General features: G+C 36.9%; 102 protein-coding genes and 1 tRNA gene (1 of these 103 running past the window's edge). 74 read left to right on the top strand and 29 right to left on the bottom strand.

Going from position 1 to position 115,343, the window contains the following annotated elements; all coding sequences use genetic code 11:
- Nucleotides 1-471, bottom strand: partial view of a saccharopine dehydrogenase family protein gene (locus ACFQO1_RS09055; protein WP_380217695.1) — the start only. Its footprint begins 900 nt before the window's first position; the window shows 471 of its 1,371 coding nt (coding positions 1-471); the start codon lies at nucleotides 469-471; its stop codon lies beyond the left edge, outside the window.
- A 67-nt stretch (nucleotides 472-538) separates the two neighbouring features.
- Between ACFQO1_RS09055 and ACFQO1_RS09050 the strand changes: the two genes are divergently transcribed.
- Nucleotides 539-940, top strand: coding sequence for a DUF423 domain-containing protein (locus ACFQO1_RS09050; protein ID WP_380217694.1), 402 nt, complete (start codon nucleotides 539-541; stop codon nucleotides 938-940).
- A gap of 65 nt (nucleotides 941-1,005) precedes the next feature.
- Nucleotides 1,006-2,601 carry a phosphoenolpyruvate carboxykinase (ATP) gene (pckA, locus tag ACFQO1_RS09045; RefSeq protein WP_380217693.1) on the top strand — a complete coding sequence of 532 codons (1,596 nt, stop codon included), beginning with the start codon at nucleotides 1,006-1,008 and terminating at the stop codon, nucleotides 2,599-2,601.
- Here pckA and ACFQO1_RS09040 read toward each other — a convergent pair whose 3' ends face one another.
- Nucleotides 2,602-3,051 carry a nucleoside deaminase gene (locus ACFQO1_RS09040; protein ID WP_380217692.1) on the bottom strand — a complete coding sequence of 150 codons (450 nt, stop codon included), beginning with the start codon at nucleotides 3,049-3,051 and terminating at the stop codon, nucleotides 2,602-2,604.
- 83 nt (nucleotides 3,052-3,134) lie between these two features.
- Between ACFQO1_RS09040 and dxs the strand changes: the two genes are divergently transcribed.
- Nucleotides 3,135-4,904: a 1-deoxy-D-xylulose-5-phosphate synthase gene (dxs, locus tag ACFQO1_RS09035; protein WP_380217691.1), complete on the top strand. Its 1,770-nt coding sequence runs from the start codon at nucleotides 3,135-3,137 to the stop codon at nucleotides 4,902-4,904.
- Between the two features lie 46 nt (nucleotides 4,905-4,950).
- On the opposite strand, the gene ACFQO1_RS09030 is transcribed toward dxs, so the two are convergent.
- Entirely contained in the window at nucleotides 4,951-7,563 is a 2,613-nt protein-coding gene (locus ACFQO1_RS09030) for a T9SS-dependent M36 family metallopeptidase (RefSeq protein ID WP_380217690.1), read from the bottom strand.
- Between the two features lie 113 nt (nucleotides 7,564-7,676).
- Entirely contained in the window at nucleotides 7,677-9,011 is a 1,335-nt protein-coding gene (gene dgt / locus ACFQO1_RS09025) for a dGTP triphosphohydrolase (protein ID WP_380217861.1), read from the bottom strand.
- 185 nt (nucleotides 9,012-9,196) lie between these two features.
- Here dgt and ACFQO1_RS09020 point away from each other — a divergent pair, with 185 nt between their 5' ends.
- Entirely contained in the window at nucleotides 9,197-11,971 is a 2,775-nt protein-coding gene (locus ACFQO1_RS09020; RefSeq protein WP_380217689.1) for a TonB-dependent receptor, read from the top strand.
- A 50-nt stretch (nucleotides 11,972-12,021) separates the two neighbouring features.
- Nucleotides 12,022-13,230 carry a multidrug transporter gene (locus ACFQO1_RS09015; protein ID WP_380217688.1) on the top strand — a complete coding sequence of 403 codons (1,209 nt, stop codon included), beginning with the start codon at nucleotides 12,022-12,024 and terminating at the stop codon, nucleotides 13,228-13,230.
- A gap of 70 nt (nucleotides 13,231-13,300) precedes the next feature.
- Here the strand turns inward: ACFQO1_RS09015 and ACFQO1_RS09010 are convergent, their stop codons facing one another.
- Nucleotides 13,301-13,663, bottom strand: a complete 363-nt coding sequence (locus tag ACFQO1_RS09010) for a toxin-antitoxin system YwqK family antitoxin (RefSeq protein ID WP_380217687.1) — start codon at nucleotides 13,661-13,663, stop codon at nucleotides 13,301-13,303.
- A gap of 393 nt (nucleotides 13,664-14,056) precedes the next feature.
- Between ACFQO1_RS09010 and ACFQO1_RS09005 the strand changes: the two genes are divergently transcribed.
- The 5 genes from ACFQO1_RS09005 to ACFQO1_RS08985 all read left to right on the top strand — a co-directional run bounded on the left by ACFQO1_RS09005 (nucleotide 14,057) and on the right by ACFQO1_RS08985 (nucleotide 20,432).
- Nucleotides 14,057-15,280 carry a porin gene (locus tag ACFQO1_RS09005; RefSeq protein ID WP_380217686.1) on the top strand — a complete coding sequence of 408 codons (1,224 nt, stop codon included), beginning with the start codon at nucleotides 14,057-14,059 and terminating at the stop codon, nucleotides 15,278-15,280.
- A 77-nt stretch (nucleotides 15,281-15,357) separates the two neighbouring features.
- Nucleotides 15,358-17,601 (top strand): inorganic phosphate transporter, encoded by a 2,244-nt coding sequence (locus ACFQO1_RS09000; protein ID WP_380217685.1) that lies wholly within the window; start codon nucleotides 15,358-15,360, stop codon nucleotides 17,599-17,601.
- 132 nt (nucleotides 17,602-17,733) lie between these two features.
- Nucleotides 17,734-18,309, top strand: a complete 576-nt coding sequence (locus ACFQO1_RS08995) for a HupE/UreJ family protein (protein ID WP_380217684.1) — start codon at nucleotides 17,734-17,736, stop codon at nucleotides 18,307-18,309.
- 101 nt (nucleotides 18,310-18,410) lie between these two features.
- A complete protein-coding gene (locus ACFQO1_RS08990; RefSeq protein WP_380217860.1) occupies nucleotides 18,411-18,839 on the top strand; it encodes a deoxycytidylate deaminase in 429 nt (142 codons plus the stop codon).
- 3 nt (nucleotides 18,840-18,842) lie between these two features.
- Nucleotides 18,843-20,432 (top strand): S41 family peptidase, encoded by a 1,590-nt coding sequence (locus ACFQO1_RS08985; RefSeq protein WP_380217683.1) that lies wholly within the window; start codon nucleotides 18,843-18,845, stop codon nucleotides 20,430-20,432.
- 6 nt (nucleotides 20,433-20,438) lie between these two features.
- Here the strand turns inward: ACFQO1_RS08985 and ACFQO1_RS08980 are convergent, their stop codons facing one another.
- Entirely contained in the window at nucleotides 20,439-20,636 is a 198-nt protein-coding gene (locus ACFQO1_RS08980) for a hypothetical protein (protein ID WP_380217682.1), read from the bottom strand.
- Nucleotides 20,637-20,638: 2 nt separating this feature from the next.
- A complete protein-coding gene (locus tag ACFQO1_RS08975) occupies nucleotides 20,639-21,220 on the bottom strand; it encodes a MarC family protein (RefSeq protein ID WP_380217681.1) in 582 nt (193 codons plus the stop codon).
- Nucleotides 21,221-21,331: 111 nt separating this feature from the next.
- Between ACFQO1_RS08975 and ACFQO1_RS08970 the strand changes: the two genes are divergently transcribed.
- From ACFQO1_RS08970 to ACFQO1_RS08960, 3 genes are all read left to right on the top strand, one after another.
- Nucleotides 21,332-21,901, top strand: a complete 570-nt coding sequence (locus ACFQO1_RS08970) for a DUF3109 family protein (RefSeq protein WP_380217680.1) — start codon at nucleotides 21,332-21,334, stop codon at nucleotides 21,899-21,901.
- A 501-nt stretch (nucleotides 21,902-22,402) separates the two neighbouring features.
- Nucleotides 22,403-23,380, top strand: a complete 978-nt coding sequence (locus tag ACFQO1_RS08965) for a ribonucleotide-diphosphate reductase subunit beta (protein ID WP_380217679.1) — start codon at nucleotides 22,403-22,405, stop codon at nucleotides 23,378-23,380.
- Between the two features lie 127 nt (nucleotides 23,381-23,507).
- Nucleotides 23,508-25,970 carry a ribonucleoside-diphosphate reductase subunit alpha gene (locus tag ACFQO1_RS08960; protein ID WP_380217678.1) on the top strand — a complete coding sequence of 821 codons (2,463 nt, stop codon included), beginning with the start codon at nucleotides 23,508-23,510 and terminating at the stop codon, nucleotides 25,968-25,970.
- Nucleotides 25,971-26,043: 73 nt separating this feature from the next.
- Here the strand turns inward: ACFQO1_RS08960 and ACFQO1_RS08955 are convergent, their stop codons facing one another.
- On the bottom strand, nucleotides 26,044-26,496 hold the full coding sequence (locus ACFQO1_RS08955; RefSeq protein WP_380217677.1) for a hypothetical protein: 453 nt from the start codon (nucleotides 26,494-26,496) through the stop codon (nucleotides 26,044-26,046).
- 173 nt (nucleotides 26,497-26,669) lie between these two features.
- Between ACFQO1_RS08955 and ACFQO1_RS08950 the strand changes: the two genes are divergently transcribed.
- Nucleotides 26,670-26,885, top strand: coding sequence for a VF530 family protein (locus ACFQO1_RS08950; protein WP_380217675.1), 216 nt, complete (start codon nucleotides 26,670-26,672; stop codon nucleotides 26,883-26,885).
- Between the two features lie 63 nt (nucleotides 26,886-26,948).
- On the opposite strand, the gene ACFQO1_RS08945 is transcribed toward ACFQO1_RS08950, so the two are convergent.
- Nucleotides 26,949-27,029: transfer RNA gene (locus ACFQO1_RS08945), tRNA-Leu, on the bottom strand.
- Between the two features lie 117 nt (nucleotides 27,030-27,146).
- On the opposite strand from ACFQO1_RS08945, the gene ACFQO1_RS08940 reads away from it, so the two are divergent.
- The 27 genes from ACFQO1_RS08940 to ACFQO1_RS08810 all read left to right on the top strand — a co-directional run bounded on the left by ACFQO1_RS08940 (nucleotide 27,147) and on the right by ACFQO1_RS08810 (nucleotide 55,876).
- Nucleotides 27,147-28,085 (top strand): ribose-phosphate pyrophosphokinase, encoded by a 939-nt coding sequence (locus ACFQO1_RS08940; protein ID WP_380217674.1) that lies wholly within the window; start codon nucleotides 27,147-27,149, stop codon nucleotides 28,083-28,085.
- Nucleotides 28,086-28,372: 287 nt separating this feature from the next.
- Nucleotides 28,373-29,038: a 50S ribosomal protein L25/general stress protein Ctc gene (locus ACFQO1_RS08935; RefSeq protein ID WP_380217673.1), complete on the top strand. Its 666-nt coding sequence runs from the start codon at nucleotides 28,373-28,375 to the stop codon at nucleotides 29,036-29,038.
- 79 nt (nucleotides 29,039-29,117) lie between these two features.
- On the top strand, nucleotides 29,118-29,786 hold the full coding sequence (gene pth / locus ACFQO1_RS08930) for an aminoacyl-tRNA hydrolase (protein ID WP_380217672.1): 669 nt from the start codon (nucleotides 29,118-29,120) through the stop codon (nucleotides 29,784-29,786).
- Between the two features lies 1 nt (nucleotide 29,787).
- Nucleotides 29,788-30,729 (top strand): bifunctional riboflavin kinase/FAD synthetase, encoded by a 942-nt coding sequence (locus ACFQO1_RS08925; protein ID WP_380217671.1) that lies wholly within the window; start codon nucleotides 29,788-29,790, stop codon nucleotides 30,727-30,729.
- The gene (locus ACFQO1_RS08920) at nucleotides 30,722-32,095 is read left to right on the top strand and encodes an HTTM domain-containing protein (RefSeq protein WP_380217670.1); all 1,374 of its coding nucleotides are present in this window, start codon (nucleotides 30,722-30,724) and stop codon (nucleotides 32,093-32,095) included. Before ACFQO1_RS08925 ends, ACFQO1_RS08920 begins: the two co-directional genes overlap by 8 nt.
- A gap of 49 nt (nucleotides 32,096-32,144) precedes the next feature.
- Nucleotides 32,145-33,416, top strand: coding sequence for a serine--tRNA ligase (serS, locus tag ACFQO1_RS08915; RefSeq protein WP_380217669.1), 1,272 nt, complete (start codon nucleotides 32,145-32,147; stop codon nucleotides 33,414-33,416).
- Between the two features lie 146 nt (nucleotides 33,417-33,562).
- Nucleotides 33,563-35,347 (top strand): tetratricopeptide repeat protein, encoded by a 1,785-nt coding sequence (locus ACFQO1_RS08910; protein ID WP_380217668.1) that lies wholly within the window; start codon nucleotides 33,563-33,565, stop codon nucleotides 35,345-35,347.
- 12 nt (nucleotides 35,348-35,359) lie between these two features.
- Nucleotides 35,360-35,668 carry a DUF4286 family protein gene (locus ACFQO1_RS08905; protein ID WP_380217667.1) on the top strand — a complete coding sequence of 103 codons (309 nt, stop codon included), beginning with the start codon at nucleotides 35,360-35,362 and terminating at the stop codon, nucleotides 35,666-35,668.
- Nucleotides 35,668-36,462, top strand: coding sequence for a 16S rRNA (adenine(1518)-N(6)/adenine(1519)-N(6))-dimethyltransferase RsmA (gene rsmA, locus ACFQO1_RS08900; protein WP_380217665.1), 795 nt, complete (start codon nucleotides 35,668-35,670; stop codon nucleotides 36,460-36,462). Before ACFQO1_RS08905 ends, rsmA begins: the two co-directional genes overlap by 1 nt.
- Nucleotides 36,440-37,789, top strand: a complete 1,350-nt coding sequence (gene mgtE / locus ACFQO1_RS08895) for a magnesium transporter (protein WP_380217664.1) — start codon at nucleotides 36,440-36,442, stop codon at nucleotides 37,787-37,789. Before rsmA ends, mgtE begins: the two co-directional genes overlap by 23 nt.
- Nucleotide 37,790: 1 nt before the next feature.
- A complete protein-coding gene (locus ACFQO1_RS08890; RefSeq protein WP_380217662.1) occupies nucleotides 37,791-38,186 on the top strand; it encodes an acyl-CoA thioesterase in 396 nt (131 codons plus the stop codon).
- A 14-nt stretch (nucleotides 38,187-38,200) separates the two neighbouring features.
- The gene (locus tag ACFQO1_RS08885) at nucleotides 38,201-38,566 is read left to right on the top strand and encodes a cupin domain-containing protein (RefSeq protein WP_380217661.1); all 366 of its coding nucleotides are present in this window, start codon (nucleotides 38,201-38,203) and stop codon (nucleotides 38,564-38,566) included.
- A 2-nt stretch (nucleotides 38,567-38,568) separates the two neighbouring features.
- A complete protein-coding gene (locus ACFQO1_RS08880; protein ID WP_380217660.1) occupies nucleotides 38,569-39,510 on the top strand; it encodes a 2-hydroxyacid dehydrogenase in 942 nt (313 codons plus the stop codon).
- Nucleotides 39,511-39,547: 37 nt separating this feature from the next.
- The gene (locus ACFQO1_RS08875) at nucleotides 39,548-40,006 is read left to right on the top strand and encodes a DUF1801 domain-containing protein (RefSeq protein WP_380217659.1); all 459 of its coding nucleotides are present in this window, start codon (nucleotides 39,548-39,550) and stop codon (nucleotides 40,004-40,006) included.
- 52 nt (nucleotides 40,007-40,058) lie between these two features.
- Nucleotides 40,059-40,451 (top strand): VOC family protein, encoded by a 393-nt coding sequence (locus tag ACFQO1_RS08870; RefSeq protein ID WP_380217658.1) that lies wholly within the window; start codon nucleotides 40,059-40,061, stop codon nucleotides 40,449-40,451.
- Nucleotides 40,452-40,501: 50 nt separating this feature from the next.
- Entirely contained in the window at nucleotides 40,502-40,864 is a 363-nt protein-coding gene (locus tag ACFQO1_RS08865) for a TM2 domain-containing protein (protein WP_380217657.1), read from the top strand.
- A gap of 88 nt (nucleotides 40,865-40,952) precedes the next feature.
- Nucleotides 40,953-41,276 carry an ArsR/SmtB family transcription factor gene (locus tag ACFQO1_RS08860; protein ID WP_380217656.1) on the top strand — a complete coding sequence of 108 codons (324 nt, stop codon included), beginning with the start codon at nucleotides 40,953-40,955 and terminating at the stop codon, nucleotides 41,274-41,276.
- Between the two features lie 10 nt (nucleotides 41,277-41,286).
- Nucleotides 41,287-41,775, top strand: coding sequence for a DUF6428 family protein (locus ACFQO1_RS08855; protein ID WP_380217655.1), 489 nt, complete (start codon nucleotides 41,287-41,289; stop codon nucleotides 41,773-41,775).
- A 10-nt stretch (nucleotides 41,776-41,785) separates the two neighbouring features.
- Entirely contained in the window at nucleotides 41,786-42,214 is a 429-nt protein-coding gene (locus ACFQO1_RS08850; RefSeq protein WP_380217654.1) for an arsenate reductase ArsC, read from the top strand.
- A 219-nt stretch (nucleotides 42,215-42,433) separates the two neighbouring features.
- Complete coding sequence (locus ACFQO1_RS08845) at nucleotides 42,434-49,468, top strand: ATP-binding protein (protein WP_380217653.1); 7,035 nt, start codon at nucleotides 42,434-42,436, stop codon at nucleotides 49,466-49,468.
- Entirely contained in the window at nucleotides 49,465-51,603 is a 2,139-nt protein-coding gene (locus ACFQO1_RS08840; RefSeq protein WP_380217652.1) for a sensor histidine kinase, read from the top strand. Before ACFQO1_RS08845 ends, ACFQO1_RS08840 begins: the two co-directional genes overlap by 4 nt.
- A gap of 1 nt (nucleotide 51,604) precedes the next feature.
- Nucleotides 51,605-51,976 (top strand): response regulator, encoded by a 372-nt coding sequence (locus ACFQO1_RS08835; protein WP_380217651.1) that lies wholly within the window; start codon nucleotides 51,605-51,607, stop codon nucleotides 51,974-51,976.
- A 2-nt stretch (nucleotides 51,977-51,978) separates the two neighbouring features.
- The gene (locus tag ACFQO1_RS08830) at nucleotides 51,979-53,019 is read left to right on the top strand and encodes an adenylate/guanylate cyclase domain-containing protein (protein ID WP_380217649.1); all 1,041 of its coding nucleotides are present in this window, start codon (nucleotides 51,979-51,981) and stop codon (nucleotides 53,017-53,019) included.
- A 53-nt stretch (nucleotides 53,020-53,072) separates the two neighbouring features.
- The gene (locus tag ACFQO1_RS08825) at nucleotides 53,073-53,651 is read left to right on the top strand and encodes a Pycsar system effector family protein (protein ID WP_380217648.1); all 579 of its coding nucleotides are present in this window, start codon (nucleotides 53,073-53,075) and stop codon (nucleotides 53,649-53,651) included.
- 41 nt (nucleotides 53,652-53,692) lie between these two features.
- The gene (locus ACFQO1_RS08820) at nucleotides 53,693-54,028 is read left to right on the top strand and encodes a hypothetical protein (RefSeq protein WP_380217647.1); all 336 of its coding nucleotides are present in this window, start codon (nucleotides 53,693-53,695) and stop codon (nucleotides 54,026-54,028) included.
- Nucleotides 54,029-54,149: 121 nt separating this feature from the next.
- Nucleotides 54,150-54,866, top strand: coding sequence for a flavodoxin family protein (locus ACFQO1_RS08815; RefSeq protein ID WP_380217646.1), 717 nt, complete (start codon nucleotides 54,150-54,152; stop codon nucleotides 54,864-54,866).
- Nucleotides 54,867-54,910: 44 nt separating this feature from the next.
- Nucleotides 54,911-55,876 carry a YitT family protein gene (locus tag ACFQO1_RS08810; protein WP_380217645.1) on the top strand — a complete coding sequence of 322 codons (966 nt, stop codon included), beginning with the start codon at nucleotides 54,911-54,913 and terminating at the stop codon, nucleotides 55,874-55,876.
- Nucleotides 55,877-55,878: 2 nt separating this feature from the next.
- Here ACFQO1_RS08810 and ACFQO1_RS08805 read toward each other — a convergent pair whose 3' ends face one another.
- The 3 genes from ACFQO1_RS08805 to ACFQO1_RS08795 are packed head-to-tail and all read right to left on the bottom strand — an operon-like array spanning nucleotide 55,879 to nucleotide 59,516.
- Nucleotides 55,879-57,696, bottom strand: a complete 1,818-nt coding sequence (locus ACFQO1_RS08805) for a GNAT family N-acyltransferase (protein ID WP_380217644.1) — start codon at nucleotides 57,694-57,696, stop codon at nucleotides 55,879-55,881.
- A 47-nt stretch (nucleotides 57,697-57,743) separates the two neighbouring features.
- Nucleotides 57,744-59,000, bottom strand: a complete 1,257-nt coding sequence (locus ACFQO1_RS08800) for an aspartate kinase (protein ID WP_380217643.1) — start codon at nucleotides 58,998-59,000, stop codon at nucleotides 57,744-57,746.
- Nucleotides 59,001-59,039: 39 nt separating this feature from the next.
- Nucleotides 59,040-59,516 carry a GNAT family N-acetyltransferase gene (locus ACFQO1_RS08795; RefSeq protein WP_380217642.1) on the bottom strand — a complete coding sequence of 159 codons (477 nt, stop codon included), beginning with the start codon at nucleotides 59,514-59,516 and terminating at the stop codon, nucleotides 59,040-59,042.
- A gap of 81 nt (nucleotides 59,517-59,597) precedes the next feature.
- Between ACFQO1_RS08795 and fbp the strand changes: the two genes are divergently transcribed.
- Nucleotides 59,598-60,602, top strand: a complete 1,005-nt coding sequence (gene fbp, locus ACFQO1_RS08790) for a class 1 fructose-bisphosphatase (RefSeq protein ID WP_380217641.1) — start codon at nucleotides 59,598-59,600, stop codon at nucleotides 60,600-60,602.
- A gap of 73 nt (nucleotides 60,603-60,675) precedes the next feature.
- On the opposite strand, the gene ACFQO1_RS08785 is transcribed toward fbp, so the two are convergent.
- On the bottom strand, nucleotides 60,676-61,101 hold the full coding sequence (locus ACFQO1_RS08785; protein ID WP_380217640.1) for a tellurite resistance TerB family protein: 426 nt from the start codon (nucleotides 61,099-61,101) through the stop codon (nucleotides 60,676-60,678).
- A 162-nt stretch (nucleotides 61,102-61,263) separates the two neighbouring features.
- Here ACFQO1_RS08785 and ACFQO1_RS08780 point away from each other — a divergent pair, with 162 nt between their 5' ends.
- From ACFQO1_RS08780 to ACFQO1_RS08755, 6 genes are read left to right on the top strand one after another with little or no spacing between them, the layout of a single operon-like run.
- Nucleotides 61,264-62,292 (top strand): ligase-associated DNA damage response exonuclease, encoded by a 1,029-nt coding sequence (locus ACFQO1_RS08780; RefSeq protein WP_380217638.1) that lies wholly within the window; start codon nucleotides 61,264-61,266, stop codon nucleotides 62,290-62,292.
- A complete protein-coding gene (locus tag ACFQO1_RS08775) occupies nucleotides 62,289-63,887 on the top strand; it encodes an ATP-dependent DNA ligase (RefSeq protein WP_380217637.1) in 1,599 nt (532 codons plus the stop codon). The genes ACFQO1_RS08780 and ACFQO1_RS08775 overlap by 4 nt, the downstream gene beginning before the upstream one ends.
- The gene (locus ACFQO1_RS08770) at nucleotides 63,884-66,343 is read left to right on the top strand and encodes a ligase-associated DNA damage response DEXH box helicase (RefSeq protein WP_380217636.1); all 2,460 of its coding nucleotides are present in this window, start codon (nucleotides 63,884-63,886) and stop codon (nucleotides 66,341-66,343) included. Before ACFQO1_RS08775 ends, ACFQO1_RS08770 begins: the two co-directional genes overlap by 4 nt.
- Nucleotides 66,343-66,978, top strand: coding sequence for a ligase-associated DNA damage response endonuclease PdeM (gene pdeM, locus ACFQO1_RS08765; RefSeq protein WP_380217635.1), 636 nt, complete (start codon nucleotides 66,343-66,345; stop codon nucleotides 66,976-66,978). The genes ACFQO1_RS08770 and pdeM overlap by 1 nt, the downstream gene beginning before the upstream one ends.
- Before the next feature lie 12 nt (nucleotides 66,979-66,990).
- On the top strand, nucleotides 66,991-67,788 hold the full coding sequence (locus ACFQO1_RS08760; protein WP_380217634.1) for a tryptophan-rich sensory protein: 798 nt from the start codon (nucleotides 66,991-66,993) through the stop codon (nucleotides 67,786-67,788).
- A gap of 2 nt (nucleotides 67,789-67,790) precedes the next feature.
- Nucleotides 67,791-68,933: an aminotransferase class V-fold PLP-dependent enzyme gene (locus ACFQO1_RS08755; protein ID WP_380217633.1), complete on the top strand. Its 1,143-nt coding sequence runs from the start codon at nucleotides 67,791-67,793 to the stop codon at nucleotides 68,931-68,933.
- A 118-nt stretch (nucleotides 68,934-69,051) separates the two neighbouring features.
- Here ACFQO1_RS08755 and ACFQO1_RS08750 read toward each other — a convergent pair whose 3' ends face one another.
- Complete coding sequence (locus tag ACFQO1_RS08750; protein WP_380217632.1) at nucleotides 69,052-70,404, bottom strand: dihydrolipoyl dehydrogenase family protein; 1,353 nt, start codon at nucleotides 70,402-70,404, stop codon at nucleotides 69,052-69,054.
- Between the two features lie 233 nt (nucleotides 70,405-70,637).
- Here ACFQO1_RS08750 and mfd point away from each other — a divergent pair, with 233 nt between their 5' ends.
- The 3 genes from mfd to ACFQO1_RS08735 all read left to right on the top strand — a co-directional run bounded on the left by mfd (nucleotide 70,638) and on the right by ACFQO1_RS08735 (nucleotide 76,323).
- Nucleotides 70,638-74,033 (top strand): transcription-repair coupling factor, encoded by a 3,396-nt coding sequence (gene mfd / locus ACFQO1_RS08745; protein WP_380217631.1) that lies wholly within the window; start codon nucleotides 70,638-70,640, stop codon nucleotides 74,031-74,033.
- A gap of 44 nt (nucleotides 74,034-74,077) precedes the next feature.
- Nucleotides 74,078-75,409, top strand: coding sequence for a TlpA family protein disulfide reductase (locus ACFQO1_RS08740; RefSeq protein WP_380217630.1), 1,332 nt, complete (start codon nucleotides 74,078-74,080; stop codon nucleotides 75,407-75,409).
- A gap of 77 nt (nucleotides 75,410-75,486) precedes the next feature.
- Entirely contained in the window at nucleotides 75,487-76,323 is an 837-nt protein-coding gene (locus tag ACFQO1_RS08735; protein ID WP_380217629.1) for a helix-turn-helix domain-containing protein, read from the top strand.
- Here the strand turns inward: ACFQO1_RS08735 and ACFQO1_RS08730 are convergent.
- Together ACFQO1_RS08730 and ACFQO1_RS08725 are read right to left on the bottom strand one after the other, a co-directional pair.
- On the bottom strand, nucleotides 76,320-76,679 hold the full coding sequence (locus ACFQO1_RS08730; RefSeq protein ID WP_380217628.1) for a YraN family protein: 360 nt from the start codon (nucleotides 76,677-76,679) through the stop codon (nucleotides 76,320-76,322). The genes ACFQO1_RS08735 and ACFQO1_RS08730 overlap by 4 nt on opposite strands.
- Before the next feature lie 6 nt (nucleotides 76,680-76,685).
- On the bottom strand, nucleotides 76,686-77,585 hold the full coding sequence (locus ACFQO1_RS08725) for a S66 peptidase family protein (RefSeq protein WP_380217627.1): 900 nt from the start codon (nucleotides 77,583-77,585) through the stop codon (nucleotides 76,686-76,688).
- 119 nt (nucleotides 77,586-77,704) lie between these two features.
- Between ACFQO1_RS08725 and ACFQO1_RS08720 the strand changes: the two genes are divergently transcribed.
- The 5 genes from ACFQO1_RS08720 (at nucleotide 77,705) to ACFQO1_RS08700 (ending at nucleotide 85,382) form a co-directional block, all read left to right on the top strand.
- Nucleotides 77,705-79,174, top strand: coding sequence for a DUF1800 domain-containing protein (locus ACFQO1_RS08720; protein WP_380217626.1), 1,470 nt, complete (start codon nucleotides 77,705-77,707; stop codon nucleotides 79,172-79,174).
- 7 nt (nucleotides 79,175-79,181) lie between these two features.
- A complete protein-coding gene (locus ACFQO1_RS08715) occupies nucleotides 79,182-80,798 on the top strand; it encodes a DUF1501 domain-containing protein (protein WP_380217625.1) in 1,617 nt (538 codons plus the stop codon).
- 137 nt (nucleotides 80,799-80,935) lie between these two features.
- Nucleotides 80,936-83,011, top strand: a complete 2,076-nt coding sequence (gene metG, locus ACFQO1_RS08710) for a methionine--tRNA ligase (protein ID WP_380217624.1) — start codon at nucleotides 80,936-80,938, stop codon at nucleotides 83,009-83,011.
- Between the two features lie 14 nt (nucleotides 83,012-83,025).
- Nucleotides 83,026-84,390 (top strand): hypothetical protein, encoded by a 1,365-nt coding sequence (locus ACFQO1_RS08705; protein WP_380217622.1) that lies wholly within the window; start codon nucleotides 83,026-83,028, stop codon nucleotides 84,388-84,390.
- Between the two features lie 38 nt (nucleotides 84,391-84,428).
- Nucleotides 84,429-85,382, top strand: coding sequence for a histone deacetylase family protein (locus ACFQO1_RS08700; protein WP_380217621.1), 954 nt, complete (start codon nucleotides 84,429-84,431; stop codon nucleotides 85,380-85,382).
- 4 nt (nucleotides 85,383-85,386) lie between these two features.
- On the opposite strand, the gene ACFQO1_RS08695 is transcribed toward ACFQO1_RS08700, so the two are convergent.
- From ACFQO1_RS08695 to ACFQO1_RS08685, 3 genes are all read right to left on the bottom strand, one after another.
- The gene (locus ACFQO1_RS08695) at nucleotides 85,387-86,097 is read right to left on the bottom strand and encodes a hypothetical protein (RefSeq protein ID WP_380217619.1); all 711 of its coding nucleotides are present in this window, start codon (nucleotides 86,095-86,097) and stop codon (nucleotides 85,387-85,389) included.
- Nucleotides 86,087-86,521, bottom strand: coding sequence for an RNA polymerase sigma factor (locus tag ACFQO1_RS08690; RefSeq protein WP_380217618.1), 435 nt, complete (start codon nucleotides 86,519-86,521; stop codon nucleotides 86,087-86,089). The genes ACFQO1_RS08695 and ACFQO1_RS08690 overlap by 11 nt, the downstream gene beginning before the upstream one ends.
- A gap of 78 nt (nucleotides 86,522-86,599) precedes the next feature.
- Entirely contained in the window at nucleotides 86,600-86,935 is a 336-nt protein-coding gene (locus tag ACFQO1_RS08685; RefSeq protein WP_380217616.1) for a single-stranded DNA-binding protein, read from the bottom strand.
- A gap of 247 nt (nucleotides 86,936-87,182) precedes the next feature.
- Between ACFQO1_RS08685 and ACFQO1_RS08680 the strand changes: the two genes are divergently transcribed.
- From ACFQO1_RS08680 to acs, 6 genes are read left to right on the top strand one after another with little or no spacing between them, the layout of a single operon-like run.
- Nucleotides 87,183-87,623 carry an SRPBCC family protein gene (locus ACFQO1_RS08680; protein ID WP_380217615.1) on the top strand — a complete coding sequence of 147 codons (441 nt, stop codon included), beginning with the start codon at nucleotides 87,183-87,185 and terminating at the stop codon, nucleotides 87,621-87,623.
- Between the two features lie 9 nt (nucleotides 87,624-87,632).
- Entirely contained in the window at nucleotides 87,633-88,187 is a 555-nt protein-coding gene (locus tag ACFQO1_RS08675; protein ID WP_380217614.1) for a DUF4256 domain-containing protein, read from the top strand.
- A gap of 53 nt (nucleotides 88,188-88,240) precedes the next feature.
- Nucleotides 88,241-88,822: a MiaE family protein gene (locus ACFQO1_RS08670; protein WP_380217613.1), complete on the top strand. Its 582-nt coding sequence runs from the start codon at nucleotides 88,241-88,243 to the stop codon at nucleotides 88,820-88,822.
- An 8-nt stretch (nucleotides 88,823-88,830) separates the two neighbouring features.
- Nucleotides 88,831-89,430 carry a GNAT family N-acetyltransferase gene (locus ACFQO1_RS08665; RefSeq protein WP_380217612.1) on the top strand — a complete coding sequence of 200 codons (600 nt, stop codon included), beginning with the start codon at nucleotides 88,831-88,833 and terminating at the stop codon, nucleotides 89,428-89,430.
- A gap of 51 nt (nucleotides 89,431-89,481) precedes the next feature.
- The gene (locus ACFQO1_RS08660; protein ID WP_380217611.1) at nucleotides 89,482-90,291 is read left to right on the top strand and encodes a class I SAM-dependent methyltransferase; all 810 of its coding nucleotides are present in this window, start codon (nucleotides 89,482-89,484) and stop codon (nucleotides 90,289-90,291) included.
- 5 nt (nucleotides 90,292-90,296) lie between these two features.
- Entirely contained in the window at nucleotides 90,297-92,201 is a 1,905-nt protein-coding gene (gene acs, locus ACFQO1_RS08655) for an acetate--CoA ligase (RefSeq protein WP_380217610.1), read from the top strand.
- Between the two features lie 3 nt (nucleotides 92,202-92,204).
- Here the strand turns inward: acs and ACFQO1_RS08650 are convergent, their stop codons facing one another.
- The 5 genes from ACFQO1_RS08650 to gdhA all read right to left on the bottom strand — a co-directional run bounded on the left by ACFQO1_RS08650 (nucleotide 92,205) and on the right by gdhA (nucleotide 99,602).
- Nucleotides 92,205-92,624 (bottom strand): hypothetical protein, encoded by a 420-nt coding sequence (locus ACFQO1_RS08650; protein WP_380217609.1) that lies wholly within the window; start codon nucleotides 92,622-92,624, stop codon nucleotides 92,205-92,207.
- 100 nt (nucleotides 92,625-92,724) lie between these two features.
- Nucleotides 92,725-95,127 carry a TonB-dependent receptor plug domain-containing protein gene (locus ACFQO1_RS08645; protein ID WP_380217608.1) on the bottom strand — a complete coding sequence of 801 codons (2,403 nt, stop codon included), beginning with the start codon at nucleotides 95,125-95,127 and terminating at the stop codon, nucleotides 92,725-92,727.
- A gap of 1 nt (nucleotide 95,128) precedes the next feature.
- Entirely contained in the window at nucleotides 95,129-95,848 is a 720-nt protein-coding gene (gene recO / locus ACFQO1_RS08640) for a DNA repair protein RecO (RefSeq protein WP_380217607.1), read from the bottom strand.
- Complete coding sequence (gene porZ / locus ACFQO1_RS08635) at nucleotides 95,848-98,145, bottom strand: type IX secretion system anionic LPS delivery protein PorZ (protein WP_380217606.1); 2,298 nt, start codon at nucleotides 98,143-98,145, stop codon at nucleotides 95,848-95,850. Before porZ ends, recO begins: the two co-directional genes overlap by 1 nt.
- A gap of 113 nt (nucleotides 98,146-98,258) precedes the next feature.
- Complete coding sequence (gene gdhA, locus ACFQO1_RS08630) at nucleotides 98,259-99,602, bottom strand: NADP-specific glutamate dehydrogenase (RefSeq protein WP_380217605.1); 1,344 nt, start codon at nucleotides 99,600-99,602, stop codon at nucleotides 98,259-98,261.
- Between the two features lie 274 nt (nucleotides 99,603-99,876).
- On the opposite strand from gdhA, the gene ACFQO1_RS08625 reads away from it, so the two are divergent.
- On the top strand, nucleotides 99,877-100,677 hold the full coding sequence (locus ACFQO1_RS08625; RefSeq protein WP_380217604.1) for a THC0290_0291 family protein: 801 nt from the start codon (nucleotides 99,877-99,879) through the stop codon (nucleotides 100,675-100,677).
- 61 nt (nucleotides 100,678-100,738) lie between these two features.
- Here the strand turns inward: ACFQO1_RS08625 and ACFQO1_RS08620 are convergent, their stop codons facing one another.
- Nucleotides 100,739-101,881 (bottom strand): cystathionine gamma-synthase, encoded by a 1,143-nt coding sequence (locus ACFQO1_RS08620; RefSeq protein ID WP_380217603.1) that lies wholly within the window; start codon nucleotides 101,879-101,881, stop codon nucleotides 100,739-100,741.
- A 68-nt stretch (nucleotides 101,882-101,949) separates the two neighbouring features.
- Between ACFQO1_RS08620 and ACFQO1_RS08615 the strand changes: the two genes are divergently transcribed.
- The 4 genes from ACFQO1_RS08615 to ACFQO1_RS08600 all read left to right on the top strand — a co-directional run bounded on the left by ACFQO1_RS08615 (nucleotide 101,950) and on the right by ACFQO1_RS08600 (nucleotide 104,451).
- Entirely contained in the window at nucleotides 101,950-102,714 is a 765-nt protein-coding gene (locus tag ACFQO1_RS08615; protein ID WP_380217602.1) for a DUF3298 and DUF4163 domain-containing protein, read from the top strand.
- Nucleotides 102,715-102,752: 38 nt separating this feature from the next.
- A complete protein-coding gene (locus ACFQO1_RS08610) occupies nucleotides 102,753-103,109 on the top strand; it encodes an arsenate reductase family protein (protein ID WP_380217601.1) in 357 nt (118 codons plus the stop codon).
- Nucleotides 103,110-103,123: 14 nt separating this feature from the next.
- Complete coding sequence (locus ACFQO1_RS08605) at nucleotides 103,124-104,017, top strand: DMT family transporter (RefSeq protein WP_380217600.1); 894 nt, start codon at nucleotides 103,124-103,126, stop codon at nucleotides 104,015-104,017.
- 68 nt (nucleotides 104,018-104,085) lie between these two features.
- Nucleotides 104,086-104,451, top strand: coding sequence for a SnoaL-like domain-containing protein (locus ACFQO1_RS08600; RefSeq protein WP_380217599.1), 366 nt, complete (start codon nucleotides 104,086-104,088; stop codon nucleotides 104,449-104,451).
- Between the two features lie 39 nt (nucleotides 104,452-104,490).
- Here the strand turns inward: ACFQO1_RS08600 and ACFQO1_RS08595 are convergent, their stop codons facing one another.
- The 3 genes from ACFQO1_RS08595 to ACFQO1_RS08585 are packed head-to-tail and all read right to left on the bottom strand — an operon-like array spanning nucleotide 104,491 to nucleotide 106,483.
- Complete coding sequence (locus ACFQO1_RS08595) at nucleotides 104,491-104,970, bottom strand: acyl-CoA thioesterase (RefSeq protein WP_380217598.1); 480 nt, start codon at nucleotides 104,968-104,970, stop codon at nucleotides 104,491-104,493.
- A gap of 26 nt (nucleotides 104,971-104,996) precedes the next feature.
- Entirely contained in the window at nucleotides 104,997-105,851 is an 855-nt protein-coding gene (locus tag ACFQO1_RS08590; protein ID WP_380217597.1) for an alpha/beta fold hydrolase, read from the bottom strand.
- Nucleotides 105,852-105,892: 41 nt separating this feature from the next.
- Nucleotides 105,893-106,483, bottom strand: coding sequence for a TetR/AcrR family transcriptional regulator (locus ACFQO1_RS08585; protein ID WP_380217596.1), 591 nt, complete (start codon nucleotides 106,481-106,483; stop codon nucleotides 105,893-105,895).
- Nucleotides 106,484-106,586: 103 nt separating this feature from the next.
- Between ACFQO1_RS08585 and ACFQO1_RS08580 the strand changes: the two genes are divergently transcribed.
- From ACFQO1_RS08580 to nadD, 5 genes are read left to right on the top strand one after another with little or no spacing between them, the layout of a single operon-like run.
- A complete protein-coding gene (locus ACFQO1_RS08580; protein WP_380217595.1) occupies nucleotides 106,587-107,549 on the top strand; it encodes a YheT family hydrolase in 963 nt (320 codons plus the stop codon).
- Nucleotides 107,536-107,889 (top strand): SdpI family protein, encoded by a 354-nt coding sequence (locus tag ACFQO1_RS08575; RefSeq protein ID WP_380217594.1) that lies wholly within the window; start codon nucleotides 107,536-107,538, stop codon nucleotides 107,887-107,889. Before ACFQO1_RS08580 ends, ACFQO1_RS08575 begins: the two co-directional genes overlap by 14 nt.
- A gap of 49 nt (nucleotides 107,890-107,938) precedes the next feature.
- Nucleotides 107,939-108,796: a YicC/YloC family endoribonuclease gene (locus ACFQO1_RS08570; RefSeq protein WP_380217593.1), complete on the top strand. Its 858-nt coding sequence runs from the start codon at nucleotides 107,939-107,941 to the stop codon at nucleotides 108,794-108,796.
- Nucleotides 108,796-109,398: a guanylate kinase gene (gene gmk, locus ACFQO1_RS08565; RefSeq protein WP_380217592.1), complete on the top strand. Its 603-nt coding sequence runs from the start codon at nucleotides 108,796-108,798 to the stop codon at nucleotides 109,396-109,398. Before ACFQO1_RS08570 ends, gmk begins: the two co-directional genes overlap by 1 nt.
- Nucleotides 109,379-109,975 (top strand): nicotinate (nicotinamide) nucleotide adenylyltransferase, encoded by a 597-nt coding sequence (gene nadD / locus ACFQO1_RS08560; RefSeq protein ID WP_380217591.1) that lies wholly within the window; start codon nucleotides 109,379-109,381, stop codon nucleotides 109,973-109,975. The genes gmk and nadD overlap by 20 nt, the downstream gene beginning before the upstream one ends.
- An 88-nt stretch (nucleotides 109,976-110,063) precedes the next feature.
- Here the strand turns inward: nadD and ACFQO1_RS08555 are convergent, their stop codons facing one another.
- Nucleotides 110,064-110,981 (bottom strand): nicotinic acid mononucleotide adenyltransferase, encoded by a 918-nt coding sequence (locus ACFQO1_RS08555; protein WP_380217590.1) that lies wholly within the window; start codon nucleotides 110,979-110,981, stop codon nucleotides 110,064-110,066.
- Nucleotides 110,982-111,106: 125 nt separating this feature from the next.
- On the opposite strand from ACFQO1_RS08555, the gene ACFQO1_RS08550 reads away from it, so the two are divergent.
- Both ACFQO1_RS08550 and ACFQO1_RS08545 read left to right on the top strand, forming a co-directional pair.
- The gene (locus ACFQO1_RS08550) at nucleotides 111,107-112,111 is read left to right on the top strand and encodes an NAD(P)H-dependent glycerol-3-phosphate dehydrogenase (RefSeq protein WP_380217589.1); all 1,005 of its coding nucleotides are present in this window, start codon (nucleotides 111,107-111,109) and stop codon (nucleotides 112,109-112,111) included.
- A 153-nt stretch (nucleotides 112,112-112,264) separates the two neighbouring features.
- On the top strand, nucleotides 112,265-115,343 hold a 3,079-nt coding region (locus ACFQO1_RS08545; protein WP_380217588.1), incomplete at its 3' end, for a proprotein convertase P-domain-containing protein.

The following is a 115,343-nucleotide window of genomic DNA, read 5'->3' as shown; positions in this document are numbered from 1 at the left end:
TGTAAAACTTTCAAACAACAACATCTTTCCTCCTTTTTCACGAATACGATCAATCACCTGCATCGCACTCATATGATCTATCCCAGGATCCAGCCCTATTTCATTCATAAACACCAAACCCTTTGATTTCACCTTCGGGTCTAGCAACTGCATCTCGTCACTAATATAAGAGGCGGTCACCATATGCTTTCCAAATTCCAGACAATCTTTTGCTACTTCAATATGATACCTTGCTGGTAGCATTGAGATCACCAAGTCACTATTTTCAACAGCTTCACGGCGTTGCGAACTATTAAAAACATCCAGTAAGATTCCGCGCCCATTAGGGTGGTTACTTGTGAATTTTTGAGCATTCTGGATGTTTAAATCTCCTATAGTAATAAACAATTCTTCGGTTTCAGACTTGTCCAGTAAATACTGAATTAAACTGGTTGCCGAGCGTCCTGCTCCAATAATCAATATATTTCTCATTCTGTGTTTTGTATCTTTGTTCTTTGATTTTCTTCGGAAACGAAAGTACTAATACTTACCTTATTCTATGAAAAAACTAAACAAAAAAATTGTTGTTACCGCCAGCTTTTTAGCAGCCATTACAATCCTCCTTGGAGCCTTTGGCGCCCACGGATTAAAACAATTGGTTTCTACTGAAGCGATTACCACATTTGAAACTGGAGTGCGTTACCAGATGTATCATTGCCTTGCCTTATTAGTAATAGGCTTTGTGACTGTCATTCCAAAGAAATCCCTTTTATGGACGTTTCGTTTTTTTCTCTTCGGAATACTTCTTTTTTCAGGTTCCATCTATCTCCTAGCACTTAAAGACGTCCTTCCCTTTAATGTAGGATGGTTAGGTCCAATTACCCCAATTGGCGGATTGTTTTTTATCGTGGGCTGGATTCGATTGGCAATAGGGTTATTAACATTAAAACAGGATAATTAAGTTTTTTTAAGGTATTTTTCTTCATCCAATTTCTTATTTTTGTATCGCAACAATTAAAATTTAGTATGGTCCCTAATAACCAAACTCAAACGATTTCGTTAGAACAGTACGGAATTAAGAATGCCAAAACTCACTATCAACTTTCTTCAAAACAATTACATGCAGAAACCTTGTCTAAAAATCAAGGAACTGAAGCTAGCTCTGGTGCGCTTGCAGTAAATACCGGCGAGTTTACAGGACGCTCTCCCAAAGATCGTTTTATTGTAAAAGATGACGTGACTCGTGATTTGGTTTGGTGGGGAAATATCAACATTCCATTTCCAACCGATATGTTTGATGCCCTCTATACGAAAGTTGCAGATTATCTTTCAGAAAAAGAACTCTACGTTCGAGACAGCTATGCTTGTGCCGACGAAAATTATAAATTAAATATCCGTGTAATCAATGAGTATCCATGGTCAAACATGTTTGCCCATAATATGTTTTTGCGTCCAACCGAAGCAGAATTAGAGAATTTTACTCCAGAATGGACGATTTTAAATGCACCTGGATTTATGGCAGATCCTGAAGTTGACGGAACACGCCAACATAACTTCGCTATTCTCAATTTTACAAAAAAAATCGCTTTAATTGGCGGAACGGGATATACGGGAGAAATTAAAAAAGGAATTTTTTCTGCGCTTAACTTTATACTTCCCGTGTATAAAAATACAATGCCAATGCACTGTTCTGCCAATGTGGGAGACAACGGCGAAACAGCTATTTTCTTTGGACTTTCAGGCACGGGTAAAACAACCCTATCTGCAGATCCTAACCGAAGATTAATTGGAGACGACGAACATGGCTGGACCGCAGAAAATACGGTGTTTAACTTTGAAGGAGGCTGTTACGCGAAAGTGATCAATCTTTCCGAAGAAAACGAACCTGATATTTATCACGCAATTAAACCAGGAGCTATTCTGGAAAATGTAGTGATGAATGAGAATGGAGTGGTAGATTTTGAAGACACTTCAATCACGCAAAATACACGTGTTAGTTATCCTATTTACCATATTGACAATATTCAGGAGCCTTCGATTGGTGAGAATCCTAAAAATATATTTTTCTTGACCGCAGATGCGTTTGGTGTATTGCCTCCCATTTCAAAATTAACGCCAGGACAGGCTGCCTACCACTTTATTAGTGGGTATACGGCAAAAGTAGCTGGAACAGAAGAAGGTATTAACGAACCTACTCCTAATTTTTCAGCTTGTTTTGGAGCGCCATTTATGCCTTTGCATCCTACCAAATACGCTGAGATGCTTAGTGCAAAAATGAAAGCGGCCGGAGTCAATGTATGGTTAGTAAATACTGGATGGACTGGAGGACCTTATGGAGTGGGAAGCCGAATGAAGTTAAAATATACACGTGCCATGATCACAGCTGCCTTAGAAAATCAGTTGAACGATGTCCCCTACGAAAAACATCCTATTTTCGGGTTGCATGTACCACAATCATGTCCAAACGTCCCTTCAGAAATATTAAATCCGAAAGAAACTTGGAAAAATAAGAAAGCATATGAAATTCAGGCGAATGAACTTTCGGCTTCATTTAAAGAAAACTTTAAAAAGTTTGAAGAATTTGCCAATGACGAGATTATGGCAGGAGCTCCGAGTGTATGATTAGTTTAGATTTCTCTTTTCAATAAAAAAACGTTTTAGGAGTGCTGAAGCTTCTTCAGCAAGAACACCTCCTTTCATTTTAGTTTTAGGATGAAGCTTTGTGTTCATTGTAATACACCCACGTAGCTCATCTCTCGCTCCATACACAATATTAGAAATCTGACTCCAAAACAACGCGCCAGCACACATTTGGCAAGGTTCAATGGTAACGTATAATGTACAATCTATTAAATATTTTCCGCCCAAAGAATTTGCTGCAGCAGTAATTGCCTGCATTTCGGCATGAGCAGTCACATCGTTTAAAGTTTCGGTAAGATTGTGGGCTCTGGCTATAATCTGATTATTTACAACCACAATAGCACCAATAGGCACTTCTCCTTTTTCGTAAGCTGTTTCTGCCTCTTGTAAAGCACGCTTCATAAAATAAGCATCGTCGTAGGGTTTGATCATTTTTCAGTATTCAGATTTCAAAACTACAAAATAAGGTATTAATCAATTATCAATAACTGTATCTTTGTGTTGTGTCAAAATCAATGTTAGATACCATTACTTTTCCTAAAGATCTTCGGAAATTTTCACCGCAAGACTTACCACAACTTGCACAGGAGCTACGTGACTTTATTATCAATATTGTTGCGGTTAAGGAAGGACATCTGGGGGCCAGTCTGGGTGTTGTAGAATTGACCATTGCACTTCATTATGTATTTAATACGCCTGAAGATTTACTCGTCTGGGACGTGGGCCACCAAGCGTATGGACATAAAATCCTAACTGGCCGTAAAGAGATTTTTCATACCAACCGACAATTAAACGGGATTAGCGGCTTTCCAAAAAGAACAGAAAGCAATTTTGACACTTTTGGAACTGGACACAGCAGTACAGCTATTTCTGCTGCACTTGGAATGGCAATTGCGTCAAAATTAGCTGGCATTACTAATAAACAACACATTGCGGTAGTGGGTGATGCTTCAATTGCTAGTGGAATGGCTTTCGAAGCGCTGAACCATGCTGGTATGACAGCTACTAATTTGCTAGTTATCCTAAATGATAATGCTATTGGCATTGACCCGAGCGTGGGTGCTTTAAAAGAGTATTTAAGCAAAGTAACTTTAGACGGTGCTCCAGAAACAGATAATATCTTTGAAGCGCTTAATTTTAACTATTCGGGACCTGTAGATGGTCATGATTTGGAAATTTTACTGTCTGAATTAGAACGCTTAAAAAATGTTTCTGGCCCTAAGCTTCTGCATGTTATCACTACAAAAGGAAAAGGACTTCGCCAGGCAGAAGAAAATCAAGTCGCCTATCATGCCCCAGGGAAATTCAATGCACTTACCGGAGATTTACATCCCAAGAGTAAAGAAGTACTTCCTCCAAAATTTCAAGATGTTTTTGGAAAGACACTGGTTGAACTTGCCAGAAAAAACAAAAATATAATTGGTATTACCCCTGCCATGCCTTCGGGCAGTTCTCTTACTTATATGATGGATGCATTTCCAGAAAGAGCGTTTGATGTAGGAATTGCCGAACAACATGCTGTAACCTTTGCTGCCGGATTAGCAACTCAGGGATTGCATGTATTTTGCACGATTTATTCAACGTTTTTACAGCGAGCTTATGACCAGATAATTCATGATGTATGCCTTCAAAAAATTCCTGTTATTTTTTGTTTAGACAGAGCTGGTCTCGTGGGTGAAGACGGAGCAACGCATCATGGTATTTTTGACATCGCCTATTTAAGATGTATTCCAAATTTGATTGTTTGTGCGCCGCGAAATGAAGTTGAACTTCGGAATATCTTATATACTGCCCAAAAGGGGTTGGAACTTCCCATTGCCATTCGATATCCTCGAGGGAGAGGTACGCTTATAGATTGGCAGCAGGGTTTCACAGAGATTGAAATCGGAAAAGGAATAGAATTAAAAAAAGGAAATAAGGTGGCTGTACTTAGTTTTGGAACAATGGCAACCAATGTAGTTACAGCGATTGAACGCTTTACTGAAACTTCAGAAAAATTGGCCATTGGACATTATGATATGCGATTTACCAAACCATTGGACGAGGTATTATTGACCCAAATATTCAACACCTATTCAGAAATAATAACGGTGGAAGATGGAGTAAAAGCGGGTGGATTTGGCAGTAGTATTTTAGAGTTTGCTTCCGAAAAAAAATATCAAAATAAGGTTATTCTAATGGGTATCCCAGATACCTTTATAGAACACGGCACTACTGATGAGCTTCAGGAAATGTCAGGAATTTCTTCAGAAAATATCTACTTTCAGATCAAAAATGTATTATAAAAAAAGGGCTCCAATTGGAGCCCTTTTTAGTTGTCCTACAAAAAAATTATTCAATGATAATCTTAGCTGTATGTGTAAAGTTATCATTAGAAATTGTTAGTACATAGACACCTGAAGTTAAAGAACCAGCATTAATATTTACAGTATCCTGAATGCTCATATCATTTGAATAAACCTGTCTTCCGTTGATATCAAATATAGAAACATTTGCATCATCTAAAGCTACGATTGAGCTAATGTTGATATTTCCATTAGATGGGTTAGGATAAATTCTGAAGTTATTATCAAAATTATTTTCTGCAGTTCCTAGAGTACAATCTGGTCCTGTTGGCACATCGAATGCCTGCGTTCCATCACTTCTATCATTCACACTACCTTGATCTGCACTTGCTCCTAAACCACGTCGTGCAAAAGTTTCCCATATTAAGCATCGATTAGCGCCGCCATTAATTAATTCATCTGCTTGTAAAATAGCATCTCTACCATCTACAAATCCAGGACTACAGCCTTGTAATTTAAGACCATCCATAACAAGTTGCATTACGATATTATTACCTCCTGTTCCATTATATAAATCTTCATCAAAACCATATTGATCTACAAAAGCCCAGTTTAAATCCCATAACATTGTCGCCCATACATATCCCGTACGGTGAGGAGACTCATTGTTTGAGTACGTAGCAATTGTAGCATAGGTAGATGGGTTTACAGTAAAATCTGTACTATATCGAGTTGGTCTTATACCAGATCCCGTCGTAGTTTGATTCGTAACAAATGTTCCTATTCCTCTTGCATCGGTTCCATCTTGGCCAGGCTGAATTGTTATCATAAGTCCGAACCAGTCACTCCACCCTTCTCCCATTTGCTCAAGATTTTGAAGACATCCAGGATTAAATCTACCTCCAGTAAGTCGTGTAGAAATACCATGTCCATATTCATGAGCAATAATGCCATTATCAAGACTACCATCTTTTTGAAATGGACCATCTTCATTTAGAGAAACATTGATAGTCTCTCCATTTTCTAATGCAGCTATAATAGCCTCACCAGTATCCTGTGCTATCATTATTGATGGAATTGTAACTTGATTTCCTACATCACCAGGCCCCATTGGGCCGATTGGCCTATCATCTGTAACTACGATTGCTGCAATCGCTCCAGCATTTTCAACAGCCAACATTTTGACACCAAACTCACAAGTTCCTCTTCTAATTACGGCAATATTTCCAGCTAAAGCTGCTTCATTTGTAATATTGTCACAAGCATCATTAGGATCTGTTGAAGTACCCGCATCATCATCAAGTGACAAAGCAAGTGTACCAATTATAGGGTCACTAGCCATTGGCAGTGGAGCTCCAAAGCTTGCCGTAGTTGCCTCATAACTACCCGCAAGAGGCCCATTTGTTATGGTTAATGGTTCACTTGTTCCTGCTGGTGCCGTCCAAAGAAACATATTCATTCTACCATTTTGACCATCTCCAGGAGGGAAAAAGCTTGCATTATTTAAACCAGCACCGTCCTGAGCATCTGCAATCACAGAATCGCTTCCTGTACCTCCATTACCATAATTATTTTCCTGAAAATTTCCACTGGCTTCATCAAAACCATACTGGTACCATATGTCATGCATTATATTGTTCCAATAAAACAAATTAACTGTGGCTCCTTCAATATTATTACGCGGAGCTGTTTCTAAAATTTGAGGAAAGTCAAAATCCAAATCACTTCCTCCATCTGGTGCATCTCCGAATGTTGAACCATCTCCATCAAAATCTTCCTGTGCATACACATTATTTCCTCTAGTTATTGTAAACTCTGCTCCTGTAGCACCATTTGTATCATGCCATCCAAAAGGGGAAGCCACTGGGTCGGCAGGTTCAATAACTAATGAAGAAGAGCCGTGGATAGGACTTTCTACTGGTACGGGGAAAACCCTATATTGAGAACCATCTACCATCATAGTACTTTCTGTATTTTCTTGAGGAAAAAGAATACTAGGTATTTCCTTTTTATTAGCCGAATGTTGGTGTGGGGTTTCTCCAAAGTTACAAGAAAGAACTAGATCTCCCTGATGTATTAGTTCTCCAGAAATAGCATCAATTATAGCTAAATAATAATGACTTCCATCCTGAGTATAGATTCCAACTTCCCATGAAAGTGTTAGTTCAGAATCGTTTTTATGATAAATTAATCTTACAGGAATATTATCATTGGAAATTCCACCGTCATTAAAAACAAAAGAATTTGCATCTATGGTTTCTAGTACTTCTAATCCCTGAGGAGATTCCATTTCTAATGCTGAAGCAGCTCTTGAAACAGCAGTTGCTGCATTTAAAGATGGGGTCGTTCCACTTATTTTTCTTTGAAGATTATTTTCAAAAGAAAGACTAGCATTTACTACAACTCCATTCTTTAAAGCAAATGATGAACTTGTATTTGCAATTTCAACACCCTGAAACTTCTGAGAGACATGAACTACATCCAGCTTCATACTTTGAGAATATGCACTAGAAGATATTTTAATTTCCTGAACATCCTGCTCTTGTAAATTTAATTTGGAAGTATTGTTGTTTAAATATGCACTAATTGTAGACGAATAGTCTTGAGCACTTACGATTGCTGTAATCATAAATGTCACGAAGTAAATAATCTTTTTCATAAAAAGTAATTTTAATTTATAGGGGTTCAGATTTTCTAAAGAGTTGCTAAAAATATTACAAAGGGTTTGTTTTTTTATATAAATTTTAATTTTTAACATAAAAAAGACAGAAATTATACATTTCCTTTAATTTTTTGGAATATTTGCATTGCTTTTCCATCGGTTAAACGAGAAATATAAGTACAACATTCCAACATGTTTTGATAGACTGAATTTTCGGAAATAAGTATGTCTGTTTTTGCTAATACTAACTTGTCGTATTCTCGTTCTTCTCCTTTCATAATGTTTTCTACAGCAGTACTGTAAACATCGAGTAACGATTCTAAAATAGCGTACCCTGCAATTTCTTTTTCAATCACCTCATCGCTTTTATAGATTTTTTGAATACTTATTTTGAGAATATCTTTAATCTGAGCTTTGTAGTTGCTTTTTTTAAGTAATCCTTCGGAAAACTCACCTTTCAATATAACTTCTTCATTATCTATAAAGGTTTTTACTGCTTCGCCTATTAGCGTACTAATTGCGAGGGATCTTAAGTAAGCTAGCCTGTCTGATGATTTTGTAAGACTATTGTATTTTTCAGTTTTAATCGTATTTCTTACTAAATTAATCAAATATTCCAAAGCTATTTCTTCTTCTATAAGCCCTAAGTTTATTCCATCTTCAAAATCGATAATCGTATAACAAATATCATCTGCAGCTTCCACAAGAAAAGCCAATGGATGTCTGGAGTAGCTACAATTTTTTGCGTCTCCTCTTTTTAACAACTCAAGTTCTTTTGCAACTTCCTTAAAAAAGGAAGTGTCGGCCTGAAAAACTCCGTATTTCTTGTCTGCTATATGAGTGGTGGGTTTTTTAGGAAGAGACTCTTTTGGATATTTCATAAAAGCCCCTATAGTTGCATACGAAAGGCGCAATCCGCCTTCGACTCCGTTTTTTGTTTCGGTTAAAATTTTAAAGCCATTCGCATTTCCTTCAAAATCTACCAGATCCTGATATTCTTTTTCTGAAAGTAATTTCTTAAAACGTTTTCCATTTCCGTTAGCAAAATACGCTCCAATTGCTTTTTCACCACTATGACCAAAGGGCGGATTCCCAATATCATGTGCTAAAGAAGCGGCGGCAACGATAGCACCAAAATCATTAAAATGGTACCCATGAACGGATTTTAGATGAGGGTACTTTTCAAGAATTGCTTTTCCTACCGCTCTTCCCAATGACCTTCCAACTACCGAAACTTCCAAACTATGAGTAAGCCTAGTGTGAACGAAAGATGTTTTAGATAAAGGAATTACCTGAGTTTTATCCTGTAAGCTTCTAAAGGCTGAAGAAAATATGATACGATCATAATCTACTTCAAAACCTAGTCTCGTTTCATCCTGCTCTATACGTAATCGTTTGTTTGTGTCGCCTTGTCGTCGCAGCGACAATAGCGATTCCCATTGCATCATACCCTAATTTATTTTTTAGCAAGATAAGGTTAAGATTCTTCATTTTAAAGTCTGAAAAGAATTTTTGAGGGTTAACCTTTAGGTAACATATAGGTAACGCTATTATGATAATCAGTTAATCTCATGGTAACATCCAACCTAGCTATTTGAAGTTACTTTGCAGCAGAAATTTTAAACGACTAATGAAAACACTTTTTACCATTATATGTTTAGCTTTTGCCAGCATATCCGTTGCGCAAGAAACGGGTAGTATTGTAGGTAAACTTACTGATAAGGATTTTAATGATGAACCCTTGGCATTTGCAAATGTTATTATTAAGGGTACAACAAAAGGAGTTACTTCAGATTTTGATGGATTATATGCATTAGAAAATCTTGCTGTTGGAACCTATACTTTAGAATTTAGTTTTGTTGGGTATGAAACTGTTGAAATCCCTGATGTACTTGTTGAAGCAAACAAAGTAACTACTGTAAACGTCCCAATGGGAGTGAGTGCAGCAGCGTTAGATCAAGTAGTTATTACAACGACTACTAAAAGAGAAAGTGCAGTTGCCTTATTAATAGATCAGAAAAAAGCATCCACCATTAAACAAAGTATTGGAGCAGAACAGCTATCTGAGCAAGGAGTGAGTGATGCTGCGGGCGCAATTACAAAAATATCTGGTATTTCAAGACAGGAAGGAGGAAGTAATATCTATGTACGAGGTCTAGGGGATCGCTATTTAACTACTACCTATAATGGTTTGTCACTTCCCTCTAACAATATTGAAAGAAAAAATATTGACTTAGGTCTTTTTACCTCAGACATCATTCAATTTGTTACGGTAAGCAAGGCATACGACACTCAGTTTTATGGTGATTTTGCAGCAGGAAATGTTGATGTCGTCGCTAAAGATTATTCTGGAAAAGGTTTTTTAGACATTGAATTAGGGACAGGTTTTAATAGCAGAGCTATAGGCGAAGATTTTGTTAAGAGTGAAGGCACTAGTTATTTTGGATATTATAACAGATATGACAACAATCCTTTTGCAGTAGTATTATCACATGGAATTGACCCTGAAGATGCTGGAACTCCAATTAGAAGTATTGGTAGTATCTCTGGCGGAACATCATGGGATGTCTGGAATGAAGGAAAGCTAAGTGTATTTTTCACAGGTTCATTCGACAATAATTTTGAATACAGAGAAGGAACAGCAGTGGACTATACCACTGTCGAAAAAAAGAGGTTTCCCAATATTGAAGAATACGAATATTCTACAACGACAACAGGGATGGCCAATATTATATTAAGAGCCAGTAGTGACCACAAAGTAAGTTTTAATTCTTTATTTATTAATCGAGCTTCAGACCAAGTTGGCTATTTTGGAACCAAAGGCCTTGGGTCAAATCGTGATGCAATTTTAGATACAGATCGTGGATTTTTCCAACAAAATGTTCAGTTTGAACAAGACATGATTTTCGTAAATCAGATAATTGGAACTTCCAAAATTGATGAAAAAATTGAAGTTGATTGGGGTGTAGGTTATAATAAAGTTTTTGCGCGTCAACCAGATCGTAAGCGTGTAAGTATTGAACGATATGATCTTTTTTTAGATAACGACCCGACCACAAATGCATCGTTCTTTAATAATAATGATTATGATAACCAGCGCTATTTTCAAAACGTAGAAGAGGAAGAACTTAATAGCCGCTTAAATGTAGCCTATAAAGCAAGTGAAAAAGTAACGCTTAATTTTGGTTACCAAGGGCGAACTAAAGAGCGTTATTTTGAAAATATTCGGTATGGATATGACTTCATAGAACCCAATACTCCAGCTACAGATTTTAATAATTTTAATTCGGTATTTGATGTCTCAAACCTAGGTACCATATACAATACTAAAGTTATTAATGCTATACCAACCCTATCAAATACTAATAATCCTGGACTTCCTGAAAATACCTTTAAAGGAAATCTTGATGTCTATGCGGGATATATTAATGCTGTAATCAATGCGGGTGAAAAATGGACAATTGTTCCTGGATTAAGAGCAGAGTCCTTTAATCAAGAAATTGTATACGATGTCATTAATATTGTAGCTTCCGATCCAGGCTTCAGAAACTCTTACGAAAACTTTTATCTTCCTAGTTTAAGTATAAAATATGCATTAAATGAGGACCAAAATATTCGTTTGGCTGGAAGTAAAACTATTTCTAACCCTGAATTTAAAGAGGTTGCTCCTTATGTGTATGAAGATGTTACACAGCGTATAGGAGGGAATCCTGATCTCTTAAATGACCCTTCTTTTTCTGAAATTATTAATGTAGACCTAAAGTATGAGTGGTTTTTTGGAAGAGGTGAATTATTCTCCATTGCAGCTTTTGGAAAACAAATCAATGATCCAATAAACTTAGTTGTTGCCAATGATGTTACCGGGACGCAACGTTATTTCAGAACGGGTGATAAAGCAGAAGTAATAGGAGCTGAAGTCGAAGTAAGGAAAAATATACTTTATAATGATGATGAGGCACCAAAGCTATCAGCGGGACTAAATGTAACGGTAATGGAGACAAAACAAGACTTGAAAACCATCAACGGGACTTTTAGTACAACATTCGTAAGAGATGAAGATGAATTACAAGGAGCCTCACCGCTACTAATTAATGCAGACATTAATTATAGTCCTGTCTTTGGAAATTACAGACCTAATGTAAACCTAGTGTTCTCCTATTTCGCAGACCGTGTTGATGCTTTAGGATCTGGACAGTTGGGGAATATTGTCGAAAAGGCAGTTCCTACTTTAGATTTTATCTGGAGAAATAAAATAGGTGAAAATTTTGAACTTAATGCTAGCGCAAAAAACATATTAGACCCTAATATTGAAAGGGTTCGTGAAAACACTTCTGAAGGAGATGTCATTCTTTCTGGATATAAAAGAGGTATCAATGCTTCTTTACAATTAAAGTATATTTTTTAATCTGAATACTAAACTGAAAAACAAACAATTAATTAATACGTAAACTAAAAATGAAGACTACTAAAATTTTAATGAGCTTCGCTATCCTGGCAATTTTATTTGCTTCGTGTGAGGCAGACGACACTGCAGAAATTGTAATTAACAATATTGATAACAGTATAGATAATAGTACAAACACTACAGGCGGAGGTAATAACGACTCAACGTCTCCAATTACTATTGGAGGAATCCAAACTACAGATTTAACTTTGGACGGAACAAGAAATTATTTTCTGAATGAGGCATTAATTATGACCGAAGGAACCACATTGACAATCCCAGCTGGAACAGTAATTAGAGCTGCCTCTGGGGCAAATGTATACATTGCAATTTCTCAAGGAGCGAGAATCGAAGCAAATGGTACCGCAAACAATCCCATTATTATGACATCTAATGCCACAACCCAAAACGCGGGTGACTGGGGGGGTCTAATTTTATTGGGAAGGGCTCCTATTAATTCTGTAACTGGAGGTGACGCGACATCTACTTCAGAAATTGGACAACTTCCTTATGGTGGGTCTATATCAGATGACGACTCAGGAGTTATACGCTATGTGCGTGTCGAATATTCTGGTGGAGCTGCAGATGGACAAACCGAAAATAACGGTCTTTCTTTCTACGGAGTTGGAAATGGCACTCTTGTAGAGTATGTTCAAGCGTTTGAAGGCAAAGATGACGGATTCGAATTTTTTGGAGGAACTGTAAATGCACGTTTTCTTGCTGTAAGTGGATCACAAGATGATTCTATTGACTGGACTGAAGGATATAGTGGAAATTTAACAGACGTATATATTGTTCACGGAGTGGAGCATGATAAAGGATTTGAATGTGATGGCTTTAACACTGACATTGGAAATAACTCTGACCCTTTATTCTTTTCTAACCCAACAGTAACAAACGTTACTATCATTGGTAGAGGATCTGCAACTGGAAATGAAGCCATTCGTTTAAGAGCTGGAACTCAAGGCCTTTTTAACAATGTATTGATCCAAGGATTTGAAGAAGGGTTTGATCTTGATGGGGATATGGGTGATAGCCCTACAGGACAATGGGTTCTTGACGGTACTCTTGCTGTTTCTGGGGTTACATTTACAGATGTGATCACAAAAGTTAAAAATGATACTGAGTTTACATTTAGTGATGCTGATTTTATTTCTGGCGATGGAAATGGGACTGGTACAGATTTCGTCACATGGGGTGCTGGATGGGCTCGCAATTAAGTTTCTTGAATTAGCTATATAAAAAAATCCCGCAAATTGCGGGATTTTTTTATATGTCTCAATTTTTTAATTATCTGTTAGACACTACACGGACATCTTTAACTTCATAAGTACTTACTTTTGCTATTCTAGCATTACTATAAACCACTTCCTTAATTTCATTACCGTCAAAAAACTTCCATGTTCCAACTTTTAGACCTTTGTTATAATTTGCAACAGCAGTCTTATTACCCTGGGCATCATAACTTATCCATTCACCTTGCAGCTTATTAGCTAAAGTATAATATCCTGTTTGAGAAATTTCACCATTATCATGATATAGTGTCGCTTCAATTAAATTTCCTTTTTTCTCAAATGTGTCCTTAGGAGAATCTTGTGAAAAAACACTATTCACACAAAATACAATAGCAATTAAAATCAATACTTTTTTCATGACAGGGCAATATTATTATTAATAGTATCAAATATAAAAGATAATTTACTTTAAAACAACATTTAGATAACATTAAGTTTACATTAATTCCGTATTATATTATTTATCAGTTATTTAAATAATACGAAATATACTTGACAGTATATAATTATTAATGATTTATTAATCTTAAGGTGACAATAAAGGCACATTAACTCTATTTCTTTGTCATGTCGTAAGACAACTGCACTTTACTAAATAAATCATTTTAGTTTTTGTCAACTAGATTTATAGTGCAATGAGCTACTCCATATTGGGGTAGCTTTTTTTATACTGATAAACTTAACCTTTTAGAAACATTGAACTTGTAAAATAATCGGTTATTTGCAGCGACAAAAACTAAAATCGATTATAATGAAAACTCACCTTTTGGTGTTTTTGGCATGTATCCTATGCCTTCACGTAGTTCAATCACAAGAAACAACAGATATAAAATTTGGCAAAGGAATGCTCAATTTGGTTGCAAAAGACAGCTCTTGGAGTGTAAAATTCGCACCTAGAATTCAGTTTAGAGCTTCATCATCTTGGGCTCATGACGGAAATCAATATGGGAAACCAGAGCAGAATTTTTTAATACGAAGAGCTCGTCTAAAGTTTGATGGGTTTGCCTATTCTCCAAAGTTAAAATACAAAATTGAATTAGGACTTTCTAATCGCGATGTTTCAGGAGCCAATGAATTTAACAACAATACCCCTAGAATAATTTTGGATGCTGTTATTAAATGGAATTTCTATGAGAACTTTGAATTGTGGGCTGGTCAAACAAAATTACCAGGAAATGTAGAACGTGTTGTTTCTTCGGGAAACCTTCAGTTAATTGACAGATCTATATTAAATAGCAGATTTAATATCGACCGTGATATTGGGTTCCAAATACGACACCATACAATGTTTTCAGAAAAATTTATGATCCGAGAAAAATTTGCTGTTTCTCAGGGAGAAGGAAGGAATGTTACAACCGGAAATATAGGAGGCCACCAATACACTGGAAGGTTTGAAATGTTACCGTTTGGCGAATTTGAAGGTGGCGGCGATTATTCTCAAAGCGATCTTAAAAGAGAAAAAACTCCTAAACTAATGCTGGGTGTTACCTACGATTATAATCAGGATGCAGTGAAATCGAGAAGTAATCTAGGTTCCTATCTTGTAACGAGTGATGGTTTTTATGAAACAGACATTTCAACTATTTTTGTTGATGCCATGTTTAAATACAATGGATTTTCATTTATGGGAGAATATACCAACAGAGATGCAGACAATCCAATTGCAACTGAAACAAACGGAACTCCTGCACTAGACGAAGATGGAGTGCCAACAGGCGATGTAGTTTTAGTAGGGAATGGCTTAAACCTACAAGCAGGGTACTTATTTAAGTCTAACTATGAAATTGCTGGCCGATATACTACCCTTAGTTTTGAAGAAATTACAGGACAACGCAATCAAGAAGAGTACACTTTGGGACTTTCAAAATACATTGTAGGACATAAACTAAAAGTTCAAAGTGATTTTACATACGCAACCAGGGGTGGACAAAAAAATGGACTAGAATTTAGAGTGGGGTTTGATCTTCACTTTTAATATTAAAACATAACAATTTGGTAACAAATATTCGTCATTTTAAAATGAAATTTGCACCACTTTAATCAAAATAAACTATGGAAAATATTTATTTATTAATGCTTGTGGCGCTTGCTGTCCTAGCAATTGCAGATTTGGTTGTTGGAGTAAGTAATGATGCGGTAAACTTCCTAAATTCAGCGATTGGTTCTAAAGCCATTTCTTTTAAAACCATCATGATCGTTGCTAGTTTGGGGATTTTCATTGGAGCTGTTTTTTCCAGCGGAATGATGGAGGTTGCTCGTAAAGGAATCTTTGTCCCAGGACAATTCTATTTTGATGAGATCATGATCATTTTTATGGCAGTGATGATCACCGATATCTTGTTACTGGATTTCTTTAATACGCTCGGGATGCCAACCTCAACAACAGTTTCAATTGTTTTTGAATTATTAGGAGCTGCTGTAGTAATGTCATTGATAAAAATAGGTGCAAGTGAGACCGAAACTTGGGGTGATTTAGGAAATTATATTAATACTTCAAAAGCTACCGAAATAATCTTAGGAATACTGCTCTCGGTTGTTATTGCCTTTTCTATTGGAGCCATCGTCCAATGGATCTCCAGAATGATTTTTACATTTCATTACGAAAAGAAAATAAAGAACTTTGGTGCTTTATTTGGAGGCGTAGCTTTAACCGCGATTAGTTATTTTATCTTCTTAAAAGGTCTTAAAGGAACTCCGTTTTATGGAAATTTTCAGGGCTTGTTAGCTGATCAAACTCCCCTACTTATTGGAGGTAGTTTTATTTTTTGGACCTTATTCTCTTTTTTATTTATGAAACTATTTAAAAAGAGCATTTTAATCATTGTTATCGCTGTAGGAACATTTGGTCTTGCCTTAGCGTTCTCTGGGAATGATTTGGTAAACTTTATTGGAGTACCAATGGCTGCCTATCACTCCTATGAAGCCTGGGTTGCCTCTGGAGAAGCAGCTACAACTTTTTCTATGAATATTTTAGAATCAAAAGTTCCTGCAGAACCAATTTTGCTTTTTATTGCAGGAGCAGTAATGGTATTGACACTATGGTTTTCAAAAAAAGCAAAAACTGTTACCGAAACAGAAATTGGACTTTCTAGACAAGGAGAGGGTCATGAAAAGTTTCAACCTAACTTATTATCAAGGGCAATTGTTAAAGGAGGTACTCGCTTATCGGCTGGCCTAAGCATCATTTTACCAAAGTCTACCAGAGAAAATCTTAATTCACGATTTAAAAAACCTGTAATTCAGTTGCCTAAGCATAAAACCTACGAGTTACCGGCTTTCGACATGATTAGAGCTTCGGTAAATTTAATGGTAGCAGGAGTATTAATTTCAATTGCAACTTCTATGAAGTTACCGTTATCTACAACTTACGTAACCTTTATGGTAGCGATGGGTACTTCACTTGCAGACAGAGCATGGGGAAGAGAAAGTGCTGTGTATCGAGTCGCTGGAGTTTTAAATGTAATAGGAGGCTGGTTCTTTACAGCATTTAGTGCTTTTGTTGCAGCAGGTACTTTAGCATATATCATTTATTTAGGCAAAGGAACCGCGATTGCTATCTTGTTACTTCTAGCTATCGGACTCTTAATTAGAAACTATCTTTCTCATAAAAAGAAAGGTGTTGCGAAACTTGATACTACAGGATTAAAGAAAACTGAAAGCAATACGGTACAGGGTATTATTGAGGAAAGTGCAGATAATATAATAAATGTTGTAACCAGAACCAATAAAATTTACTCAGACATGCTTCGTGGTTTGGCTGTTCAAGACACTGGCAAGCTTAAAAAGAGTAAAAAGGGAGTCAAGAAACTCAATGACGAAATTGATGAATTACGTGACAATATCTTTTATTTTATTAAAGATCTTGACGAAAAAAGTGTTCGAGGAAGCAATTTCTATATTATCATACTAGGGTATCTACAGGATGTGGCTCAATCGCTCGAGTTTATTTCTAAAGCAAGTTATAAACACGTCAATAATAATCATAAGCCGCTTCGTTTTAATCAGATTAAGGATCTTCAAGAAATCGATCAATCGTTAGATGCATTATTAGAGGAAATCGAAACTATTTTCAAAAAACGTGAATTCGAAAAAATTGGAACCGTTTTAAATAAAAAAGAAGAACTTTTTCAATATGTTTCTGAAAAAATCGAAAAACAAATTTCACGTACACGTACCGAAGAATCAAGTCCGAAAAACACGACCCTTTATTTTAGTTTGTTATTAGAAACTAAAGACCTTGTAACGGCACTTATGAATTTAATGGAAGAATACTATATTAGTTATAAGAAAGTGTAGTAGGCATAACACCTAGAAACCTCCCTCTACAAAGCACAGAGTGGAGGTTTTTTTGTGTAAGAATTTTTATATTTACTTTCATACATATTGAAACGACATATACTTTATAGCTCTTAATTTCTATTGCGACCTATGACAGATTTCTGGTTTTACATTCAGCTAGGATTTAACCATGTACTTGACTGGAATGCTTACGATCACGTGCTATTTATTCTAGTATTGGTTGCTGTGTATACATTTAAAACCTGGAAAAAAGCACTACTACTTATTACATTATTTACCATTGGACATAGTTTGTCGTTACTGCTAGCGAATTATAATCTAGTCGCAATAGCAGGAAAATGGATAGAGTTCTTAATCCCGGTGACTATTATTTTTGCTGCAATTTATAACTTTATAGTAGCTAAAAAAACACATACGAATACCCGATATCTGATTTATTTGATTACTTTTTTCTTCGGAATTATCCATGGCTTTGGGTTTGCCTCCTATTATAAAATGATCTATGATGAAACCAGCGTAACACCATTGTTATCATTTGCTTTAGGTATAGAAGCCTCCCAAATAGTGATTGTACTTGCGGTATTAGCCGCAGCATTTCTTTTTCAGAAAATACTACATGTTAAAAAAAGAGAGTGGATCATAGGAGTTTCGGCAATAGTCATAGGACGAACCATTCCTATGCTTACAGATTCATGGCCTTTTTAATGGCTTCGGAAAATTTAAGAAAGACTTCGCTGTAACACTTCTCTATTTTTCCTACTAATTAAGTACATTTACTTCAGAAAAAACACACTTCCTTTATGGGAATTAGGAAAGAAAAGCAACACAAATATGATGTAGCCTATCTACGGATGGCAAAAGAATGGAGCAAATTATCCTATTGCAAACGAAAGCAGGTTGGCGCACTTATTGTAAGAGATAAAATGATCATTAGTGATGGGTATAATGGAACACCCACGGGATTTGAAAACTTTTGTGAAGATGAAGAAGGATATACAAAATGGTATGTACTTCACGCTGAAGCAAACGCAATTTTAAAAGTAGCTTCTTCAACACAATCTTGTAAAGGAGCAACATTATATATTACCATGTCACCATGCCAGCAGTGCAGCAAGTTGATTCACCAATCTGGGATTTCTAGACTCGTCTATCATGAAGGATATAAAGATAACTCGGGAGTAAAATTTTTAGAAAAAGCAGGCGTTACAATTACACATATAGAAGATTTAAATTAATAAATGGGTTATCAGAAAAAATATTTGCCACTCCTTTTAAGCATCGCAATCGTTGCTGGTATTTTTTTGGGCTCTAAACTTAATTTTAATGACGCTACTGAAAAAATCTTTGCTACAAATTCTAAAAAAGATAAACTCAACAGGCTTATAGACTATATTGACTATGAATATGTGGATGCTGTGAATACAGACAGTATTGTAGATGTTACCGTAAATGGAATTTTAGAAAATCTCGATCCGCATTCAGTATATATTCCTATAGATCAATATGAAGATAATGCAGACGAAATGCGCGGAAACTTCGTCGGGATTGGAATCAGTTTTTACCCGTATAAAGATTCTATCGCCGTTATTAGAGCTATTGAAGATGGACCGGCAGCAAAAGCAGGAATAAAAGGGGGAGACCGTATTTTGTATGCCGATGGAAAGAAAATGTTTGGAGAAGATTTTTCACAAGATAGCATTACTGCCTACCTTAAAGGGGAAATAAACTCCAAGGTCAAGCTCAAAGTGTATCGAGAAGGAGAAGATGAATTGCTAGATATTACGGTAAAAAGAAATGAAGTGCCACTAATAAGTGTGGATGCGACGTACAAACTCAACGAAGATATTGGTTATATAAAACTGAACCGTTTTTCTGAAACGTCCTACGATGAATTTAAGAATGCCCTAGATGAAGTCCTCGATGAGGGGGCCACTAAAATTGTTCTGGATTTAAGAGGAAACCCTGGCGGATATATTGACGTAGCCGAAAGAATTGCAGATGAATTTCTCTCTAAAGACAAATTAATCTTACTTACCCGAAACAAAAATGGGGATGAAGAACAAACGATTTCTACAAAAAGAGGAGACTTTGAAGAGGGCAGATTATATGTGCTTATTGACGAAAATTCTGCTTCGGCAAGTGAAATTGTAGCAGGTGCGCTTCAGGACAATGACAGAGGAACTATTATTGGAAGAAGATCTTTTGGAAAAGGCCTAGTTCAACGTGAGATGTCGTTAGGCGATGGGAGTGCTATACGGCTTACAATTGCACGATATTACACGCCCACAGGACGTTCTATACAACGTCCTTACGGAAATGGAAATGCAGATTATTATAGCGATTATGAAAACCGCTATCGTAATGGCGAATTAATTTCAGAAGATAGTATTCAGGTGGCCGACTCACTTAAATATGTAACGCCAGGCGGAAAAGTGGTGTATGGTGGCGGTGGCATTACACCAGATATTTTTGTCCCTAAAGATACCAGTGTAGCAAATGAAACCCTTCAGTACGTATCCAGAAGTAATTTTATGAGTTATTTTATTTTTGAATATCTTGAAAAAAACCGAAGTCAATTTGAAGCCATGAATCTCACTAGTTTTTACAATGATTATAAAGTGCCTTCAACTCTTTCCGAAGAATTTATAACGTACGCGAGATTAAATAATGCGCAAATAGACCTATCTGCCTACAAAGCAGACCTGGATCAGATAATTAAAGCAAATATTGCTCAACAAGTATATGGTCCTAATGCTTTCGAGTTTATCCTTAATAAGAACGACACTATGCTCAATAAGATTCTTGAGCTGGAGACGCCAAAACAATAAGAGCCATTACTTTACCTTTTTTGCGATTTTCATACTAACCAGTAAGATTACCAGTAATACAACAACACAAGCAGCCGCTACTAATGTAATAAGCGCTGTACCACTATCTCCTTCCATCAAGCCGTCCAAATCAATCTTTGTAGCATTAAATATCATTAGTCCAGCGGCAATAGCAATCAATATATAAATGAAGGTTTTTTTCATAACTAGTTAAATAATTCCTGAATATTAGATGCAAAAAGCTTCACGGCAATTGCAAGTAAGATCACACCAAAGATTTTTTCAATAATAGCAATTCCATTTTTTCCTAAAAAACGCTGCAAGCTACTGGAAGTACGTAATACGATAAATACCACAATCACATTGATGATTATAGCAACAATGATATTCTCAAGCGCATACTCTGCGCGTAGCGAGAGCAAGGATGTTAAACTCCCAGGGCCGGCAACAATTGGAAAGGCTATTGGGAAAACTGTAGCTGAATCCAAGTTTCCGCTTTTTTGCTTGAAGAGTGTAATGCCAAGAATCATTTCTAACGCAATAAAGAAAAGTATAAACGCCCCTGCCACCGCAAATTCGTAAACATTAATTCCAATAAGTTTTAAAATTTCTTCTCCAACAAAAAGAAAGACCACCAGAACAACCGCTGCGATAATAGAAGCGCGTCCCGATTTAATTTTACCCGATTTTTCTTTCAGAGATATAATAATTGGGATGCTTCCTACAATGTCAATAACCGCAAAAAGTACCATCGTAGCGGTTGCTATTTCTTTGAAACTGAAACTCATAACTGTTCTCTGAAAAATCAGATTTTATTTAAAATTACAAGGCGCAAAATTAAGCATTTAAAATGGTTAACGCGCAGTATTTCTTCGGAAGCAAAAAACTATCTTTGCAAAATGTTTCAATTAGGAAAAACAATAGTTTCTGAAGCGATTATCGAAAAAGAATTTGTGTGCAATCTTGGAGCATGCAAAGGAGCCTGTTGCATCGAAGGTGAGGCTGGAGCTCCCGTTACTACTGAAGAAGTTGAAACTTTAAAACAAATCTATCCAAAAGTTAAACCTTTTCTAAGACCTGAAGGTATCGCTGCTATCGAGGCACAAGGAACTCATATTGTTAGTGACCTTGATGAGCTGGAAACACCTTTAGTGAACGGCAAAGAATGTGCCTATGTAACCTTTACTGAAAATGGAACCGCTAGCTGCGGAATCGAAGATGCGTATAATGCGGGCGAAGTTGATTTTAGAAAACCTATTTCTTGCCACCTATATCCGGTACGTGTCCAGGATTACAGTGAGTTTGCTGCGGTAAATTATCACAAATGGCCTATTTGTAATGATGCCTGCACGCTGGGAAAAGAACTTAAAGTACCTGTTTATAAATTTACAAAAGAAGCCTTAATCCGAAAGTTTGGCGAACACTGGTATGCCGAATTGGAGAAAGTTGCTGCCAAGCATCAAGAATAATTTTTAGTATAAAAATACGTGTTTGCACGTATTGTTTTTAAAATTCCTATTCTCTTATTTTGACGGTACGATATTAGGCCAAATTTATTTCAATGCACAAAACCGTTGCTCTTTAAAAAGGAACGGTTTTTTTTATTTTAAAGCATGGATTTGGTTTCTTCTGAAAATTTTTATGTTAAAATTTCATTCGATTTTTGTTGAAAAATTAGGATTCATCGACAGCATCAAAGTAGCCTAAAAAGACCATGAAAAGCACCCTTCCGAAGCTTTTCAACGACAAAAGTTTAGATTGTTAACAACCCCAGTGTTTGTTTTTTACACAATTGGTTTACAGCCTATTATGTGTCTTATTTAACAAAACAATAAGAACAATTAAAAAAGGGTTGTGTTGAAAACTTTGTTGAAAACCAAAAGCAAAAAATCCAAAAAAACCTTTAAATAATCTGCATATTTGTTAGTCCCTAGTAACCACAAAATTTTAATTTAAAAGCAAACAGGACAATGAGCGCAGTAGAACCAATCTTACAAGAAAACGAAGGACGATTTGTAATTTTTCCAATTCAACACCATGATATATGGGATTGGTATAAAAAATCGGAAGCTAGTTTCTGGACCGCAGAAGAAATTGATCTGCATCAGGATTTAACAGATTGGACGTCAAAATTAAATGACGATGAGCGCTATTTTATCAAACATATTCTTGCCTTTTTTGCTGCGAGTGACGGTATCGTAAATGAAAATTTAGCTGAAAATTTTGTCAATGAAGTACAATACAGCGAAGCAAAATTCTTTTACGGGTTCCAAATTATGATGGAAAATATCCATTCTGAAACCTATTCTCTTTTAATCGACACCTACGTCAAAGACGACAAAGAAAAGGACAAGTTATTTAATGCTATCGAAAATTTCCCTGCGATTAAAAAGAAGGCAGACTGGGCTCTTAAATGGATAGACAGCCCTAGCTTTGCAGAGCGTTTAATTGCTTTTGCAGCTGTTGAGGGTATTTTCTTTAGTGGTGCTTTTTGCTCTATCTTCTGGTTAAAGAAACGTGGATTAATGCCTGGTTTGACATTTTCTAACGAATTGATTTCTCGTGATGAAGGAGTACACTGTGATTTTGCAGTACACCTACACAATCACCACCTAATTAATAAAGTTCCCAAAGAGCGTATCCGCGAAATTATTGTGGACGCTTTAAATATAGAGCGTGAGTTTATAACCGAATCACTTCCCGTAAGTTTAATTGGTATGAACTCTACATTGATGACACAATACCTCGAGTTTGTAACAGACAGGCTTTTGGTAGAATTACAATGTGAAAAAGAATACAACACCAGCAATCCGTTTGACTTTATGGATATGATTTCCCTACAAGGAAAAACAAACTTCTTTGAGAAGCGCGTTTCAGAATATCAAAAAGCAGGTGTTACTAACAAAGACAAAGAGTCGAATAAAATTAGTTTCGACGCAGATTTTTAAGAAAGGCTTCCGCTTTCTCCCCAAAAAGCGGGCTTTTCATATAAAGCATTAATAATTAGCATATTAATACATATGCACAGGACTTTTTATCCGAAAAATTAAACCATAATTACAAAACCCTTCAAAAATGAATGTAGTAAAACGAGACGGCCGCAAAGAACCCATTATGTTCGACAAGATTACAGCACGAGTTAGAAAACTCTGCTATGGTCTTAATGAATTAGTAGACCCAGTTAAAATTTCAATGCGTGTAATCGAAGGGCTATACGATGGAGTTACTACAAGTGAATTGGACAATCTCGCTGCCGAAGTTGCCGCTACTATGACGACCTCACACCCTGATTACGCAAGACTTGCAGCGCGTATTTCGGTTTCAAATCTTCATAAAAATACAAAGAAGACATTTAGTGAGGTAATGGAAGATCTGTACACCTATGTGAATCCGCGTACAGGAAAAAAGGCTCCTTTATTAAGTGATGAGGTTTATAAAGTTATAATGGATAATGCAGATGATCTAGATTCTACTATTATCTACAATCGTGATTTTGGGTATGACTATTTCGGGTTTAAAACGTTAGAACGTTCTTACTTATTAAAATTAAATGGAAATATTGTAGAGCGTCCACAACATATGTTGATGCGGGTTTCTGTAGGAATCCATTTAGACGATCTTGCTGCCGTTAAAGAAACCTACGAGCTAATGTCTAAGAAATTCTTTACGCACGCTACTCCTACTTTATTTAATAGTGGAACACCTAAGCCACAAATGTCTTCTTGCTTTTTATTAACTATGAAAGACGACAGCATTGATGGAATCTATGACACGCTCAAACAAACTGCCAAGATCTCACAATCGGCTGGAGGAATTGGACTTTCTATCCATAACATTCGTGCGACTGGATCGTACATTTCAGGAACTAATGGCACCTCAAATGGGATTGTTCCTATGTTACGTGTATTTAACGATACAGCCCGCTATGTAGATCAAGGTGGCGGAAAAAGAAAAGGATCTTTTGCAATGTATGTAGAACCATGGCATGCAGATATTTTTGATTTCTTAGACTTAAAAAAGAACCACGGAAAAGAAGAAATGAGAGCCCGTGACCTTTTTTATGCTATGTGGATTCCAGATTTGTTTATGAAACGTGTACAGGAAGATGGCGAATGGACGCTGATGTGTCCTAATGAATGTCCTGGACTTTTTGATTGTCATGGAGATGAGTTTGATGCTCTATACCACAAGTATGAAGCAGAAAATAAAGGCCGTAAAACGATTAAAGCACGTGAATTATGGGAAAAAATTATGGAGTCTCAAATTGAAACGGGAACACCATATATGCTTTACAAAGATGCTGCAAACCGTAAGAGCAATCAGAAGAACTTAGGAACCATTCGTTCTTCCAACTTATGTACAGAAATTATGGAGTATACGTCTCCAGACGAAGTAGCTGTATGTAACCTTGCCTCTATTGCGCTGCCTATGTTTATAAAGAATGGCGAATTTGACCATAAAGAACTATTTAGGGTGACCAAAAGAGTGACTAAAAACCTAAACAGAGTCATCGACCGAAATTACTACCCTGTGAAGGAAGCCGAAAACTCTAATTTCCGTCACCGCCCGGTGGGCCTCGGAATTCAAGGGCTGGCAGATGCCTTTATCATGATGCGCTTGCCTTTTACAAGTGATGAAGCTAAGAAAGTAAATCAGGAGATTTTCGAAACTCTATATTTCGCAGCGGTTACTGCCTCTATGGAAGAAGCTAAAGTTGATGGACCTTACCAAACGTATGAAGGATCTCCTATCTCTGAAGGTAAATTTCAACACAACCTTTGGGGCATAGAAGACGAAGAATTAAGTGGTCGTTGGGACTGGGGTAAACTTCGTGAAAAGGTTTTAAAGCATGGAGTTCGTAACTCACTATTAGTTGCGCCTATGCCTACTGCCTCTACCTCTCAAATCTTAGGGAACAATGAAGCATTCGAGCCGTATACCTCAAATATCTACACACGTAGAGTACTTTCAGGAGAGTTTATTGTTGTAAATAAGCACTTATTGGAAGATCTTGTAAGTTTAGGATTGTGGAACGAAGATCTTAAAGAACAGATCATGCGTGATAATGGTTCGGTTCAAAATGTAAACATTCCGCAGGAATTAAAAGAGCTTTATAAAACAGTTTGGGAACTAAGCATGAAAGACATTATCGACATGTCACGCCACAGAGGCTATTTTATTGATCAGTCACAATCGCTTAACCTTTTTATGGAAAATGCAAACTACGCAAAACTTACTTCTATGCACTTCTATGCTTGGAAAAGTGGCTTAAAAACAGGAATGTACTATTTAAGAACTAAGAGTGCAGTAGATGCTATTAAATTTACATTGAAAAATGATGTAAAGAAAGAAGCGCCTGTTACAGTAGAAGCAGCAACAACAGCCATAGCTCCTGCGCCTAAAGAAGTTGTGGTAAATAAAGCTGAAGCGGCAGATAGTGTAGACACCACACCTATGACTCCCGCAGAGTTTAGAGAAATGATGAACAAATCTCAAAATGGAGGGCCGGATGACGATTGTTTAATGTGTGGATCTTAATTTTGGATTAGATTTTAATAGATTAAAAGGAAGCTCTAGGGCTTCCTTTTTTTTGCTTCGGAAACTGATACACCTAAAGAATCTTTATTCCAAGAATATAATTTGAACGTGGCGCGATAGTCAATGCTACTTTATCTCCTTCAGAAACGGAAGCATACATCCTAGAGGTAACTTTAAATTTAGTTCCAGAAATAACAATATAATAGGAAGGTTGACTGCTACTTCTTTTACTTGCCATGGGCATGTGACTTCCAAATTTTTGCTTGCTGCTAAGTATTCCTGAAATAACAGTAACTTCATTAAGCTGAATGTCTTCGTTCGTCTTGAACATAACGGAAGTAAAAATAATAGCGGCAATAATGGGAATAGCTGAAGCTGCTACTCTTGCATAAACTGGAAGTGATTCAAAATAATACGCAATTGCCAAAAAAACAAGCACTAATATATAGATGGGAAGTAGTAGCCACCTAGAACGTTGAAGTTGTTTGCGTTCTTTGAGGGTCATCTTCCTTGTAGTCGTCTTCATATGTGGTTATCTAAGACTTGTTAATTAAAATAGATGCTTTTATAAATATGGACTATAAATCCCTACAAAACCATACGTCAACTGCCTTATTTTATTAAAATAATATTCATTTCTGAAAATCACATAGTTTATTCACCTTTCAATACCTTTGTTGTACATTCAATGATATTTTAATGTCACAACCCAACAATCCCCTTCACGGAATAAAATTAGCAGATATGGTTCTCTATTTGGAAGCAACCTATGGCTGGGAAACCTTAGGAGAGAAAATAAACATTCGCTGTTTTACACACGATCCATCTGTAAAATCGAGTTTAAAATTTCTTCGGAAAACTCCTTGGGCACGTGAAAAAGTAGAACGATTGTATGTAAAGTCGATTAAAAAATAAACTTTTGTTAGGGCACAAAAAAAGCGAGCCTCAATTTTTGAAACTCGCTTTACTGACTTGTTGTACTCAAGGCGGGAATCGAACCCGCACTCCAAAGGAACTGGATTTTGAATCCAGCGCGTCTACCAATTCCGCCACTTGAGCAAAAGTAGGGCACAAAAATAATGAATTCCTATTAGATTGTTAGTAAATCGTAATATCATTTTTTTTCTTCGGCTTTCTATTCCTTTATTTTTGTTTCACCTTTAAAAACATACCAGCATGCCACTTGAACCCACTCCCAAAATATTTGCCTGTAAACAATCGCAATCTCTTGCAAAAGATATTGCCGAAGCTTACGGACTCCCCCTAGGAAATATCATCACCTCAACCTACAGCGACGGAGAGTTTCAACCTTCCTTTGAAGAATCGGTACGTGGGTGCCGTGTGTTTATTATTGGCTCTACACATCCCAGCAGTGATCATTTAATGGAATTATTGCTCATGCTAGATGCAGCCAAGCGAGCCAGTGCACGCCATATAACTGCTGTGATGCCATATTTTGGATGGGCACGGCAAGACCGCAAAGACAAACCCAGAGTGCCTATTGCTGCAAAGTTAGTTGCTAAAATGTTAGAAACTGCTGGCGCTACCCGCATCATCACCATGGACTTGCACGCAGATCAGATTCAAGGGTTCTTTGAAAAACCTGTAGATCACCTTTTTGCTTCTACCATCTTTTTACCTTACTTAAAGAAACTTAACCTTCCTAATCTTACTATTGCTTCTCCAGATATGGGCGGTAGTAAAAGAGCGTATGCATACTCTAAAGCTTTGGAAAGTGATGTGGTGATCTGTTACAAACAGCGCGAAAAAGCAAATATCATTTCGCACATGGAATTGATTGGTGATGTGAAAGGCAAAAATGTCGTCTTGGTCGACGATATGGTAGATACTGCAGGAACATTAACCAAAGCGGCTGATCTAATGATGGAACGTGGCGCCTTAAGTGTACGCGCCATTTGTACACACCCTATACTTTCAGGAAGTGCATACGAACGTTTAGAAAAATCAAAACTGGAAGAGTTAATTGTTACAGATTCAATTCCGTTAAAACAGGAAAGTCCGAAGCTACGAGTATTAACCTGTGCCAATCTCTTTGCAGACGTGATGCAAAGCGTTCATGGAAACCAAAGTATTAGTTCAAAATTTTTGATGTAATATAAAGTTGATAGTAAAATAATATTTTATTAATAAACCTGAGCAACGTTACGTTTCCTGCGTTAAGGATTGAGGCAAGGTATCGTGTACCGCCGAAAGCCTGACCCAGATCGATTTAAGTGAGTATCTGGGTAACGCCCAAAATATTGGTTAGCTATTTAAAAATGCCTTGCTAATTTATCTTTCTTCTTTATTCTTTTTTTTCAGAAAAAACCCTACATTTGCAGCCCTCAAAAAGAGGAACTTAAGTTTAATTTAAAAAGATCCCCGTAATCACGGGCAAACACATGAAATCAATTACAATTAACGGATCTCAAAGAGAAAGCGTGGGCAAAAAAGCAACAAAGGCCTTACGTAATGCTGGAAAGGTACCTTGCGTAGTATACGGAGGAGACGAACCTATTCATTTTTCAGCAGATGAACTAGCATTCAACAAACTCGTATACACTCCAGACGTGCATACAGTTGTGGTTGAAATAGAAGGTGGTAAAAAAGTACGTGCCATTTTACAAGACATACAATTTCACCCAGTAACAGACAGAATTCTTCACGTAGATTTTTATCAGATATTTGACGATAAAGAAGTGATGATGGAAATTCCAGTTCGAATTACTGGTAACTCAAAAGGGGTTAAAAATGGAGGTGTGCTTCGTTTTGTAAACCGTAAGTTACGTGTAAAAGCAATTCCAGATAACCTTCCCGATTTTATCGAAATCGATATTACCGAAATGAGAATTGGAGATATTAAAGTAGTTCGTGACGTAATGCACGATGACTATAAGATCATGCACGAAGAGAGCAGAACCATCCTTCAAGTGAGAACTTCTCGTACCGCTATTGTGGACGAAGTTGATGAAGATGAAGATGAAGATGGTGTTGAAGGAGAAGAAGGTGCAGAAGCTGGAGATGTTCCTGCAACTGAAACCGACGATGTAGCTGCAGTAAAAGAATAATTTTCAACACACTACTATATTTAAAAGCATCCTGTTTATTCGGGATGCTTTTTTTATTTTTACAGAAGATCTGAACTATATGCTTCAATTTCTTCGGAAACTATTTAAACCTGACAAAAATCCTTCTTCCATAAAAACAAAGGAAGCAGAAAAAAGATTCCCGTTAACACGGGAAATAGATATGAAAAAATTTCTAATTGTAGGCCTCGGAAACATAGGTCCTAAGTATGAAAACACACGCCATAATATTGGCTTTAAAATATTAGATCAACTCGCCACTGCAGAAGCACTCAGCTGGGAAACTGTAAAGCTGGGCGATAGTACCACACATAAAAAGAAAGGGCGTACTTTTATATTACTAAAACCTAGTACCTATATGAACTTAAGCGGCAAGGCGGTAAAATATTGGCTAGAGAAAGAAAATATTCCTTTAGAAAATCTATTGGTCATTACAGACGATCTAAATTTACCTTTTGGAACATTACGAGTTAAAACGAAAGGAAGTGACGGCGGCCATAATGGGCTAAAAGATATTCAGAACACCTTGCAAACTACAACCTACAACCGTTTCCGGTTTGGTATTAGTGATGCATTTAGCAAAGGAAGACAAGTTGATTACGTACTTGGCGAGTGGACTCCCGAAGAAGAAACAGCTTTAAAAGAGCGGCTTCCAATGGGACAGGAAATTATTGAATCGTTTGGTTTGGCTGGAATTACTATCACGATGAATTCCTATAATGGCAAATAATATGAAGGAACACAAAGGAGCTTCGGCTTTTAAAAATGAACGTGCCAGTGTTGTGACTATAGGAACTTTTGATGGAGTTCATATTGGTCATCAAGCTATTATAAAACGGGTCACAACTTCCGCAGAAAAAGAAAATTTAGATTCGGTCGTGCTTACCTTCTTTCCACATCCAAGAATGGTTTTACAAAGCGATAGATCCCTTAAAATGATCAATACCATCGACGAAAAAAAAGAACTGCTTGCCAATCTCGGTCTGGATCACCTGGTCATCCATCCATTTACACAGGCGTTTTCCCGTTTTACAGCAGTTGAGTATGTTCGGGATATTCTTGTCAATAAGCTGAAAGCAAAAAAAATCATTATTGGCTATGACCATCGTTTTGGGCGAAATCGCACAGCCAATATTGCCGACTTAAAAGAATTTGGTGAGACCTATGGTTTTTCGGTAGAAGAGATCAGTGCACAGGAGTTAGATGAAGTTGCCGTAAGTTCAACAAAAATTAGAAACGCATTACAGGAGGGTGATATTACAACAGCTAACAGTTATCTAGGGTATCCATTTATGCTTACAGGATCTGTGGTAAAAGGAAAAGCTAAAGGAAGAACCTGGGGATTTCCTACTGCCAATTTAAAAGTAGACGAATCCTATAAGTTAATCCCTAAAAATGGTGTGTATATTGTTTCGGCTATTCTTGATAACAAAGATGTCTTCGGAATTACAAGTATAGGCACAAACCCTACTGTAGGAGGAAAAGAAAAAACTATTGAAACATTTTTTCTAGATTATGAAGGAGACTTGTATGAAAAAGAACTCCAGATTTCGTTTCTTCAGTTTATACGCGACGAAGTGAAGTTTGAAGGTGTTTCCGCAGAAAAAGAACTCATTGCGGCGATACAGAATGATGAAAAAATTGCTCGTAAATTTATAAAAGAAGGTGAATAAATTTCTATTTAAACATATAGATAACACTGGCCTCGTATTATTTCGGGTTGCCTTTGGTTTGCTTATTGCTATAGAAGGCTATGGTGCAGTTGCGACAGGTTGGGTACGCAGGACGTTGGTAGAACCAGAATTCACATTCAATTTTATAGGGTTTGAATTTTTACAACCCTTGCCTGGAGATGGTATGTACTACTATTTTATCCTCATGGGAACTTTTGGAGTGCTGGTGATGATAGGCTATAAGTACAGGTTTAGTATGTTTTGCTATGCGCTTATGTGGAGCTGTGTCTACCTTATGCAAAAAACTTCCTATAACAATCATTACTATCTAATGATGCTGTTATGCTGGATCATGGTTTTTTTACCAGCACACAGATGGTTTTCAATTGATAGTTGGAAAAATAGTGCCTTAAAATCGCCTTCCATGCCCCGCTGGGTATTGCTCATTCTTATTTTACAAGTATGGATTGTTTACACCTATGCTTCAGTTGCAAAGATGTATCCGGATTGGCTGGACACGACCGTGGCAGAACTTTTTATGAGAGGCAAGCGTGACTATTGGCTTATTGGATCATTTCTTCAGCTGGACTGGGTACATTGGTGCATAGCGTATGTTGGTATTCTATTTGACTTACTTATTGTCCCACTATTGTTATGGCGAAGAACTCGATTAATTGGGTTTTGCATCTCGATATTTTTTCACTTATTCAATAGTTTTGTCTTTCAGATTGGCATCTTTCCTTATATGTCGATAGCATTCGCATTATTTTTCTTTTCTCCAGAAGTACTTCGGAAACGATTTCTTCCAAAGAAAACAGTGTACACAGCAGGAGAGATTATCGTTCCTACCTATAAAAAACCGTTAATCGCAGTCCTGTCAATCTATTTTGTAATTCAAGTTTTATTGCCACTACGTCACTGGACCTTTAAAGATGATGTGCTTTGGACAGAAGAAGGACATCGCTTAAGTTGGCGGATGATGCTTCGTTCACGCAGTTCAAACCTAAGTGTGTATGTACAGGATAAAAATGGTGGAGAACGTATTCGTTACGATTACAAGGCATTACTTTCAAAAAAACAACAACGCTCTGTAAAATCAAAACCCGATATGCTTTGGCAACTCGCCCAACGCATTAAAGAAAAAGAAGCCAAAGAAGGGCGAGATGTTTCAGTTTTTATGGATGCCAGGGTAAAAATTAATGGAGGAATTTACAGTAAGCTAATAGATAGTGAGGTAGATCTTGCTGCCGAAAAATGGTATTGGTATAAGCATCACGAATGGATTTTACCCTCACCAGAAAAATACCACTACGGTGAAAACGAAAGAAATTTACATCGTTCTCCTCTAATTAGACAGGAACGGTAACCGATTTCAGATCGCTTTTCTTTAAATTTGCACTCTTAAATTCAGTAGCATGTTACAGGTACACGAGATTAGCGAAAACAAAGAGCAGTACATCAAAGCCCTTGCAAAAAGAGGAATTGATGCTACCCAAATGCTCGAAGATGTTATTAAAGTAGATGAAGAAAGACGTAGCACACAAGCTAGGTTAGATGAAACTTTAGCGCAATCGAATACGTATTCTAAAGAAATAGGAAAGTTATACCAAAGCGGAAAGGCCGCCGAAGCAAACGAATTAAAAGAAAAAACAACAGTTTTAAAGGAAACGTCAAAAGAGCTTCAAGAAAAATTAAACACTACCGAAGCCACCCTACAACAATTACTGTACACCATTCCCAACATCCCAAATGAACTGGTTCCTGCTGGAACTGATGAGAACGATAATGAAGAAACTTTTAGAGAGGGAGACATTCCAACTTTAGATAAAGAAGCCCTGCCACATTGGGAGCTTGCCAAAAAATATGATTTAATCGACTTCGAACTTGGAGTAAAAATTACGGGGGCAGGTTTCCCTGTATACAAAGGAAAAGGAGCACGATTACAACGCGCTTTGATAAGCTATTTTCTGGATAAAAACACCGCTGCAGGCTATACCGAATATCAGGTACCACATTTGGTCAATGAAATGTCTGGTTTTGGAACGGGTCAGTTGCCAGATAAAGAAGGGCAAATGTATCACGTAGGTGTGGATGACCTATACCTCATCCCAACTGCAGAGGTTCCTGTAACCAATATGTTTCGTGGGGATTTGTTGATGCATAATGAATTACCTATTACCTGTACAGGATATACACCATGTTTTAGAAGAGAGGCCGGAAGTTATGGGGCTCACGTACGCGGATTGAACCGTTTGCACCAATTTGATAAAGTGGAGATTGTACGAATCGAACACCCTGACAATAGCTATAAAGCCTTAGACGGCATGGTCGAGCATGTGCAAAATATTTTAAGAGAGCTTAAACTACCGTATAGAATTCTTCGCTTATGTGGTGGTGACCTCGGATTCACGTCTGCCCTCACCTACGATTTTGAAGTGTTTTCTACCGCTCAGGACAGATGGCTGGAAATTTCTTCGGTTTCTAATTTTGAAACGTTTCAGGCAAACAGACTAAAACTGCGTTTTAAAGATACCAACGGTAAAAATCAATTAGCACATACCCTTAATGGGAGCGCTTTGGCATTACCAAGAGTACTGGCAGGTATTTTGGAAAATTGTCAAACTCCACAAGGAATTAAAATCCCTGACGTTTTAGTACCCTATTGCGGATTTGATATGATCGATTAGTTAGGTTGGCTGATGGTAAAATTTAATTCTAGCACAATTATTGCAACCCTCCAAATGTTATAGTAAGTATTATTCACTGACAACTGACAACTGATAACTGACAACTGTTAACTGATAACCGATTACAGAATTTGTATCTTTACCCTATGCGTAACATTTTAGTTTTTTTGTTTCTCTTGGTTTCGATGGGCACGTTTGCGCAAAGCGAATTGCTTGCCAACAATTATTTTGAAAAAGGCGAGTTTGAAAAAGCACTCACTATATACGATAAATTATATAGTCAAAATAAAGGACGATTGGATTATTTTCTGAAAGTTGTAGAAGCCAATCAGCAACTGGAAAGGTTCGCAGAAGCTGAAGTACTTTTACTAGAAAGAACTTCTGCCCGAAGTGTACCGCCACAATTGTATATTGAACTAGGTTATAATTATGCACTGCAAGGCAAAGACTCCTTGGCACAACTTTCTTATAAAGATGCCTTATTATTTATTGAAGAACGCCCTATATACGGTCATAATATTGGCAGCGCTTTTAGTAAATATAGTTTGTTGGACGAAGCTGCGATGGCTTACGAAAGAGCAATGGAACTAGATCCAAAACGCGATTATAACAATCAATTAGCACGTATTTATGGAGAACAAGGTAAGCTAGAAAAAATGTTTACCAAGTACTTGGATTTAATTCTGAATAACCCGTCATATAAAAGTATCGCGCAACGAAATTTTAGCTTGTACGTAACTGAAGACAGAGAAAATGAAGCCAATGTCATTCTTCGGAAGCAATTATTACAACGGTCTCAAAATGATCCAGACATCTTGTACAATGAGTTATTAAGTTGGTTGTTCATTCAGCAAAAAGAATTTAAAAAAGCTTTTACTCAAGAAAAAGCCATCTACAAACGTCTTAATGAAGATGATTTGGGCGGAATTATCGACGTTGCGCTTATCGCTTTAGATGAGAAAGATTATGAAAATGCTCGTGAGATGGTCGATTTTGTGATTGAAAACTCAGTATCTCCTATTGGAAAACTGAAAGGATATCAATACCTCATGCAAATTGAATTGGCTACAGCAACAATAGCTGATTTCCCGGACATCGAAAAAAGATTTGATGCCCTTCTAGCTGAATATAATTATGACCGATCTACGTATTTGCTTCAGATAGACTACAATCATTTTTTGGCATTTAAAGCAGGTAAAAAAGACCAGGCCATTGCCAATCTGAAGCGTTTGGCAGAAGAACAACTTTCTCCCTATCAAGAAGCTCGTGTAAAAATGGAACTTTCAGACATTCTAGTTTTTGATGAGCAATTTAATACGGCACTTATCTACTATTCTCAAATTCAGAAGAAAGTACAAAACGACAGACTTGCGCAAGAAGCACGGTTTAAAGTAGCGAGAACGAGTTACTATAAAGGAGATTTCGAGTGGTCTCAAGTACAGTTAAAGGTATTACGCAAGTCGGCATCTCAATTGATAGCGAATGATGCCATGCAATTGAGTTTGATGATCCAGGATAATTCATTGGAAGATTCAACGCAAACAGCTTTAAAAAAATATGCAAGAGCCGATCTGTTAGCGCTTCAGAATAGAGACAAAGAAGCTATTGAAGTGCTAGATGAAATTCTATTGTCTCATAAAGGGGAATCAATTGAAGACGAAGCATTGTTGCTTCAAGGACAGGTTTATGAAAAAATTAATGAATATAAAAAAGCCGAAGCAAATTATCTAAAGCTCATCGAATTTTACAAAGATGATATCCTAGCAGACGATGCATATTTTAAGCTGGCAGAATTGTATGAAACAAAGCTTGATCAACCTGAAAAGGCGAAAGAGTTATATGAACAAATTGTTTTTAATTATGCTGCATCTATCTTTTTTGTAGAAGCCAGAAAACGGTTTAGGACACTTAGAGGCGATGAAATAGAATAGCAAAACCCATTTATGTACATATACAACGTTACCATCAATATTGAAAATACAATCCACGACACTTGGCTACAATGGATGAAGGAAAAACACATCCCTGCCATGCTTGATACGGGAAAATTTAGCAAGGCGCTTATGACAAAGGTACATGTTGAAGAAGAAATGGGTGGTATCACCTATTCTGTACAATACACCACAGACAGTAAAGCAACGCTGGAAAAATATTATACCGAAGACGCTCCCACCCTACGTGCTCAAAGCAAACCTTTTGAGGGAAAATTTGTTGCCTTTAGAACCGAACTGGAAGTAATCTGCGAACAGTAATGGGCAAACAGGTACGTGCAAAAAAACATTTAGGACAGCATTTTTTGCATGATGAATCCATTGCTGAAAAAATTGCCAATACCTTAACCCTAAAAGGATACAAACATGTATTGGAAATAGGGCCCGGGATGGGTGTTTTGACCAAGTATCTTATTAAAAAAGATATTGAAGTAGTTGCCATGGATTTAGATTCTGAATCGATTTATTATCTTGAAAATCAGTATCCTGAAGAAAACTTACAAATTCTGGAAGCCGATTTTTTAAAAGAAAATCTTGAAGATTATTTTGGAACAGAACAATTTGCCATCACAGGAAACTTTCCCTACAATATCTCTACACAAATTGTTTTTAAAGCACTAGAACACAAAGAACAAATTCCAGAATTTACAGGAATGTTTCAAAAAGAAGTAGCCCAGCGTATCTGCGAAAAAGAAGGTTCAAAAGCATACGGAATTCTTTCAGTTCTAACACAAGCGTTTTATGATGCCGAATACTTATTCACGGTTAAACCTGGTGTATTTAATCCGCCGCCAAAAGTAGATAGCGGAGTGCTTCGATTAACTAGAAAAGAAAATTATACGCTTCCGTGCGATGAGAAATTCTTGTACAAAGTAGTAAAAACAGCCTTTCAGCAACGTCGAAAAACGTTAAGAAATAGTTTAAAATCCTTTAATCTTTCCGATAAACTAAAAGAAGATACTATCTTTGGAAAACGACCCGAGCAGCTATCTGTTTCTCAATTTATAGCGCTCACTCAAAAGATAGCAAACGATGCAGTTTCAATTAACGACTGATTTTCTAAACACTATAGAACAGCTCATTTCCGTTCAGGACGGAAGTGCGTTACGTGAATTGCTGCATGACTATCACTTTGCCGATATTGCTGAAATTCTTGAAGAATTAGATAGCGACGAAGCCACCTATCTTATCAAATTACTAGAAAGCGAGATCACCTCAGAAGCATTGATGGAAGTTGATGATGATGTACGTGAGAAAATTTTAGACAGACTTTCCCCTCAGGAAATTGCAGATGAGCTTCAGGAAATGGACACCGATGATGCTGCCGATGTGGTCGCAGAACTCGATGATGAGAGGCAACAGGAAGTAATTGGACAACTGGAGGATGAAACACTGGCTGCAGATATTGTCGAGCTTCTTAAATATGATGAAGATACGGCTGGAGCCTTGATGGCAAAAGAACTGGTTCGCGTAAAGGAAACCTGGACTGTTGCAGGTTGTGTTCGTGAAATGCGCAGACAGGCAAAAAATGTAACTCGAGTACACTCTATTTATGTAACTAATAAGCAAGGACAGCTCACGGGAAGACTCTCACTTAAAGATCTTCTTACCGCTTCTGAAGGTGCCCATATTAGCGATATTTTTATTCCAAAAGTGGACTATGTTACTGTTCACACAGACAATGAAGAAGTCGCTCGAATTATGCAGAAATATGATCTGGAAGCTATTCCTGTAGTCGATGAGAATGGTATTTTGGTTGGTCGTATCACGATTGACGATATTGTAGACTTTATCAAAGAAGAAGCCGATAAAGATTACCAAATGGCCGCTGGTATTTCTCAGGATGTAGAGGCAGATGATAGTGTTTGGCAATTAACCCGTGCCCGATTACCCTGGTTGGTTTTAGGGCTTTTTGGAGGTTTAGGGAGTGTGTATATTATGCAGGGTTTTGAAGAAGCCTTAGAAAAGTTCCCAATTCTGTTTTTCTTCACACCCTTAATTGCGGCTATGGCGGGAAACGTAGGAGTACAATCCAGTGCCATCATTGTACAAGGTCTGGCAAATGACAATGTAAAAGGAAGCTTGTTCAACCGTCTATTGAAAGAGGTGGGGCTAGCTTTGATCAACGGAACCGCTTTAGGGCTGTTGGTAATTCTGTTTGGCTTTATCGTTGGACAGGAACAATTGGTAAGTGTCACCATCGCAGTTTCGATGCTTTCGGTGATTATCGTGGCAGCATTGGTTGGAACATTCGTACCTATCATTCTCGATAAGCGGGGTATCGATCCAGCGATTGCCACTGGACCGTTTATTACCACTAGTAATGATATCTTCGGAATCTTTCTCTTCTTTTATATCTCCAAAATAGTTTTAGGATTTTAAGATGGAAGCCGAAATCTTCAACCTCGAAATCACTGTTTCAGAAAAACATATTGATGCTCAAAATCACGTCAACAATCTTGTCTATTTAGAATGGTGTCTTGCTGCTGCTGAAGCCCATTGGGAGAAAAATACTTCAGAAGCAATAAGAAAACAATATATCTGGTATGTTTTAAATCATAACATCTCTTATAAAGCAGCTGCATTTTTAGGAGAAAAACTGGAAGTACAAACTTGGGTTTCGAATACTAGTGGAGTAAAGAGTGAACGCTCTTATTCGATTCGTAGAAAAACAGATAACCAACTACTAATTGAAGCAAAAACACTTTGGTGTTTGATAGATGCTGAAAGTGTAAAACCAGTTTTAATTCCTGAAGAAATTCGTACCTTGTTTCTTTAATTAAGAAGCAATCCATGCATCCAATCAATATCGAAGAGAAATTTTCAAAATTTAAGAAACAGTGGCATCCACATCAAATCGCCACAGTAGATGATATGCAAGTAATTCTTGCTAAGATCCAAGGTGAATTTGTTTGGCATACGCACGAAAAGGAAGACGAATTATTTTTTGTGCAAAAAGGGACTTTGGAAATGCACTTTCGTGATTCTATTGAGATTGTTAAAGAAGGAGAGCTCATTGTAGTCCCTAAAGGAGTGGAGCATTGTCCAAAAAGTCAGGGCGATCAAGAAGTGCATGTCCTTTTGTTCGAAAAGCAAAATACCGCCCATACTGGTGATGTTGTACACGAAAAGACACAAACCAGCTATCCAAAGATTTAAGTATGAAAATCCTTCATCTTGACAATAATCATCCTTTACTACAAGAACAGCTTGCCAAAGCTGGTTTTGTAAATACTTCAGACTATACGTCTCCAAAAGAAAGTATTGAAAAGGTAATCGAGAACTATGATGGGATTGTGATCCGAAGCCGTTTTAAAATTGATAGAGCTTTTTTGAAGAAGGCAACAAACCTTAAATTTATTGCACGTGTGGGTGCTGGCCTGGAAAGCATTGATGAAACCTATGCCAAGAAAAAAGGCATCTTATTATTTGCCGCACCAGAAGGAAACCGAAATGCAGTAGGCGAACACACTTTGGGAATGTTACTTTCCTTATTCAATAAATTAGCAATTGCAAATGCTCAGGTAAAAAATGGACAATGGGATCGGGAGGCCAATCGCGGACTCGAACTTGACGGAAAAATTGTTGGAATTATAGGCTATGGTAACATGGGAAAAGCCTTTGCAAAAAAACTCAAAGGTTTTGATTGTACTGTACTATGTTATGATATCAAAGAGGAAGTTGGAGACGCCAATGCGACACAGGTATCTTTAAAAACGTTTCAGGAGATGGTGGATGTAGTAAGTTTGCATACACCATGGACACCTCTCACAGATAAAATGATCCAATTAGACTTCATAAATGCGTTCAGCAAGTCGTTTTGGTTATTAAACACGGCTCGGGGTAAAAGTGTTGTGACAAAAGACTTGGTTACAGCATTAAAAACAGAGAAAATTTTGGGTGCGGGTCTGGATGTTTTAGAATATGAAAAATTAAGTTTTGAAAATTTATTTTCTGAAAAAATGCCTTCAGAATTAAAAGAACTACTCGCTTTTGAAAATGTGATTGTGAGTCCGCATGTCGCCGGATGGACTTATGAAAGTAAGATCAAACTTGCCGAAACCATTGTAGAAAAAATTATAGAAGCATTTCCAAACCCATAAATCTTTCTTACTTTTAGATTTTGATAAATAACCCAATATGCAATATCAAGCCGATAGTGTTATAGATTATATTTCACAATTACCTGAAGATCGCAAAGCTCCTGTAGAAAAATTACGCAAAACAGTTCAAGAAAATCTTCCAAAAGGCTTTGAAGAAGGTATCTTGTATAAGATGATAGGTTTTTACGTACCCCATTCGAAATATCCAGATGGATATCATTGCAACCCTAAAGACCCACTCCCCTTTATAAACATTGCATCCCAAAAGAATTTTGTGGCTTTATATCATAGCGGAATTTATGCTAAAAAAGAGTTACATGATTGGTTTGTTGCCGAATATCCAAAACACTGTAAATACAAATTGGATATGGGGAAAAGTTGCATCCGCTTTAAAAAAATAGACGATATCCCTTATGATTTGATAGCTGAGTTAAGTACAAAATTAACTGTTGATGAATGGATTGCTATCTATGAGAATGCGGTAAAGAGAAAATAACAATAAACTAATTAAATGAAAGCGGATGAGATTCCTGCCTTCACAGAAATTCATGAAAAACAGAGTTACAGGAATTGGCGGATTATTTTTTAAAACTAAAGATCCAAAAGCAACTAAAGAATGGTACAAAAATCATTTAGGCTTCAACACAGACGACTGGGGTTGTACCTTTTGGTGGAAAGACGAAAATGGGAACAAATGTTCTACACAATGGAGTCCTTTTCCAGAAGACACGAAGTACTTTGAGCCTTCCAAAAAGGAATTTATGTTTAATTATCGTGTTGAAAATCTGGTAGAACTATTAAAAGTCCTTGAAAAAGAGGGTGTCACTATTATTGGTGAAATACAGGAGTTTGACTACGGAAAGTTTGGATATATCCTTGATAACGACGGGAACAAGATCGAACTTTGGGAACCTATTGATTCAGTTTTTGAAAAGGAATAGATTCATAAAAATTTTAATACTTTTGAAATCAACTAAAACAACTTTTACCCATGGAAGAAAATAAAAACGAAGGATACGACAGCACCAAAAGAAGCCTAGAAAACGAGGCAAAAGAATTTGGCAATAATGCAAAACAGGCTGCCAATGATCTAAAAGAAAACTGGAATCAAACCACTCATAATGAGGAAAACAAAAAATTGATAGCAGGAATTTTAGCTATTGTGATAGGTTCACTTGGAATACATAAATTTATACTTGGCTATACACAAGAAGGGATTCTTCAAATAGTAATCACAGTAGTAACGTGTGGTATTGGAGGAATTATTGGTCTTATAGAAGGCATTATATATCTCACCAAAACCGACGAAGAATTTTACCAAACCTATCAGGTAGGAAAAAAAGGTTGGTTCTAACCACAGAAAAAAGCTTTTATAAAAATACTAAAAGCTTTTTTATTTCAGTTTAATATCGTAATATTGCAATATATAAATATTAACTTAGGTGGGAATTACTAAAAGACATATTCATCCAGAACAAGCAAACAAGCTGGCAGACTACGCTAAGATCTTATCGAACCCTGCCAGAATTTCTATTTTAAATTATATAGGGGATTGCAATGGTTGTTTATGCAAAGATATTTCAACCTACATAAAGCTTTCGCAACCCACTACATCTCAACATTTACAAGTGATAAAACGTGCTGGTTTGCTAAAAAGCAAGATTGAAGGAAAAAGCCAATATTATAGAATACACGTCGATAAGCTCAACGAATTAAAAGACCTTTTTCAGGAATTTTTTTTAACTACCGAAGCCAAGTGCTGTTAATTATACCTATATGAAAACACAAGAATTTCTAACTTTACTAACAGAAAACAAAGATAAAACGTTGTTGTTTCAGTTTGCTCCCAACCAGTTTGTAAGACCTGGTTACCATATTACTGAAGTTAAAAACACAATGATCGAATCTGTTGATTGCGGGGCTCGTAGCAGCTCGTGGAATGAAACTGTGATTCAGCTTTTGGAAAGTCCTTCAGAAGAAGGAAAAGGATATATGACCAGCTTTAAAGCGTTGGGGATTCTTAAAAAAGTGAATAGCATTCGTCCTTTCGATCCAGATTCCGAAGTTAAGTTCGAATATGGCAATCCTTATTTTCACACGGCACAACTATTTGTCAATGAGCACAAACTACTAGACGATAGACTTATTTTTAATTTAGCAGTTACAGCAACACAATGTAAAGCAGAAGATGTGTGTGGAATCCCTTCAGAAAAAGAAACTATGACAGCGGAAACGTGCTGCACACCAGGTAGCAGTTGCTGTTAATTAAAGTAAGATGAAAAATATACTTGTTCTTTGTACCGGAAATAGTTGTCGCAGCCAGATGGCACACGGGTATCTCGCAAAATTTTCAGAAGGAAAAGCCAACATTTATAGTGCTGGTATTGAAACACACGGACTGAATCCCGGCGCTGTTTCTATTATGAAAGAAGACGGTGTTGATATCTCAAACCACACCTCAAATCATGTCGATGAGTATCAAAATATTGATTGGGATTTCATACTTACCGTTTGTGATCATGCCTACGAAAACTGTCCATTTATTCCGGCCCCCAATGCAAAAAGACTTCATCAAAACTTTTTTGACCCTTCTAAAGTAGTAGGAACAGAAGCTGAAAAACATATTGTTTTTTTAAAAGCCAGAGAAGAAATTAAGAGCTATTGCAAAGAGTTTGCTAAGGGTACTTTAGCTGAAAGCTACTAGCATTTCCTACTTTATTAAATAATTATTCTTTAAGCTGTTTATTTATGTAGTTTTTTTCACAAAATAAATGAAAGTCTCTTCATACTCAATTTACTAGAATACGTTTTCAAGAAGTAAATGACTGAAGTTACTAAAGTTCAAAACATATAAAATATCCGTATTTACACGTATCTGATTTTCAAAAATATAACGTAACTTGAGTGCTGTTAACTAACCCTTATGAACCTCACCAAGAAAACGGAGACTGAAGTCTTAAAAGTGTACAATACTTGGCTGCACAGCTATCTAAATGGCGATGTGGCTACTTACAATAAATACTTAGATAAAGACTACCATTTTATTGGCTCTACAGCGAATGAAGAGTTTTTAAACAAGAAAGATACTACAACCTTTTTTGAAAACACAGCAGATCAATTAGCTGGGAAATGTGACCTGAGAAACGAAACTAAAATTGTTGAGAAGTTTAAAGAATTAGTGTTTGTTACCCATCTATTTGATGCCTGGTTTTTAAATGGGAAAGAATATAATTTCTACGGAAGATTCCGATTTTCAAATGCCCTCAAAAAAAATAAAGAAGGCTGGCGGTTTATTTACCAGCATTATTCCACTCCAGATGCAAAAGCAGAAGAAGGCGAATCTATTGGTTTTGAAAAAATAAGTGCCGAGAACCTTCAACTCCGTGAAGCAATTAGTCGTCGCACAAAAGAATTAGAAGAAAAAAACCGTGAGTTAGAAGTTGAAGGAGCCTTAGAACGTATTAGAGCACAGGCTGTTGCCATGAAGGAATCAACAGACCTGCTCGATATCGTAGTGACCATGCGCAATGAGTTTACTAAGCTGGGACACGAAGCTCACTATTTCTGGCATATGATGTGGCAATCCAAAACCTACGAAAAAGCGATGACCTCAGGTGATGGCACCAAAATAGGTTTTGTGATGCAACTACCAAGACACATTCATGGAGACATTCCGCAATTAGCAAAATGGGAAAAAAGTAAAAAGCCTACGGTTGTGTTTGCTATGGATGTTGAAGAAGCAATTGATTATGTGAATAAAATGGTCTCACTGGGCGATTTTAAAAACATTGATCCACAAGCGCCTACCGAAAATGACATTCGACATATAGGCGGACTCACATTTATTATGGCACGCACTACGCATGGTGAAATTGGATACAGTTTGCCTGGAGTGGTTAAAAGTCCTCCCAAAGAAGATATTGACATATTGGTAAAGTTTGCTGGAGCGTTCGATTTGGCACATCGTCGTTTTCTCGATCTTCAAAAAGCCGAAAAACAAGCTAGAGAAACTCAGATTGAATTATCATTAGAACGTATTCGTTCCCGTGTCACCGCAATGCAAGAATCCTCAGATTTGTTCGATGTGGTTGTAAGCATGCGTAATGAGTTTCTTTCTCTTGGTCATCAAGCAGACTATTTCTGGCACATGAAATGGACTAAGGATACATACGAAATGTCTATGACAGCTTCAGATGGTAATCGTCTTGGCATGATCATAACTGTGCCAAAGTTCGTCCATGAACAAATAGAGGAGCTTCACACTTGGGAAGAAAGTAACAGTCCTTATTTTGTACTTGCACTTAATGGTAAGGACGCATGGGACTATATCGAAAAAATGAATACCTATGGAAAGTATAAGTTGGTAGATCCGCATGCGCCTACTGAAGAAGATATACTTCACATTGGTGGTCTCACATTTATTATTGCACGTACAACACATGGTGAAATTGGTTTTAGCATTGCAGGAAAAGTAGATAATCCACCAAAAGCATCTATAGAAATCTTAGTTCGTTTTGCTTCTGTGTTTGATTTGGCTTATAAACGATTTGAAGATTTAAAAAAAGCCGAAGCGCAAACGAGAGAAACTCAAATTGAATTGGCATTAGAGAAAGTACGAAGCCGAACCATGGCTATGCAACATAGTGATGAATTATCAGAGGCTGCCGAATTACTCTACCATGAATTTTACAAATTAGGAATTTCACCATTCTCCTGTGGTTATCTTATTAATGATGACACAGAAAATCAATGGAATGTTTGGATGACAGACGCCAATGAAGAGTCTTTTAAAAACTTTTGGACACTGCCTTTTGATGCAGACCACCATATTAAAGAAAGATATGAGAGTTGGCAAAAAATGAAACCATTTCACAGCACTGAACTTAAAGGTGATACTAATATAGAACATCATAAAATAATTGCACAATACGCACCTTGGAAAAAATCATCCTTAGAAAATTTACCAGATTGTTTAGTGCTGAGTAGTGCAAATTTTAAATATGGCCATTTATTAATTGTCACAGGAGAAGTGCTAAGCGGGGAGATGCAATCTATTTTGATTCGTTTTGCAAAAGTTTTTGAGCAAACGTACATCCGCTTTCTCGATCTTGAGAAAGCAGAAATACAGACTCGAGAAACCCAAGTTCAGCTTGCCTTAGAAAAAGTACGAAGTCGTACTATGGCAATGCAACATAGTGACGAATTAATAGAAACTTCGGAGTTGCTTTTTGAACAAATCAAAGATTTAGGTATAGAGGTTTGGTCTTGCGGTTACAGTTTATGGTACGATGACGACACATATTTCATAGGTTATAACCCTATGCCAGATGGTAAGATGGGACCTAAATTTAAAATTCCATTAACAGAAGACATTTTTTTTAAAACCATTAGAAAGGCGAAAAGAAAAGGTGACGAATTTTTAATTTTTGAGTCTAAAGGCAAGTCTCTTGCCAACACCTACAAATATATGGATACGCTGCCAGTTGTGGGAGAAGGCATGAGAGCCATTGTAAATATGGGATACGAATTGCCAAAATTTCAAGTAACTCATTGTGGGTTTTTTTCTCACGGACACTTAATGTTTATTACGCATCAACACTATCCTGAAGCGCACAGTATATTTAAGCGGTTTACAAAAGAATTTGAGCAAACCTATACACGTTTTCTCGATCTTCAAAAAGCTGAAGCGCAAGCAAGAGAAGCACAGATTGAAATTGCTGTGGAGCGAGTAAGAGCAGAAGCAATGGCCATGCATGCTACGACCGACTTTGAAAAAGTTACCCAAGAACTTTTAAAACAAGTTCAAAATCTAGAACTAGACGGCTTTACAGGTGCTTCTATTTTATCTATTGACGAAAACGACGTCTTTACGTGGTGGGATTTTTCATCACCTGGAAATATTAGTGACCCAAAGAGCCAACTTATCAAATACGATGCTCACAAATATCAATTGCTTGGAAAAGAAGTTCTGAATAAATGGAAGGAAGGCAAAAATTATATGGTATTTCAATATGATTTGGAAAGACTCCATATAGCTGTTAAAGAATGGGAAGAAATCAATCCAGCTATTGCCAAAGAGTTCAAAAAAGCAATTACAGAAGGAAATTTTACCCATCAATGGAATCCCTGTGGGCGTTTAGCTAATGGATTGTTGGCATTCGATATGATACATCCACCAAATGAGGATGTAAAGAACATCACCATCAAAATGACACATGCGTTTGAGCAGGCTTATATAAGATTTCAAGATCTAAAGAAAGCAGAAGCGCAGGTGCGAGAAGCACAAATAGAAGCGGCTTTAGAAAAAGTACGTTCCCGTTCCCTAGCGATGCATAATGCCAATGAACTCACCGAAGTAGTTGTTGTAATAGTAGAAAAATTAAAAGAATTAGATGTTATTTTAGATGCCAATGGAGTTACACTTTGCACCTATTTCCCAGACTCAAAAAATGTGTTGCATTGGATTGCCTCACCAGATTTTAAACATGTAGGCAAATACCTTTTACCCTATTTTGATCATGTTATTTTTGACGATGCTTGGAAATCTAAAGAACAAGGGGACGCCTATTTTTCAAAAGCATATTCGGTAGAAGATAAAAACAGTTTTTTTAAACATGCTTTTAAGCATTCAGACTACAAGCATTTCCCACAAGAAATTAAGAAATTTATTTTAAATAACGACAAACATACTCTGTCTTTCGCTTGGCAAAAAAATTCAGCAATTCTTATCCCTTCAAACACAGGTGTATTACCTACTGAAGAAGAAAAGGAAATTTTAATGCGTTTCTCTAACGTATTTGAGCAAGCGTATATTCGGTTTATGGATCTTAAAAAAGCCGAAGCACAGGCACGAGAAGCACAGATTGAAGCAGCTTTGGAAAAAGTGCGTAGTCGTACCATGGCTATGCAACACAGTAATGAGTTGCCAGAGGCTGCCAATGTTTTGTTTACCGAGATACAGAAATTAGGCATCCCTGCGTGGAGCTGTGGTTACAACATCCTTTCAGAAGATAAAACATCTAGCACCTGTATCATGAGTAGTGAAGGTGAAATACAGTCGCCATTTGTCTTGCCGTTAACAGAGCACAAAAGTCTCAAGCCGTGGCATGAAGCCATTATAAATAATGAGGAGTTTTTTGTCTACGAACAAGGTGGGGACGACTTGAAGGAACATTATCAATATATGCAAAGTTTGCCCGAGCTTCAAGAAACATTTAAGCAATTGAGAAATGCAGATATAGCATTACCAAGCTTCCAAGTCAATCATTTAGCTAAATTTACAAATGGGTTTTTATTATTCATCACTTACGAACGCATCCCTGAAGCCCACGATATTTTTCAACGTTTCGCAAGAGTTTTTGAACAGACTTATACCAGATTTTTAGATTTACAAAAAGCAGAAACACAGGTGCGCAAAGCGCAGATTGAAGCAGCCTTAGAACGCACACGTACACAAAGTATGTTGATGCAGCGTTCAGAAGAGTTGGATGCCACTTCAAAAGTATTTCACGAACAGCTAAAACTGTTGGGAATAGATACCGAATTTTCTTACGTATGGTTGCCAGATGAAACCCAAGACGAACATCAATTTTGGGTAGCATGGAATACAGAAGAGAAAGGAAGTACATTAATACAGAGTAAGGCCATTGTATATCCGTTAGATAAGCTTGAACCCTATACAGCTAAATGTTTTAAAGATTGGGAAAGTGGTGTGCCCGTACATATTCACCATATCAAACCCAAGGAGGTCACACTATTTTTTTCAGCTTGGGAAGAATTGCTAAAAGACGCTAAAAAATTGACCCCAAAATATTTTTCAGATGGATTGTATTACGCCGAAGCTTTTATGAAATATGGTTGTTTCGGAATTAATATTAAACGTGCCATTACTGAAGAAGAAAGTCAAATACTGCAGCGTTTTAGTATCGAGTTTGAACGCACTTATACGCGTTTTTTAGACCTTCAAAAAGCGGAAGCGCAAACACGTGAAGCACAAATAAATTTGGCAGTAGAACGTGTTAGGGCAAAAGCCTTGGCGATGCACAAATCTGAAGAGATTATGGAAGTTGTTGCCAAGCTTAAAGAGGAAGTCATGAGTTTGGACATTCCTGATGTCATTGCAGCCACCATTTTTCTCAACGAGGGCGAAGATAAAGTTAGGATGTGGGATCTTTCGACACTCGAAAAAAGTAACGATGTTTACCAGATACCATTCGACATCACATTTAAGCTCAAAAAGAAAGATCCACATTTATATGTAAAGCGTGTTTGGGAAAATCCTGAAGATTACTTTTTGGAAGTACAAAATACTAAGGACTTCAAAAGAATCATCGCATGGTTGCGAGAAAATGACAAACAAGATGTTGCTATTGAAGTTGAAGAGTTTATTAAATCTGTAAAGTTAGAACGTTTGCATCATGCGGTAAAAAAACTGAACAATGGAAAATTAGTCATCGATTTATTACATCCGCCATCTGACGAGATGGAAACTATTTTAACTAAAATGGGAGCTGCATTTGATTTGGCTTATAAGCGTTTTGAAGATTTACAAAGAGCTGAAGCCCAAACTAAGGAAGCCCGAGTAGAAATTGCTTTAGAGAAGGTGCGTACAGTAGCTTTAGGACTAGAAACCTCTGAAGACATGCTTCAGGTAGCGCAAGTACTTTACGAACAGTTACTGGAATTGGGCTTTAGTAACATTCGGAATACCATTATAGATATTAATAACGATGAAGATGAAACTTTTTTAGATTATGACTATTCTCACGAAATGGGCGGAACAGTTACTTTGATGACATACAGCGATGACCCGGTGCTAGAAAAGCAAGTAAAGATCATTGCCTCATCTACCGAAAAGTTTTCAGAAACAATTTTAGAAGGGAAAACACTACAAAACTTAATAGATATGCGTAAAAAAAATGGGGAAGCCGACGACCCTAGACTTTTTAACGCAGATGCGGTATCTTATAATTTATATGCTTTTGGAAATGGTGCCATCGGAATTTCAAACTTTGGAAGATTAAAAGAACGAGAAAAGGAACTACTCAATCGGTTCAGAAATGTATTTACGTTTGCTTATCAAAGATTTTCTGACCTTCAGGCAAAAGAAAAACAGTCTCAAAAACTCAAAACAGAAAAACTGCGATTAGAAGAGACACTAAGCCACCTCCAAGCCACCCAAAAACAATTGATTCAATCTGAAAAGATGGCAAGTTTAGGGGAACTTACTGCCGGTATAGCTCATGAGATTCAGAATCCATTAAACTTTGTCAATAATTTTTCAGAAGTAAGCAATGAATTGATTGATGAAATAGATGATGAAATTGCCAATGGCGATATGGAGGAAGTCAAGGCGATTCTAAGTGATATTAAACAAAATCTTGAAAAAATAAATCATCACGGGAAGCGTGCTGATGCTATTGTTAAAGGCATGCTACAGCACAGTCGTAAAAGTACTGCCGAAAAAGTGCCAACAAATATCAATAAGCTGGCAGATGAATATTTACGCCTTGCCTATCACGGGCTAAGAGCCAAGGACAAAAGTTTTAACGCGACCTTAGAAACAGAATTTGATGAAAGCATTGGCATGGTAAAAGTAATTCCGCAGGACATGGGAAGGGTTATTTTAAATTTGATTACCAATGCCTTTTATGCGACCAACGAACAAAAAAATGTTACTGAAGATAACAACTTTAAACCAACTGTTTCTGTGTCAACTAAAAAACAAAACGATAGAGTAACTATTTCAGTAAAAGATAATGGAAATGGGATTCCGAAGGCTGTCGTAGATAAAATTTTTCAACCCTTTTTTACTACTAAACCTACGGGTGAAGGCACAGGGCTAGGCCTTTCTATGAGCTATGATATCGTAACCAAAGGGCATGGAGGAGAGTTAAATGTAACAACAAAAAAGGGCGAGGGAACAACATTTATAATTTCAATTCCAAATATTCCATGAGAAACCTTTGTTACATAATTTTTTCTTTTTGGAGTAGTGTAGCTTGTTATGCTCAAGATAGGGTGATACCAATTTCAACTTCAGACTTTAGGTCAAATGAGCAAATATTTTTAGCACCTTTAGATAATTGGTTGTTCCATCAAGGCAATGATGATAGTTGGGCAAATGCAGACATAGATGTTAGCGATTGGAAATTAATGAAGCCAACAGAACTAGACACGTCTCTTGAAGATGAAACAGGGCGCATTGAAGGATGGTTTCGGTTATCGTTTATTATAGACAGTTCCTTTTCAGAAATTCCCCTTTCCCTATCGCGTAATCTTTGGGCAGCAACAGATGTTTATTTAGATGGAAAGCTGGTGTACGCTTTTGGAAATACAGGAAACCCGTATACGGCATACAATCCTATACTCAAATATCCCATCCCAATTGATTTAGAAGTGGGTAAAGAACATGTCCTGGCTGTTCATGTAGTTGATTATGAAACTACCTTTACGCAACGTGAACTCAGGTTAAAGTCAACTAATTTACAGAATTTTATAAATCTAACTGGTCCTGGGTATTCCCATTGGGTGGAAAAAGATATCAAGCGCAGTTATTGGTACGGCGGACTTTGCATTGGGATAGCTGCATTGTTATTTTTTCTTTTTTGGCTATTGGTTGTTTTAAATCCGAAGCAGAAAATTTTTTGGTTGATCGCTGTAATGTCCACCATCGTATTACTTTATGCTATAAGCTTTTTCTATTCTTATTTTTATGACATCTCCTACGAAGTTGAAAAAATTAGATTTCTAATAATGATTACTCTTCAAGGATTCACAGTTGTTTATGGTCTAATTATCCTAGAGTGGGTGCTAAAAAACAAAATCTCAAAAATTTCTATCATTATCCTCATTGCATTAATAAGCACGAGTACTTTTGCTCATTTATTTTCTATCTCTTGGCCTTTTGGGATAGCCTTTACAGGAATGTTAGGATATTTAGGGTATTTGTTGGTAAGATTCCGAAACAAAATAAAAGGAGCACAACTTGCAGTAGTAGCTTCTATTGTAGTGCCAATTATTGCAATGACTGTATATATTAGTCTTCACAAATATTCATTGAATCTCTATAATGAATACGAAAAACCCATTATTGCATTAACCATCTTGAGCGCACCCTTTATGTTGATGATTTTTATCTCTATGCGATTAAAGGAGGTGCTTAAAAATGTAGAAGATGAAGCAAAAAAGGTAATGCAGGTTACAGAAGAAAAGAAAGAATTACTTTCCAATCAAAACATAATCCTAGAACAGCAAGTAAAAGAACGAACGGCAGCTCTAAAAACCTCGCTTGAAAATTTAAAGGCTACCCAATCGCAACTCATTCAGTCTGAAAAAATGGCAAGTTTGGGTGAATTAACGGCGGGTATTGCCCATGAAATTCAAAACCCTCTAAATTTTGTCAATAATTTTTCTGAAGTGAGTAGCGAACTAATAGCCGAAATTGACGAAGAAATGGCAAATGGAGATATGGAAGAAGTTAAAGCAATATTAGATGATGTAAAACAAAATCTCGAAAAAATAAACCACCATGGAAAACGTGCCGATGCTATTGTAAAAGGGATGCTCCAGCACAGTCGTAAAAGTACTGCTGAAAAAGAACCAACAGATATTAATAAATTGGCAGACGAGTACCTTCGATTAGCATATCACGGGCTTCGTGCAAAAGACAAAAGCTTTAACGCAACACTTGAAACCAATTTTGATGAATCTATCGGTAAAATAAATGTGATCCCACAAGATATGGGACGGGTGATTTTAAACTTGATTACAAATGCATTTTATGCAACTGCTGAACGAAAAAAGGCTTCAGAAAATGAGGACTATAAACCCACCGTTTCAGTCACTACAAAAAAATTAAAAAATACAGTAGAGATAGCAGTAAAAGACAATGGAACAGGAATACCTAAAAGTGTTGTTGAAAAAATTTTTCAGCCCTTTTTTACCACCAAACCTACAGGCCAAGGTACTGGATTGGGTTTGAGTATGAGCTACGATATTATTAAGACTCATGGTGGAGAATTAAATGTTGACACCAAGGAAGATGAAGGTACTACCTTTACCATACAACTAATAACTAACCAAAATAAGTGACATGAAAATTTTAGTAGTAGATGACGAAAAAGATGTAAAGGACTTGTTCCTGCAACGTTTCAGAAAAGAAATTAAAGCGGGGGATGTTACATTTATGTTTGCATTCTCTGGCGAAGATGCCTTAAAAGTTCTCGATACACTGGAGCAGGAAGCCATTCTAATTTTAAGCGATATTAACATGCCAGGCATGAGTGGTCTTGAGTTGCTGGAAAAAATAAAATCTAACTATGTAGCACCTCCCCCAGTCGTAATGATGATTACGGCCTATGGTGATGACGAAAATTACAATACGGCAAAACGATTAGGAGCTGACGATTTTTTAACGAAACCCGTTGATTTTAAATTGCTGAAAAACAAATTACTAAATAACTAGTTATGGCAAAAATACTTGTAGTAGATGATGAGGCAGATCTAGAAACGCTCATCAAACAAAAGTTTAGAAAAGAAATACGTGGGGGAACCTATGAGTTTTTCTTTGCTGAAAATGGCAAAGTAGCTTTAGAACGTATTGCCGAAGAACCTGAAATGGATATTGTCTTAAGCGATATCAACATGCCAGAAATGGATGGTCTTACACTACTTTCTAAGCTCAACGAATTGAGTCCTTTGATCAAGTCTGTGATTGTCTCGGCGTATGGTGATATGGAGAATATAAGAACGGCAATGAATCGGGGTGCCTTCGATTTTATCACAAAGCCCATCAATTTTGAAGACCTCACCCTTACGATGGAAAAAACCTTAAAGCATGCACTTCATATTAAGAAAACACTACAAGCCATTAAAGAAAACAATATTTTAAAAATGTATGTAGATGAAAATGTACTCAACTTTATGGGTAATAAAGAGTTTGAATCTACCATTATGGCAAATGAAACCATAGAAGGAACCGTTATTTTTATAGACATCTGTGGATTTACTACCATAAGTGAAAACGCTCCAGCAGATACCGTCGTAAAATTGATAAACTCCTATTTTGATGAGATGGTAAAGGAAATTATGGCGCAAGAAGGATATATAGATAAATTTATAGGAGATGCTATCATGGCTGTTTTTAGGGGAGAATACCATTTGGATCGAGCCATAGACGCTGCTTTGGCAGTTCGCAACCAAATAAACAAATTGCATGATAAAGAAGGTGGGCTAGAGTTTAATCCTAAAGTTTCTATTGGAATCAAAAGTGGTGAAATGATTTCTGGCAACATTGGCTCTTCAAGTTTGAAAAGACTAGATTATACAGTAATTGGAGACACTGTGAATACTGCAGCACGATTACAGGATGCTGCAAAAGAAAACCAGATTGTGATTTGCGAGGAGTGCTACGGAAAAGTAAAAGAATCCTTTCAATGTGAAAATATAGGAAGCATTTCGTTAAAAAATAAAGCAAAGCCTTTAACAATGTACCAAGTATTGGAGTAAGGAGGAATGATGTATAGAACAAAATAAAGTACGATTACCTAACACCTACCATTATGGAAGAAAACAACCCACATGAAGAAATTGAAGAAGCTAAAAAGTTTGTAGCGAATCCATCTCACGCCGAAGATCTTGTTGATCATTATTGGGGAAGTATCAATTATGTAACTAGCCTCATCAAAGCGTCTGAATTGAAAGCTGGTTTAATCCTTTCTTTCTACGGAATATTACTTAACTTTATTTATCAAAGTACAGGAAACTTATTAGCTTCAGTTAACAACGATACTGTTTTCTATGTACTTATTGGGTTGTGGGTTTCTAGTACGGCAGTATCTGTTTTCTTTTGTATCCGATGCTTTATTCCAAAAATAGAAGGAAAATTTAATCCCAATGTATTCTTTTTTGGAGATGTAATTTCAAAGTTTGGCGACATACAGCAATTTTCAAAAACCTTTCATAAAGTAAGTCTTGATGAAGAAAAACTTTTTGGACAACTAGGGGAGCAAATATTTATAATATCAAAAATTGCTGCTTGGAAGTTTAAAAATGTAAAAAGAGCAATACGATTTCTAGCACTAGGACTTATATTGTTATTTGTTACTGCAGCTTACTATGGAATGCTCATAGTACTGTAATTTACCTTTGACTCTGTACTATTAATTAAAAACAAAATAAGATGGCAACCGAAACTCCTGAATGGACAAAAACAGAACTACAGACTTATATTCTACTACTTTGTGCTAATGCAGATAACAATGAAACCCAAGAAGAAATAAGCATGATCCAATCAAAGGTTCCTAAAGAGACTTTTGAAAAAATCTACCAAGAATTTTCTAAAGATTCTGAAAAGAATAAACTAAAAAAAATAGATAAAAGTGTCCACATGCATACCTATACAAGTATGGAATTGAGTGCTTTTAGAAGAGAAATGTATAAAATTTTCTTTTCAGATTGTAAGTTCACCCTTATGGAGAAGCGGCTGGATATGACGCTAGATAATATTTTATACTAAAGTGATAAACAAAGCCTTCGAGACAAAACACAGCGATTAGTCTTTTAAGTAATTGTAATCTTGTACAAATTAATTCTCTATTTGAATCTAAGTTTGTAACTTACTGAAAACTATAGCTAAAATGCCTTCACAAAAACCTAATTTCAGCAATCTAAACGCTTTATACATTAACTGCACCCTAAAGAAAACACCACAAATGAGCCATACGCAGGCACTCATGGATGTTTCGATCAAAATCATGAGATCTGAAGGGGTAACGGTAGAATACCTTCGACTCGTAAACCACGATATTGCATATGGCGTGTATCACGACATGACCGAACATGGTGCCAAAACAGACGAATGGCCAGAACTCTGGAAAAAAGTACAATCTGCAGACATTCTTGTCATAGGTACACCCATTTGGCTGGGAGAAAAATCTTCGGTAGCTACAAAACTTATTGAGCGGTTGTATGCTGAAAGTGGAAAAAGAAACGACAAAGGTCAGTACTATTTCTACGGAAAAGTTGGCGGTTGTATTATTACTGGGAATGAAGATGGTATTAAGCACGTTGCGATGAGTACGCTTTATGCCTTGCAACATATAGGGTATAGCATTCCGCCTCAGGCAGATTGTGGTTGGATAGGAGAAGCTGGACCAGGACCGAGTTACAATGACGAAGAAAGTAATGCAAAAAGTAATGATTTTACCAATCGCAATACGACATTTATGACCTACAATTTGCTGCATTTAGCAAAACTACTTCAAGAACAGGGTGGCTATCCTTCCTACGGAAATTCGAGAGCCGATTGGGATGATGGTACACGTTGGAATTTTGAAAATCCAGAGTATCGATAGTACTTTTTATCCTTAAATTATTTGTAGTTTCGTAAGAAAATAGTTTGTTACACCTCTTTCAATATATCATAGCGCAAGCGGCTAAACGTAAGTTAGATAAGCCTAATGTTCGCACGAAGAAATCCCGTGAGCGAATTTTTAAAGAAACTAAGGTTGAACTTTCTCACCTAGCAAAAGATTCTGCCCTTATTTGTTTTGGAATCTTCTCTGCTTCCATTGGCCTTAATGGATTTTTATTACCTAATAGTTTTATTGATGGTGGCGTAACGGGAATCTCGTTAATTGTAACCGAATTTTCTGGCATCTCTTTATCCATTTTGCTGGTTACCATTAATTTACCTTTTGTCTTTTTGGCCTACTCGACCATAGGAAAAAACTTTGCATTGCGAAGTTTTATAGCAATTTTACTGCTTGCTGTGTTAGTTCATTTTATTCATATTCCTCCCATAACAGATGATAAATTACTCATTGCTGTTTTTGGAGGCTTTTTTCTAGGGGCTGGAATTGGATTGGCCATTAGAGGAGGTGCAGTTATCGATGGCACAGAAGTACTGGCGATCTTTATTAGCCGAAAGACACACCTTACCATTGGAGATGTAATCCTAGTATTTAACGTCATTATATTTAGTGTGGGGGCGTATACATTCTCTGTGGAGGTTGCGCTCTACGCTATGCTAACCTATTTAGCAGCCTCTAAAACAGTAGATTTTGTAGTGTCTGGTATTGAAGAATATGTTGGTGTTACTATTGTTTCAGATTTTAGTGAAGAAATAAGGGTGGCTATCATAGATAAAATGGGAAGAGGCTGTACCATTTATAACGGAAAACGTGGTTTTGGAAAACGAGGCGAGAAATTATTAGAAACCGATATTATTTACACAGTAATTACTCGTTTGGAACTTGCTAAACTTCATACCGAAATTGATAAAGTGGACTCTAATGCTTTTATTGTAATGCACAGTATCAAAGATGCAAAAGGAGGTATGATTAAAAAGAGGCATCTAAAATAAGACTATTCTTCCTCGTCTTTTTTCCCGTTGGCATACTTTCGTTCTAACTCTGCTTGAAACTCCTCCATGACTGGCTTTACAGTACTTTCGGGCAAGTCGGCAATACGTATGTACATTAATCCATCCACGGCATTGTTAAACAAGGGATCTACGTTAAACGCTACCACTTTTGCATTCTGTTTGATATATTTTTTAATTAACACAGGTAACCTGAGTGCTCCAGGTTCTACTTCATCAATGAGCTTGTCAAACTTGTTTAAATCGGCTTCACTTTCATCAAAAATAAAGTCTTTGTCAGCGTCCTTTAATTTTACTTTATATTCTTTCTTCGGATTGATATATTGCGCTACCCACGGATCATAATAGTTAGACTTCATAAATTCAATCATTAACGATTTTGAAAAGTCTGAAAATTTATTGCTAATACTTACGCCTCCAATTAAAAAGCGATGCTCAGGATATCGAAGGGTCGTATGAACAATTCCCTTCCAGAGCAAAAATAAAGGCATAGGACGCAATTGATATTCGTTGATGATAAAAGCACGTCCCATCTCAATAGATTTACTCATCATATCAAATAACTCTGGTTCAAACCTGAAAAGATCCTGAAGGTAAAATCCATCAATACCATACTTCGCAAAGATTTGAGATCCTAAGCCCATTCGATACGCTCCTGCCATTTTTCGAGCTTCATTATCCCATAAAAACATATGGTGATAATGGTTGTCAAAACTATCTAGGTCTGTAGCATTGTTGGTTCCTTCACCAACCGCTCTAAAAGTAATTTCACGTAAGCGTCCTATTTCGGCAAGGATGTTTGGGATTGTAGCAGCTTCAGCCAAAAAGACTTCATAATTTTTACTTTCTAGCAATCGTTTATCATTTTTCCGAAGCAAAGCAATTTCTGCTTCCATAGCCTCAACCGATACTGCGCCTACAATTTTCCTAACCGGTTTTGGTATTTTTAGGGTAGTAGGAATATTTTCTAGTAATTTCTTTTTCTGAAAGGGATTCGCTAACACATACGTCTTTTTCCGAAGAAAAGCAGTGTAGGCTTCAAGGCTTTCATGTTCCTGCTGATCGGCAACTGAAATTGGATTTCCAATACGAACTTTCAAGGTTCGTTCTTTTTGAGTCAACAATTCACTTGGTAATTTTGCTGTACGCAACGTGTCACTCACTTTTGCCCAGCGATAAAATGATTTGCTGTTTCTTCCGTGGAAATAAATTGGAATGACCGGAACACCAGCCCTTTTTACCAGCTTCATTGCGGCAGGTTCCCATGGTTTATCAACCATAATTTTATCATCCTTCTGTGTAGAAACTTCACCTGCAGGGAAAATTCCGAGTGGATGGCCGTCACGTAAATGTGTTAATGCGGCTTTAAAGCCCGTAACACTATTTTGTGCTTCCTTGTGTTCTTCAAAAGGATTTACTGGCATCACATAAGGCTTTAACGGCTCGATACGATGTAACAAAAAGTTCGCAATGATCTTGAAATCCTCTCTTTTTTCGAGTAAAATTTTTAGTAATAAAATACCATCTATTCCACCCAAGGGATGATTAGAAATGGTAATGAATCCGCCTGTTTTAGGGATTCGTTTTAGATCTTCTTCAGGAATTTCAAAATCAACTTCAAATTCATCCAGCAAAGCGTTGATAAATTCGAGTCCGCTTAAATGTTTATTCCGGTTGTATATTTTATTGCACGTAGAAATATTAAGGACTTTCATTAAAGACCAACCCATAAAAGTGCCTAAAAAGCCAAATTTATCGACTTTTATAGCTTTGGCAATCTCTTTAGCGTTGACAAGTCCCATAATTGTTTGAGGTGGTGTTTTTACAAATATAAACAAAGACTATAAGATTACTGCTTTGTTACCAGCTGAACAGTTTCACGACTTTCTTGCTTCACTAGTACAGTTTTTCCCTCGGTTAATGCTTTAATTCCTTTTTTAGTGGCATGCCGAATCGTAAACAATGTGACATTTTCATTCCATTTCACTTTAAAAACAGAACGCAGTTTATTAAGTAGTGCTTCTAAATTGTTGTATTTGTCATATACACAAACAGAAAAACTAATGGCAGAATTCTGTATCAACTCTACCTTCATTTTATATTCATGCAGCCATTTAAACACATCGCCAATGTTATCTTCCATCATAAAACTAAAATCTAGTGAGGACAACGAAATCAAAATAAGCTCCTGTTTTAAAATAAAACAAGATGTTAAAGGATCCAGAGTCACACCCTTGCCCACACAAGTTCCATCGTTTAACGGATTTAAAAACGATTTTACATATAAAGGGATTTCCTTTCGTTGTAACGGTTGTAAGGTCTTAGGATGAATTACAGAAGCTCCGTAAAATGCAAGTTCGATCGCTTCTCTATAAGAAATATGATGAAGTAAAGTTGTTTTTGAAAAATACCTCGGATCAGCATTCAAAACCCCGGGGACGTCTTTCCATATCGTCACACTGTCTGCATTTAAACAATACGCAAAGATCCCGGCCGTATAATCACTTCCTTCGCGTCCTAAGGTCGTTGTGAAATTATTGGTGGTTTCAGAACCTAAAAATCCCTGAGTAATCGTAATTCCCTTGGTCTCAACTGTCCCTAAAATAAGTTGTTGGGTTTGCTCCCAATCCACTCTGGCATCACGATAACTTGCATCTGTTTTGATACAACTACGTACATCCAACCAGGTGTTTTTTATATTATTTTCTGAAAGATATTCGGAAACTATGGTCGTAGAAATCAATTCTCCATATCCAACCACCTGATCATAAATGTAAGAGTGATTTGAAGATTTGGTAGTATCTAAAAATTGAGAAAGTTCAATAATAAAATCTTTTAGTTTTTTAAAAATTGGATGAGCCGTATTTTGAAATAGACCGTTTAAAATAACATGATGGTATTCATAAATTTCGGTAATTGCTGAAGCTACCTGAGTTTTATCCTTAAAATAATGGGTAATGACTCCTTCAAGTGCATTGGTCATTTTACCCATAGCCGACACAACTACAACCAGATTTTTTTCTCCTGTTTTTTCTAAAACAGCCACCAGATTTTTGACTCCTTCTGCATCCTTAACCGATGCTCCACCAAATTTGAATACTTTCATACAATGCCCACGAAGGTGGGTATCTTTTAAATTAAAACTTTACTTATCTATAAACTGCGCCAACCCTTCCTCTTCCATAATGGCGATATACCAATCCTTGTAAAAAATGGCTCCAGACTTTTCATAAAAGTCAATGGCTGGTTTATTCCAGTCCAGCACAATCCATTTTACTGCAACAATGCCTCTCTCATGGGCATACTGCATTACTTTTGAATATAACTTTAAGCCTATTCCTTTGCCACGCATAGATTGAGTCACAATAAGATCTTCCAGATGTACAGCACGTCCTCTCCATGTAGAAAAAACATCATACACTATAGCTATACCTTCAACAATTCCTTTAACTTCTGCTACAAAACAAGTAAAAAGGGGATCTGCACCAAAGCCCTCTTTTTCAAGTGTGTCTACTTTTATTTTTACGCCATCGGGTTCTTTTTCATAGACCGCGAGTTCTGTAATAAGTTCTAAAACACGAGGCATATCGGCTTTTGTGGCTTTCCTTATATGTATATCCATGGTAAAAGTTTACCCTACAAATATCGGTCGTATTTCTTAAAAATCCCGATATTTACAGCAAATTCACGACAACACAACTACATGGCTAAAAAAAATCAGACACTAGGCGAATTTATCATCGAGAATCAAAGTGAATTTAAATACTCCTCTGGCGAACTTTCGAGGCTGATCAATTCTATACGACTGGCCGCAAAAGTGGTAAACCATGAAGTAAACAAAGCAGGTCTGGTTGATATTTTGGGAGCTGCAGGCGACACCAATATTCAAGGGGAAGACCAGCAAAAATTAGATGTGTATGCCAATGAGGCTTTTATAAAAACACTTACCAACAGAGAAATTGTTTGTGGTATTGCTTCGGAAGAAGAAGACGATTTTATTACTATTCAGGGACGCAACAAAAAGAACGATAATAAGTATATCGTATTAATAGACCCGCTAGACGGTTCCAGCAATATCGATGTAAATGTTTCGGTAGGTACTATCTTTTCCGTCTATAGAAGAGTTACTCCTGAAGGTACTCCAGTCACGTTAGAAGATTTTCTACAGCCGGGAAATAGGCAGGTAGCTGCTGGTTATATTGTCTATGGAACCTCAACCATGATCGTGTATTCGACAGGACACGGAGTGAATGGATTTACCTTGAATCCTGCCATTGGAACATACTATCTATCTCATCCTAATATGAAATTTCCAGAAGATGGTCATATTTATTCGGTAAATGAAGGAAACTATGTGCACTTTCCGCAGGGCGTAAAAAATTATATTAAATATTGCCAGGCAGAGGAAGGTGACAGACCTTACACTTCGAGATATATTGGTTCTCTGGTTTCAGACTTTCATAGAAATATGATTAAAGGCGGAATTTATATCTACCCAAATACCTCAAAAGATCCTAACGGTAAACTAAGATTATTATATGAATGCAATCCTATGGCGTATTTAGCAGAACAGGGCGGTGGGAAAGCTAGTGATGGAAGCCAACGCATCCTGGATATTCAACCTACTGCGCTACACCAACGTGTCCCTTTTTTCTGTGGCAGTAAGAACATGGTCGAAAAAGCAGAAGAATTTATGCAAAAAGCATAATGCAACCTGTTACCATAAAAAAGAGCTTTTCAATAATCTTGAAAAGCTCCTTCAGTAGTATTATTTAAACAGCTTATTTCTTGTTCAACAGGTACCTGTAATCTTCCATATCAAGTCCTCCCTGATAGATTTCAATAGAACGTTTGATCAACTTTGAAGCAAGTTCGGCCGTATAGCCTAGTCCAATCGCATATTTCTCAATTAAAAAGCGCTCGTGATCATCAATCTCATGATCTGCAAAAATCATTTCAAAAAGATCATGCATACGCTCTAACCTTCTGTCTGCATCATTTGGCGGATTAATAGGATACTTTGTTGGATTTTTTAAGATCTCCTCATATTCACTTTCAGCGATATCTAGTTTTCTTGCAAATCTGCGAAGCATTTTTTCCTCTTCCGCATTGAGTTCTCCATCTACTGCAGCCATGCTCGCTATCGATGCAAAATGACCTACATTTCTCTGGTGTTCTCCACTCTCAAATAAATCTGTAAAAGACATAGTATAAATTTAGAGTACAAATATAATCTATGTGTAAAAAAATTCCGAAGAAAGCTTCAGAATATTTTGCTATTCTTTTTAAAGATATAATCCATTAAACTTTTCTTAATGGCGCCGTAATACAAATCAAAAACGTTTAATTTTATTCTGAAAACTTCAAACATGTCAAAAACTCCCCTACTCATTTTTAACAGTAAAGGCATCTATTGTAAACAGGCAGATGTATACATTGATGCATGGAAACCTGTTGACAAATGCATCGTCACACATGGACACGCAGATCATAGTCGCTGGGGACACAAACAATACATCACCCACACAAACAATGTGCCTATCATAAAACATCGATTGGGAGAAATAATCGTAACCGGAAAGAACTGGGGCGAAACATTTACCATCAACGGGGTCACTTTTTCTTTACATCCTGCAGGTCATATTGTAGCTTCGAGTCAGGTTCGTGTCGAATACAAAGGGGAAGTTTGGGTTTTTACTGGTGATTTTAAAACTGAAAATGACGGCATTGCAGAACCTTTTGAACTTGTAAAATGCAATACATTTATAACCGAATGCACCTTCGGCCTTCCGGCCTTTACATGGACTCCGCAAGCTGAAGTATTTAAGGACATCAACAACTGGTGGGCTGCCAATCAAGCCGAACATAAAACATCTGTCCTCTTTGGATATTCCCTCGGAAAGGCACAGCGATTACTGAAACATCTTGACCCATCCATAGGCAAAATATATACGCATGGAGCAATCGAAAATATGACCGATGTACTCCGAAGCAACTATCAATTTCATGAAACTACCCGAATTACCAGAGACACCAAAAAAGAAGAATTGTTAGGGAATATCGTCCTGGCTCCTCCCAGTGCTCATGGAGGCACTTGGATTCGGAAAATGGTTCCCTATGTCACTGCAAATGCCAGTGGCTGGATGACCTTTAGAGGTGCCAGACGAAGACGTGCCATCGACCGCGGATTTGTATTAAGCGACCATTCCGATTGGGACGGGCTACTATCTACGGTCAAAGAAACAGGCTGCGAGAAAGTGATCGCGACTCACGGGTATACCGAAATTTTTTCCAGATATCTTAGAGAAGAAATGGGACTGGACGCCCGAACCGAAAAAACACAGTACGAAGAAGAGGGAAGTGAAAGTTCAAAAAAAGAAGCGGAGGAAGACGTATGAAAGATTTCGCTAACCTTATAAAAAAACTGGACAGCACGAATAAAACAAATGAAAAGGTTGCTGCCCTCACTGCCTATTTTAATAGTGCTTCTGAAGAGGATAAACTATGGACTATCGCTATTTTGTCACATCGAAGACCTAAACGTCCTGTAAATACAACTTTGCTTAGAGAATGGGCTACAGAAATTAGCAATGTTCCGCTATGGTTATTTGAAGAAAGCTACCATATTGTAGGCGACCTGGCCGAAACCATTGCCTTGATTATTCCTAAAACAAACGCTTCTAAAAAAAATAAAAAATCGCTCTCTACCTATATTCAAGAGATTATTACACTTCGTACCCTTTCCGAAGAAGAAAAAAAACAATACCTCCAGCAAAACTGGTTACAGCTTAGCTATTTTGAACGCTTTGTTTTTAACAAGATCATTACGGGTGGTTTTAGAATTGGGGTGAGCCAAAAATTAATGACACGGGCCTTATCAAAATCCGCAGGAATTGAAGAGGATATTCTTGCCTATAAACTAATGGGCGATTGGACCCCTCAAAACACCACCTATCAAAAATTAATACTTGAGGAGAATCCAGAGGACTACCTCAGCAAGCCCTACCCTTTCTATTTGGCGTATGCGGTAGAAGATAATTTTCAGGAGGAGTTGGGAAATATTCAAGATTGGAGCTTTGAACATAAATGGGATGGAATTCGCAGTCAGGTAATTATTCGAAATGACGAAGTATTTGTTTGGTCACGTGGGGAAGAACTGGTAACCGATAAATATCCCGAGTTTCAGTGGTTTTTATCAAAGATTCCTAACGGAACTGTACTAGACGGTGAAATACTTCCGTTTGGAGGGAAACAAATTGGTAATTTTAATGACCTTCAAACACGAATAGGACGTAAAAATCTGAGCAAAGCCTTACTCGAAAAAACTCCGGTTATATTAAATGCATACGATTTGCTGGAGTGGGAAGGAAAAGACATTCGGCAACGGCCTTTTTCAGAAAGAAGAGAGATTTTAGATCAACTCATTAGTGAATGTGATTGCGATGCGATAGGACTCTACCTCAGCGAAACCATGGAATTTGATACTTGGGAAGCTGCGGCCAAAGAACGAGAACTTTCCAGAGAAAAACGTAGTGAAGGCCTAATGTTAAAACGAAAGGATTCTCCCTATCTCGTTGGAAGAAAAAAAGGAGACTGGTGGAAATGGAAAACAGATCCGTTTACCATCGATGCTGTGTTGACCTATGCTATGCGTGGCCACGGAAGGAGAGCCAATTTGTACACAGATTATACCTTCGGATTGTGGGACAATGGTGAACTTGTCACGTTTGCTAAGGCCTATTCCGGATTGACCGATGCAGAATTTAGACAGGTAGATAACTGGATCAAAAAAAATACGTTGGAGCGTTTTGGACCTGTACGAAGTGTCACTCCCCATCATGTCTTTGAGATTGCGTTTGAAGGAATCGCTGAAAGCAGCCGTCATAAAAGCGGGATTGCCACACGGTTTCCGCGAATTTTACGCTGGCGGAAAGACAAACCCAAGGAAGAAGCAAATACACTGGACGATTTAAGAGCGTTGATCCCAAAGTGAAACAATCTGAACTCATCCATATAGCCGAAGACTGGTTCCAAAAACAACATTGGAACGCATTTCCCTTTCAAAAAAAAACATGGAAAGCATTTCTGGATGGCAAGCACGGTTTGTTAAACGCTCCTACCGGAAGTGGAAAAACCTATGCACTTTGGGTACCTGTCGTGCTTCAGTATATTAAAGACAATCCCGATTATAAAACTAAAAAAGCAAAGGGTTTAAAAGCCATCTGGATCACACCGTTACGGGCACTTTCCGTAGAAATCAAGCAATCTGCACAACGGTTTGCAGACGAATTAGAAACAGGATTGACTGTAGGAATTAGAACAGGCGATACCACACAAAGTGAACGGGCAAAACAAAAAAAGAACATGCCCGATTTGTTGATCACGACTCCCGAAAGCTTGATGCTATTGCTGGCAAGTAAAGGCTATGATAAAATGTTTAACACCCTCACTGCTGTGATTGTAGATGAGTGGCATGAATTATTGGGCAGCAAACGAGGTGTCCAAATTGAATTGGCACTTTCGAGATTGAAAACTGTTGCTCCAAAACTTCGCATCTGGGGGATTTCGGCCACCATCGGAAATTTGGAGCAGGCACAGGATGTGTTGTTAGGAATGGATGCGCGATTTCGAGAAAATTCTATTTTAATAAAAGCCAAACTCAATAAAAAAATCGTGGTCAAGTCCATCATCCCTAAAAAAATGGAAACCTTTCCGTGGCGGGGACATTTAGGATTGCATTTACTAGAAGACATCATTCCAATTATAAATGATAGTAAAACGACCCTCATCTTTACCAATACGCGTAGTCAATGTGAGATCTGGTTTCAGAAAATATTAGAGAAACATCCCGAGTTCGCAGGCGAAATTGCCATGCACCACGGAAGTATCAACAAAGAAACACGTCTTTGGGTAGAGCACGCCATTCGAAATGAAAGTCTAAAAGCCGTGGTCGCTACCTCAAGTCTCGATCTGGGAGTCGATTTTGCTCCTGTGGAAACTATTATTCAGATTGGCGGACCAAAAGGGATCGCCAAGTTTTTACAACGGGCAGGGCGAAGCAATCACAGACCTGGCGAACCCAGTGTGATTCATTTTTTACCCACGCACGCCATGGAATTGATAGAGGCTTCCGCCTTAAAAAAAGCAGTTAAAGGAAACGTGATGGAAGATCGCATTCCGTATCTGTTGAGTTTTGATGTGCTTATTCAGTATTTGGTAACGCTGGCAGTAAGCGACGGATTTATTCCGAAGGAAATATATCCTGAAATTAAAAATACCTTCTGCTTTCAAGCCATCACGGACGAGCAATGGTTATGGTGTCTCAATTTTATTACAAAGGGAAGTCAGAGTTTACAGGCGTATGATGAATACAAGCGCGTTATTATAGACGAAGACGGTCGTTATAAAGTGGAAAGCAGACAAATTGCAATGATGCATCGTCTTTCTATAGGGACTATCGTAAGCGATGCGATGGTACAGGTGAAATATGTGAGTGGCGGATTTATAGGCACTATCGAAGAATTTTTTATTGGCAAAATGAAGCCTAGCGATGTGTTTGTCTTTGCAGGCAGAACTTTAGAGTTAGTTCGTGTTCGAAACATGGTCGCTCAGGTTCGGCGTAGTTCCAAACGAACTAGCAATGTGGTGAGTTTTATGGGCGGACGAATGGCGTTGTCTTCACAAATGAGTGAAATATTGAGAAACGAATTACAAAGCGAAGCCGATCATAAACGCAATACACCAGAATTAAAAGCACTAAGTGATATATTTGACCGACAAGAACTTGAAAGTATTGTTCCTGGAAATAACGAGTTTTTAATTGAGACTTTTAAAACCCGGGAAGGCTATCACTCGGTTTTCTATCCGTTTGAAGGTCGGTTTGTACACATGGCGATGGGTGGTTTATTGGCGTATCGCATAAGTTTGTTGTTGCCAATTACTTTTTCACTGGCATATAATGACTACGGATTTGAACTACTTAGCGACCAGCCGCTGGACATTCAACAGGTGTTGGATAATAATTTATTTACGGTCGAATATTTATTTGAGGATCTTCAGAAGAGTTTAAATTCTACAGAACTGGCACGACGAAAATTTCGGGATATTGCGGTTATTAGCGGAATGGTTTTTACAGGGTATCCCAGCAAACAAATAAAAACAAAGCACCTGCAAAGTAATTCTCAGTTGCTGTTTGATGTGTTTAGAGATTATGAAGCAGATAATTTGTTATACCAGCAGGCGTTTCGAGAAACCTTTGAACACGAGATGGAAGAAGGTCGATTACGTCTGGCGTTAGAACGAATTGCAACGCAAACGGTGGTTTGGAAACAATGTGAGAAAGCAACTCCGTTTAGCTTCCCTATTATTACAGATCGTTTGCGGGAGAAATTGTCTTCAGAAAAATTAAAAGACCGAATTAAACGAATGACCTTACTTTTGATGAAATAGTGGAACACACTCTTCAAATACAAAACAATTTATTTACGCTACATCCCAGCGGAGCGATCTTTTGGCAGGATAAATCAATGTTGTTAATAGCAGATGTGCATTTGGGGAAGGTGACACATTTCAGAAAACACGGTGCTGCGATTCCGCCACATCTCGCTTTTAAAAATCTCGAAAAATTAACTGAGGTGAGTAATCATTTTCAACCAAAAACAGTTTGCTTTCTGGGCGATCTGTTTCATAGTAATTTAAATACAGAATGGAACGATTTTGCCAAATGGGTAGATTACACTTCTTCAGACATTGTTTTGATAAATGGCAACCATGATATCATTCCGAAGTACCTTTTTGAAGAGGTAGGAGTTAGCATATATGAAGAACAGGTCATTGACAATTTTTTATTGACTCACCACCCTACAGAACATGAGACTTTATTTAATTTTTGCGGCCACATACATCCTGGAGTGACGCTAGGTGGCGTGGGTAGACAAACTATAAAACTTGCTTGTTTTTTTAAATCTGAAAACCAACTCATTCTACCTGCATTTGGTACATTTACAGGAAAGTATCTGTTAACTCCCACCGAAACTGATGAAATTTATGTGCTTGTCGATGGGGAAGTGCTGAAAGTTTCTTAATTAAAATCAACTATGAAAAAAACACTACAAATAGCTAACATCGTTGCATTTATCGTAACGATCTATTTTAATTATGCTTCTAGTGCCGGCGTTTTTAACGACACCACTCAGGCAGATATGAGCGCTCAATATGAGACCTTATTCACGCCTGCTGGCTATGCTTTTTCTATTTGGGGACTTATTTATCTTTTACTGTTGGGATTTGTAATCTATCAGTCACGAAGTCTGTTTGTAAAAGTGAGAGATGATCAATTTGTTACGCGCACTGGCTGGTGGTTTGTCTTGAGTTGTATTACCAATAGTTTGTGGTGCTATCTGTTCGTTTCAGATTATATATTGGTATCAACATTTGTGATCTTTTGTATGTTGTTTTGTTTGCTTCAGATTGTAGTACGGAATAGAATGGAATTGGATGACGAACCTATTTCTGTCATTCTGTTTTTATGGTGGCCTTTTGTGATCTATTCAGGATGGCTCACGGTTGCCTGTATTGCAAATGTTTCGGTATATTTTACTAAAATAGGTTGGGACAGATTTGGAATTTCAGAAAATATCTGGACAATTAGTATGATCTTGGTTGCGATGGTCCTCAATCTTATTATTACCTGGAAACGGAATATGCGCGAATTTGCTCTGGTTGGAGTTTGGGCGCTTGTCGCCATCGCAGTCGCAAATTGGGAAACGCATTCAGATATTAAAATAACTGCTTTGGTTGCTTCAGCAGTATTAGTGGTTAGTAGTAGCTATCACGCGCTTAAAAATCGTGATACCAATCCGGCGATAAAGTGCGTAGAATATTTTAAAAAATAAGGATGAGATCTCAAAAACACCTGTTCAGTTTACCCGAAGAAATTACCTACCTCAACTGTGCGACTATGTCTGCACAATTAAAGTCGGTTGAGAAAATTGGAATTGAAAATCTGCTAAAAAAATCTACCCCGTATGTAATAGAAGGCAAACATTTTTTTGAAGAACGTGCTATTTTAAAGCAGCGTTTTGCTCAACTCATTGATTGTACAGATGACGAGAGTGTTTCGATCATTCCTTCAGTTTCCTACGGAATTGCCAACGCAGTAAAGAATATTCCATTTGAGAAAGGTGACGAAATTATAGTACTTGACGAACAATTTCCCAGCAATTTTTATGCGTGGAAGCACTTGGAAACAACCGAAGGTGTTTCCCTAAAGACCGTCGCAGCACCTCCTGTTGCAAGCGGAAGAGGGAGTTTATGGAATGAAAAACTTCTAAATACGATTAACTCAAAAACAAAAGTAGTTTCCATTCCGCAGGTACATTGGGCAGACGGCACCTTGTTTAATTTGAAAGCCATTCGTGAAAAAACAAATGAGGTGGGTGCCTATCTTATTATCGATGGTACCCAGAGTGTGGGAGCGATGGAATTTTCAATACAAAAAATTCAGCCAGACGCACTTATCTGTGCAGGCTACAAGTGGTTGATGGGCGGCTACGGATTGGGAATGGCATATTATGGAGCGCGATTTTATGATGGAACACCCATAGAAAATAATTGGATGAATCACGAAGGCAGTGAAGATTTTACCCATCTAGCAAAGTATAACGAGAATTTTAAACCCAAATCGGCACGCTATGATATGGGAGAGAGCAGTAATTTTATATTAACGCCGATGCTTTCTGAAGGTATTCGGCAACTCAATGAGTGGTCTCCAAAAGCCATTCAGGAGTATTGTAAAATCATTTCTCAAGCACCTATCCAACAACTCAAAAAGCTAGGGTATTTTATAGAGGAAGAATCATTTCGAGCCAATCATCTTTTCGGGATTTATCTTTCCGAAGAAAAAAAGCTACAAAGTATAAAAGACCGCCTACAGGCAGAAAAGATTTTTGTGAGCTACCGAGGAAATGCCATTAGAGTGTCTCCAAATGTATATAATACAGAAGCCGATTTGATGAAGTTAGTAGAGTGTTTTTTTTAAGCCTATTCTATTTGATCATTTCACGTTTCACGCCTCACGTTTGAAAACATACCACAAGAACCTCTTTGACCATCCCTAATTAGAAAGTAATTTTATTTGTACTTCTTCCTTCAAATCTCTACACCATTCCTTTAATGTCGTTGCCCCAAGTGGGGTATGCAAAAATCATCCTTTTTAGATCCTTCGTTGTCAGTTTTCCACACATTGCAAGTACAAATAAATTAATCATTTCGCCAGCTTCCGGAGCAATGATATGAACGCCTAAAATCAGATCCCGCTTTTTATCGACAATACTCTTATAGCCGTAGGTTGTTGAATTTATTCTTTTCGCATTAAACCAATGCGGAACGCATTTAAACTCGACCACAATATCGTATCCTTTCTCTTTTGCCTGCTGTTCGGTCAAACCAATGGATGCGAGTTGCGGCAAGGTAAATACCACACTGGGAACTGGTGGAAAATCTAATTTCTCTGTATTTCCTTTTCTAATATTGATAGAAACCACACGTGATTCCTGGGAAGAAACAGGCGTTAATGGTAAGGTTCCGCTCGCCGAAACATCACCACAGGCATACACCGATTTGTTCGTGGTATTCTGAAGGAACTCATTAACTGAAATTCCATTTTTTTCAAATGCTACATTTCCTTTTTCGAGGTCTAATTGGTCAATAGATGGAACTCTTCCTGCGGTATTAAAGACAGCTTTTGTTTTTACTGAATTAGAGCTTCCGTTTTTCTGAAAGGTCACTCTAAAATTTGTCCGAAGTTTTTCAACTTTAGTTACCTCTGCATTAAATATAAAAGTAATTCCCAGCTCCTCTGAAGCTTTCGTCAAATAATCTACTATATCTGCTTCAAAGGGTGCTAAGGGTCGGTCACCAAATTCGATTACCGTTACTTTCGAACCACATCGTGCTGCAATATGCGCAAACTCCATCCCAATATACCCTGCTCCTACAAATACGATCTCTTCTGGCAAATCAGGTTGATGTAAAAAGTCGTCGCTATGTAATAAATGTTCTCTGCCAGGAATCTTAAGTTCCATAGGTTTCATTCCTGTAGCAACCACAATCTTCTTAGCTTTTACTGTTTTCCCTTCTACAGAAAGAGTGTTTTCATCTAAAAATTTTGGCGACTGATGGTACAGTTCGATACCTGCTTTTTTTAGATCTTTTTCGGTCGCCGCGGGAATGGCACTGGTAAAATTTTCTTTAAATTTCTGTAAATCCTGCCAGTTAACTTTTGGAATAGAATCAACACCTTTTCCTTTTAATTTTGTAGCTAATTCGATTACTTCAGTTGCACCTACCAATACCTTTTTTGGGTCACATCCTCGGTTAGGACAGGTGCCGCCGTAAATCCTATTGTCTGCAATCGCTACGGTTAATCCTTCCGCAGCACATTCCTTAGCTACCCCTTTTCCTGCGGTTCCTGTGCCAATTACAAATACATCATATTCCTTTATTCCCATCTTTAGTGCCCGAGAAGTCGGGCAGCTTTTTAATTAACATACTATTTCAACTTGTAAAGTAGTCAAACTCCTAAAATCACTATGTTATCAAAATGATAAAGTTGTTATTTTAGTTGGTTGTAATTCCATCAACGAAGTATCTTTGGGCTTTATTAAAATTTACCCGTTTTCCCGGGCTTAAAAGTTTCTCGCTTTCGCCGAAAATAAATTATCCGCCTGCGCGGACAGTAAACATGAGTAAAACACTTGTTTGTTCGCTTTTTGCACAGTCTTCTTCTTTAAGAAAACTGCAGGATACTATACTCGTTTCTGAAAAGGACACCCCCCTTAGTCCCCCCTCAAAGGGGGAAATAAGTATTTCTGGCCTTGTAGGTTCGGCTACCTCTCTTGTCATTGCTGAAATATTTAAAGCTTCAGAGCGGCCTTTTCTCATTATTCTGAACGATAAAGAGGAAGCCGCGTATCATCTCAATGATCTTGAAAATCTGTTGGGAGATGACAATGTCCTTTTTTATCCCGGAAGCTACCGAAGGCCTTATCAGATTGAAGAAACAGACAATGCCAATGTATTATTGCGGAGTGAAGTTTTAAACCGAATCAATTCCCGAAAAAAACCTGCACTTATTGTCACCTATCCTGAAGCGCTTTTTGAAAAAGTAGTCACCAAAAAGGAACTGGAAAAAAATACCTTAAAACTTTCGGTAGGTGAACATGTTACTATTGATTTTGTAAATGAAGTCCTGTTTGAATACCAGTTTAAACGTACCGATTTCGTGACCGAACCTGGTGAATTTTCAGTAAGAGGTGGAATTCTGGATGTATTTTCTTTCAGTAATGATGAACCCTACCGAATCGAATTTTTTGGTGATGATGTCGATAGTATTCGAACCTTTGATGTCGAAACGCAACTTTCATTGGAACAACTAAAAAAAGTTTCGATCATTCCCAATGTTGAGAACAAAAAGCTGGATGAAAACAGAGAAAGCTTTTTAAAATACATTTCTTCAAAAACAGTGGTTTGCTTAAAAAACAAAGAACTGTTAAGCGGAGCCATTGATAAACTGTTCAGGAAAGCAAAAGAAGCTTATAAAGCCACCGAAGGACCTGTAAAAATGAGTGCGCCAGAAGAAATTTTCTGTACTTCTGGGTTGTTAAACAAACAATTAGAGGAGTATACGACGGTTACTTTTTCAAATAAAAACATCCCCCTCAATCCCCCTTCAAAGGGGGAGGCTTCGATTTCATTTAACACCGTTCCGCAGCCATCGTTTAACAAGCAGTTTAACCTGCTTATTGAAAACCTTAACACCAACACGGCAGACGGCTACACTAACTACATATTTTGTAGCAGCGAACAACAAGCAAAGCGTTTTCATGATATTTTTGAAGATGCACAGGGACACGTAGAACAATTTGAAACAATTGTATTCCCGTTGTTTCAGGGCTTTATTGATCACGAAAACAAAAATGTTTGCTATACAGACCATCAGATTTTTGAGCGATATCATAAATTTAATTTAAAGAACGGCTATGCAAAAAAGCAGGCAATCACTTTAAAAGAATTGACCAATCTGGAAGTGGGTGATTATGTCACCCATATCGATCATGGTATTGGAAAGTTTGGAGGGCTTCAGAAAATAGAAGTCGAAGGAAAGCAGCAAGAAGCCATCAAATTGATTTACGGAGAACGGGATATTCTATACCTTAGCATTCACTCACTTCATAAGATCTCTAAATACAATGGAAAAGACGGTACGGTTCCTAAAATCTACAAACTAGGAAGTGCCGCCTGGAAAAAACTAAAGCAAAAAACAAAAACGCGGGTTAAAGAAATTGCTTTTAACCTTATTGAATTATACGCAAAGCGAAGGCTTCAAAAAGGGTTTCAGTATGATCCCGACAGCTACTTACAACACGAACTGGAATCATCTTTTATGTATGAGGATACTCCAGATCAATCAACCGCTACAGCCGATGTAAAAGCAGATATGGAAAGTGAGCGCCCAATGGATCGTTTGGTATGTGGAGATGTAGGCTTCGGAAAAACCGAGGTTGCCATACGTGCCGCATTTAAAGCAGTTGATAATGGCAAACAGGTTGCTGTCTTAGTTCCAACGACTATTCTTGCCTTTCAGCACCATAAAACATTTACCGAACGACTCGAGGGAATGCCAGTCAATGTAGATTACCTTAACCGTTTCCGAAGTGCAAAACAACGACGTAGCGTATTAGAAAATCTGGCTTCAGGGAAACTAGATATTGTAATAGGAACACACCAATTGGTAAGTAAAGCAGTAAAATTTAAAGATCTGGGGCTGTTGATTATCGATGAGGAGCAAAAATTTGGGGTTTCAGTAAAAGACAAGTTAAAAACCATTAAAGAAAATGTAGACACCCTTACATTAACGGCAACTCCTATCCCAAGAACATTACAATTCAGTTTAATGGCCGCTCGTGATCTAAGCGTAATCACCACTCCGCCGCCTAACCGATATCCGGTGGAAACCCATGTGATACGATTTGGTGAAGAAACTATTCGGGATGCAGTACAGTATGAAATATCCCGTGGCGGACAAGTATTCTTCGTTCACAACCGAATTGAAAACATTAAAGAAGTAACTGGTTTGATCCAGCGATTATGTCCGGATGCAAAAATAGGCATTGGTCATGGGCAAATGGAAGGTAAAAAACTGGAAGCTCTCATGCTTGCCTTTATGAATAATGAATTTGATGTGTTGGTTTCAACCACCATTATTGAAAGCGGGCTGGACGTACCCAACGCCAATACCATTTTTATCAACAATGCGAATAACTTTGGATTAAGTGATCTCCACCAAATGCGAGGTCGCGTAGGACGTAGTAATAAGAAAGCGTTCTGTTATTTTATTACGCCACCGTATTCTGCGATGACAGACGACGCCAGAAAACGGATTACTGCTCTGGAACAATTTAGCGAATTGGGTAGCGGATTAAATATTGCCATGAAAGATCTTGAAATTCGTGGCGCTGGTGATTTATTAGGCGGGGAACAAAGCGGATTTATCAACGAAATTGGTTTTGAGACCTATCAGAAGATTTTAGCTGAAGCCATTGAGGAATTAAAAGAAAAGGAGTTTAAAGATTTATATACTGAAACAGATGCCAACTTTAAAAACCGAACCTTCGTTAAAGAAGTTGTCATTGATACCGACTTCGAATTATTATTTCCAGACGATTATGTAAATAATATTACTGAAAGATTAAATCTCTACACCAAACTGAATGAACTCCAAGACGAAGCAGCACTCGCGGTATTTGAAAAAGAACTAATAGATCGCTTTGGAGAATTACCCGCAGAAGTTACCGATCTCTTGAACAGTGTTCGTATTAAATGGCGTGCGATTGCTCTTGGTCTGGAACGTGTCATTATGAAAAAAGGAAAGTTTGTTGGGTATTTTATTAGTGATCAGCAGAGCGATTTTTATCAGAGTGAAGCGTTTACAAAAGTGCTTCAGTTTGTGCAAAGCCATTCTCATTTGGTAACGATGAAAGAAAAACAAACCAGAAATGGATTGCGTTTACTATTAACCATCGAGAAAGTACCTTCGGTAGAAAGAGCACTCAACGTTTTAGAAAAATTTTCGGCTTAAAAATTGTAAAAACTACCGTACATTTAAACATAGAATTTCCTATCATGTTAAAAAAAATATTCTTTTTATTATTTCTTATTCCCCTTCTTACCTCAGCTCAGCATACCATTACTGGGACATTTTCCCCAGCCGAAGAGTATACCTATGTAATTTTATATCGTGTTGAGCCTACTAAAAATTACTACACTACAGATAGCAAAAAAGACGAAAAAGATAATTTTAATTTTGAGTTAGACAGCACTAACGGACCTGGCGTTTATAAGGTAGTATATGGAATTCCGCAAGATGAGAAAAACTTCTATCTGGTCTATAATGGAAAAGAAGATATAGCCTTTACTTTTTCTGAAAAAGAAGGTCTCACTTTTACAGCTTCCGAAGAGAATAAATTACTCGCCTCTTTTGAAGCACAGATGTATCGCATACAAAAAGAGATTATTGAAGCGTATCAATCAAATCCTATTGATAAAGCACAAATTGTCGCGCTGTTTAAAGAACAGGAATTACTGCAAAATGAATTTGAAAACCAACCAAATTTGGGTATTGCGGTTCATTTTATAAAAGCGAACAGACTGTATACTCCCTCAAAATATGAAGATTTTAAAACCTATGTGAAGAACCGAAAGGACACCTATTTTGACCATGTAAATTATGCCGATGACGTTTTGCAACGCTCTTCATTTTTAGACGATAATGCCAAAGGGTATATTTATGGATTTGTAAATCCTGCTGCTCCCGAAGAAAGTTATGTTTCAAATATTGATGACGTATCAAAGGCTGTAGAAGCAGCGGATATATCCTATCAAAAAACGATCTGGCATTCCATTTGGGCAGACCTAATTGAAAAGGAGTTGTTTGAAGCTTCCAAATATCTAGCCAACACATACCTGATTCCAGCTGCAAAAAAAGACAAAGACACACAAATGGTAAATAATGTGTTTAAATTTCAAAATTTAACTTTGGGATCTGAAGCACCTAACTTTTCTTGGACCGAAGAGATTAATGGAACCGAAGAAACCAGATGGTTACATAATCTGGAGCCTGCAGAAAATTACTTGCTCATTTTTTGGAGCAGTGGTTGCTCTCATTGTCTTGCTGAAATTCCTAAAATTCATACCTCATTTGCAAGTGTGCCTGAGCGTAAATTAAAAATTGTTGCCATTGGAATGGAAGATGAACCAAGGGGTTGGGAAAATATGACGGATGAGCTTCCAAGATTTACACATGTCTATGGCGCCGGAAAGTGGGACAATGACATTGCAAAGACCTATGATATTACTTCAACGCCTACTTACTTTGTATTGGATTCTAACAAAAGAATTATCTCAAAACCTGAAACTTTAGAAGAATTAATGCGAGGATTTACACTTGATAAATAATCCTCAAGCCTTGTTATTACTATAATGACGTGTAAATGTCGGGTAAAATTCAGGCTAAAAAAATAGAAATTTAGATCATGAATCGTAGTATTGCTTCATCAAAACAAAATATCATAACGATGAAACAGCCAGAACTCGGTCAGCAGATTTTAAAGCTTCGCAAACAAAAAGGACTTACTCAGGAAGAACTTGTAGAACAATGCAATATCAACGTTAGAACTATTCAGCGTATAGAAGCAGGCGAAGTAACGCCACGAAGCTACACCATAAAAACAATTATGGATGTGCTGGGGTTTGATCTCGAAAAGATAAATGAGCAGAAAGAAATTCTAGACACTTCTAATGCAGTTTCTCACTCGCTCCATTTAAAAATTGCGTGGATATGTGGAATCATTTACTTTCTTTTAGGATTTTTAGAGTTTGCCGCAGACACTTCAAGATATATTGATGAAGACAAACTTCTAAGCGATATTCCCTACAGTATTTTAAAAGTTGCAGTATTAGCAACCTACATTTATTTTATGTGGGGATTTGTGATCACAGGTAAGATTTTTAAACAATATTTGCTCAAGATCGCTTCGTTTGTTCTTATAGGCATACACATTCTTTTCTACGGGTATGATATTATCTCCCTATTTACTCAGGAAGTACAAATCGAATATGTTATTACAACGTATTCTATTTTCTTCGGAATTTCTACTTTTCTTTTAGGATATGCAGTTCTAAAGCTAACAAAACCTATTGGGACATTGGCAACGATAACTGGTGGATTGCTCATAGGAAGCGCCGTAATGTTTATACTAGTGTTTATGAGTTGGTTAGGATATATCTTTTTAATTCCAGCTACTCTTTTACAAATCATACTATTATTTAAGGTTGCTGAACTGCTGCAAGAAAAGACGAATACTTATTAAAAATGATAAAAAGCATTTTCGAAATGTTCAACTTTTTCAACTTTTTGGTTTTTGAGAACAGCAATAATATCAAATCGCGCTTCCAAGTCTATATGGTTTGAGATGATATATTCATTGGCTGCTTTGACAAGTAATTTGATTTTCCCTGGGGTAACAAAATTCTGGGGATCACCAAAAAAATCACTATTTCTCGTTTTTACCTCGACAATAACAAGCTGATTTTCTTTTTGTGCAATAATATCAATCTCTGCTTTCTGAAAGGTCCAATTACGTTCTAGAATTTTATAGCTTTTGCGAAGTAAATACTGTACTGCTAGTTCCTCTCCTAAATTGCCAAGTTCATTGTGTGATGCCATGACAATTTAAAATTTTAATTGAACCTTATTATTATCAACCGAAAATAACACGGTTCGTCCCATGATTAAAGCTCTGTTGTCTTTTACGTGTCCTGCGGGAAAGTCAAAACAAACCGGATAGTCATATGCTGAAACTGTTTCCATAATAATTTCTTTTGTCGTTTTACCAAAAGGTATGGTGTTATCACTCATATCGCTCATCCCACCTACAATTAATCCCGCAAGACCCTTGAGCATGCCGTTGCGCTTCAGGTTTTGAAGCATCCGGTCTATATGATACAGATATTCATCGAGGTCTTCCAGAAAGAGGATTTTTCCGTCGGTAGGTAGGGACGAATTACTTCCGCAGAGCGAATATAAAATAGATAAATTGCCTCCTATAAGTTGCCCTTTTGCAGTCCCGTTTCGGTTCCCTGAAACACTTTCCGAAGAAAATTTAATCGTATATTCTTTTCCGAAGAGCACTTCTTGAATACTCGAAGCACTTTCTGCAGAACGTTTTTCGATCTCTAAAGGCATTTGAGCATGCAACGTCTCGATGCCTAAATTATGAATATGTGAATGCAACACCGTGATATCACTATAGCCTATCAACCATTTCGGGGTTTTTTTAAAGGCTGAAAAATCAATACTATCGATAATCCGAACTGTTCCATACCCTCCTCTCGCAAACCAGACGGCCTTAATTTGAGGATTGTCTAACATCTGCTGAAGGTCCTCTGTCCTCAACGAATCGTCTCCCGCAAACTGATCACATGCTGCGCCAATTGTTTTGCCTAAAACCACGTTTAATCCCCATTCTGAAAGTAAATCCAGAGCTGGTCGTAACTCTTTTTTAGTGATTTTACGAGCTGTGGATATAATGGCTACTGTTGCTCCCTGTGTTAGTTTTGGCGGAATTATCATGTGTTAAAACCTCTATTTTTTACAATACAAATTAAACTATTTAGTTAAAATACTATCCTATTAATGAGCAATTCTTAAATAATAGTATCTTTAAGGAGCTCAAATCAAACTACTTATCAATGGAAATAGTTACTACACCATCATGTAATGCATCCACACTTACACCTTATATTCCTTCTGGAGGGAATCCGTGGACACTTCAAAAAGTAAAACATACGTATCGAAGACTGGCTTTTGGAGGGTCGATTGATGAAATGGATGCTGCTTTGGCACAAACTCCAGATCAATTTATAGATTTTCTGGTAGATACAGCAGCAAACCTAACCCCAACACCAGCTCCTAGCTGGGGTTACTTTAGTATCAATGATTTTACAAATTTTGACGTTCAGAATAATGAAAACAGAGATGCCTGGGCTTTGCAAACTGCAAATGATTTTATTTCAGAAAAAATGCGTGGCCGACTTACTTTTTTCTGGATGAATCATTTTGTAACAGAATATGAGTCGTATGGCTATTCACCGTATATGTTTCAGTATTATAATGCAATACAGATACATGCTTTTGGTAATTTTAAAGATTTTGTTCATGCCATTGGCATCAATAATACCATGCTTGTATACCTCAATGGCTTTGAAAACACAAATGTTAATCCGAATGAAAACTATGCCAGAGAGTTGTTTGAACTGTTTACATTAGGAGAAGATAATAATTATACACAGAGTGACATTATCAACGCTTCTCGTGCTTTGACTGGTTATAATCATTGGGATGAGCCAGGAGCACAAATCTATTTTGATGCCATTACGTTTGATGCTGGCGAAAAAACAATTTTTGGTCAGACAGGCGCTTGGGGATATGACGAACTTATCGATATTTTATTTGAGCAACGTGCCCCTGAAATTGCTAATCATATCTGCGGAAAGCTATATCAATATTTTGTAAGTCCAGCGATTGATGATTTCGTTCAAACCAATATTATATCGCAATTAGCACAGACTTTTATTGATGAAGAGTGGGACCTGATTCCCGTACTTAAACAACTATTTAAAAGTGAGCATTTTTATGACGAAAAAGCATTAGGGGTTATTATTAAAAGCCCTTACGATGTAATAAATACCTATATAAATGAAGCTTCATTTCTATATAACGATGAGATTCTTGAAGGTATCATTTATTTTGCAGGTCTTATAGGGCAAACAATATTTGATCCGCCAGATGTTTCTGGATGGCAACGTGATGAAACTTGGATCAACGGTTCAACACTAACTGGTAGATGGCAGCTACTTGAATTCTACAACTATTATCTTTTTGAGAATGGAGAAAATTTCACATTTGCGGATTTTGCCAGAGAAGTTTCTAATGACAGTAATGACCCTGCCTATATCACTCAAACGATTATAGAGCATTTTACTTCTAAGGAACTTCATACCGCATCAGATTATACTGTTGCCACAGATATTTTTAAGTGGGAAGTCCCACAAAATTATTATGATAACGGCACCTGGAGTCTAAGTTGGGACTCAGCACCCTACCAGGTTATTTTATTGCTCAATCATCTTGCACGAATCCCCGAATTTCAACTTAAATAAGAACACTATGTGTCAACATCATTTTTCTGGTAAAAAAGCTTCCAAAGAAGAAAAGCAAATACACGATAAGGAACATGCCTCATGGAACAGACGATCTTTTATTCAAGCTCTTGGTCTCACGGGCGTAGGAAGTGTTATGTTGGGAGCAACCCAGATTTCGGCATCAAAGCCTTCTCCACTGTCTGTAGCATTATCCAATAGTGAAAATGATAATATCTTGGTCATTGTCCGATTTAAAGGTGGTAATGACGGACTTAACACTATTGTCCCTGTATATGACTATGATAGTTATGCAAATCTGCGTCCTACTATAAAACATGCTCAGAATGACCTGATAAATCTGGATGCCAATTTTGGAATTCCAAACTATATGACGGGTCTTGAGTCTTTATGGGGAAATGGCCAAATGAAAGTAGTGCATGGTGTTGGATATCAAAACCAGAACTTATCTCATTTTAGATCTTCTGAAATTTGGGCTTCAGCAGAACCTGTAGATTTTGTTTCCACGGGCTGGTGGGGGCGTTACTTTGAAGACTTATATCCCGACTATATTATTTCTCCTCCAGAGGTTCCACCCGCAATTCAAATTGGAAGTATAGGAAATCTTATTTTTGAAGGAACAGACAATAATTATGCTTTTTCGGTAGCAAATCCCGAACAACTTGCAAACGTCGCTCAAAATGGAACCCAACATGATGTGCTGGATATTCCAGACTGTGTCTATGGAGACAAGCTATTATTTATGCGGGCTACTGCCAATACCACCTATCAATATGCAGGTGTTATTAATGAAGCATATTCTTCTGCTGTAAATGCGGTAGATTATGGAGAAGGCGAATTAGCAAACCAACTAGCAATTGTCGCCAGAATGATTAAAGGAGGCTTAGGAACTAAAGTTTATATGGTAACGCTCAACGGTTTTGATACTCATGCAAATCAGGTGAATGATCATCGAACCCTATTAGAAGATGTATCAAATTCTATGAAGAATTTTTACGATGACCTTTCAGCAATTGGCATTCAAAATAAAGTACTCTCTATGTCTATTTCAGAATTTGGAAGACGTCCATATGAAAATGGTTCTAACGGAACCGACCACGGAGCAGCATCGCCAGTTTTATTATTTGGCCCGGGACTGGAAGGAAGTGGATTTGTAGGGGAGCATCCCGACATTAACACCTGGGATGCAAATGACAACCTTATCCCTTCAACAGATTTTAGGGATGTGTACCAAACTGTGCTTACCAATTGGTTTTGTTTGGAAAATTCTGTCGTCAACGGAATTTTACTAAACCAGACATTTGAAAACCTAAATCTTGGTCTGGATTGTAATAATCTATCTGTGAATGACTTTAGCAATACCACTCAGATAAAACACACCCCGTTCTATCAAAATGATAATACGTTTATAGAACTTACGATGCCTGTTACTGCTCATGTGGATATGCGTTTATATAATGTTTTAGGGAAGGAAATCGGATCTCTAAAAAATGAGATCTTATTCGCTGGAAAACACACAATCGATGTAAAAGCGAGTATAAGAAACTCCTTGAGTTATGGTCAATATATCTATCGACTGTCAATCGGGGGCGTATTTTATAGCAAGTCTATTATCATTAAATAATAGCTTCGGAAAATCCCTCACTGCTATTTCAGTTTCTGAAAAAAGCGACCATTCAATAGGAAAGGAAAAAGATAGCAATCGCGATTATTTGTCTATTTTTGCAGCAAAATTCTATAATAGACAGATTTTTTACAACTATGAGTCACGATCCTACCACTTTTACCATTACTGCTGCCTTACCCTATACTAACGGTCCCGTTCATATTGGACACTTGGCGGGGGTGTATGTTCCTGCTGATATTTATGCGCGCTACCAGCGTTTACAGGGAAATGATGTTGCTTTTGTTTGCGGAAGCGACGAACACGGAGTGCCAATTACGATTAAAGCGAAAAAGGAAGGTATTTCGCCACAGCAAGTAGTTGATAAATACCATGCGATTATTAAAAAATCGTTTGAAGACTTCGGAATTACCTTCGATAATTACTCAAGAACTTCAGCCAAAATACATCATGATACAGCCAGCGAATTTTTTAAAAAACTATACCAAGACGGAAAATTTGTAGAAGAGATCACAGAACAGCTATATGATGAAGAGGCGAATCAGTTTCTAGCAGATCGTTTTGTGGTAGGAACGTGCCCAAAATGTGGCAATGAAGAAAGTTATGGAGATCAATGTGAAAATTGTGGGACTTCCCATAATGCAACAGATTTGATCAATCCCAAAAGTGCTATTACTGGTGCGGTACCTACCTTAAAAGAAACCAAACACTGGTTTTTACCACTCAATGAATACGAAGCCTTTTTAAAAGAGTGGATTCTTGTGGAACACGACAAGGACTGGAAAACCAATGTAAAAGGACAGTGTAAATCATGGATTGATGACGGACTGAGACCTCGTGCAGTCACCCGTGATCTGGACTGGGGAATTCCGGTACCGGTAGAAGGAGCAGACGGAAAAGTATTGTATGTCTGGTTTGATGCTCCTATTGGTTATATATCTGCCACCAAAGAATGGGCAGCACAAGAAGGCAAAGACTGGGAATCGTATTGGAAAGATACAAACACAAAACTAGTTCATTTTATAGGTAAGGATAATATTGTATTTCACTGTATCATCTTCCCTAGTATGCTGAAAGCTGAAGGAAGTTACATTTTACCTGAAAATGTGCCTGCCAATGAATTTTTGAACCTAGAAGGTAACAAGATTTCCACTAGCAAGAACTGGGCAGTTTGGTTACACGAATATCTGGAAGATTTCCCAGATCAGCAGGATGTATTACGGTATGCGTTAACGTCAAATGCTCCTGAAACTAAGGATAATGACTTTACCTGGGCAGATTTTCAAGCACGCAATAACAATGAGTTGGTAGCGATCTTCGGAAACTTTATCAATCGGGTGGTTGTGCTAACCCACAAATATTATAACGGTGAAGTTCCTGAAATTTCAGAGCTTTCAGACATTGATATCCAGACCTTAAAAGAATTACAAGCCTATCCTGCTGTAATTTCAAGTTCGATAGAACGCTATCGTTTCCGTGAAGCACTTTCAGAATTAATGAATGTAGCACGCTTAGGAAATAAATATCTGGCAGACGAAGAGCCCTGGAAAACAATTAAAACAGATGAGGCGCGTACAAAAACAGTCATGTTTGTGGCGTTACAAGTCGCTACAGCACTTTCCGTTTTAAGTGAACCTTTTTTGCCTTTCACTTCCAATAAATTAAAAAATATACTGAATGTCATTCCAAATGAACATAAGGAATCTTACACGTGGCAAACAATCGCAGCGAAAGAAACACTTTTAAAGTCGGGGCACACAATTAATGAAGGCGAATTACTTTTCAGTAAAATTGAAGATGAGCAAATACAACAACAATTAGATAAACTAGAAAAAAGCAAGAAGATGAACGAAGTAGCCAATGCAAAAGCCGAACCGCAAAAAGACACTATCCAATTTGATGATTTTACAAAATTAGATATGCGTGTGGGTACTATTCTGGAAGCCGAAAAAATGCCAAAGACAAAAAAATTATTGGTTTTAAAGGTGGATACTGGGATTGACGTACGAACCATTGTTTCCGGGATTGCTGAAAGCTTCACTCCTGAAGATATTATTGGCAAGCAAGTGACCGTATTGGTTAATTTGGCTCCAAGAGCGTTACGCGGTGTGGAAAGTGAAGGGATGATCTTAATGACTGAAAATGCAGATGGGAAATTAGTCTTTTTAAATCCCGGAGAGGCTGGGGTTGTAAATGGGGCGACTATTAATTAAAAAATCCGGAATTTATGTTAAAGAAAAAAATTCTATATATATTTTTATTTGTAATTACAGGTTCTATAGCACAAGAACAAGTTGGGCAATTAGATATAAGTAATATTGGATCTTTTGGTAAAGATAATTTCTCTATCACAAATTATAAAAATGACAATCTAGTTTCTGCCATAATGCATAATGGCAATATAACAGTTCATCATCTTAATAAAGATTTTGAACAAATTAGTATGCCTTTAACAAGAGACCTAGATAATGGCGGATTGAATAATTTGGTAGGTTATAAGATAATAGATAATAAATATTCTTTTATTTACTCAGATAATGTAAGAAACGCATTAGCTGTTTTCACATTTTCTTTTGACACTAACCTAAATGAAAAACATAAGATTGATCTTGATTATAAAGGAGAAAGAATTGTAGAAGCATTTTCAAGTTATCAAAATAGATTTTTCGTGTTTTTTGCCTCTATCGATGGAGATTTAATTTTAAGAGAACTTGAAGATAATTTTAGCTCATTAAAAGAGATTGCACGATTCCCTATTTCAGACAAAGACATAGATGGGAATAAAGTTGAATTTAAACGACACTTTTTATACTCTAAAGCAAACTATACTACTTTTGAAGACAATGCTCCTTCTCCAGTAAGTAAGTCTTTTTCAAAATATAAATTATTTAATCAAAAAAATAGTCTTGTCCTTACTGTTGAAAATAACAATCTTGGTACTAGCCTATATAAAATAGATTTAGAGACACTTAAATTATCAGAGAAATTTTTTATTTACCCCAAAGGGAAACTATCAAATTATGAAGAATATAATTCTTTTGTTTCGAATAATAATGTTTTTCTAATCGCTGTTTCAAATGATGAAATGTCATTACAAATAAATAGTTTAGAATCATCTTTTTCAAAGGAATATTACATTACTAAAGATGAAGAAATAACATTTAAAAACACTGTGATTAATCAAAAAGGGTTAACTATGGTTCCTTTTCAAGGAAATAGAAATTTTGAAACCACCTCAAAATTTCTTAGAAAAATAAGTTCAGAGACTGTTGGTGTGAACATATATTATGAAGATAATTCTTACGAAGTAACTATAGGTGGGCTTAAAGATAATGTCGTGCAAGGAATTTTAATGGTTTCAACAGGAGGTTATGGCTTAAATACAGATCAAATAACAAAAATAACATGTCTCTTTGACCAAAATTTTCTACATGTTGATAAAAACATAGAAATGAGCTCTTTTGATTTACTTAACCAATTTGAGAAAGAGTTAAAATCTGATAAAAACTCAAACGTATTTTACTTCAACGGCGATTTAATTTATAGCTATGTTTATAAAAAAGAAGCCCTCCTTAGATATTTAAAATTTTAAATTAAAACAAAGAGATTCCTGCCTACGCAGGAAGTTGTATGCTCAAAATCGCTTACCATCCTATATTTAAGCACAACCTTCCGTTAGGACATCGGTTTCCTATGAGTAAATACGAATTGTTGCACTCACAATTGCTTCATGAAGGAACCTGTACTCCATACAATTTTTTTGAACCCTCAGGGCTCCCAGAAAGAGAACATTTACTTGCTGTTCATTCGCAGAAATATATTGACGATTTACAACATCTTACGTTAAAAGCGAGTGCCGCACGTAAGATTGGGTTCCCACTTTCAGAAAAACTAGTCCAAAGAGAACACCTCATCACGCAAGGCACGATAGAAGGTTGTAATTATGCGCTAGAAAACGGAATTGCCATGAACATTGCCGGCGGCACCCATCATGCATACCCAGATCATGGTGAAGCATTTTGTTTGTTTAATGATCAGGCGATTGGTGCGAGATATCTACTCAAAAAATATGCTCATCCTGTAAATGGGATGCTGAAACAAGTTCAGCATGACGCTGCTTTAATTAAAAAAATTTTGATTGTTGACCTTGATGTGCATCAAGGCAACGGAACTGCAGTAATATTTAAAGACGATCCTTCGGTCTTTACATTTAGCATGCATGGTGCGGGCAACTATCCTTTCAGAAAAGAAAAAAGTGATCTTGATATTGCTATACCTGATGGTAGTGGAGATGACGTATTCCTTTCAGAATTAAAACAAACGCTACCAAAATTAATCGCCACGCAACAACCTAATTTTATTTTTTACTTAAGCGGAGTGGACATTCTGGAAACTGATAAATTAGGCCGACTTTCCTGTACCATTGAGGGATGTAAAGAACGGGACCGATTTGTTTTGCAGACCTGTAAAGCGCATCAAATTCCAGTACAAGTAAGCATGGGTGGGGGATATTCTCCAGAAATTAAAACAATTATTGAAGCACACGCAAACACCTATCGCGTGGCACAGCAAATTTATTTCTAAAATCTTACAGCTTCTTAAGAATCGTTACTGCTTCCCTGTTTTTGTATTTTGCTGGATGATCTAGTAATTTTTGAAATTGAACCTTTGCATCCGCTACCTCTTCATTTTTCAATAGTAATAATCCAGAATACCAATAAATCTGAGGTTGGTACTTAGTGTTGTTTTTCTCCAAATTTCTCAATTGTAATAATGCTTCGGCATCATTAGTTCCACTATTTAGCAAACTCATGGTATAATAAAATTGAAGGTCAGGTTGTGCCTCAGCTTCCAATTGGGTTCTAAATCCTTCGGCTGCAACCTCATAAGCTTCCCGTTCGTATGCTCTAAAAGGAAGAAAATCACGAGAATCTATATCCGAATTAAGTTCGTTTAAAGTTGCAAGGTATGGCTCAAAATTTTGGATGTAAAGCTCTTGTGTATCTAACCTATCATTTGATAAAAAAAACACAATCCCTAATGAAATCGCAATACTTATGAGGGCGAATAGCAATGCTTTTCTTGGAAGTGGTTTTTTTGAAACACTTTCAACAGCTTCTAATCGTTGTTGCAATTTTTCGCGTTCAAACTCATAAATGCCCCGTTTTAGATTTTGGTAAAATTCTACCTCCTCCTTAAAAACAGAATCAGTTTCTAAAAGCTGTTGCATCTTTTCGAGAGAGCTAACATCTAATGAGTTTTTAAAATAGTTTTGTATGAGTTCTTCGTTAGGCTCCATTTGTCTTGATTAAATGTTGCAACCTCTTTACACCACGATTTTTTAATTCTGAAACAGAAGAAATTTTTTCTTTTTTTAGGTCTGAAATTTCAACGACTGAAAGGTTATGATAAAAATAAAGCTTGAGAATTTCCTGCTGACTTTTAGGTAAACTTTTATACTGTTTTAAAAGTGTTTTTTCCGAAGCTGAAAGTGATTGTATAGGTGAATTTAATTTTTCTACTGAAGCTTCTACGTACTCATTAATTTTTCTTTTTAAATGGGTGTCAGGAGTTGTGAATACTGAAGTATCTTCTTTTTGGAAAAGGGAAACGAGCGCATCTTGATAAAGTGCTACAGATTTTTCTTCTGTAAATCCTCTGCTTTTTAGAATTTCAGTAAAGTAAGACTTAAAAGTTGTATATGCAGTTTCTATAGAAATCACTTTCTAATTTTTGATGGTCGCTAAAGATAAAAAAAAATGGCACTCGTTGAGCGCCATTTTTCTAAAGTTAGGAGGCAATTACTTGTTTCCTAACATCAACAATTCGTTACAAACGATCTCGGTTGTATATCGCTTGTTACCTTCTTTATCTTCCCACGAACGGGTCGTTAACTTACCTTCTACAGCCACCTCTTTACCTTTTGTGACATACATTTCAATGATGTCTGCTGTTTTGCCCCATGCGACTACATTGTGCCATTGTGTGTCTGTAACACGTTCTCCTTTTTGATTTTTGTAGGTCTCATTGGTAGCAATTGTAAATTTTGCTAATTTTTTTCCTGAATCCATCGTAATGATTTCTGGGTCATTTCCTAAGTTTCCAATCAACTGTACTCTGTTTCTAAGTGCGTTCATAATATTAAATTTAAACAGTTAAGATATCGTGGGTCGTTCCCACTTTTTTATCGAACTGAACTGACTTATATTTTTACGTCAATTCAACAGTGCAAACATAGAACGCTTTCCAAATAGTATTCGGTTGTTACATATTTACTTTCGTTTATAAGCGTTTGTTGTCGTTTGTTTTCTTTTATACTATTGTATATAAGCAATATAAATTTATTTTTGTATTTAACTATATTTGAATATAATTAACTAGTTAATGAATAAATTACCAGAACCCATTGTTGTTACACAATCTTTTGACCAGGATATATCTAAAGTTTGGAATGCCATAACCCAACTTGATGAAATGAAGCAATGGTATTTTTCTAACATTCCTTCTTTTGAAGCAACAGAAGGTTTTGAAACAAACTTTATCGTTCCATCTAAAAACAGAATATTTCCGCATTATTGGAAAGTAACAGAAGTGATACCAACTAAAAAAATAGCGTATGAATGGACATTTAAAGGATATTCAGGGAAGGGACTTTCAGAATTTGAACTTCTGGATAAAGGGACTTCAACACAATTGAACTTAATATTCACTGTACTTGAAAAATTTCCAGAAAATGTCCCTGAATTTAAAAGAGAAAGCGGACTAGAGGGTTGGAATTACTTAATTAAAGGAACTTTAAAAGAATATTTACATTCTAAAAAATAAAATATCTTGATGAAACCGCTTACAAATTCTCAAACTGAAACACTCCTATTAACTTTGCAAGAGCGTTTCGAAGCACATGTAAAACGTCATAAAGAGTTACAATGGGATGCCATTGAAAAGAAACTAAAAGCTGCTCCAGAAAAATTGAGTTCTCTGCATCAAATGGAAGCAACTGGCGGCGAACCAGATGTTGTTGGATATGACGAACAATCAGATTTATATTCCTTTTTTGACTGCGCTGCAGAAAGTCCGATAGGTCGCAGAAGTACTTGTTACGATCTTGAAGGATTAGAATCTCGCAAAGCGCACAAGCCAGCACATAATGCTATCGACATGGCATCTTCAATGGGTGTTAAATTACTTACTGAAACTCAATACAAAAGCCTTCAGGAATTAGGAGACTTTGATACTAAAACTTCAAGTTGGTTAGAGACACCTTCAGAAATTAGAAAAAAGGGAGGTGCCATCTTTGGAGATTTTCGTTTTGGAAGAACCTTTATATACCACAATGGAGCCCAATCCTATTATGCGGGTCGTGGTTTTCGAGCCTGTCTTACAGTATAAACAAGGTCTATTATTTATAGTATCTTTATCAAAATTCTTTACAAAACAAACCCATGCTCAATCTTAAACTTGCCACAGATCCACGTTGGGTCGATATAGTAGAGTCAAATCTCGAAGAAATTCTTACAGATCATGCTTGGTGTGAACAAAAAGCTGCTACAAACGCTATTACCATTATTACGCTTAATTCACAATATACTGAGCTGGTTACAGAGCTATTAAAGCTTGCCCAAGAAGAACTCGAGCATTTCGAAATGGTACATGAAATTATCAAAAAGCGTGGCTATACCTTGGGTAGAGAACGTAAAGACCATTATGTCAATCAGTTGTTCAAATTTATGAATAATGGCGGAAGCAGACAACAAGCACTTGTAGATCGATTGTTATTTTCAGCTATGATCGAAGCCCGAAGTTGTGAACGTTTTAAACTCCTTTCTGAAAGAATTAAGGACGAAGAACTCTCAACATTCTACCGCGAATTAATGATTAGTGAAGCAGGCCATTATACTACTTTTTTAAAGTTTGCAAGACAGTATGGTGAAGGATTGGATGTAGAAAAACGCTGGCAGGAATTGATTAATTTTGAGGGTGAAATTATTACCAACTACGGAAAGAAAGAAACAATCCACGGATAAATAAGCGAATGACCTATTTTCCATTTTCTGAAACTATCATACTCGAAAATGAACGTGTACTACTTCGGCCACTCACGGAAGCTGACTTTAAACACCTCAAAACTTTTTCTCTTACAGAACCCGAACTCTGGACCTACTCTTTGTTGCCAGCCAACGGATTGGAAAATTTAAAAAGCTATATAGAAATTGCGCTTCAGAAAAAAGCTGTGAATGACTCCTATCCATTTATTATTTTTGATAAGAAAAATGAGCAATACACAGGAAGTACAAGGTTTTATGATATTCAGCAGCACCATGAAACTACACAACTTGGCTACACTTGGTTCGGCAAAAAATTTCAGCGAACAGGGTTAAACAGGCATTGTAAATATTTGATGCTTCAGTATGCTTTTGACACACTTCATTTTCAACGGATTGAGTTTAGAGCTGATGCTACCAATGCTAAAAGTATTACGGCTATGAAAGCCATAGGTTGCAAAGAGGAAGGTATTTTACGAAGTAATTGTGTAAGTCCTTCGGGTAGACGTGACAGTATCGTTTTAAGTATTTTAAAAGCAGAATGGGAAGCTTCAGTAAAAAATAACCTACAACAACTGCTCATGCCTTAGTACGTTTTCTTCAGAAAAAAATGTACTTTTAGAAAGCTAAATAATGACTTCATGAGCGAAACAAAAGAGTACATCCTGGGAGCAGATGCGAAAGAACTATTCCGCCTAGGGGTGCAACATCAGATCTGGGCCCAAGAAGCACAGCAAGGCTGGCATACAGCACAATTTACTGAGGGACAAACCTTATTAGATTTGGGATGCGGCCCTGGATTTTGCACCAAAGAACTCGCTTTTCTTGCAGGGGAAACTGGAAAAGTAATTGGAATCGATATTTCGCAATTGTATATTGACCACCTTAAGAAGGTTGCAAAGCTGCAGCATCTCAATATTGAAGCCATCTGCAGTGATTTTAATGAGATGCAACTAGCGACCAACTCCCTGGACGGTATGTACTGTCGCTGGGCTCTTGCCTGGTTACCCAATCCCAAAGAAATTTTAGAAAAAGTATATACCGCTCTTAAACCTGGAGCAAAGATGGTCATTCATGAATATTACGATTGGTCAACCCATCAAACTGAACCTAGAAAAGAACACCTAGCAAAAGCTATAGATGCCGCATTACAAAGCTTTAAAGATTCTCCTGGTTCAATTGATATTGGGCGAGAATTACCGCGAATACTAGGAGAACTTGATATGAAAGTAACTACTGTTCGATTAATGCCCAAATTAGGGTTACCAAGCAATGCTGTATGGCAATGGCCAAAAACATTTTATCATAGCTACTTCCCAAGATTGGTTTCGATGGGATATTTATCTGAAAGTGAGGTAAGCGAAGCGTTACGGGAAATGGATGAATTGGAGCACACGCCTGGAGCTTCCTTGTTGTCTCCTATTATGACCGAAGTTATTGCCGAAAAATAAGCGTTATGGACTTTTATCACATACAATCTTATTCTGAATATAAAGAAGCTTATAAAGCTTCTGTTAAGACTCCCGAAACATTCTGGGAATCGATTGCCGAAGAAAACTTTAGCTGGAAAAAAAAATGGAATGAAATTCTTTCATGGGATTTTACAAAAGCTGAAATACGTTGGTTCGATGGAGCAAAACTTAATATAACAGAAAATTGTATCGATCGCCATCTTGATACCAGAGGTGAAAAAACGGCCTTGCTTTTTGAACCCAACTCTCCTTCTGAAGCTGCTCAACATATTTCTTATAATCAGTTGTATGAAAAAGTATGTCGTTTTGCCAATGTGCTAAAACAAAAAGGAATCGAAAAAGGAGATCGGGTTTGTATTTATTTACCTATGATTCCCGAATTGGCGGTTTCAGTTTTGGCATGTGCAAGAATTGGAGCTGTTCACAGTGTTGTTTTTGCAGGGTTTTCGGCTCAAGCACTCTCGCAACGAATTCTCGATTGTGATTGTAAAATGGTGATCACAAGTGATGGAGCTTTCCGAGGAAATAAAACCATTCCATTAAAAAATATTGTAGATAATGCATTGGAGGATTGCCCGGATGTAACTTCGGTATTGGTGGTAAGAAGAACGGGGGAGCATATAAAAATGAAAGAGGGCAGAGATGAATGGCTTTTACCGTTATTGGATAGTGCTTCAATTAGCTGCATACCAGAGGTTATGGATGCAGAAGATCCATTGTTTATTTTATATACTTCTGGCTCTACAGGGAAACCTAAAGGCATGGTACATACAACGGCTGGATACATGGTCTATAGTGCATATACATTTAAAAATGTATTTCAATACCAAGAAGAAGATATATATTGGTGTACGGCAGATATTGGCTGGATCACAGGGCATAGTTATATTGTGTATGGACCCTTGGCCAACGGAGCTACAACTGTGATGTTTGAAGGAGTTCCTTCGTATCCCGATTATGGACGCTTCTGGGAAATAGTTGCAAAACATAAGGTTACTCAGTTTTATACAGCGCCTACTGCCATTCGGGCTTTAGCCAAAGAGCCTTTGGAATTTGTAAAAAAGCATGACTTAACCTCTCTAAAAATTTTAGGCACCGTAGGAGAGCCTATTAATGAAGAAGCCTGGCATTGGTATAATAACAATATTGGCGACGGACTATGCCCTATTGTAGATACTTGGTGGCAAACAGAAACTGGCGGCATCTTAATTTCGGCATTGCCAAAAATTACACCTGCTATCTTACCCACATTTGCGACCTTACCGCTCCCTGGAATTCAGCCTGTTTTGGTAGATGATTCTTCCAAAGAAATTAAAGGAAATCCTGCTCATGGAAAATTATGTATTAAATTTCCATGGCCAGGAATGGCTCGAACCATCTGGGGAGATCACAAAAGGTACAAAGAAACGTACTTTTCGGCCTATCAAAATAAATACTTTACTGGTGATGGCGCACTTCGAAATGACGACGGATATTACAGAATTACAGGCCGTGTAGATGATGTTATCATCGTTTCGGGACATAATTTAGGAACAGCACCTATTGAGGATGTAATTAATACCCATGAAGCTGTTGCTGAAAGTGCTATCGTAGGATTTCCGCATGATGTTAAAGGAAATGCACTTTACGGATTTGTAACACTAAAACACCCTGAGTTTTCTTCGGAAAAGATTTCGGAGGAGATCAATCAATTAATCTCAACGTCAATTGGACCTATCGCAAAACTGGATAAAATACAGTTCACCGAAGGATTACCTAAAACTCGTAGCGGTAAAATAATGCGACGCATACTCCGCAAAATTGCTAGTGGTGAAACTGAATCACTGGGAGATATTTCAACGCTACTGAATCCAGAAGTGGTTCAGGAAATTATTCAGCAAAGAAAATAACTATTATTTTACCTGTCTTGATTCAAATATGAGTGTGAATTCTTCTATATGATTCTTGTTAGAATTATATTCGACTCCGTATGAAGAAACTGAAACATTATTAAGAGTATGTATGCTTTGTCCACTCATATTTTTTATAGTAATAATTGCTTTATTAATAACTATTCCTCTGGCAAATGCATTTTCAATAGCATTACTTTCTGAAGTGCTTTTTCGGGTTACCACATACATCATTTTCTTATTCACATTGCTACGTGAGTTGCTGGAACTAGGAGACGGCTGATTCTGAAGGTGAATCGTAGAAGCATCTATTGTAGTTTGAGAACCTGCTTTTTCTAGGCCGATAAATGTAATTTCTAAGTTTTGTCCAATACAAACCGTTGTAAAAAGTATAAGACAGAAGGTTATAAGTACTGTTTTCATCACAAAATAGATTTAAATTTTATGACAAGGTAGTCTGAAGAATCACATTTGTTTATATGAAAACCCTTACCTATAAAAAATACAGGAATTCATAGAATGATTAAAACTTATAATTTGCAGCTATAATAAGATTTCTTCCAGGAGCCGTAATTCCTGAAGAATACGGTCGATACCGTTGGTCTGTAATATTTTCTAAGGTAGCAGTTAACTGTAATGCTTCGGAAAGCTCATACTGTGCTCCAAAATTTAATGTGTACCAATTAGGCGAAAACGGATTACCAAAACGGTCTTTTGCATATAGAAAATCATTGCTCTGTTGACTAGGTGCTAAATCCTTAAAATCAAACTGCCCATTATATTCGGCAAAAGCATCAAACTTCCATTTTGAGTTTTTAAAGACTATATGTGTGTTTCCAAATTGTGGTGCAGCACTTCGAATAGGGTTTTGACTCCTATCATCATCTTCTTCAAAACCATCTGTTATATTATATTGTGAGGTAAGCTGAAGATTTTTTGTAAAGTTCACCTCAAGTCCTGCTTCAAAACCATAAACTTCAGCTTCGGCAGCATTCTGTATTGCTTGAACAGTACTTACCTCATCCTGAAAAATAATTTCAGTCTGGCCATTAATTGAAAAATCCCGTCTAACCAGCGCATTTACAAGATACGTTCTGTACACTGCAAGATCAAGTTTTACAACGTTTTCAATATTAAAAGTCGTTCCCAATTCTCCCGTAAAAGCATACTCTGGTTCCAAATCTGGATTAGGCACTACTACACTTCCTGGTTCGCTATCAAATATCTTTCCTATGTCGTCAATATTTGGAGCTCTAAAAGTTGTAGAGTAATTTGCACGCAAACCAAGAACAGGATTGGGGTTGTAGGATAGACCCGCACTTCCTGTCAACGCTCCTGTAGAGATATTTGCATCCTTGAACGGAAAACTAAAAAGACGCTCGTCAAAAGTAGCATCGACTAGAATGTGATTGTAACGAACTCCTCCTTGAAAAATCAATTGATCTGTAAATTTCCACTGCATACTCCCGTATCCGGCTATTGACTGCCACGTAGAACCATCTGGGTATCTGGAAGCATCGGGTTGTGATTCGCCTGTAGTAATATCTGTCTGCTTTCCAATACTATTTACTTTGTTATATACATATTCAAGTCCGTAAAAAAAATCAATGGCATTCAGATTTTTTGTAAAATCCCAACCCGCTGTATATGCTGTTACCTTTTCGTCTGTTTCAAAAAGAGTACTGGACCCAAAATCTCTATCGTTTCTACTTTCTTTAAATTGTTGATAGGATAACGTTAGGTTACTTTGATCGTAGAGTGTTGTTTCAGTTTTATTTGTAATCTGCAGATTACCGCTTAACCATTCCTGTGGGCCATAAAACCACTCGGCAGATCTCAATTCCCCATTGCTTCTTCTTATCAATCTGTCATATCTAGGGTAATCACTTGTAGTAGTATAAAACAAACCTAAGTTAAAGTCCCATTCTTCAGAAGGGGTGTACCTTATTTTCTGCATGGTGTTTATCTGACTGTAACCTGTAAATCGTTGTACCAAAGGATCTTCGTTTTGCACCACTACATCTTCACCATTGATGGTTTCAACATATTCTGTACGCAAATAATCATCGGGACCATGACTACCCATGCGCAAATCATCATAATCGCTATAGGAAATACTCGTTAAAAATGCCCATTCTTTTTTCCCTATATTAAAATCAATATGGCCTGTTTTTTCGTTATTTGCAGTAGAATATCTTGCTACCGCATTTCCTGAAAATGAAATTCCTTCTTCAAAAGAAAAGGCAGGCTTTTTTGTGTAAAAATTCATCACGCCACCAACAGCATCACTTCCATAGACAACAGAACCAGGACCTAAAATGACTTCGGTACGTTCTATAGCAAAAGGATCAATAGAGATTACATTTTGTACATTTCCACCTCTAAAAATGGCCGTATTAAATCGCACTCCATCTACAGTAATTAATAGCCTATTTGTAGAAAATCCTCTAATTAATGGGCTACCGCCTCCTAACTGACTTTTCTGCATATAAACCTGGCCACTGCTTTCCAGAAGATCTGCTGCGGTTTGGGGGTTTTTAAATAAAACATCTTCACTCTTTACACTAATTATTTGCTGCGGAATTTCACGTTTATTCTGTCCAAATTTAGAAACTGAAAGAATTATTTCATCAAGACTAGAGGCATTGATTTCGAGGGTAATGATTCCATCTGAAGCCAAAATTTTACTTTTAGTGAGTGTTTTAGAAAAATGAGAGATATGTTTTATAGTAATGGATTCGCTATCATCAAATCTTGTAATATCTACAAATCCGTCAAAATCTGTAATCCCACTTTTTGATTTATCGGTATTAAAAAGTACAGCTCCAGAAATAGGAGCGTTATCCTCTTGTGAAAGAATTTGAATTTTTTGAGCTGAAAGTGTGGTGATACATAAAAATAGAAGGAAAGTTAAAGAAATGCGCATTTTAGTTGAATAGTTGGTTAAGCACGGATAATGACTTCGGTTTTTTATAGCCCTGCAAATGTAACTGATAATACACTAGCAGCAAATCTAACACTTGCAAACGTTGCGTTTTTGTAAAATTTATTAGCTTTAAGGTATCAAAATTTATGCCGAAGCATTGCTTCAACCCTTCAACTGCAATCCCTTTTTGGCAATATTCGTCTGAGGATAAGCTTTGAAAATATCCTTCAGAGAGATTGAAATAGGGTTCTTTTTTTTCTGAAGCATCTGGATAAAAACCTAAATATGCCGTAAGTTTCAGAAGAAATAATAGGTGAAAATTAGCTATTGTGTTGTGTTGATCTAACCAAATAAAAGAGTCTTCTAAAAATTTAAATAGTGACTGATTCTGTTCTTCTTCCTTAATAGAATTTTTAAGCATCTCCGCTAAAAAGAGGACCAGTGAACTTTTTACAACATCTGTATGTAAACTTGTGTAAGGGTATGATACTTTTACATCCCTTATACGTTCTAATGTCCCTTTATCTTTATGAATTGCAACAATTTCTAATTGGGTAAGAGGCTGAAAATAAGATGCTTTTAGTTTGCCTCGTTTAGACTTTAAAACACCGCGTAGTAAATAGGATTTTAGTCCAGAACTTTCAGTAAAACAACTAACGATAAGATCTGCTTCAGCATATTTAATAGCGGAGAGAACTATTGCGCGAGTTGTAATTACCATTACCGAATAATCATAATCTTTGAGACTTTAGTTTCCAAGGCATCTTCCGAAGTTATGAGTACAAAATAAACACCAGAGCGTACTTTGTAGCGCCCAAAAGCTGTTGTATCCCAAAGAACACTTCCTCCTTCACTAGTCGTTTCAAACACAAGATTTCCTTCTAGATCTGTAATTTTGATATTAGCATCCTCGGTGAGACCGTCGATAGTCACATTTCCAGTAAAACCAGGTCGTACAGGGTTCGGGAAAGCTCTTACATTTTCAAGATTCTCTGAAGGTGCGGTCGCACTACCTCTATATGCAACTAGCCCTTGGTTTGTAGCAAAATAAACAACACCACTTTCTGAGTCGATAGCAATATCTTGTACATTGTTAGAAGGTAAAGGAGAATTGTCTTTCGTGAATCTAAGCAATGTCTCTTGTGCGTTAGGTGATACATAAAACACCCCAGAAGTAGCAGTTGAAATCCATTTGTTATTTGAGCCGTCTACTTCAATATCTGTTATAGAAATATCGAATAAAAATTCTTGTCCAATCCCATTCTCTTCAATAATAATTTCTTGAGATTCTATGGAGGCATCATCCTCAAAAAAGCCTCCAACATTGAAGAATACACGAATCCCTTGAAGCGTTCCAATCCATAGCCTGTTATTATTATCAAAAGTTAACGCCCTAACATTATTTGTTGGCAAATTTCCATTACCAGGTTCTCTGGCTATTTTATTGAAATCACCTGTTTGCGGATTATACCCAATAACTCCAGAGTCTACAGCGCCAAAGAACACAAAACCTTCTCTACTTATACTGAGTTCTGTTAATGCAAGTTCGCTAGACGGGTCTTCAATAATTGGAGAAAGATCTACTTTTTGAAATTGCCCACTTGGATTTAGCCTAAGCAACGCTTCATCAATTCTTGATTGAACAAACCAAAGATTTCCCTCACGGTCATAATCTGAACCAAATATGCGGATGTCTAACTCTGATGTGAATGACTCAAGAGGACTATTTGAATCGTCATATAAAATGGTGGGCACCTGATCTTCAATTCTTAAAAGACCTTTATTAAAGGATGATATATAGACTTCTGAGGGATTTTCTGGATTGATAGCCACATTAACCAAGTCATTAGCGTCTTTTCCAAGCGTTTCAGATAATTCCTCATACGTAATATTAACCCAGGAATCCCCTTGCAAGTTACTAATACCTCTTCGGGTCAATGGAAAGGGGTTAAACGTTACACTAACATCTCCAAATACAGCCCACAACTGTCCTGGAGTTGCATCAATAGAAAATGTATTGTTATCTACAGGTCCATTTGGGAGAATTTGAAATGCATCTATATTTCCAAATGGAACCTGAAGCAATCCATTTTGTAGCGTCCCTATATAAAAGGCATTATTTAATGCAATTCCTGACAGGTAAGTGTCTTCAAATTCTACCAAGGTTGTGACAGAATCCTGAAGTTGAAAAATTGAATTGTATGCCTGAATAGAAGTTGAGGTCGTAATATTTAATAGGTTATTTTTGACATTAAAATCAACAATAGTTTCATTTCCGAAATTTGCAACTGTGGTAAATGCATTGGTATTCCCATTTTTTTGCAGAATCTGATTGGCAGAATTTGCTATAAATAATTCCCCAGCTATTTCCTGAACACCTATTAAATTTCCCCCAGTGACTAATTGCCATTGATTGAAATCAATTAAATTATCATTCTCCACTACCGCTCTTCTCAATCCTCCATTAGTAGAGGATGCATAGATAAATTCTTCATCGATTGCTGTTTGAGTGATATTTAATCTTGCCCCTCCATTTCCAATAAAATACGTGTCTCCAAACTCTAATGCCGAAAGGTCATACACAGATATTCCAAACTCTGCAGCAATATATAAATTCCCTTCGTACTCGTTAAAATGATTAATATTTTTCTCATTTGGAGGAATGGTTGGCTTGTCGAGAATATCTACAACAGTAAGCACATTTTCCTCTCCATCAATCACCACTTCAATTAATCCGGTTTCATATCCAATAAAGAGAAGCCCAAACGTCTCACTATAATAGAGAGAGGAGATGGATTCGCCCGAAAGCCCGTTAATTGTAGAAATCGTTTCTATTTCTTGAGTGGAAATGTCATATATAAATATGGCATTTTCGGAAGCTGCATATATTTTTCCATTTCCTTCTGAAATACTTCGAACCGAAGCATACGAAAAATGTCCTGTCCAGCTGTCTTCGAAGTTTTGAGCTTCAGAAAAAAAACAGACCAATAGAATTATCGCTGAAAGCAACTGCTTCATGAGAGGTGTTTTAGTTATCAATTATAACAGGCGAAAGTAATAAATATTGCAAGGTCTTAAAATGAACAAAGGTTACCTGTTGGCAACCTTTGTTATATTTCGGGTACACAAATTTAAACCACACCTTGTGCAAGCATAGCTTCTGCAACTTTTACAAATCCTGCAATGTTTGCCCCTTTTACATAATCTACATAGCCGTCTCCATCTTTTCCATATTCTACACAAGCTGCGTGAATATCGTTCATAATTGTATGCAACTTTTCATCTACTTCTTTTGCAGTCCAACTAAGGCGAAGAGAATTCTGTGACATTTCAAGTCCCGACGTAGCAACCCCTCCAGCATTAGATGCTTTTCCTGGGGCAAATAAAATTTTTGCTTTAGAAAATACTTCTATGGCTTCTGGAGTAGAAGGCATATTTGCTCCTTCACTTACACACATACACCCATTGCTCAATAGGGTTTTAGCTTCTTTTTCATTTAACTCATTTTGCGTAGCACATGGTAGCGCAATATCACATTTCACTCCCCAAGGTCGTTCTGCCTCATTGTATTTTGCTGAAGGATATTTATCAACGTATTCACTAATTCTCCCTCGTTTTACATTTTTAAGATTCATAATAAAAGCAAGTTTTTCTTCATTAAGACCTTCCTTGTCATATATAAATCCGCCAGAATCTGACATGGTCACTACTTTACCACCAAATTCCATTGCTTTTTCTGCAGCGTATTGAGCAACGTTTCCAGAACCAGAAATCACAACCGTTTTTCCTTTAAAGCTTTCGCCTTTTGTTTCGAGCATGTTCTTTGCAAAATAGACATTTCCATATCCAGTTGCTTCAGGTCGGATAAGTGACCCTCCATAACTTCTTCCTTTTCCGGTAAGCACTCCGGTAAATTCATTACGAAGTCTCTTATATTGACCAAACATATAGCCTATCTCTCTTCCTCCTACACCAATATCTCCGGCAGGAACATCTGTATCTGGCCCTATGTGTCTGGCAAGTTCGGTCATAAAACTCTGACAGAAACGCATTACTTCTGCATCACTTTTTCCTTTAGGGTCAAAATCACTTCCTCCTTTTCCACCACCCATAGGGAGTGTTGTTAAACTGTTTTTAAAAGTTTGTTCAAAACCTAAAAATTTAAGGATACTCAAGTTTACAGAAGGGTGAAAACGAAGACCTCCTTTGTAAGGCCCAATTGCAGAATTATATTCTACACGATACCCTCTATTTACATGAATTTCTCCAGAATCATCTGTCCAGTTTACACGAAATAATATAGTTCTTTCTGGTTCGACCATTCGTTCCAGTAGTTTTTTTCCCTGATATTTCTCGTTTGCTTCAATAAAAGGGATTACGGTTTCAGCAACTTCTGTTACTGCCTGCATAAATTCTGGTTCGTTCGGATTTGATTTTTCAACAGATGCAATAAAATCTTTAATACTTTGCTTCATTTGTTTCTGGTTTTAGGATAAAGATGCGATATCTTAAGTCTTGAAATTATAGGTTTTTTAAAGAGATCATTCTTGTCATTAATTTATAATATCCTTATAAAATAGGTGATTCAAGTAATTTAATGACAAAGGTTTCGTTATTAATTAGCAAATATAAATGTTATAGAAATAAAAGGGTGTTATTTTTTTGCAAATGCTTAAATTTCCTGTTAATATTTTACTGTTTGATATGTTTTTATATATTTGTTACGTCTCAATCTAAACCTATTTTATCATGAATACCAGAAACTTATTAGTGGTATTTCTCCTATTATGTTTTGCTAAACAAGATGTTTACAGTCAGTTTGGCTTCTCCCATGAGGTAGGTATCATTACAGGACCTGTTACTTTTTATTCAGATTATGGCGTTCGTAATGATTTTGAAACAAACACTGGAAATGTTGGATTTGGTGTAGGTCTAATACACTATTTAAATTTTTCTTACCGAGCCGATTGTAATTGCTATACTCGAGACAGATATTTTAACGACCACTTTAAATTACGAAATGAAATTGATTTCCACAAAACCAATTTGGAACATTTTGGTGAATTTGTAGATGAAAGTCAAACAGATGATTTAGCCGTAAAACTAAGAGCAATGAGTGGTTCTACCACAGTATTTGATATTGGTTCTCAACTGGAGTATTTCCCATTAAGCATCCGTGATTTTGCGGCAGGTTCATATAAAATTGCTCCTTTTATTAGTGCAGGTGTCCATTATGTAAGCTACGATCCTGAAGTAAGTAGCTCTTTGGGAGAACTAAATACTCCTATAACCACCCCAACAAAATATCTAAACTCATTTCAACAAGAAGGAGGATCTACGTTTTCGATTGTAGGAAGTGTTGGTATTCGATATAAATTAACGCCTTTAAGTGACTTGATGCTGGATAGCAGATGGCAATATTATTTTTCTAATACCGTAGATGGTCTCGACCCCTCCTTTGAAAACAATGGAGTCTTAGAAGTTCCTGAAAACAAAGCAAATGATTGGATTTATTGGTTAAATATCGGCTATATTTATTACTTAGATTAAAAAACTAAACGCATAAAAAAGGGAACCAATTGGCTCCCTTTTTTTATGCTCTATAAGGTAATCATCCTATCGCCTGTTCAAGATCTTCAATAAGATCATCAATATGCTCAATTCCCACGCTTAAGCGTATTAGACTATCTACCACCCCTGTCTTTTCACGTTCCACTTTTGGGATACTTGCATGGGTCATACTCGCGGGATGGCCTGCAAGACTCTCTACACCTCCAAGACTTTCAGCTAATGTAAATACTTTCAACTTTTCGACAATGCTAACAGCATCCTCATAATTATTTCCTTTGGCTACGAAAGAGATCATTCCTCCATAATTGTCCATTTGTTCTTTGGCAATAAGATGGTTTGGATGATTTTCAAAACCTGGCCAATACACTTTTTCAATTTTTGGATGTTTCACCAAATATTTGGCAATAGCCGCGCCGTTTTCACAATGCCGTTGCATCCGAATATGTAATGTCTTGATTCCTCGCAACACTAGAAAGCTATCCTGAGGACCACACACTGCGCCGCTTGCATTTTGTATAAAATATAACTTTTTAGCCAGAAAATCATCTTTTACAACCAATGCTCCCATCACTACGTCACTATGACCGCCAAGGTATTTAGTCGCACTGTGCATTACTATATCGGCTCCTAAATCGATAGGTCGTTGCAAATATGGAGTGGCAAACGTATTATCTACTGCCAACCAGACATGATGTTTTTTTGCAATTGCTGAAACAGCTTTAATATCAATTATATTCATCATTGGGTTGGTTGGGGTTTCAACCCAGATCAGTTTTGTCCTATCATTCACAAAATTTTCAATAGTGGAAGCATTTTCCATACCTACTAAATGAAATTGTATTCCAAAGTCCTCATAAATCTTTGTAAATAACCGATAACTGCCTCCATATAAATCATTTGTTGAAATAACTTCATCTCCTGGCTTTAATAGTTTCAATACAGCATCTATTGCTGCCATTCCGCTGCCAAAAGCCAATCCGTGTGTGCCATTTTCAATACTCGCTAAAGAACGTTCCAGAGCTGCGCGGGTAGGATTTCCACTCCTTGAATATTCAAATCCTTTGTGTCCTCCAGGAGTGCTTTGAGCGTAGGTGCTTGTTTGATAAATTGGAGGCATCACAGAACCGTATGCTGGATCTGTATTGTGTTGCCCTCCATGTATTGTTTTGGTGTTGAATTTCATTGGTAGATTTTGTAAAACAAATGTAAAGGTTTCTTTTTGCACTTTAAATTCTATCGTACTTTTAGCAAATGAATAACAAGCTGCTTCTTCTTATCTGTGTATTCTTGTTTTTAACGAGTTGTTCTGAAAAGCCTCTCATTTTTACTTCGGAAAGTTTTTCAGCTAAAGACCTACCTATGTGTAAAGATGTTATGTGTCCTGAAGTCTTGATCGATTATGTTATGGTAAACGGGGATGAAGAAGTTTCAGAAAAAATCAATCATACAATCACAAGAACCATTATCAATGCGATCTATATAGGAGAACAAGATGCTAGCCCTGCAGCGACGACAATACCTGAAGCTGTCACTAATTTTATTAAAGAATATCGGCTTGAAAATGCAGAGTTCCCAGCGATGGCTGTCGAATATTTTGCTGAAGCTTCAATGACAAAAAATCGTACAACAGAGAATGTAATCTCGTTACAGCTTGACCATTATATTTTTGCTGGAGGTGCTCATGGCTATGGCGCTACCCAATATCTTAATTTTGATACACAAACTGGAGAAGAACTAGAGTATGACACGCTTATTTTAGACAAAACATCTTTCACTGCTTTGGTAGAAAAAAAGTTTAAAGAAGCCTATAAAATACCTCAACGTTCTTCAATTAACTCTAAAGGTTTCTGGTTCAAAGAGGATCAATTTTATGTGCCAAATAATATAGGATTTACAAACGACAACCTTATCTTTTCTTATGACGAATACGAAATAGCTTCGTATGCTGAAGGAAGAATTTTTTTTGAAATTCCAATAAAAGAAATTCAACAGTATTTAAGCATTAACGTAGATTAAAACAACTTTGCAGTGACTGCAATTAAAATAGTAGCCTAATGAAAAAAATATATTATTTATCTAGCTGTGACACTTGTAAGCGAATCATGAAAGATATCGCATTGCCTCAATCGTTCATTCAACAAGATATCAAAACGGAGAACCTGACAGAAGAGGAAGTAGAAGAAATGTACAACCTTGCAGGAAGTTATGAAGCTTTGTTTAGCAGACGTGCGAGACTTTTCAAAGAACGCAATTTAGGGAATGAAGAATTACTGGATGAGGATTACAGAGATTTAATACTGGAACATTATACTTTTTTAAAGCGACCTGTGATTATTAATAATGACAAAATTTTTATAGGAAACAGCAAGAAAACGATAGCGGCTGCTAAAGAAGATATTCACGGCAAGTAAGGTCAAATATTTATATGAATACTAGAATTCTTGCACTTATCGCCGCGACGGCTGCCAGTACTATTTATGGTATAAACCATACTATTGCTAAAGGCTTAATGCCAGATGTGATTGGTCCGTATGGATTTATTTTACTTCGGGTAAGCGGAGCGGCACTTATCTTCTGGATCATTAGTTTGTTTTATCCTTCAGAAAAAATTGAACGAAAAGATATTTTTCGGTTTATTGCTTGTGCCTGCTTTGGTATGGTAATTAACATGAATATGTTTTTTAAGGGACTGGAGTTATCTACTCCTATTAACAGTAGTGTAGTCATTACAATTTCGCCTGTTCTTTTATTGGTACTCTCTTATTTTATTCTGAAAGAAAAGATTACCTTATTAAAAGGGGTAGGAATTGGAATTGGATTAGTGGGTGCGCTTGTATTAATCCTTTTTGGAGCCAAGACACAGGTAAATGCTCCAAATATTCCGTTAGGCAATCTACTGTTTCTAGTGAACGCAGCCTCTTATGCTTTATACTTGATTTTTGTGAAGCCACTCGTTGGAAAATACAATTCTATTACTTTAATGAAATTTTTATTTCTAATTGCTTTTATAATTAATCTCCCAATAGGTTTTGGCCAATTTTCTGAAGTTGCCTGGAGTAGTTTGGCTTTTTCAGAACTATGGAAATTAAGTTTTGTAGTTATTGGAACAACCGTTCTCACTTATTTGTTTAACATCTACGCGCTAAAACAATTAAGTCCATCGGTAATTGGAGTTTTTATGTATTTACAGCCTCTTATCGCTACCCTTTTTGCTATTTTACTGGGGGCAGACCAACTCACCTCTGTTAGAGTTTTAGCTGCTGTTCTCATCTTTACAGGAGTGTATTTATCTACACGTAAAAAGAAACGTGCCGTATGACATTGGAGGTATCGTTCCTATAATTGAATTTTGTATCTTTAGTTCTCTAATATTTAAATCATTATATAATGAAAACACAAGAAATAGCAAATAATTTAGTACAATGGTGCAACGCAGGTGAAGAGCACAAATGTTACGAGCAATTATACAGTCCAGATATTGTTAGTATTGAAATGGAAGGAAGTGATCATCAGGTTTCACGAGGCATGCAGGAAGTTGCCAAAAAAGGCGAATGGTGGAATCAAAATTTTGAAGTACATAGCACCAAGACAAGTGAACCCACGGTTGCAGACAATTGGTTTAGTGTACGTCATGAAATGGATATAACGCATAAAGAAAGCGGACAAAGAAGCCAGATGCAAGAACTCGGAGTATACGAGGTTAAGGACGGTAAAATTGTAAAAGAACAATTCTTTTACAATACGAATGGATAATCACTAATAAATAAAAAGGAAGCGGTTTCGCTTCCTTTTTTAGGCATTTATATCATTTGGTGTTTGCCCAAACTTTCGTGTATCTTCTTTAGTGATGGTGTAGAAATCATCTGTTTTATCTAATGTATTTAAGTTCTGGTATAACTCGTCTGGCAGTGCTCTTAGTTTTCTTTCGGTAAGATCTATCCAACCTCCCATCATTTCACATCGTGCCATATTTCTGCCTTTATGATCATAGAAATTGTGAAGAAAAGAAAAATACCTTCCGTCTTCACTAAGCCCCTTTAACTGTAATGATACTCTTATAGGTTTTCCTGGGAATACTTCCTTAAAATAGTACATGTGCTCGTAAAAAACAACTGGACCAATATTGTGTTCGACCATTTTGGGCTGTCCAAACCCATTTTCGAGCATAAAGCTGAGACGGGTATGACTCATATAATTTATATAAGCACTATTTGCAAGATGCCGATTTGCATCAATATCGTTCCAGCGGACTTCAAATTCTTTTAGATACATACAGTTTTTTAATTTAATATTACAGTTTAACAATAGGCAAGTTCAAGTTCTTTTTCTGCGACAAAGTTAAGCACACAAGTATAAACTTGCTCACTTTTTAAATCGTGTTTTAATCCTTTTGTAAAAAGGGATTTAATTTCTGATATATCCTTCGTTGCATCTATGATAGGACTAACCGGTGTAATGTCATCATTAACATCATGGATTACTAACACTGGTTTTTTTACTGCTGAAAGAAAGTTTTTAATATGAATGTTTTGATGTGGAATTTTTAATACAGTATTAATTTTATTATCAAGATTTTGAGATGCTTTGTTGGAAAGACTGCATAGATCTTGAAAATATTTAAAAATAGCATCCATCCCAGAAGGAGCCCCCATAATTATAAATTTATCAATAGGTATTTTGGGGTTGTATAGGTATAAATAGGTAATTACCGTAGTGCCCAAAGAATGAGAAACAACAGTATCTATTTTACCAATAGCAGCAATTGATTTTTCGACAGCTTGTCTGTATGTCTCAATATTTAATGAAGTACCTTTAGCCAATCCATGACCTGGCGCATCCAAAGCGTACATGGTATATTGAGATAAATCCAATTTTTCGAAATAAGGAAGCCATCGCTGACTATTGCTCATCCAACCATGCAAAAATAAAAGGTTTTTTGAACCATTCCCCCAACGATGTAAAACTGTTGACTGCCCGTCTACTTCAAAAAATTCTTGTTCTCCTTGTGCAAAAAATTCATGTCCTTTTTGAGTAATAGGTGCTTTTTTTACTTTGCAAAGCAACCAAAATAAAAATGCTGCGTTCCATTTTGGAAATAAAACTGCAGTCGTACGTATAAAAATTCGTAAAATATAAATTATTAATTTTTTCATATCAATTAGATACCAATCGGTATCTTTTTAGTTAAATTTTTTTATTCAGAAATCTCTGTCACAATATTTTTTAAATGCTGTATGGCTGTTGTAATTGCATTCTTATTACGCTCTAGCCTACTCATCATGATTCCACCTTCCAATGTTGCTATAAAAATCGTTGTGTAAAATTCAACATCTGTCTCTGATTTCACCTGATTGTTCTTCATCCCATTATCAAAAATTTTGAAAAGAGAGGATTTAAATTGAGCAAAAAGATTAAAAGTTTGTTGACGCAAAACAGAATTTGTATCATCTGCCTCTATTGCTGCATTCATCAAAGGACATCCGCCTTCATATAATGGGGTATGCATATATGTTTCAAAAAAGGAAAAGATCGCTTCCATTTTAAGTTTAAAATTGCTTGCCTTTTGTATTTCAGTTCCCAATTCGGTAAACATTTTTTTTCCTAAACTTCGCAATGCCTGTTGTTCTAGATCACTCTTGCTCTCAAAATGCCGGTAGATTGCTCCCTTAGTAAGTCCCGTAGCCTTAGTGATGTCACTGATCGAGGTTGCCTTATACCCTTGGGTATTGAAGAGGTTTGCACTCTCTTTTATAATTAATTTTTTTGTAGCAACAGGATTTCGCATGTGCAAAGATACCAATTGGTATCTTATAAATAAAATTTTTAGGATTCATTTTGATTTGTACATTTGCGATCCCAAAAAACCCTTAAAACAATTTTCTTCTGGCATGCCAATAGTTAAGTCCTCCTTTACGGCTAGGGGCCTCTTTAAAAATGGGCATTTCTCCACGATTTATTCGGCGAAACTTCGACCTATTCAAAAAGTATCACAAAAAAGAGAACGATTAGAATTGAGTGACGGTGATTTTATTGATATCGACTGGTCCTATTCAGAAAAAAAAACTAAAAAGGTTGCCCTATTACTGCATGGCCTTGAAGGCAATGCACAACGGGTATATATTAAAAATCAAGCTAAACTACTTACTCAAAATAATTGGGACGTAGCTGCAATGAATCACAGAGGTTGTAGTGGAGAAGAAAATAGAATGTACCTTTCATACAATAGCGGACGCACTGAAGATTTAAAAGAACTTATCAATCATATTGTAGCATTTAAAACTTATGATGTTATAACGCTAATTGGTTTTAGCTTGGGTGGAAATGTTCTATTAAAATATCTGGGCGAAGAGATTTCAATTCCGCCCCAAATAAAATCAGGCGTTGCAATATCTACCCCTCTACATCTTCGAGGCGCCTTAGAGCAACTCATTAAATTTGAAAACTTTGTATATAGCAGAACCTTTGTAAACGACCTTAGGAAAAAGTACAAACGCAAAATGGTTCAATTTCCAGACGCTATGAATGCAGAGGAACTTAAAAAAATACAAAACCTGTTGGATTTTGATAATTTGTATACTGCAAAAGCCCACGGCTTTAAGAATGCTTATGATTATTATGAAAAAAGCAGCAGTCTTCCATTATTACCTAACATTCAGATTCCTGTCTTAATCTTGAATGCCAAAAATGACTCCTTTCTTTCAGAAAAATGCTACCCTTATAAAATTGCTTCAGAAAACAAAAACGTGTATCTTGAAACTCCTAAGCACGGAGGCCACGTAGGTTTTCACATGACAAACAAAATTTATTATTCAGAAAAAAGAGTGCTTGAATTTATAAATGACAACGATTGATCAGTTTTTATGCGCACTGGCTTATTGCCTTTTTATTTTGATTTTGGGCATCATTTTTCAGAAATATCCCCCTAAAAAGATCAATCATTTCTATGGCTACCGAACACGACGCTCTATGGCAAATCAGGTTATTTGGAAGGCAGCAAATACGTATGCAAATCGATTCTTAGTAAGAATTGCGGCGTATAGTTTTGCGATACCTGTAGCAAGCTATTTTATGTTTCCAGAATATAACTTATTTATTACAATAGTGGGAAACACAGTATTACTTATGACCGTACTTTGGTTTACAGAAACATATCTCAATAAACACTTCGACAAGTATGGCAACCCAAAATGAGTAACATATAGTGTTACAAATATGTATCTTTGTTTTTTAAAACAACTTTATGATCCAGTCAATGACAGGGTACGGAAAATCTGTAATCCAGTTGCCCTCCAAAAAAATTACTGTAGAGATCAAGTCTCTAAACAGCAAGAATTTAGACTTAAATACGCGCGTTCCTTCTTCGTATCGTGAAAAAGAATTGGTTCTTAGAAATACCATCGCAAAGTCGTTAATTCGTGGAAAAGTTGATTTTAATCTTTATGTTGAAGTTACCGGAGAGGAAACCAATACTCAGTTAAATGAAGTAGTTGTAAAACAATATATGAAGCAACTTCGGAATGTGGCTCCTGGCGATGATACTGAGTTATTAAAAATGGCTGTCCGTATGCCAGATGCGTTAAAAACCGAACGTGAAGAAATAGACGAAAATGAATTCAAAGTAATTACTACTGCGGTTGCTGAAGCTCTTAAAGAAATAAACACGTACCGGTCTGATGAAGGCGCTGTATTACTAAAAGATTTTGTAACACGAATTGACACAATAGAGAAATTACTTTCTGAAGTGATTGAAATAGACAATCAGCGTATTGGTAATGTAAAAGAGCGTTTACGAACTGCCGTAAGTGAGTTAAAGGAAAAAGTTGATGAAAATCGTTTTGAACAAGAACTCATCTACTATCTTGAAAAGTACGACATCACCGAAGAAAAAGTACGTCTCAACAATCATCTTAGTTATTTTAAAGAAGCAATCCACTCTGACGATTCGAACGGAAAAAAGTTAGGCTTTATTTCTCAAGAAATTGGACGTGAAATTAATACGATAGGTAGTAAGTCTAATTTTGCTCCTATGCAACAATTAGTAGTTCAGATGAAAGACGAACTAGAAAAAATAAAGGAGCAAGCCCTAAATGTTTTATAATGGAAGGAGGAAAATTGATTGTTTTTTCGGCACCTTCAGGCAGTGGTAAAACAACTATTGTGAGGCATTTGCTGGGCGTTAAAAAACTAAATCTGGAGTTTTCAGTTTCTGCCACATCTAGAGAACCTCGCGGCAACGAACAACACGGTAAAGACTACTATTTTTTGACCCTTAAAGATTTTAAACAAAAAATGAAATCGGAAGCTTTTTTAGAATGGGAGGAAGTATATCGTGATAATTTTTATGGCACCCTACATAGTGAAGTGGAACGAATCTGGGCCATGGGCAAAAATGTGATCTTTGATATTGACGTAGTTGGCGGACTGCGAATTAAAAAGAAATATCCAGAACGTACGCTAGCCGTATTTGTAAAGCCTCCCAGCGTTGAGGAGCTTAAAATACGATTAAAGAAACGCAAAACGGAAAGCGAAGAAAAAATAAATATGCGAATCGCAAAAGCTTCCGTAGAAATGGCTACCGCACCAAGATTCGATTTTATTATTGAAAACGACACCCTCGAACATGCACTGGAGGAAGCAGAAAAACTAGTAGCAGCGCATATCGCTAAACCTATATTTAAAGATGTCAAAGAAGAAGAGTAAAAAAGTAGGGCTCTACTTTGGAACCTTTAACCCAATTCATGTGGGGCATCTTACGATTGCTAATCATATGGTAGAATACAGCGCGCTCGATGAAGTATGGATGGTTGTTACGCCACACAATCCGCATAAGAAAAAAAGCTCTTTGCTTGATAATGTTCATCGATTGGCAATGGTTCGTATTGCCTTAGAAAATTACCCTAAATTAAAGGCTAGCAATATAGAATTCGATTTGCCACAACCCAATTATACGGTAGATACACTAATTTATCTGGAAGAAAAATATCCCGAACAAGAATTTTCTATAATTATGGGAGAAGATAACTTGAAGAATTTTCATAAGTGGAAAAATTATGAAGTTATTTTAGAGCGATATGCTATCTATGTATATCCCAGAATTTCTGAAAACAAGGTGCCAGAACGATTTGTAGACCATGCTAACATAACAAAAGTGGCAGCTCCTATAATGGAACTATCTTCCACATTTATCCGAAACGGCATTAAAGAAGGGAAAAATATTCGACCTATGCTTCCGCAGGATGTGTGGGAATATTTAGATGAAATGAATTTTTATAAATAAAAAACCGCCCCAACTAAATTTTAGTTTAGTAGGACGGCTTCAACTAAATAACCAACCAAAAAATTGTGTACGTCTTCCGACTTTTATTTTAAAACTTACTAATCTTTACCATAGATTTTTCAATCTCTGTTTTAGATTTCCGTAGTTTTCCTTCTAATCCTTTATACTGAATATATCCCTTTCCTCTAAATCGATACAGTGTACCAGATGATTCATGAAACAATTCAATAGTCTTATCATTTATAACGCTTAATTCGAAGTATTCATTGCCCAAATAATCATAATCGAGTGTTAAATATTTTAAGTATTGATTTCCGGAAACATCATCAACATTGTAGATTCCTGTATAGTCCCAGTATATATTATTGATATTGGTCCCGTTAGGGTCCTGAGAACTCAAAAAGTTTCCATCGCCTCCACCTGAAAGAAAAGCTACAAAGTTTTCATAATCAAATTCATTTAGGTTCCCGTATTCACTGGTATATATTTTTTCCCAAGTACTATATTCTTGTAAAAAATAATGTATGTTGTCGTAAAACAAAGCATTATAATCAAAGGTGTGTTTTTGATACCCTACTAAAACGTAAGAAAGATTGGTGTTTGGAACAAAAAGTCTAATTTCATTCGGACTAATTTGTATAACGTCCAATGAATAAAAACCATCAAGATCATGAGAGACATCTAATACGAAATCAAATGTATCATAATATCCTATATTGATTCCGAAGCCATAGCCCTGATCACCAATTCCTACTAAATTATTATTTGCTGAAAGTGTTCCATTTCTAAATGAAACTGTAAATGCTTTTTGCAAAAACGGAATGTACCCATCTCCAGACGAACGATTAATGTCTACATACCATAAATCATATGAAGAAACTAATTGCCCTAACGTTACTTGTGGCACTTCATTTATATGATCATCTTCAACTAATACTTCTGTATAACAAGAACTAAAAAGTAAGGCTACCAGACTATATCCTAAAAGTAATTTCATCGTTTTCATAATTGTAGGTTTTAAAATTTATATACAACAGAAAACTAAAAGCATGCCAAAAACACAGTGCTCTTATTTTTAGATAGTTACATTCATTTTTAAAGTACTATTTTTAAAATCTCAATTTTAAGTATATGACCTTGACTCCAAAATTTGCAGTTTTTGGCGGCGGAAGCTGGGCAACTGCCATCGTAAAAATGATATGTGAAAACCTTGATGAGGTAGGGTGGTATATGCGAAATAAGAGTGCTATAGAACATATTAAGAAAGAGCATCATAACCCTAATTATTTAAGTGCCGTTGAGTTTAATACAGCCCAATTAAAATTGAGCAGTGATATTAACGAGCTTATTGAATATGCAGATTATCTTATTTTCGCCATTCCATCGGCATTTCTATTTTCAGAATTGGAGAAAGTTTCAACTCCTTTTAAGAATAAAGTTGTTTTTTCAGCAATTAAAGGAATTGTCCCAGAAACAAGCCTTATCGTTGGGGATCATTTATACACCCATCATCATATCCCATTTAAAAACATAGGTGTTATTTCGGGACCATGTCATGCAGAGGAGGTGGCATTAGAAAGATTATCTTATCTCACCATTGCGTGTACAGATGAGAAAAAAGCTCAAATTATCGCAACGAACTTAAGTAGCAATTATATCAAATGCACAACAAGCGATGATATTATTGGAGTAGAATATGCGGCTGTACTTAAAAACATCTATGCAATAGCTGCTGGTATTGCACATGGTCTTGGGTATGGAGATAATTTTCAAAGCGTATTGATGAGTAATGCGATTCGTGAGATGAAGAGATATATTAAAAACGTTCATAAACTTAAAAGAGATATTAATGATTCCGTCTATTTGGGAGATTTATTAGTAACGGGGTATTCGGCTTTTAGTCGAAATCGAATGTTTGGTAATATGATAGGTAAAGGATACACTGTTAAAAGTGCTCAAATGGAAATGAGTATGGTTGCTGAAGGCTATTATGCCACAAAAAGTGCCTGCCAAATTAACCAAGATAAGAAGAAGAAAAGAGTAAAAACTCCAATAATAAACGCTGTTTTTAACATTTTATATCAAAAAAAAGATCAAAAAAAAGTATTTGAGAAATTAGCCGAAAAAATGAACTAGCTTCAATATCAAACACATACAAACGATCATGTTCTACAGGGTTTATTTCGAAAAACAAAAAACGTTAAGGGATTGTTATCTTTTATGATTTTGTTAGGGATTTCTTACAGATGCTATTATATTTGCGGCTATTATTAATCTATAAAAATTATTATGAAAAAAATTACTTTTCTAATGTTCTTTATGATCACAGCATTGGCCGCAACGGCACAATCTGTTTTTATAAATGAACTACATTATGACAACGCCGGCGGAGATGTTGGTGAGTTTGTTGAAATTGCAGGTCCTGCGGGAACTGACTTATCAGGATGGGTTCTTGAGGCCTACAATGGATCAAATGGAGACCTGTATACTACAGTACCTCTTACTGGTGTCATTGCAAACCAAAGTAATGGCTTCGGGACACTTAGTTTTCCGGTTGTATTACAAAATGGCGGACCAGATGGTATCGCTTTGATTGATGGTGGATCTAACCTAGTACAATTTTTAAGCTACGAGGGGTCATTCACTGCAGATGCTGACAATGGTGGTGTAGCGGGTGGATTAGGTGCTACTTCAACAGATATAGGTGTTCAAGAAGACCCTGCGCCAGCTATAGGTAATTCTTTACAACTAATAGGAGTAAATGGAATGACCTATTCAGACTTTACATGGTCAGGGCCTTCTGCTGAGTCTCCTGGAACAATCAATGCAGGACAAACATTTATGGCAGCAGGACCACCTCCAGCAGGACAGGAATGTTCTACAGTAGGAGCAGTTATACCTGCGCTAATGCCTAATATGAGCCAAACTGTAACTATTCCTATTACTTCTTCTGGTACAATTGGTGAAAACACGAATGAAATCGAATTTGTAAGTGTAGATTTAAACGACTTTCAACATGGTACAGTAAATGAGCTTGTTGTTACTTTAACTGCTCCAGATGGTACAACCACAGCAACACTTTTTGCTAATGATGGTGGTTTAGATGGATTAGACACTGTTCAATCATTCTCTTTTGTAGATGGTGGTGCAGATGTTAACGATTGGGATGATGCTGCAACTGGTTTTAACCCTCCTTTTCAAGCTGAAAGCGGACCTTTCAATGGTGAAATGGGTGTTGGAACTTTCCAGGGTGTAGATATCAATGGAGACTGGACACTTACTATCTTTAATGGCGGTAACGATAGCGGATCTCTTGCTGAAGCTTGTCTTACATTCGTAGATAGAGGTCTTGTAGGAACTGTTCCTGTAATCTCTTGTCCAGAAGCTGTAATGGGAATGGGACCAGATGGTACTTTAACTGTAGATAACGATCCAGGACAATGTGGTGCTGTGATCTCTTTCTCTGATGCTTCTGCAGTAGATGCTGAAGATGGACCACTTACCGTAACAAGAACAGATATGACTGGACTTAATTCAGATGATGAATTTCCAGTAGGAACAACTGTACTTACTTTCGAAGCTACAGATAGCGACGGAAACACTGTATCTTGTGATTTTACAGTAGTTGTAAATGATGTAGATGCTCCAACAGTTACATGTCCAGACGATATTACAGTAGGGAATGACACAGGAGATTGTGGTGCAATTGTAACAGTACCAGCTCCAGTATTTATGGATAACTGTCCTGTTGATCCTGCAGATGTAACAAACGATTATAACGCAGGTGGCGCAGATGCTACAGATTTCTACCCAGTAGGAACTACAACAGTTACATATTCTTATACAGATTCTGGTGCTAACACAATTACGTGTTCAGTAGACATTACAGTGGAAGACACAGAAGCTCCAGTAATTGCTTGTGAAGGTGCATTTACTCCTTCTCCAGCTACAGTTACTACCTCGCCTGGAACAACAATTACTACTACAGGTGGAGTAACATATACTGAAACTATTGATGTTCCTTTTGATGTTGCTATTGAAGACGTTAATGTTAACTTAGATATTGCTCATACATGGGTTGGAGATTTAGAAATAACTCTTACTTCTCCAGATGGAACTAGTGCATTTATTTATAATGGAGATCAAGATGGTTGCTCTGGTGATAATTTACAATTTATAGTAGATGATGAATCTGCAAATGTTTTATCTTCTGCAGTGTGTGATGGACAATTTGGCACTCCAAACCAAGCATATGCTGAAGACAACTACCAACCAAGCGCACCTGCAATGCTATCAGATTTTGATGGTGAAATGACAGCTGGTACTTGGACGTTTACAGTTTTTGACGATGCAGGTGGAGATGGAGGAACTATCAACAGTTTAGGTTTAACCTTTACTTTTGACGATAGCAACCCACCAACACCATTCCCAGTTACGTTAATGGCAGATGGTACTGCAACAATTCCAGTTACAGACTTAGTAGACGTTACAGATAACTGTGGAACTTTCACAGTTGCTCAGGCTGGTGTTGAGCCATGTGCTGATACTAACCCAAGTAACAATTACGAAAATGCATTTACAGCGCCTATTTCTGCAAATGATTTTACCGTAGATGCTAATACAGACTTTACACTTACTGATGTAACTCTAGGATATATTATTCCAGCAGGTGCAACTGTAAGTTCAGTAGCACTTACTTTCCATGAAGACAACGCTGGTGCTCCTGGAGCTCAGATAGGTGATGAAATGGTAGTTCCTACTCAAACTGTTGTAGTAACTGGTTTATTTGGCGGTGGATTTGACGGTGTTACATTAGACCTTGATGTTACAGACTTTACTTTTACAAATAATACAGGAGCTGAAGCTAGCTTCTGGATTACTGCAGATGCAGACGTTTCTGGTACTCATGGATGGGAAACTACTACTGCTAGCCAGATGGGGTCTTCTACCTATGTAAGTCTTGATGGTGGTGCAACTTTTGTAGAGGCTGCAGCTGGAACAGATGGTGTATATAGTTATAATGGACTTTGTGGTGCTGTAGGGTTAGACCCAATGGCAGATCCAACAATGGTTAACTTTACATGTGAAAACGTAGGAAGTAATAATATTGAAATCAATGTTACTGATGATGCTGGAAACGTAAGTACTTGTACTGCTGTTGTTGAAGTTACTGATGATACAGCTCCAGAATTAGTATGCATGGACTTTACAATTGAATTGGATGACAACGGTGTAGCTACATTAGATCCTAATGATGCTATCGATGAAGATGCTACTGTAGAAGCTTGTGGATATGAAGCTACTGCTTCTCGTACAGACTTCAGTTGTGCAGACATAGGAACACCAGTAATGGTTGACATCTTTGTAA

Origin of the sequence: Jejudonia soesokkakensis (assembly GCF_042664795.1) — a bacterium.
In the GTDB taxonomy this organism is placed as follows: Bacteria; Bacteroidota; Bacteroidia; order Flavobacteriales; family Flavobacteriaceae; genus Jejudonia; species Jejudonia soesokkakensis.
The sequence above is the reverse complement of the archived record's forward strand: the minus strand, read 5'-3'. Positions and strand labels throughout refer to the sequence as shown.

Coding starts and splice junctions, on each gene's coding strand:
- ACFQO1_RS08955 (WP_380217677.1), bottom strand. CDS start 26,496: ATGAAGACGACTACAAGGAAGATGACCCTCAAAGAACGCAAACAACTT.
- ACFQO1_RS08815 (WP_380217646.1), top strand. CDS start 54,150: ATGCCTTCACAAAAACCTAATTTCAGCAATCTAAACGCTTTATACATT.
- ACFQO1_RS08725 (WP_380217627.1), bottom strand. CDS start 77,585: ATGATAATTCCGCCAAAACTAACACAGGGAGCAACAGTAGCCATTATA.
- ACFQO1_RS09020 (WP_380217689.1), top strand. CDS start 9,197: ATGAAAACACTTTTTACCATTATATGTTTAGCTTTTGCCAGCATATCC.
- ACFQO1_RS08550 (WP_380217589.1), top strand. CDS start 111,107: ATGACCTTGACTCCAAAATTTGCAGTTTTTGGCGGCGGAAGCTGGGCA.
- ACFQO1_RS08785 (WP_380217640.1), bottom strand. CDS start 61,101: ATGTCTTTTACAGATTTATTTGAGAGTGGAGAACACCAGAGAAATGTA.
- ACFQO1_RS08880 (WP_380217660.1), top strand. CDS start 38,569: ATGAAAATCCTTCATCTTGACAATAATCATCCTTTACTACAAGAACAG.
- ACFQO1_RS08645 (WP_380217608.1), bottom strand. CDS start 95,127: ATGCGCATTTCTTTAACTTTCCTTCTATTTTTATGTATCACCACACTT.
- rsmA (WP_380217665.1), top strand. CDS start 35,668: ATGGGCAAACAGGTACGTGCAAAAAAACATTTAGGACAGCATTTTTTG.
- ACFQO1_RS08695 (WP_380217619.1), bottom strand. CDS start 86,097: ATGGAGCCTAACGAAGAACTCATACAAAACTATTTTAAAAACTCATTA.
- ACFQO1_RS08740 (WP_380217630.1), top strand. CDS start 74,078: ATGTTAAAAAAAATATTCTTTTTATTATTTCTTATTCCCCTTCTTACC.
- ACFQO1_RS08555 (WP_380217590.1), bottom strand. CDS start 110,981: ATGAAAACGATGAAATTACTTTTAGGATATAGTCTGGTAGCCTTACTT.
- ACFQO1_RS08940 (WP_380217674.1), top strand. CDS start 27,147: ATGCCACTTGAACCCACTCCCAAAATATTTGCCTGTAAACAATCGCAA.
- ACFQO1_RS08585 (WP_380217596.1), bottom strand. CDS start 106,483: ATGCGAAATCCTGTTGCTACAAAAAAATTAATTATAAAAGAGAGTGCA.
- ACFQO1_RS08665 (WP_380217612.1), top strand. CDS start 88,831: ATGACCTATTTTCCATTTTCTGAAACTATCATACTCGAAAATGAACGT.
- ACFQO1_RS08580 (WP_380217595.1), top strand. CDS start 106,587: ATGCCAATAGTTAAGTCCTCCTTTACGGCTAGGGGCCTCTTTAAAAAT.
- ACFQO1_RS08885 (WP_380217661.1), top strand. CDS start 38,201: ATGCATCCAATCAATATCGAAGAGAAATTTTCAAAATTTAAGAAACAG.
- ACFQO1_RS09010 (WP_380217687.1), bottom strand. CDS start 13,663: ATGAAAAAAGTATTGATTTTAATTGCTATTGTATTTTGTGTGAATAGT.
- dgt (WP_380217861.1), bottom strand. CDS start 9,011: ATGCAATGGGAATCGCTATTGTCGCTGCGACGACAAGGCGACACAAAC.
- ACFQO1_RS08800 (WP_380217643.1), bottom strand. CDS start 59,000: ATGAAAGTATTCAAATTTGGTGGAGCATCGGTTAAGGATGCAGAAGGA.
- ACFQO1_RS08625 (WP_380217604.1), top strand. CDS start 99,877: ATGAATACCAGAAACTTATTAGTGGTATTTCTCCTATTATGTTTTGCT.
- ACFQO1_RS08610 (WP_380217601.1), top strand. CDS start 102,753: ATGAAAAAAATATATTATTTATCTAGCTGTGACACTTGTAAGCGAATC.
- ACFQO1_RS08960 (WP_380217678.1), top strand. CDS start 23,508: ATGAATGTAGTAAAACGAGACGGCCGCAAAGAACCCATTATGTTCGAC.
- ACFQO1_RS08970 (WP_380217680.1), top strand. CDS start 21,332: ATGTTTCAATTAGGAAAAACAATAGTTTCTGAAGCGATTATCGAAAAA.
- ACFQO1_RS09000 (WP_380217685.1), top strand. CDS start 15,358: ATGGAAAATATTTATTTATTAATGCTTGTGGCGCTTGCTGTCCTAGCA.
- ACFQO1_RS08675 (WP_380217614.1), top strand. CDS start 87,633: ATGAAACCGCTTACAAATTCTCAAACTGAAACACTCCTATTAACTTTG.
- ACFQO1_RS08685 (WP_380217616.1), bottom strand. CDS start 86,935: ATGAACGCACTTAGAAACAGAGTACAGTTGATTGGAAACTTAGGAAAT.
- ACFQO1_RS08775 (WP_380217637.1), top strand. CDS start 62,289: ATGAAAGATTTCGCTAACCTTATAAAAAAACTGGACAGCACGAATAAA.
- ACFQO1_RS08760 (WP_380217634.1), top strand. CDS start 66,991: ATGAAAAAAACACTACAAATAGCTAACATCGTTGCATTTATCGTAACG.
- serS (WP_380217669.1), top strand. CDS start 32,145: ATGTTACAGGTACACGAGATTAGCGAAAACAAAGAGCAGTACATCAAA.
- ACFQO1_RS08975 (WP_380217681.1), bottom strand. CDS start 21,220: ATGAGTTTCAGTTTCAAAGAAATAGCAACCGCTACGATGGTACTTTTT.
- ACFQO1_RS08910 (WP_380217668.1), top strand. CDS start 33,563: ATGCGTAACATTTTAGTTTTTTTGTTTCTCTTGGTTTCGATGGGCACG.
- ACFQO1_RS08855 (WP_380217655.1), top strand. CDS start 41,287: ATGAAAACACAAGAATTTCTAACTTTACTAACAGAAAACAAAGATAAA.
- recO (WP_380217607.1), bottom strand. CDS start 95,848: ATGGTAATTACAACTCGCGCAATAGTTCTCTCCGCTATTAAATATGCT.
- ACFQO1_RS08995 (WP_380217684.1), top strand. CDS start 17,734: ATGACAGATTTCTGGTTTTACATTCAGCTAGGATTTAACCATGTACTT.
- ACFQO1_RS09040 (WP_380217692.1), bottom strand. CDS start 3,051: ATGATCAAACCCTACGACGATGCTTATTTTATGAAGCGTGCTTTACAA.
- ACFQO1_RS09030 (WP_380217690.1), bottom strand. CDS start 7,563: ATGAAAAAGATTATTTACTTCGTGACATTTATGATTACAGCAATCGTA.
- mgtE (WP_380217664.1), top strand. CDS start 36,440: ATGCAGTTTCAATTAACGACTGATTTTCTAAACACTATAGAACAGCTC.
- ACFQO1_RS08720 (WP_380217626.1), top strand. CDS start 77,705: ATGGAAATAGTTACTACACCATCATGTAATGCATCCACACTTACACCT.
- ACFQO1_RS08825 (WP_380217648.1), top strand. CDS start 53,073: ATGGAAGAAAACAACCCACATGAAGAAATTGAAGAAGCTAAAAAGTTT.
- gdhA (WP_380217605.1), bottom strand. CDS start 99,602: ATGAAGCAAAGTATTAAAGATTTTATTGCATCTGTTGAAAAATCAAAT.
- pth (WP_380217672.1), top strand. CDS start 29,118: ATGCTTCAATTTCTTCGGAAACTATTTAAACCTGACAAAAATCCTTCT.
- ACFQO1_RS08890 (WP_380217662.1), top strand. CDS start 37,791: ATGGAAGCCGAAATCTTCAACCTCGAAATCACTGTTTCAGAAAAACAT.
- ACFQO1_RS08980 (WP_380217682.1), bottom strand. CDS start 20,636: ATGAAAAAAACCTTCATTTATATATTGATTGCTATTGCCGCTGGACTA.
- ACFQO1_RS08600 (WP_380217599.1), top strand. CDS start 104,086: ATGAAAACACAAGAAATAGCAAATAATTTAGTACAATGGTGCAACGCA.
- ACFQO1_RS08845 (WP_380217653.1), top strand. CDS start 42,434: ATGAACCTCACCAAGAAAACGGAGACTGAAGTCTTAAAAGTGTACAAT.
- ACFQO1_RS08965 (WP_380217679.1), top strand. CDS start 22,403: ATGAGCGCAGTAGAACCAATCTTACAAGAAAACGAAGGACGATTTGTA.
- ACFQO1_RS09015 (WP_380217688.1), top strand. CDS start 12,022: ATGAAGACTACTAAAATTTTAATGAGCTTCGCTATCCTGGCAATTTTA.
- ACFQO1_RS08935 (WP_380217673.1), top strand. CDS start 28,373: ATGAAATCAATTACAATTAACGGATCTCAAAGAGAAAGCGTGGGCAAA.
- acs (WP_380217610.1), top strand. CDS start 90,297: ATGGACTTTTATCACATACAATCTTATTCTGAATATAAAGAAGCTTAT.
- ACFQO1_RS08595 (WP_380217598.1), bottom strand. CDS start 104,970: ATGTATCTAAAAGAATTTGAAGTCCGCTGGAACGATATTGATGCAAAT.
- ACFQO1_RS08780 (WP_380217638.1), top strand. CDS start 61,264: ATGTCAAAAACTCCCCTACTCATTTTTAACAGTAAAGGCATCTATTGT.
- ACFQO1_RS08950 (WP_380217675.1), top strand. CDS start 26,670: ATGTCACAACCCAACAATCCCCTTCACGGAATAAAATTAGCAGATATG.
- ACFQO1_RS08865 (WP_380217657.1), top strand. CDS start 40,502: ATGGAAGAAAATAAAAACGAAGGATACGACAGCACCAAAAGAAGCCTA.
- ACFQO1_RS08875 (WP_380217659.1), top strand. CDS start 39,548: ATGCAATATCAAGCCGATAGTGTTATAGATTATATTTCACAATTACCT.
- ACFQO1_RS08830 (WP_380217649.1), top strand. CDS start 51,979: ATGGCAAAAATACTTGTAGTAGATGATGAGGCAGATCTAGAAACGCTC.
- ACFQO1_RS08705 (WP_380217622.1), top strand. CDS start 83,026: ATGTTAAAGAAAAAAATTCTATATATATTTTTATTTGTAATTACAGGT.
- ACFQO1_RS08840 (WP_380217652.1), top strand. CDS start 49,465: ATGAGAAACCTTTGTTACATAATTTTTTCTTTTTGGAGTAGTGTAGCT.
- ACFQO1_RS08570 (WP_380217593.1), top strand. CDS start 107,939: ATGATCCAGTCAATGACAGGGTACGGAAAATCTGTAATCCAGTTGCCC.
- ACFQO1_RS08820 (WP_380217647.1), top strand. CDS start 53,693: ATGGCAACCGAAACTCCTGAATGGACAAAAACAGAACTACAGACTTAT.
- ACFQO1_RS08805 (WP_380217644.1), bottom strand. CDS start 57,696: ATGGGACTTGTCAACGCTAAAGAGATTGCCAAAGCTATAAAAGTCGAT.
- ACFQO1_RS09050 (WP_380217694.1), top strand. CDS start 539: ATGAAAAAACTAAACAAAAAAATTGTTGTTACCGCCAGCTTTTTAGCA.
- ACFQO1_RS08660 (WP_380217611.1), top strand. CDS start 89,482: ATGAGCGAAACAAAAGAGTACATCCTGGGAGCAGATGCGAAAGAACTA.
- ACFQO1_RS09005 (WP_380217686.1), top strand. CDS start 14,057: ATGAAAACTCACCTTTTGGTGTTTTTGGCATGTATCCTATGCCTTCAC.
- ACFQO1_RS08615 (WP_380217602.1), top strand. CDS start 101,950: ATGAATAACAAGCTGCTTCTTCTTATCTGTGTATTCTTGTTTTTAACG.
- nadD (WP_380217591.1), top strand. CDS start 109,379: ATGTCAAAGAAGAAGAGTAAAAAAGTAGGGCTCTACTTTGGAACCTTT.
- ACFQO1_RS08730 (WP_380217628.1), bottom strand. CDS start 76,679: ATGGCATCACACAATGAACTTGGCAATTTAGGAGAGGAACTAGCAGTA.
- porZ (WP_380217606.1), bottom strand. CDS start 98,145: ATGAAGCAGTTGCTTTCAGCGATAATTCTATTGGTCTGTTTTTTTTCT.
- ACFQO1_RS08755 (WP_380217633.1), top strand. CDS start 67,791: ATGAGATCTCAAAAACACCTGTTCAGTTTACCCGAAGAAATTACCTAC.
- ACFQO1_RS08650 (WP_380217609.1), bottom strand. CDS start 92,624: ATGAAAACAGTACTTATAACCTTCTGTCTTATACTTTTTACAACGGTT.
- ACFQO1_RS08925 (WP_380217671.1), top strand. CDS start 29,788: ATGAAGGAACACAAAGGAGCTTCGGCTTTTAAAAATGAACGTGCCAGT.
- ACFQO1_RS08795 (WP_380217642.1), bottom strand. CDS start 59,516: ATGGATATACATATAAGGAAAGCCACAAAAGCCGATATGCCTCGTGTT.
- ACFQO1_RS08850 (WP_380217654.1), top strand. CDS start 41,786: ATGAAAAATATACTTGTTCTTTGTACCGGAAATAGTTGTCGCAGCCAG.
- metG (WP_380217624.1), top strand. CDS start 80,936: ATGAGTCACGATCCTACCACTTTTACCATTACTGCTGCCTTACCCTAT.
- dxs (WP_380217691.1), top strand. CDS start 3,135: ATGTTAGATACCATTACTTTTCCTAAAGATCTTCGGAAATTTTCACCG.
- ACFQO1_RS08620 (WP_380217603.1), bottom strand. CDS start 101,881: ATGAAATTCAACACCAAAACAATACATGGAGGGCAACACAATACAGAT.
- gmk (WP_380217592.1), top strand. CDS start 108,796: ATGGAAGGAGGAAAATTGATTGTTTTTTCGGCACCTTCAGGCAGTGGT.
- ACFQO1_RS08835 (WP_380217651.1), top strand. CDS start 51,605: ATGAAAATTTTAGTAGTAGATGACGAAAAAGATGTAAAGGACTTGTTC.
- ACFQO1_RS08590 (WP_380217597.1), bottom strand. CDS start 105,851: ATGAAAAAATTAATAATTTATATTTTACGAATTTTTATACGTACGACT.
- ACFQO1_RS08735 (WP_380217629.1), top strand. CDS start 75,487: ATGAATCGTAGTATTGCTTCATCAAAACAAAATATCATAACGATGAAA.
- ACFQO1_RS08670 (WP_380217613.1), top strand. CDS start 88,241: ATGCTCAATCTTAAACTTGCCACAGATCCACGTTGGGTCGATATAGTA.
- ACFQO1_RS08870 (WP_380217658.1), top strand. CDS start 40,059: ATGAAAAACAGAGTTACAGGAATTGGCGGATTATTTTTTAAAACTAAA.
- fbp (WP_380217641.1), top strand. CDS start 59,598: ATGGCTAAAAAAAATCAGACACTAGGCGAATTTATCATCGAGAATCAA.
- ACFQO1_RS08575 (WP_380217594.1), top strand. CDS start 107,536: ATGACAACGATTGATCAGTTTTTATGCGCACTGGCTTATTGCCTTTTT.
- ACFQO1_RS08715 (WP_380217625.1), top strand. CDS start 79,182: ATGTGTCAACATCATTTTTCTGGTAAAAAAGCTTCCAAAGAAGAAAAG.
- ACFQO1_RS08750 (WP_380217632.1), bottom strand. CDS start 70,404: ATGGGAATAAAGGAATATGATGTATTTGTAATTGGCACAGGAACCGCA.
- ACFQO1_RS08605 (WP_380217600.1), top strand. CDS start 103,124: ATGAATACTAGAATTCTTGCACTTATCGCCGCGACGGCTGCCAGTACT.
- mfd (WP_380217631.1), top strand. CDS start 70,638: ATGAGTAAAACACTTGTTTGTTCGCTTTTTGCACAGTCTTCTTCTTTA.
- ACFQO1_RS08700 (WP_380217621.1), top strand. CDS start 84,429: ATGCTCAAAATCGCTTACCATCCTATATTTAAGCACAACCTTCCGTTA.
- ACFQO1_RS08905 (WP_380217667.1), top strand. CDS start 35,360: ATGTACATATACAACGTTACCATCAATATTGAAAATACAATCCACGAC.
- ACFQO1_RS08985 (WP_380217683.1), top strand. CDS start 18,843: ATGGGTTATCAGAAAAAATATTTGCCACTCCTTTTAAGCATCGCAATC.
- pckA (WP_380217693.1), top strand. CDS start 1,006: ATGGTCCCTAATAACCAAACTCAAACGATTTCGTTAGAACAGTACGGA.
- ACFQO1_RS08680 (WP_380217615.1), top strand. CDS start 87,183: ATGAATAAATTACCAGAACCCATTGTTGTTACACAATCTTTTGACCAG.